The sequence below is a fragment of the Winogradskyella sp. ECml5-4 genome (genome assembly GCF_036903175.1).
Taxonomy (GTDB): Bacteria; Bacteroidota; Bacteroidia; order Flavobacteriales; family Flavobacteriaceae; genus Winogradskyella; species Winogradskyella damuponensis.
On record NZ_JAYJLF010000001.1, the window covers coordinates 230,686 to 346,028 of the forward strand.

General features: G+C 33.2%; 101 protein-coding genes (2 of these 101 only partly in view). 49 read left to right on the top strand and 52 right to left on the bottom strand.

Annotated elements, in window-relative coordinates; translation table 11 throughout:
• The 4 genes from VDP25_RS00965 to VDP25_RS00980 all read left to right on the top strand — a co-directional run.
• Positions 1-1,539, top strand: partial view of a hypothetical protein gene (locus VDP25_RS00965; protein ID WP_334465671.1) — the 3' portion only. 1,902 nt of this gene lie to the left of the window's left edge; the window shows 1,539 of its 3,441 coding nt (coding positions 1,903-3,441); its start codon lies off the left edge, out of view; its stop codon occupies positions 1,537-1,539.
• Positions 1,540-1,598: 59 nt separating this feature from the next.
• Positions 1,599-1,988: a hypothetical protein gene (locus VDP25_RS00970; RefSeq protein WP_334465673.1), complete on the top strand. Its 390-nt coding sequence runs from the start codon at positions 1,599-1,601 to the stop codon at positions 1,986-1,988.
• Between the two features lie 66 nt (positions 1,989-2,054).
• Positions 2,055-6,377, top strand: coding sequence for a CusA/CzcA family heavy metal efflux RND transporter (locus tag VDP25_RS00975; protein ID WP_334465675.1), 4,323 nt, complete (start codon positions 2,055-2,057; stop codon positions 6,375-6,377).
• Positions 6,378-6,379: 2 nt separating this feature from the next.
• Positions 6,380-7,525, top strand: a complete 1,146-nt coding sequence (locus VDP25_RS00980; protein WP_334465677.1) for an efflux RND transporter periplasmic adaptor subunit — start codon at positions 6,380-6,382, stop codon at positions 7,523-7,525.
• Between the two features lie 107 nt (positions 7,526-7,632).
• Here the strand turns inward: VDP25_RS00980 and VDP25_RS00985 are convergent, their stop codons facing one another.
• Both VDP25_RS00985 and VDP25_RS00990 read right to left on the bottom strand, forming a co-directional pair.
• The gene (locus VDP25_RS00985) at positions 7,633-9,171 is read right to left on the bottom strand and encodes a glycine--tRNA ligase (RefSeq protein WP_334465680.1); all 1,539 of its coding nucleotides are present in this window, start codon (positions 9,169-9,171) and stop codon (positions 7,633-7,635) included.
• 77 nt (positions 9,172-9,248) lie between these two features.
• The gene (locus VDP25_RS00990) at positions 9,249-10,154 is read right to left on the bottom strand and encodes a hypothetical protein (protein ID WP_334465683.1); all 906 of its coding nucleotides are present in this window, start codon (positions 10,152-10,154) and stop codon (positions 9,249-9,251) included.
• Between the two features lie 70 nt (positions 10,155-10,224).
• Here VDP25_RS00990 and VDP25_RS00995 point away from each other — a divergent pair, with 70 nt between their 5' ends.
• The gene (locus tag VDP25_RS00995; protein ID WP_252723667.1) at positions 10,225-10,902 is read left to right on the top strand and encodes a ComF family protein; all 678 of its coding nucleotides are present in this window, start codon (positions 10,225-10,227) and stop codon (positions 10,900-10,902) included.
• Between the two features lie 82 nt (positions 10,903-10,984).
• Positions 10,985-12,598, top strand: coding sequence for an Ig-like domain-containing protein (locus VDP25_RS01000; RefSeq protein WP_334465688.1), 1,614 nt, complete (start codon positions 10,985-10,987; stop codon positions 12,596-12,598).
• Here VDP25_RS01000 and VDP25_RS01005 read toward each other — a convergent pair.
• From VDP25_RS01005 to VDP25_RS01015, 3 genes are all read right to left on the bottom strand, one after another.
• Positions 12,582-13,364, bottom strand: a complete 783-nt coding sequence (locus VDP25_RS01005; RefSeq protein ID WP_334465691.1) for an amidohydrolase — start codon at positions 13,362-13,364, stop codon at positions 12,582-12,584. The genes VDP25_RS01000 and VDP25_RS01005 overlap by 17 nt on opposite strands.
• Before the next feature lie 104 nt (positions 13,365-13,468).
• Positions 13,469-14,080, bottom strand: coding sequence for a hypothetical protein (locus tag VDP25_RS01010; RefSeq protein WP_334465693.1), 612 nt, complete (start codon positions 14,078-14,080; stop codon positions 13,469-13,471).
• 52 nt (positions 14,081-14,132) lie between these two features.
• Positions 14,133-15,275, bottom strand: coding sequence for a methionine aminotransferase (locus VDP25_RS01015; RefSeq protein WP_334465696.1), 1,143 nt, complete (start codon positions 15,273-15,275; stop codon positions 14,133-14,135).
• 170 nt (positions 15,276-15,445) lie between these two features.
• On the opposite strand from VDP25_RS01015, the gene VDP25_RS01020 reads away from it, so the two are divergent.
• Positions 15,446-17,575 (top strand): S46 family peptidase, encoded by a 2,130-nt coding sequence (locus VDP25_RS01020; RefSeq protein WP_334465699.1) that lies wholly within the window; start codon positions 15,446-15,448, stop codon positions 17,573-17,575.
• A gap of 169 nt (positions 17,576-17,744) precedes the next feature.
• Here VDP25_RS01020 and VDP25_RS01025 read toward each other — a convergent pair whose 3' ends face one another.
• Positions 17,745-18,215 carry a DUF1569 domain-containing protein gene (locus VDP25_RS01025; RefSeq protein WP_334465702.1) on the bottom strand — a complete coding sequence of 157 codons (471 nt, stop codon included), beginning with the start codon at positions 18,213-18,215 and terminating at the stop codon, positions 17,745-17,747.
• 97 nt (positions 18,216-18,312) lie between these two features.
• Complete coding sequence (gene ahcY / locus VDP25_RS01030; protein ID WP_334465704.1) at positions 18,313-19,629, bottom strand: adenosylhomocysteinase; 1,317 nt, start codon at positions 19,627-19,629, stop codon at positions 18,313-18,315.
• Between the two features lie 131 nt (positions 19,630-19,760).
• Here ahcY and VDP25_RS01035 point away from each other — a divergent pair, with 131 nt between their 5' ends.
• From VDP25_RS01035 to VDP25_RS01070, 8 genes are all read left to right on the top strand, one after another.
• Positions 19,761-20,387 (top strand): 4'-phosphopantetheinyl transferase family protein, encoded by a 627-nt coding sequence (locus tag VDP25_RS01035; protein WP_334465705.1) that lies wholly within the window; start codon positions 19,761-19,763, stop codon positions 20,385-20,387.
• Entirely contained in the window at positions 20,387-21,127 is a 741-nt protein-coding gene (locus VDP25_RS01040; protein ID WP_334465708.1) for a geranylgeranylglyceryl/heptaprenylglyceryl phosphate synthase, read from the top strand. Before VDP25_RS01035 ends, VDP25_RS01040 begins: the two co-directional genes overlap by 1 nt.
• A 21-nt stretch (positions 21,128-21,148) precedes the next feature.
• A complete protein-coding gene (locus VDP25_RS01045) occupies positions 21,149-21,409 on the top strand; it encodes a hypothetical protein (RefSeq protein WP_020898157.1) in 261 nt (86 codons plus the stop codon).
• Complete coding sequence (gene pnuC / locus VDP25_RS01050; RefSeq protein ID WP_334465713.1) at positions 21,393-22,025, top strand: nicotinamide riboside transporter PnuC; 633 nt, start codon at positions 21,393-21,395, stop codon at positions 22,023-22,025. Before VDP25_RS01045 ends, pnuC begins: the two co-directional genes overlap by 17 nt.
• Positions 21,986-22,555 carry an AAA family ATPase gene (locus VDP25_RS01055; protein WP_215926863.1) on the top strand — a complete coding sequence of 190 codons (570 nt, stop codon included), beginning with the start codon at positions 21,986-21,988 and terminating at the stop codon, positions 22,553-22,555. The genes pnuC and VDP25_RS01055 overlap by 40 nt, the downstream gene beginning before the upstream one ends.
• A complete protein-coding gene (locus VDP25_RS01060; protein ID WP_215926862.1) occupies positions 22,552-24,111 on the top strand; it encodes a DUF4301 family protein in 1,560 nt (519 codons plus the stop codon). Before VDP25_RS01055 ends, VDP25_RS01060 begins: the two co-directional genes overlap by 4 nt.
• Positions 24,111-24,515, top strand: coding sequence for an alternative ribosome rescue aminoacyl-tRNA hydrolase ArfB (gene arfB, locus VDP25_RS01065; protein ID WP_334465721.1), 405 nt, complete (start codon positions 24,111-24,113; stop codon positions 24,513-24,515). The genes VDP25_RS01060 and arfB overlap by 1 nt, the downstream gene beginning before the upstream one ends.
• A 431-nt stretch (positions 24,516-24,946) precedes the next feature.
• Positions 24,947-27,163, top strand: a complete 2,217-nt coding sequence (locus tag VDP25_RS01070; RefSeq protein WP_334465724.1) for a TonB-dependent receptor — start codon at positions 24,947-24,949, stop codon at positions 27,161-27,163.
• On the opposite strand, the gene VDP25_RS01075 is transcribed toward VDP25_RS01070, so the two are convergent.
• Positions 27,160-27,591 (bottom strand): hypothetical protein, encoded by a 432-nt coding sequence (locus VDP25_RS01075; RefSeq protein WP_215926859.1) that lies wholly within the window; start codon positions 27,589-27,591, stop codon positions 27,160-27,162. The genes VDP25_RS01070 and VDP25_RS01075 overlap by 4 nt on opposite strands.
• Positions 27,592-27,955: 364 nt before the next feature.
• Between VDP25_RS01075 and greA the strand changes: the two genes are divergently transcribed.
• Positions 27,956-28,429: a transcription elongation factor GreA gene (gene greA / locus VDP25_RS01080; RefSeq protein WP_215926858.1), complete on the top strand. Its 474-nt coding sequence runs from the start codon at positions 27,956-27,958 to the stop codon at positions 28,427-28,429.
• A gap of 101 nt (positions 28,430-28,530) precedes the next feature.
• On the top strand, positions 28,531-28,920 hold the full coding sequence (locus VDP25_RS01085) for an HIT family protein (protein WP_215926856.1): 390 nt from the start codon (positions 28,531-28,533) through the stop codon (positions 28,918-28,920).
• 7 nt (positions 28,921-28,927) lie between these two features.
• Here the strand turns inward: VDP25_RS01085 and VDP25_RS01090 are convergent, their stop codons facing one another.
• Both VDP25_RS01090 and VDP25_RS01095 read right to left on the bottom strand, forming a co-directional pair.
• A complete protein-coding gene (locus tag VDP25_RS01090) occupies positions 28,928-29,281 on the bottom strand; it encodes a hypothetical protein (RefSeq protein WP_334465730.1) in 354 nt (117 codons plus the stop codon).
• 104 nt (positions 29,282-29,385) lie between these two features.
• Positions 29,386-30,537 carry a sensor histidine kinase gene (locus VDP25_RS01095; protein WP_334465732.1) on the bottom strand — a complete coding sequence of 384 codons (1,152 nt, stop codon included), beginning with the start codon at positions 30,535-30,537 and terminating at the stop codon, positions 29,386-29,388.
• A 123-nt stretch (positions 30,538-30,660) separates the two neighbouring features.
• Between VDP25_RS01095 and VDP25_RS01100 the strand changes: the two genes are divergently transcribed.
• The 3 genes from VDP25_RS01100 (at position 30,661) to aat (ending at position 32,716) form a co-directional block, all read left to right on the top strand.
• A complete protein-coding gene (locus tag VDP25_RS01100) occupies positions 30,661-31,530 on the top strand; it encodes a flavin reductase family protein (RefSeq protein WP_334465735.1) in 870 nt (289 codons plus the stop codon).
• Positions 31,531-31,573: 43 nt separating this feature from the next.
• Complete coding sequence (locus tag VDP25_RS01105; RefSeq protein WP_215926848.1) at positions 31,574-31,951, top strand: DUF3127 domain-containing protein; 378 nt, start codon at positions 31,574-31,576, stop codon at positions 31,949-31,951.
• A 126-nt stretch (positions 31,952-32,077) separates the two neighbouring features.
• Positions 32,078-32,716 carry a leucyl/phenylalanyl-tRNA--protein transferase gene (aat, locus tag VDP25_RS01110; RefSeq protein WP_334465740.1) on the top strand — a complete coding sequence of 213 codons (639 nt, stop codon included), beginning with the start codon at positions 32,078-32,080 and terminating at the stop codon, positions 32,714-32,716.
• Here aat and VDP25_RS01115 read toward each other — a convergent pair.
• Entirely contained in the window at positions 32,685-33,260 is a 576-nt protein-coding gene (locus VDP25_RS01115) for a DNA-3-methyladenine glycosylase I (RefSeq protein ID WP_334465743.1), read from the bottom strand. The genes aat and VDP25_RS01115 overlap by 32 nt on opposite strands.
• 77 nt (positions 33,261-33,337) lie before the next feature.
• Here VDP25_RS01115 and VDP25_RS01120 point away from each other — a divergent pair, with 77 nt between their 5' ends.
• Complete coding sequence (locus VDP25_RS01120; protein ID WP_215926842.1) at positions 33,338-33,952, top strand: thioredoxin family protein; 615 nt, start codon at positions 33,338-33,340, stop codon at positions 33,950-33,952.
• A gap of 12 nt (positions 33,953-33,964) precedes the next feature.
• Here the strand turns inward: VDP25_RS01120 and VDP25_RS01125 are convergent, their stop codons facing one another.
• From VDP25_RS01125 to VDP25_RS01145, 5 genes are all read right to left on the bottom strand, one after another.
• Positions 33,965-34,648 (bottom strand): hypothetical protein, encoded by a 684-nt coding sequence (locus VDP25_RS01125; protein WP_334465752.1) that lies wholly within the window; start codon positions 34,646-34,648, stop codon positions 33,965-33,967.
• Positions 34,649-34,790: 142 nt separating this feature from the next.
• Positions 34,791-35,486 carry a tRNA pseudouridine(55) synthase TruB gene (gene truB, locus VDP25_RS01130; protein ID WP_334465755.1) on the bottom strand — a complete coding sequence of 232 codons (696 nt, stop codon included), beginning with the start codon at positions 35,484-35,486 and terminating at the stop codon, positions 34,791-34,793.
• Complete coding sequence (locus tag VDP25_RS01135) at positions 35,486-36,289, bottom strand: undecaprenyl-diphosphate phosphatase (protein ID WP_215926836.1); 804 nt, start codon at positions 36,287-36,289, stop codon at positions 35,486-35,488. Before VDP25_RS01135 ends, truB begins: the two co-directional genes overlap by 1 nt.
• A 57-nt stretch (positions 36,290-36,346) precedes the next feature.
• On the bottom strand, positions 36,347-36,610 hold the full coding sequence (locus VDP25_RS01140) for a DUF3098 domain-containing protein (protein ID WP_334465759.1): 264 nt from the start codon (positions 36,608-36,610) through the stop codon (positions 36,347-36,349).
• An 83-nt stretch (positions 36,611-36,693) separates the two neighbouring features.
• Positions 36,694-37,572, bottom strand: a complete 879-nt coding sequence (locus tag VDP25_RS01145) for a cell division protein FtsX (RefSeq protein ID WP_334465762.1) — start codon at positions 37,570-37,572, stop codon at positions 36,694-36,696.
• A gap of 203 nt (positions 37,573-37,775) precedes the next feature.
• Between VDP25_RS01145 and VDP25_RS01150 the strand changes: the two genes are divergently transcribed.
• The 6 genes from VDP25_RS01150 to VDP25_RS01175 all read left to right on the top strand — a co-directional run bounded on the left by VDP25_RS01150 (position 37,776) and on the right by VDP25_RS01175 (position 45,115).
• Complete coding sequence (locus VDP25_RS01150) at positions 37,776-38,333, top strand: porin family protein (protein WP_334465765.1); 558 nt, start codon at positions 37,776-37,778, stop codon at positions 38,331-38,333.
• Between the two features lie 139 nt (positions 38,334-38,472).
• Positions 38,473-41,607, top strand: coding sequence for a leucine--tRNA ligase (locus VDP25_RS01155; protein WP_334465770.1), 3,135 nt, complete (start codon positions 38,473-38,475; stop codon positions 41,605-41,607).
• A 111-nt stretch (positions 41,608-41,718) separates the two neighbouring features.
• On the top strand, positions 41,719-42,132 hold the full coding sequence (locus tag VDP25_RS01160) for a hypothetical protein (RefSeq protein WP_334465773.1): 414 nt from the start codon (positions 41,719-41,721) through the stop codon (positions 42,130-42,132).
• A gap of 255 nt (positions 42,133-42,387) precedes the next feature.
• Positions 42,388-43,488, top strand: a complete 1,101-nt coding sequence (gene ald, locus VDP25_RS01165; protein ID WP_334465777.1) for an alanine dehydrogenase — start codon at positions 42,388-42,390, stop codon at positions 43,486-43,488.
• A 112-nt stretch (positions 43,489-43,600) separates the two neighbouring features.
• Entirely contained in the window at positions 43,601-44,296 is a 696-nt protein-coding gene (locus tag VDP25_RS01170) for a zinc metallopeptidase (protein WP_215927421.1), read from the top strand.
• A 111-nt stretch (positions 44,297-44,407) separates the two neighbouring features.
• Positions 44,408-45,115, top strand: coding sequence for a Bax inhibitor-1/YccA family protein (locus VDP25_RS01175; RefSeq protein ID WP_334465779.1), 708 nt, complete (start codon positions 44,408-44,410; stop codon positions 45,113-45,115).
• A gap of 382 nt (positions 45,116-45,497) precedes the next feature.
• Here VDP25_RS01175 and VDP25_RS01180 read toward each other — a convergent pair whose 3' ends face one another.
• Together VDP25_RS01180 and VDP25_RS01185 are read right to left on the bottom strand one after the other, a co-directional pair.
• The gene (locus tag VDP25_RS01180; RefSeq protein WP_215926819.1) at positions 45,498-47,042 is read right to left on the bottom strand and encodes an Rne/Rng family ribonuclease; all 1,545 of its coding nucleotides are present in this window, start codon (positions 47,040-47,042) and stop codon (positions 45,498-45,500) included.
• 306 nt (positions 47,043-47,348) lie between these two features.
• Entirely contained in the window at positions 47,349-47,639 is a 291-nt protein-coding gene (locus tag VDP25_RS01185; protein ID WP_008270198.1) for an HU family DNA-binding protein, read from the bottom strand.
• Between the two features lie 134 nt (positions 47,640-47,773).
• Here VDP25_RS01185 and mutY point away from each other — a divergent pair, with 134 nt between their 5' ends.
• From mutY to gldD, 4 genes are all read left to right on the top strand, one after another.
• Positions 47,774-48,814, top strand: a complete 1,041-nt coding sequence (gene mutY, locus VDP25_RS01190; protein WP_334465795.1) for an A/G-specific adenine glycosylase — start codon at positions 47,774-47,776, stop codon at positions 48,812-48,814.
• Positions 48,815-48,894: 80 nt separating this feature from the next.
• Complete coding sequence (locus VDP25_RS01195) at positions 48,895-49,341, top strand: single-stranded DNA-binding protein (protein ID WP_215926817.1); 447 nt, start codon at positions 48,895-48,897, stop codon at positions 49,339-49,341.
• A 23-nt stretch (positions 49,342-49,364) separates the two neighbouring features.
• On the top strand, positions 49,365-50,684 hold the full coding sequence (locus VDP25_RS01200; protein ID WP_334465800.1) for a gliding motility-associated protein GldE: 1,320 nt from the start codon (positions 49,365-49,367) through the stop codon (positions 50,682-50,684).
• An 81-nt stretch (positions 50,685-50,765) separates the two neighbouring features.
• Positions 50,766-51,338 carry a gliding motility lipoprotein GldD gene (gene gldD / locus VDP25_RS01205; protein WP_334465803.1) on the top strand — a complete coding sequence of 191 codons (573 nt, stop codon included), beginning with the start codon at positions 50,766-50,768 and terminating at the stop codon, positions 51,336-51,338.
• An 80-nt stretch (positions 51,339-51,418) separates the two neighbouring features.
• Here the strand turns inward: gldD and VDP25_RS01210 are convergent, their stop codons facing one another.
• From VDP25_RS01210 to uvrC, 11 genes are all read right to left on the bottom strand, one after another.
• Positions 51,419-53,053 carry a choice-of-anchor J domain-containing protein gene (locus VDP25_RS01210; RefSeq protein ID WP_334465806.1) on the bottom strand — a complete coding sequence of 545 codons (1,635 nt, stop codon included), beginning with the start codon at positions 53,051-53,053 and terminating at the stop codon, positions 51,419-51,421.
• An 11-nt stretch (positions 53,054-53,064) separates the two neighbouring features.
• Entirely contained in the window at positions 53,065-55,599 is a 2,535-nt protein-coding gene (locus tag VDP25_RS01215) for a TonB-dependent receptor (RefSeq protein WP_334465809.1), read from the bottom strand.
• A gap of 159 nt (positions 55,600-55,758) precedes the next feature.
• Positions 55,759-57,405 carry a glucose-6-phosphate isomerase gene (gene pgi, locus VDP25_RS01220; protein ID WP_334465812.1) on the bottom strand — a complete coding sequence of 549 codons (1,647 nt, stop codon included), beginning with the start codon at positions 57,403-57,405 and terminating at the stop codon, positions 55,759-55,761.
• 2 nt (positions 57,406-57,407) lie between these two features.
• Entirely contained in the window at positions 57,408-58,721 is a 1,314-nt protein-coding gene (locus VDP25_RS01225; protein ID WP_334465815.1) for a peptidoglycan DD-metalloendopeptidase family protein, read from the bottom strand.
• Positions 58,722-58,733: 12 nt separating this feature from the next.
• Positions 58,734-59,666, bottom strand: coding sequence for a tryptophan 2,3-dioxygenase family protein (locus VDP25_RS01230; RefSeq protein ID WP_334465818.1), 933 nt, complete (start codon positions 59,664-59,666; stop codon positions 58,734-58,736).
• A gap of 14 nt (positions 59,667-59,680) precedes the next feature.
• On the bottom strand, positions 59,681-60,469 hold the full coding sequence (locus tag VDP25_RS01235; RefSeq protein WP_334465821.1) for a DUF3108 domain-containing protein: 789 nt from the start codon (positions 60,467-60,469) through the stop codon (positions 59,681-59,683).
• A gap of 357 nt (positions 60,470-60,826) precedes the next feature.
• Complete coding sequence (hppD, locus tag VDP25_RS01240; RefSeq protein ID WP_334465824.1) at positions 60,827-61,987, bottom strand: 4-hydroxyphenylpyruvate dioxygenase; 1,161 nt, start codon at positions 61,985-61,987, stop codon at positions 60,827-60,829.
• A gap of 43 nt (positions 61,988-62,030) precedes the next feature.
• Entirely contained in the window at positions 62,031-62,510 is a 480-nt protein-coding gene (locus VDP25_RS01245; protein ID WP_334465827.1) for a CCC motif membrane protein, read from the bottom strand.
• 30 nt (positions 62,511-62,540) lie between these two features.
• A complete protein-coding gene (locus VDP25_RS01250) occupies positions 62,541-63,701 on the bottom strand; it encodes a homogentisate 1,2-dioxygenase (protein WP_334465830.1) in 1,161 nt (386 codons plus the stop codon).
• Between the two features lie 215 nt (positions 63,702-63,916).
• Positions 63,917-66,154: a patatin-like phospholipase family protein gene (locus VDP25_RS01255; RefSeq protein WP_334465833.1), complete on the bottom strand. Its 2,238-nt coding sequence runs from the start codon at positions 66,152-66,154 to the stop codon at positions 63,917-63,919.
• A gap of 35 nt (positions 66,155-66,189) precedes the next feature.
• Positions 66,190-67,983 (bottom strand): excinuclease ABC subunit UvrC, encoded by a 1,794-nt coding sequence (uvrC, locus tag VDP25_RS01260; RefSeq protein WP_334465837.1) that lies wholly within the window; start codon positions 67,981-67,983, stop codon positions 66,190-66,192.
• 88 nt (positions 67,984-68,071) lie between these two features.
• On the opposite strand from uvrC, the gene VDP25_RS01265 reads away from it, so the two are divergent.
• From VDP25_RS01265 to VDP25_RS01280, 4 genes are read left to right on the top strand one after another with little or no spacing between them, the layout of a single operon-like run.
• Positions 68,072-68,500, top strand: a complete 429-nt coding sequence (locus VDP25_RS01265; RefSeq protein WP_215926804.1) for an ATP-dependent zinc protease family protein — start codon at positions 68,072-68,074, stop codon at positions 68,498-68,500.
• The gene (rimK, locus tag VDP25_RS01270) at positions 68,497-69,372 is read left to right on the top strand and encodes a 30S ribosomal protein S6--L-glutamate ligase (RefSeq protein ID WP_334465844.1); all 876 of its coding nucleotides are present in this window, start codon (positions 68,497-68,499) and stop codon (positions 69,370-69,372) included. Before VDP25_RS01265 ends, rimK begins: the two co-directional genes overlap by 4 nt.
• 4 nt (positions 69,373-69,376) lie before the next feature.
• A complete protein-coding gene (locus tag VDP25_RS01275) occupies positions 69,377-70,342 on the top strand; it encodes a succinylglutamate desuccinylase/aspartoacylase family protein (RefSeq protein WP_215926802.1) in 966 nt (321 codons plus the stop codon).
• Complete coding sequence (locus VDP25_RS01280) at positions 70,342-70,908, top strand: 5-formyltetrahydrofolate cyclo-ligase (RefSeq protein ID WP_334465850.1); 567 nt, start codon at positions 70,342-70,344, stop codon at positions 70,906-70,908. The genes VDP25_RS01275 and VDP25_RS01280 overlap by 1 nt, the downstream gene beginning before the upstream one ends.
• Before the next feature lie 14 nt (positions 70,909-70,922).
• Here the strand turns inward: VDP25_RS01280 and VDP25_RS01285 are convergent, their stop codons facing one another.
• From VDP25_RS01285 to panC, 13 genes are all read right to left on the bottom strand, one after another.
• Positions 70,923-71,687, bottom strand: coding sequence for a hypothetical protein (locus VDP25_RS01285; RefSeq protein WP_334465852.1), 765 nt, complete (start codon positions 71,685-71,687; stop codon positions 70,923-70,925).
• Positions 71,688-71,748: 61 nt separating this feature from the next.
• Complete coding sequence (locus VDP25_RS01290; protein WP_334465854.1) at positions 71,749-72,366, bottom strand: lipoprotein signal peptidase; 618 nt, start codon at positions 72,364-72,366, stop codon at positions 71,749-71,751.
• A 66-nt stretch (positions 72,367-72,432) separates the two neighbouring features.
• Positions 72,433-73,053, bottom strand: coding sequence for a hypothetical protein (locus VDP25_RS01295; protein ID WP_334465855.1), 621 nt, complete (start codon positions 73,051-73,053; stop codon positions 72,433-72,435).
• A 106-nt stretch (positions 73,054-73,159) separates the two neighbouring features.
• Positions 73,160-73,540, bottom strand: coding sequence for a TraR/DksA family transcriptional regulator (locus tag VDP25_RS01300; RefSeq protein ID WP_334465857.1), 381 nt, complete (start codon positions 73,538-73,540; stop codon positions 73,160-73,162).
• Between the two features lie 6 nt (positions 73,541-73,546).
• Positions 73,547-76,951 (bottom strand): isoleucine--tRNA ligase, encoded by a 3,405-nt coding sequence (gene ileS / locus VDP25_RS01305; RefSeq protein WP_334465859.1) that lies wholly within the window; start codon positions 76,949-76,951, stop codon positions 73,547-73,549.
• Between the two features lie 183 nt (positions 76,952-77,134).
• On the bottom strand, positions 77,135-81,535 hold the full coding sequence (locus VDP25_RS01310) for a GEVED domain-containing protein (protein WP_334465862.1): 4,401 nt from the start codon (positions 81,533-81,535) through the stop codon (positions 77,135-77,137).
• Between the two features lie 399 nt (positions 81,536-81,934).
• Positions 81,935-83,293: a DNA repair protein RadA gene (gene radA / locus VDP25_RS01315; RefSeq protein ID WP_215926786.1), complete on the bottom strand. Its 1,359-nt coding sequence runs from the start codon at positions 83,291-83,293 to the stop codon at positions 81,935-81,937.
• 61 nt (positions 83,294-83,354) lie between these two features.
• Positions 83,355-83,504, bottom strand: coding sequence for a hypothetical protein (locus VDP25_RS01320; protein WP_334465866.1), 150 nt, complete (start codon positions 83,502-83,504; stop codon positions 83,355-83,357).
• On the bottom strand, positions 83,491-84,693 hold the full coding sequence (locus tag VDP25_RS01325; RefSeq protein ID WP_334465868.1) for an alpha/beta hydrolase: 1,203 nt from the start codon (positions 84,691-84,693) through the stop codon (positions 83,491-83,493). The genes VDP25_RS01320 and VDP25_RS01325 overlap by 14 nt, the downstream gene beginning before the upstream one ends.
• Positions 84,694-84,771: 78 nt before the next feature.
• The gene (locus VDP25_RS01330) at positions 84,772-85,920 is read right to left on the bottom strand and encodes an alpha/beta hydrolase (RefSeq protein WP_334465870.1); all 1,149 of its coding nucleotides are present in this window, start codon (positions 85,918-85,920) and stop codon (positions 84,772-84,774) included.
• Positions 85,921-85,962: 42 nt separating this feature from the next.
• Positions 85,963-86,922, bottom strand: coding sequence for a lysylphosphatidylglycerol synthase transmembrane domain-containing protein (locus VDP25_RS01335; protein ID WP_334465873.1), 960 nt, complete (start codon positions 86,920-86,922; stop codon positions 85,963-85,965).
• 4 nt (positions 86,923-86,926) lie between these two features.
• Entirely contained in the window at positions 86,927-87,277 is a 351-nt protein-coding gene (panD, locus tag VDP25_RS01340; RefSeq protein ID WP_215926776.1) for an aspartate 1-decarboxylase, read from the bottom strand.
• A 13-nt stretch (positions 87,278-87,290) separates the two neighbouring features.
• Complete coding sequence (gene panC / locus VDP25_RS01345) at positions 87,291-88,142, bottom strand: pantoate--beta-alanine ligase (protein ID WP_334465878.1); 852 nt, start codon at positions 88,140-88,142, stop codon at positions 87,291-87,293.
• Positions 88,143-88,251: 109 nt separating this feature from the next.
• Between panC and VDP25_RS01350 the strand changes: the two genes are divergently transcribed.
• The 7 genes from VDP25_RS01350 to VDP25_RS01380 all read left to right on the top strand — a co-directional run bounded on the left by VDP25_RS01350 (position 88,252) and on the right by VDP25_RS01380 (position 99,357).
• The gene (locus VDP25_RS01350) at positions 88,252-89,064 is read left to right on the top strand and encodes a glycogen/starch synthase (RefSeq protein WP_215926772.1); all 813 of its coding nucleotides are present in this window, start codon (positions 88,252-88,254) and stop codon (positions 89,062-89,064) included.
• Between the two features lie 9 nt (positions 89,065-89,073).
• On the top strand, positions 89,074-90,795 hold the full coding sequence (locus VDP25_RS01355) for a DUF4270 domain-containing protein (protein ID WP_334465884.1): 1,722 nt from the start codon (positions 89,074-89,076) through the stop codon (positions 90,793-90,795).
• Positions 90,796-90,804: 9 nt separating this feature from the next.
• Positions 90,805-92,652 carry a glutamine--fructose-6-phosphate transaminase (isomerizing) gene (gene glmS, locus VDP25_RS01360; protein ID WP_334465887.1) on the top strand — a complete coding sequence of 616 codons (1,848 nt, stop codon included), beginning with the start codon at positions 90,805-90,807 and terminating at the stop codon, positions 92,650-92,652.
• 173 nt (positions 92,653-92,825) lie between these two features.
• Complete coding sequence (locus VDP25_RS01365) at positions 92,826-95,651, top strand: TonB-dependent receptor domain-containing protein (RefSeq protein ID WP_334465889.1); 2,826 nt, start codon at positions 92,826-92,828, stop codon at positions 95,649-95,651.
• A gap of 21 nt (positions 95,652-95,672) precedes the next feature.
• On the top strand, positions 95,673-97,304 hold the full coding sequence (locus VDP25_RS01370; protein WP_334465892.1) for a G-D-S-L family lipolytic protein: 1,632 nt from the start codon (positions 95,673-95,675) through the stop codon (positions 97,302-97,304).
• 192 nt (positions 97,305-97,496) lie between these two features.
• Positions 97,497-99,005 carry a F0F1 ATP synthase subunit beta gene (gene atpD, locus VDP25_RS01375; RefSeq protein ID WP_334465894.1) on the top strand — a complete coding sequence of 503 codons (1,509 nt, stop codon included), beginning with the start codon at positions 97,497-97,499 and terminating at the stop codon, positions 99,003-99,005.
• Positions 99,006-99,081: 76 nt separating this feature from the next.
• Complete coding sequence (locus tag VDP25_RS01380) at positions 99,082-99,357, top strand: F0F1 ATP synthase subunit epsilon (RefSeq protein ID WP_115815700.1); 276 nt, start codon at positions 99,082-99,084, stop codon at positions 99,355-99,357.
• Between the two features lie 73 nt (positions 99,358-99,430).
• Here the strand turns inward: VDP25_RS01380 and VDP25_RS01385 are convergent, their stop codons facing one another.
• The 8 genes from VDP25_RS01385 to VDP25_RS01420 form a co-directional block, all read right to left on the bottom strand.
• The gene (locus tag VDP25_RS01385; protein WP_334465903.1) at positions 99,431-100,198 is read right to left on the bottom strand and encodes an XRE family transcriptional regulator; all 768 of its coding nucleotides are present in this window, start codon (positions 100,196-100,198) and stop codon (positions 99,431-99,433) included.
• A 151-nt stretch (positions 100,199-100,349) separates the two neighbouring features.
• Complete coding sequence (locus VDP25_RS01390; protein ID WP_115815696.1) at positions 100,350-100,793, bottom strand: LexA family protein; 444 nt, start codon at positions 100,791-100,793, stop codon at positions 100,350-100,352.
• Between the two features lie 281 nt (positions 100,794-101,074).
• Positions 101,075-102,331, bottom strand: a complete 1,257-nt coding sequence (locus VDP25_RS01395; protein ID WP_334466090.1) for a Y-family DNA polymerase — start codon at positions 102,329-102,331, stop codon at positions 101,075-101,077.
• 152 nt (positions 102,332-102,483) lie between these two features.
• Entirely contained in the window at positions 102,484-104,280 is a 1,797-nt protein-coding gene (locus VDP25_RS01400) for a M61 family metallopeptidase (RefSeq protein ID WP_334465907.1), read from the bottom strand.
• A gap of 45 nt (positions 104,281-104,325) precedes the next feature.
• Positions 104,326-104,532 carry a helix-turn-helix domain-containing protein gene (locus VDP25_RS01405; RefSeq protein WP_334465910.1) on the bottom strand — a complete coding sequence of 69 codons (207 nt, stop codon included), beginning with the start codon at positions 104,530-104,532 and terminating at the stop codon, positions 104,326-104,328.
• A 2-nt stretch (positions 104,533-104,534) separates the two neighbouring features.
• Positions 104,535-105,344 (bottom strand): DUF2975 domain-containing protein, encoded by an 810-nt coding sequence (locus VDP25_RS01410; protein ID WP_334465912.1) that lies wholly within the window; start codon positions 105,342-105,344, stop codon positions 104,535-104,537.
• A 2-nt stretch (positions 105,345-105,346) separates the two neighbouring features.
• Positions 105,347-105,847, bottom strand: coding sequence for a DUF2975 domain-containing protein (locus VDP25_RS01415; protein WP_334465915.1), 501 nt, complete (start codon positions 105,845-105,847; stop codon positions 105,347-105,349).
• 2 nt (positions 105,848-105,849) lie between these two features.
• Positions 105,850-106,359: a DUF2975 domain-containing protein gene (locus tag VDP25_RS01420; protein ID WP_334465918.1), complete on the bottom strand. Its 510-nt coding sequence runs from the start codon at positions 106,357-106,359 to the stop codon at positions 105,850-105,852.
• Positions 106,360-106,495: 136 nt separating this feature from the next.
• Between VDP25_RS01420 and VDP25_RS01425 the strand changes: the two genes are divergently transcribed.
• Together VDP25_RS01425 and VDP25_RS01430 are read left to right on the top strand one after the other, a co-directional pair.
• Positions 106,496-107,044 (top strand): hypothetical protein, encoded by a 549-nt coding sequence (locus VDP25_RS01425; RefSeq protein ID WP_334465921.1) that lies wholly within the window; start codon positions 106,496-106,498, stop codon positions 107,042-107,044.
• A 114-nt stretch (positions 107,045-107,158) separates the two neighbouring features.
• Complete coding sequence (locus VDP25_RS01430) at positions 107,159-107,575, top strand: putative signal transducing protein (RefSeq protein WP_334465924.1); 417 nt, start codon at positions 107,159-107,161, stop codon at positions 107,573-107,575.
• Here VDP25_RS01430 and VDP25_RS01435 read toward each other — a convergent pair.
• Entirely contained in the window at positions 107,565-109,061 is a 1,497-nt protein-coding gene (locus tag VDP25_RS01435) for an aminotransferase-like domain-containing protein (protein ID WP_334465926.1), read from the bottom strand. The genes VDP25_RS01430 and VDP25_RS01435 overlap by 11 nt on opposite strands.
• Before the next feature lie 70 nt (positions 109,062-109,131).
• On the opposite strand from VDP25_RS01435, the gene VDP25_RS01440 reads away from it, so the two are divergent.
• The 5 genes from VDP25_RS01440 (at position 109,132) to VDP25_RS01460 (ending at position 114,810) form a co-directional block, all read left to right on the top strand.
• On the top strand, positions 109,132-110,958 hold the full coding sequence (locus tag VDP25_RS01440) for a TonB-dependent receptor plug domain-containing protein (RefSeq protein WP_443089847.1): 1,827 nt from the start codon (positions 109,132-109,134) through the stop codon (positions 110,956-110,958).
• 646 nt (positions 110,959-111,604) lie between these two features.
• On the top strand, positions 111,605-112,246 hold the full coding sequence (locus VDP25_RS01445; protein WP_334465929.1) for a hypothetical protein: 642 nt from the start codon (positions 111,605-111,607) through the stop codon (positions 112,244-112,246).
• Positions 112,247-112,271: 25 nt separating this feature from the next.
• A complete protein-coding gene (locus VDP25_RS01450; RefSeq protein WP_334465932.1) occupies positions 112,272-113,705 on the top strand; it encodes a flotillin family protein in 1,434 nt (477 codons plus the stop codon).
• A 21-nt stretch (positions 113,706-113,726) separates the two neighbouring features.
• Entirely contained in the window at positions 113,727-114,194 is a 468-nt protein-coding gene (locus VDP25_RS01455; protein ID WP_334465935.1) for a hypothetical protein, read from the top strand.
• 124 nt (positions 114,195-114,318) lie between these two features.
• Entirely contained in the window at positions 114,319-114,810 is a 492-nt protein-coding gene (locus VDP25_RS01460; protein ID WP_334465938.1) for a DUF6646 family protein, read from the top strand.
• Between the two features lie 303 nt (positions 114,811-115,113).
• On the opposite strand, the gene VDP25_RS01465 is transcribed toward VDP25_RS01460, so the two are convergent.
• Positions 115,114-115,343 carry the 3' portion of a regulatory protein RecX gene (locus VDP25_RS01465; protein WP_334465940.1) on the bottom strand. Its footprint extends 247 nt past the window's final position, so 230 of the gene's 477 nt are visible here — the last part of the coding sequence; the start codon falls outside the window, past its right edge; its stop codon occupies positions 115,114-115,116.

The window sequence follows — 115,343 nt, forward strand, 5'->3', positions numbered from 1 at the left end:
TTAGGAGATTTTACTATTTTTTCAAACTCTAGTATTTTAAATAATGAAAGCACCATTAATCGCTCTACTTTTTTAAGATCTTTTAATCGTGTCGTGTACGGTAAAAACAACAAATGGACTGGTGTAAAATTTGCTACTGAAGACAATGAGCAACGTGTTATAGCAACCGATTCCTTAACACCTTTGAGTCAAAAATTTAAAGCTTACGAAGCTTTTGTTGGTATAGGAGACAGCACCAAGGTTTTTGCAGAAGTTGGATACATTAAACGATTTAATGATAGTTTAAGAACTAATAATTTAGAACGTGTAAACAGTTCTAACACCTATTATTTAAAATCGCGATTAATTCAGAACAAAAACACAACGCTTCAGTTGTTTGTCAATTATAGAGATTTAAAATCCGAAGATAGTAGTATAAAGGATGAGCAAAGTTTAAATAGTCGCTTAAATTATAATCAAAAATTATTCAACAACCTTCTGGTTTTAAATACCAGTTTTGAAACCAATTCAGGAACATCACCTCAACAAGATTTTACTTATGTTGAAGTAGAAGCAGGACAAGGAGCTTACACATGGATAGACTATAACGAAAATGGCATTCAAGAATTAAACGAATTTGAAATTGCGCAGTTTACAGACCAAGGCAGTTATATTAGAGTACTATTACCCAATCAGGTTTTTGTGCAAACACATCAAAATAGGTTTGGACAAACAATTACTATTAATCCGCAATCTTGGAATGTCTCAAAAAATAAATCGAAGCAATTTTGGTCTCATTTTTATGACCAAACATCCTTTATTGTAGATAGTAAAAAATTTAAAAATGGGAATTCATTTAATCTAAATCCTTTTGAAGCCTTAAAAGATGATTTAGATACTGAAGAATTTATATCCTTAAACTACAGTGTTAGAAATGTATTGTTTTTTAATAGAGGAAAACAACACTACACCACCTCATATACATTTTTAACTAATAAGAGTAGAAATTTACTTTCTACAGGTTTACAACAAAATAAAACGAACAGTCATCAGCTTAATTTTAACCATAAATTTAATGTGAATTGGCTCGTAAACACATTGGCTAGTTTAGGTAAAGACGACAGTAAAAGCCAGAATTTCACCAATAGAAATTACACCATTGAAGAATATCAATTAAAACCAAAATTGAGCTATTTATTTAGTGAGAATGCACAGTTTGATATATTTTACCAATACACCTCTAAAGAAAACACTATTGGAAGTTTAGAAAGTCTAGCACAGAATAATTACGGCTTATCTTTTACCTATAACAACGCACAGAAAATTGCTTTAACAGGTGAATTTAACTTCTTTCAAAATGAATTTGAAGGCAACTCTAATTCGCCTGTTGCATACCAAATACTCGAAGGTTTACAACCAGGAAAAAACTTTACATGGAGCTTATTAGCACAGAAAAAACTGACCAAATATTTAGATTTAAATTTGAATTACTTTGGACGTAAATCGGAAACTTCTAAAGTAATACATACCGGAACAATTCAGTTAAAGGCTTATTTTTAAGCGATATGTAACCATTATTACATAGTCTAAATACGAAAATTTGTATCTTCGTAATCGTTATGAACAAAATAGTAGCTTTTACATATTCAATTTTGATACTTTTTCAAAGTTTCAATATAGGCATAGAAGATCTTTCTAAGTTTAGAATATTATTGGAGCATGCTGAGTTTCATAAAGAAATGTACGGAGACACCTTTTATCAGTTTCTAGCAGAACATTATGGAGATGCCAAGGTTGATCACGATAATGAGCATGATGAACATCAGGATTTACCATTTAAAGATGCACATCAATTATGTTCTCACATGAGCATCCCTTTTATAAATCCTATAATTGCTTTTAATTTTACTCCTCAAAGTTTTATAAAAACTCCTTTCAACTTTTATTACACAGATTCTCATACTAATTTTGAGAAACTATCTGTTTTTCAACCACCCAAACACGCATAATTCATTTTTAGATTTTTAATCCTGTTTATTAAAACGGGCATTTATTAAATTTTATCTTTTTGAATTATGTTAGAACACATTATAAAGTTCAGCTTAAAAAACAAGCTGATTATTTTCCTGTTTACAGCATTTATTATTGGTTTTGGTATTTTATCCTTAACCCAAATTCCTATTGGAGCTGTTCCAGATATTACTAATAACCAAGTACAAGTTATTACCACATCGAGCAATTTATCGACGCAAGATGTTGAACAATTCATTACCTATCCTGTAGAATTGGAAATGGCAAATTTGCCAGGTGTAGAAGAAATCCGTTCCGTATCAAAATTTGGCCTTTCTGTAGTTACCATTGTTTTTGAAGATGATATGGGCACCTTTCTTCCTAGACAACTGATTGCCGAGAAAATAAAATCGGCAACAGAAAAAATCCCAGAAGGTTTTGGAAGTCCAGAAATGGGACCAATCACAACAGGTTTGGGTGAAATTTATCAATACATTTTAGATGTAAAACCGGGTTATGAAAACCAATATTCTGCAACCGATCTAAGAACCATCCAAGATTGGGTTGTAAAACGCCAACTTTCTGGAATTCCTGGGGTTGTTGAAGTTAATACTTGGGGCGGATTTTTAAAACAATACGAAGTTGCCATAAATCCGAAGCAATTACATGCTATGAACATTTCGATTTCTGAAATTTACAATGCATTAGAAAAAAATAACAGTGTTGCTGGTGGTGGTTATATTGAAAAAAATGATGAATCTTTTTTTATTCGCGGTGAAGGTTTAGTGAAAACCTTAGACGATATTGAAAATATTGTAGTTAAAAATGTAACGACACCAATATACATTAAAGATGTTGCCAAAGTTGGTTTTGGAAGCGCTACACGCTTTGGAGCTATAACTGGAAATGGTGAAGGCGAAAAAGTTTTAGGGCAAATAATGATGATTAAAGATGGAAATTCTAAAGCCATCATAGATGCCGTAAAAGAACGCGTAGCATCCATACAACATACCTTACCAGAAGGTGTGTTTATCAATGGTTTTTTAGAACGTAGCGAACTCATTAACAAAACGACTTTTACAGTTTCAGAAAACTTAATTCTGGGCTCACTCATTGTCATTTTTGTGGTGGTTTTGTTACTTGGAAATCTGCGTTCAGGCTTAGTAGTCGCTTCTGTAATTCCTTTAAGTTTATTGTTTGCCATTTCTATGATGAATGTGTTTGGCGTTGACGCCAACTTAATGAGTCTTGGTGCTATCGATTTTGGAATCATTATAGATGGCGCTGTTATTATCGTAGAGTTTATTGCTTTTCAAATTATTTCGCAAAGCGATAAATTAAAAGCACTCCATAAAGAAGCAAAACAGACAGAAATTGATGCTATTACACTAAAAAGCGCCTCTAAAATGATGAATTCTGCCATTTTTGGACAATTAATCATCTTAATTGTTTTCATTCCTATTTTAGCTTTAAGCGGTGTGGAGGGCAAAATGTTTAGACCAATGGCTTTGACCTTTAGTTTTGCTTTAATTGGTGCCATGTTGTTGTGTTTAACCTACGTTCCTGTGGTAGCTTCGTTATTTCTAAAACCTAATAAACAATCATCAAAAAACGTTTCGGTACGTTTAATGAATATTATTAATAAAGGGTATCAACCTATTATTAATTGGTCCTTAGCCCATAAAAAAGTGGTCATTATAGTATCGTCACTTTTATTAGCAATTAGTGTTTTAATATTCAGTAAAATGGGAGGTGAATTTGTACCGACTTTAGATGAAGGAGATTTTGTGATTCAACCCGTACTTAAAACGGGAACTTCATTAGGAAAAACCATAGAAATTACTACAAAAATAGAACAGATTCTACTTGACAATTTCCCCGAAGTAGATCAAGTGGTTACAAGAATTGGTGCGGCTGAAGTCCCAACAGACCCAATGTCTATGGAAGAAAGTGATGTTATTATAAAACTAAAACCTAAAACGGAATGGGTCTCTGCAGCGAGCAAAGATGAATTGGCAGATAAATTTAAAGAAGCACTCGCCATAATTCCTGGCATGGATGTCGAGTTTACCCAACCTATTGAAATGCGTTTTAACGAACTCATTACAGGAGTTAGAGCAGATGTGGCCATTAAAATTTTTGGTGATGATTTATCCGTTTTAGCAAAAAAAGCAGATGACGTTAAAGCCTTAATTGAACATGTTGAAGGAGCTTCCGATATTATAGTTGAAAAAGTTGAGGGCTTACCACAAATGAGTGTGATTTTCAATCGGCAAAAAATAGCACGTTATGGTCTTAATATTTCAGATATAAATCATTTGATTTCAATGGGATTTGCAGGAGGAACGGTTGGTAATGTGTTTGAAGGAGAAAAGCGGTTTGATTTAGTGATGCGTTTAGATGAACCTAGCAGAAAAAATTTGGCTAGCCTTCAAGACTTATATATTGATGTGCCTAACGGAAACAAAATTCCATTAAGCGAATTAGCAGATATAACATATACAGAAGGACCTGCTAAAATTTCTAGAGACGATACTAAACGTCGCATTGTTGTTGGTATTAATGTTAGAAATAGAGATTTAGAATCGGTAGTAGATGATGTCAGATCAATTCTCAACACCCAATTAAAACTTCCTGTTGGCTATACGATTACTTACGGAGGTCAATTCGAAAATTTACAAAGTGCTAAAGACAGATTATTAATTGTTGTTCCAATTGCCTTGGCTTTAATTTTTATACTCTTGTATTTTGCTTTTGATTCAGTAAAGGAAGCTTTAATTGTATATTCTGCCATTCCTCTCGCTGCAGTTGGTGGCATTTTATTATTATGGTTACGCGATTTACCATTTAGCATCTCGGCAGGAGTTGGGTTTATTGCACTCTTCGGAATTGCTGTCCTTAACGGCATTGTATTAATTGAACATTTTAAAGCCTTACAAGAAGAAAATGCGAATGAAACGATTGAATCCTTAGTAAAACGAGGAACTACTGAACGTCTAAGACCTGTATTATTAACTGCTTTGGCAGCCGCATTAGGATTTCTACCAATGGCCATTTCAACCAATGCTGGCGCAGAAGTGCAACGCCCTTTAGCTACTGTGGTAATTGGAGGCTTATTTACCGCAACCATCTTAACCTTAGTGGTTTTACCCGTTTTATACACATGGTTTAAACAAAAAACAGTTTTAAAAATGAATAAAACAACAGTTGTTACCATTATTGGTTTTCTATGCATGTGGAATGGCAATGCACAATCTAAACTTACCGTAACACAAACTTTAGATTTAGCAATAGAAAACAACGCTAGCTTAAAAGCGTCTAAATTACAAATTGAAAAAAGCGCTGCTTTTGTTGGAAGCGCCTTTAGTTTTGATAAAACAGAGCTCTATTATAATTATGACGAAAACAATATGGCTATAAATAATGAGCCCTTAAAAGTGTTTGGTATTGCTCAAAATTTCAAATTTCCAACGGTTTATTTTGCTGAAAAAAATGTAAATAAAGCCTTGGTTAATTTAGAAGAATCTAAACACAACATACAGTTTCAGCACATTAAAAAGCAAGTTTATTCGGCTTTTTATCAGTTGAGTTATATGAAGCAGAAGGCTGAAACCTATCGGTTTTTAGATAGTTTATATCAAGACTTTGCTAAAAAATCGGCACGCCGTTTTGAGCTCGGCGAAACCAATTACCTAGAAACGATTACTGCAGAGTCTAAACAGAAACAACTTGAAACCTTGTATAAACAGGCTTTGCAAGATGTAGCGTTTTCTAAAGAGCAATTAAAAGCCATTGTACAAGTAGACACTTTAGACATTGTAGACAAAGACTTAGTAAAGCTTAACTTACAAAGCCCTTCGCTTCAAGATAATTCTGGTTTATTGTATTTTGAAAATGCTAAAAAGTATCAAAATGCACGTTATAAAGCTGAAAAGCAAAACCTATTGCCAGACCTTAATTTTGAATATTTTCAAGGAACAAACGACCAATTGAACACCCATATAAAAGGCTATCAATTTGGCATAAAAATTCCGCTACTGTTCTTTGGAAATTCTTCAAAAATTAAAGCCTTAAAAATTGCTAAAGACATTATTACAGAACAAAAACAAGATTATGAAGTGCAATTAAATGCCGAATATAAATCACTTTTAACCACACTAAGCAAATACAACGCAGCTGTAAATTATTACGATACACAAGGAAAACGTTTAAAAGATGAAATTATAAAAACAGCCAACCGCACGTTTAAAGAAGGTGAAATTGACTTTTTTCAATACATCCAAAGTTTAGAAACAGCTAAAGATATTGAGCTGTCTTATCTAGATAATTTAAACGCTTACAACCAAACTGTCATCAACATTAATTACCTTATTTTAAAACTATTTTAAAAATGAAATATCTACATATTATAATATTCGCGCTGCTTATCACAGCTTGCGGAAAAGAAAAAAACAATGTATTGGAAGTTACACCAACTGAAGAGGTTCATGAGGATATAACCGTCACACAAGCACAATTTAAAAGTGAAAACATGGCTTTTGGAAGTATAGAGGAATTTGATTTTAACGAAGGCATAAAAGTCAACGGCATGATTGATGTGCCACCACAAAACAAATCGAGTATTTCAACTTTTATTGGTGGCTACGTTACTAAAACACCTTTATTAATTGGTAGCGAAGTAAAAAAAGGCCAACTTTTAGTTACGCTTGAAAATCCTGAATATGTCGAAATTCAGCAAAACTATCTAGAAGTCGCCGAGCAATTAAATTACTTAAAATCGGAATTTAACAGACAAAAAACCCTATTTGATGAACAAATTACGTCTGAAAAAAATTATTTAAAAGCAGAAAGCACCTATAAAAGCAACTTAGCACACTACAACGGCTTACGTAAAAAATTACAGATGATGCATATTAATCCACAACGTGTAGAACAAGGCACTATTTCGTCAAGCATTAATTTATATGCACCAATTGACGGATTTGTAACTAAAGTAAACGTGAGTAATGGCACCTATGTTTCTCCAAGTGATGTTATTTTAGAAATTGTGGACACACATCATGTTCATTTGGAATTATCGGTTTTTGAAAAGGATATAATGGCTATTAAAAAAGGACAAAAAATTAGATTTCAGATTCCTGAAGCTTCAGATAAAACCTTTAATGCAGACGTTCATTTAGTGGGCACCACAATTGACGGAGAGAGTAGACGAGTTCAAGTTCATGGTCATATAGATAACGACGAAGATCATTTTATTGTTGGCATGTTTGTAGATGCTGAAATTATTACTGATAGTACAAAACGCGTAGGTTTACCAAAAGAAGCGATAATTAGCTTAGAAGAGGCTAATTATGTTCTGGTTTTAAAAACGAAAAAAAACAATGAATTTCATCTCGAAAAAGTAAAAGTAACTATTGGAAAAGCAACAGAAGACGTTGTAGAAATTTTGAATTCGGAAGGTTTAAAAAACAAACAAATCTTAGTAAAAGGTATTGGCATGTTACTTAATGAAAGTGAAGGTGGACACAGCCATTAATTCTTTTCTATTATTAACATGGTCTTTTATAAAAAAACACCCAAACGTTATAGGTTTGGGTGTTTTTCGCTAAATATGAATATTTGTAATTCTTTTTTTAAAGCAATTTACATACGTTGAAGCCAATGTTTAACATCTACTTCAGCTTTTATAATAGCTTTTAAGTCTTCAATCTTAACACGTTTTTGTTCCATAGTATCTCTATGACGAATCGTAACAGATTGGTCTTCTAAAGTGTCATGATCTACCGTAATACAAAAAGGTGTTCCATTAGCATCTTGCCTTCTGTAACGTCTTCCAACGGCATCCTTTTCATCGTAAGTCACGTTAAAATCCCATTTTAAATCGTCTACAATCTGTTTTGCTACTTCTGGTAAGCCATCTTTTTTTACTAATGGTAAAATAGCGGCTTTGGTAGGTGCTAAAACTGCTGGTAATTTTAAAACGGTTCTCGTCGTATTATTATCTAATTCTTCTTCCACTAGAGCATTTGAAAACACTGCTAAAAACATACGATCTAAACCTATAGAAGTTTCTAAAACATATGGTGTATAGCTCGCATTATCTTCATGGTCAAAATATTGAAGCTTTTTACCAGAAAATTCTTCATGTTGCTTTAAATCGAAATCTGTACGCGAGTGGATGCCTTCTAATTCTTTAAATCCAAATGGGAATTTAAATTCTATATCAGTTGCAGCATCAGCGTAATGTGCTAATTTTTCGTGATCATGGAAACGGTAATTATCTTCACCTAAACCAAGAGACTTATGCCATTTTAAACGTGCATCTTTCCAATACTCAAACCATTCTTTTTGAGTCCCTGGTTTAATAAAAAACTGCATTTCCATTTGTTCAAACTCACGCATTCTAAAAATAAATTGTCTCGCCACAATCTCGTTTCTAAATGCCTTTCCGGTTTGTGCAATTCCAAAAGGAATCTTCATACGTCCCGTTTTCTGAACGTTTAAGAAATTTACAAAAATACCCTGTGCCGTTTCTGGTCTTAAATACAGATCCATTGCAGATTCTGCAGATGCGCCAAGTTTAGTTCCAAACATTAAGTTAAATTGCTTAACATCGGTCCAATTGCGACTTCCTGAAATAGGACAAGCAATTTCTAATTCTTCAATTAACGCTTTTACGTCTGCTAAGTCCTCTTTTTCTAAAGATTGCCCTAAACGTTTTAAAATAGTATCGATTTTTTCTTGGTAACCAACAACACGTCCGTTAGTAGAAACAAATTCTTCTTTATTAAAAGCTTCTCCAAAGCGTTTTTCTGCTTTTTTAACTTCTTTGTCGATTTTCGCTTCAATTTTAGCACAATAATCTTCTACTAAAACATCTGCTCTATACCGTTTTTTAGAGTCCTTATTATCTATTAAAGGATCACTAAATGCATCGACGTGGCCAGAAGCCCTCCATGTGGTTGGATGCATAAATATTGCAGCATCAATTCCTACAATATTATCATGCATTTGTACCATGGCTTTCCACCAATAGTCTCTAATATTTTTCTTTAATTCTACTCCATTTTGAGCATAATCATATACTGCGCTAAGTCCATCGTAGATTTCACTACTCTGAAACACGTAACCATACTCCTTTGCGTGAGAGATTACTTTTTTAAATTGATCTTCGTTTGCCATAATACTGCAAAAATAGAAAACCGCTCTGATTAACAGAACGGTTTTTCAAAAATTATATCGTTATTTATTTACTTCTATTATATTAGAATAATACTTGTACTCCCTAATTTTATATTTCTGTGAAAGATATTGATAAAATAATGTCCTTTTTGAAAAGGTTGCTCATCCTTATCTGCAATAATTGCAGTACAAATTTCTAGATTTTCGTTATCATAATTTACAATTTCTCTTTTACTGTAATTTAATGATGCATCACCAAAAACCACTTCTCCTTTATCAGAAATCACGTTTCCTTGTGGACTCACAATTTGAATATAAATATCTTTTTTTCCTTTTAATGCTAGTGGATTTTCATTCAACGTTACACACACATCAATGGCATTGGCACGTTTTGCTTTATCTGTAAAACGTTTTTTACCAGACTTTAATTTATAAGATGTTGCATTAACATTACTCGCTTTTAAAATCGCTGCATTATAAATAGATTTGTGTAATGAGTCATTGACTTCTTCCAAATCACTATTAACCACTACTAATTCATTAATAGTACTTTTATTTTTTTTAATAGTATTTAGAGCATAACGTTTTTCATTCTGCAATTTAATATTAGCAGAATTTAGCGAGTCAATGGTGCGAAGTAGCACTTTACTCTTAGATTTTAAAACTACAAGCTGCTCTTTAAACTTAGTGATAATGGATAAATCACTATTTAATAATCTTAAAGAATCTAAGGCAACCTTAGTCTCTAATTTTGCTTCTTGGAGCTGAGAAGCCATAAGATCATAGTCTTGGCTCAGTTCGTCATAACTTAATAACAAGTCTGATAGTTCGGTTTCTATCAAAACTTTTTCTTGTTTTAAGAATTCTTCATAGGATTCATTTGACTTATATTTATTAAAGCTATATATTCCTAAAACAGTTAAAACGACTAATAAAGAACCTATAATTAATCTATAGTTAAATAATTGAGGGTTAACTATCATTATTATTTTTCTTAATTTAATGCGAAATTAGAGTTAATTGTACAGCGATTTTATTTTATTCGATTAAGTGATGAAAAACTTGTTAAACTTGTTCTTTCCTAAGGTTTGCGAAGCCTGTAATTATGTTTTAAGCGATAATGAGATGGTTATTTGCACATCTTGCAGACACCATTTGCCTATTACCAACTTTCATTTTGATAATGCTGAAGACGTAAAAAAGGTTCTTTACGGCAGAGTAAAATTAGAAAATGCAACAGCATTACTACATTTTTCTAAAAAAGGAATTGTACAACAAATGCTTCATAATTTAAAGTACAAAGGCCATGAAGCTATTGGAGGTTTTTTTGGCAAATGGCTTGGCTCCGAATTAGCAACTGTTGAAGCTTACAAAACTATTGATGTTGTTGTGCCTGTACCATTGTATAAATCCAAATTGAGAAAACGCGGTTATAATCAAGTCGCTAAATTTGGTAAAGAAATAGCTAAAGCATTAAATATAGACTATAACGATAGGGTTTTAATAAAAACAAAAGCATCCAAAACACAAGTTTTTAAAGGCCGTATAAAACGTTGGAACGATGACGGAGCATTATTTGATATTTCTGAAAACAAATCTTTAACAAAAAAGCATATTTTATTGGTTGATGACATTATCACAACTGGCGCTACAATTGAAGCCTGTGCTTCTGTTTTGTTAAAAATTGATAAAATTAAGTTAAGTCTTGCTACAATGGCAATTGCCGATTGATTTTTTCGTTTTAACACTCAAAGCATATATGTTTTGAGTAAAGACATTTATATTGTTTCTTTGTGCTAAATTATTTTGATAGATGCGTTTACATTTAATGCGAATTTTAAGTCTGATTTTAATTGCAATAAGCATTATTAGCTGTGCCAATCGTGGTACACCAACAGGTGGTGAAAAAGATACAGAACCACCTGTAATAACGCAATCTAATCCAAAGAATTATTCTACAAACTTTAAAGGAAAAACGATTAAAATTCATTTTGACGAATACGTTAAAATTAAAGATCTTAGGAAACAACTTATTATTTCTCCTCCAATGGATTTAGATCCTATTGTAACACCTGCAAGCGGAGCAAGCAAATATATTTCTATCACCATTCAAGATACTTTACAAGACAATACGACTTATGCTTTTAATTTTGGTGAAAGTATTGTAGATAACAACGAAGAAAATCCATACCCTTATTACCGCTATGTATTTTCAACAGGAAACACCATAGATTCATTATCTGTAAAAGGACATATTGAAGATGCTTTACTTAAAGAACCAGACACATTTGTTTCTGTAATGCTTTACGAGGCAGATTCTACCTATACAGACTCTATAGTTTATAAGCAGAAACCAAGATATATCACAAATACACTCGATAGTGTCACGACCTTTAATATTGAAAATATTAAGGCAGGCACTTATAAATTGATTGCTTTAAAAGACCAAAATTCGAACTATAAGTTTGATCAAAAAAACGACAAAATAGGGTTTAAAGAAGGTTTTATAACAGTGCCAGCAGATTCCACTTCTCACAAACTAACATTGTTTAAGGAAAATGTAAACTTTAAAGCCTTAAAGCCAAAGCAAGATGGAGAAACTAGAATTATTTTTCCTTATGAAGGAGACTACGAAAACATGCGAATTGAAGTCTTAAGCGACAAACCCGAAGGCTATAAAACCCGAATCGTTAAAGATAAAAAAACAGATACCTTATATTATTGGTATAAACCAAAATTTGAAATAGACACCACATTTTTCGTTGTTACAAATGAAAAATATGTAGACACTTTTAAACATCGTTTTAGAACTATAAAGGCAGATTCTTTAAAAATAACAGCCTTAACTAAAGGAACTATAAATTATGACGATGATTTTGCTATTGAAGCAAACATTCCATTAACTCAAATTGATACCACAAAAATTAAATTAACAACTAACGATTCGCTTTCTGTACCTTATAAAGTGAAGTACGACTCCATTTTTAATACCTATTTATTTGCTATTAATAAACAAGAAGGACAAAAATACGACTTTACCATGTTGCCTGGTACTTTTACTGACTTTTACGATAACACGAATAAAGACACGCTAAATTATTCCGTAAAAACAAAGATGAAATCTGAATACGGAAACATAAGAGTGAACTTAAAAAATGCTGAATTCCCTTTAATTGTTCAATTGGTAGACAATAAAGGTGAAGTGATGTATGAACAATACACTACTGACGCTCCTGCTGTAGATTTCACAAATTTAGCACCAAACCAATATGCATTACGTATTGTTTTTGACACCAATGGCAATGGCAAATACGATACAGGAAACTTCTTATTAGGTATTCAACCAGAACGGGTTAGTTATTCAGAACCCATAGACCCTGTCCGTTCTAACTTTGATTTTGTTATTGATTTTAAATTTCAAGAGTAAAATTATCTCTATCGTTTAAGAAATTTAATTTTTCTCGGTATTTTTTAATAGCCGCTTTATCTAAAGAGACCATTTCAACAACATCTTGGTTTTCTAAAATAGTATCCAGCCTATTTCCTAAAACATCGTAAGCTGCAGAGTGTCCAGAATATTCAAAATTATTTCCGTCTAGTCCTACTCTATTCACTCCAATACAATAAGCCATGTTCTCGATTGCTCTTGCTTTTAACAAAGCATCCCATGCGCCTATTCTAATTTTTGGCCAATTGGCAACATAAATTATTAGATCGTAATCTTCAACATTTCTTGCCCAAACAGGAAATCGCAAATCATAACAAACTAGCGGACAAATTTTCCAACCTTTATAGCTAAAAGTTACCTTCTCTGTTCCTGCAGTATAAACCTTATGTTCTCCCGCTAAAGTAAAGGTGTGACGCTTGTTGTATGTGGTAATTGTGCCAGATGGCTCTACACAAACCATACGGTTATAAAACTTACCATTTTCAGAAATCACAAGACTTCCCATAATTACAGCTTGCTTTACCTTGGCTTGTTTTTTTAGCCAAACTATGGTGTTTCCTTCCATAGTCTCGGCAACCTCAGCAGGATTCATTGTAAAACCAGAGGTAAACATTTCTGGTAATACTACAAGATCAACGTCTGCTGAAATAGCAGCTATCTTATAACTTAGTAACCTCCTATTTTCCTCTGGATTTTCCCAAACTAATGCCGTTTGAACAATCGCAACTTTCAATTCTGAATTCATAGCTTAAAATTACAAATTTGAATTCAAAAAAAAGCAACCTAAAAAGTAGATACAATAATCTATCTACGTTTTAGATTGCTTTAATAAATTAATAAAGCTGACTTCTATAATTTACTTTTTGCCTTAGCTACTTTATTAGTTAGCTTATCCAATTTATCAAGCCACTTGATTTCGTCTTGAGGCGATAGCTTACCTTTTCTTTTTAGCTTTTCGTATTTCTTTTGCGATTTTTCAAGATTGCTTTCTGCTTTTTGAAAATTCTTTTGAAGCTTTTCTTTTTTCTTTATTTCCTTTTCAGCCTTTTTCTGTGCTTTTTCTGCTTTTTTTTGAGCTTTCTCTGCTTTTTTATTCTCTTTTTCTAATTTTTCGGCTACATCTTCTTTTTTCTTTAATGCCTTCTCTTCTTCTTTCTTAAGCTTTGCAGCTGCTTTTTCAGATTTCACGGCTTCGGCCTTTGCTGTTTCTGCCTCTAATTTTGCCTTTGCTTCAACCTCTTTAGCTTTTGCCGCGGCTTCTACTTTAAGTTTTTCTGTAATTACAGCCGCTTCTTTAAAAATCAATGTTTTTTCTTCTAAAGTTAAGCTTTCAGTAACATCTTGTCCTCCTAAATAGATTTTCTCATTTTTTACTTCATACGTTTTTCCATCTTTAATTACTTCTTGTGCAAAAGTAGAAAGCGATAAACCTAAGAATAATAAGATCATATAATATTTCATGATATAAATTTTATGTTCATAGTTTAAGACACAGAAATCTATAAAAAGTAACTTAAATTTTACATAAAATTTCAGAAGCCCTGATTAAAGTATCATCTGTTTTGGCAAAACAAAATCGCAATACCTTATCATCCTTACCATTATCATTAAAAACGGATAATGGAATGGCTGCAATCTTAAAGTCTCTAGTTAAGCGTTTTGCAAAATCTACATCATAATCATCTGTAATTTTAGAATAATCTAATACCTGAAAATAAGTCCCTTGTGATGGTTGAAACTTAAATCTAGATTCTGAAATTAAATTCAAAAACAAATCACGCTTCTGCTGAAAAAAAGCATTTAACCCAAGGTATGTTTTGGAGTCTTGCATATAATCTGAAATCCCTTTTTGAGATGGATGATGTACAGAAAACACATTAAACTGATGGACTTTTCTAAACTCAGACATTAATATTTCTGGCGCACAACAATAGCCAATTTTCCATCCTGTGTTATGAAATGTCTTTCCAAAAGAAGCCGTTATAAAACTGCGTTGCTTTAAATCTTCAAACAGACAAGCACTTTGATGTTGTGCATCATCAAAAACAATATGTTCGTAAACTTCATCACTTAATACAATAATATTAGTGTTATTAGTTAATTTTTGAAGTTGCAGCATATCCTCTTTAGACCATATCGTTCCACTTGGATTGTGTGGCGAATTAATAATAATCATTTTTGTCTGAGACGAAATTTTTGAAGCCACCTCTTCCCAATTCACCTTATAATTAGGTGCAGATAATTGAATCGGAATCGTTTGTCCACCATTAATTTCAACAGCAGGCTCATAGCAATCGTAGGCGGGCTTAAATATAATTACCTCATCATTTGGCCTCACAAAAGCAGAAATGATTGTATAAATGGCTTGGGTTGCTCCGGCTGTAACTGTAATTTCTTTTTCAGGATGGTAAGAGCTGTTATACAATAATTCATATTTATGAGCAATAGCCATACGCAACTCTAAATTGCCTGCCATTGGTGCATATTGGTTATAACCATTATTCATCGCATTGGTAACAAAATCATTTAATTTTTGAGAACTTGGATAATTAGGAAACCCTTGTGATAAGTTTAGGGCATGATGTTCTTTTGCCAAAGCACTCATTACAGTAAAAATGGTTGTACCAACATTGGGTAATTTTGAATTGAAATTCATGTGTTTATATGTATTATCTTTTAAGAGTCACATGCTGGTAGTTAAAATCATTTGCTAGGATATTGAAACTTTTCACATGTTGTTTCATAAAAAGTAGTCTTTATATACAAAAACATTAAAGATATAAAACAAGCTTTTCTATCTTTACAAAAACTAATAAAATATTAATCATGCGCTTATTAAAAATTCTTTTTCTTTTCGTTGTTTTTCAAGCTTCTGCTCAACAAGGCGGTATGTGGATTCCTTCACTTTTAGAAGGTATGAATGAAGACGAAATGCAAAATTTGGGCAGTAAATTAACCGCTCAAGATATTTACGATGTTAACAATTCTAGCTTAAAAGATGCCATTGGTCATTTTAATGGTGGTTGTACTAGTGAAGTGATTTCTGACCAAGGTTTAGTACTTACCAATCACCATTGTGGTTATGGTCAAATTCAATCCCATTCATCATTAGAAAACGATTATTTAAAAGATGGATTTTGGGCCATGAATTTGGAAGAAGAATTACCAAATAATGGTTTATTTATTGAATTTATTGTGAGTATACACGATGTTTCAGAAGTGGTTTTAAAAGGTATTACCGATACCATGACTGAAACAGAAAAGCAATCTCTAATTTCTAAAAACAGTAATGCAGCCATGAAAACATGGCCAAGAGAATCGTGGCAAGATGTAAAAACAAAAGCCTTTTACGAAGGAAATCAATATTTCCTTTTTGTTACAGAACGTTTTGATGATATTCGTTTGGTTGGTGCTCCGCCAAGTAGTATTGGTAAGTTTGGAAGTGACACCGACAACTGGGTATTCCCAAGACATACTGGCGATTTTTCTTTGTTCAGAATTTACGCCGATGCTAATAATCGTCCGGCAAAATACAGCAAAGACAACAAACCATACAAGCCAAAACATTTTCTTCCTATCTCTTTAGATGGTGTTGAAGAAGGCGATTTTACTATGGTGTTTGGTTTCCCTGGAACCACAAGTGAGTATTTACCAGCTGTTGCCATAGAACATATCACAAAAGATTACAACCCTACGAACATTGCAATTCGTGAAGCAGCTTTAAAAGTCATTGATCAAAAAATGAAAGAAAGCGATGCCGTTAGAATTAAATATGCCTCTAAACAAGCGAGAATTGCTAACGCATGGAAAAAATGGATTGGAGAAAACTTAGGTATTAAAAGAAGTAATGCTGTTGAAAAACGTCGCGAATTTGAAGCAACATTCACTAAAGCTTTAAAAGAAAAAGGACTTGAAGACAAATACGGAAATATTCTTCCTGAATTTGATAAACTTTATAAAGATTTTGCCCCAATTAATATTAAACGCAGAAACTTTATTGAAGTCTTTTTAGTAACTAATGAGCTTATGCAAATGACCTTTAGAGCTTACCAGGTTGAGCAAGCCTTAATTGCCAATCCTGAAAATCTTGAAAGAGGAAAAACCGTTTTAACAGGTCAGTTAGAAAGCATTCATAAGAATTACGATGTTAATTTAGACAAAGGTGTGTATCAAAATGTAATGCCTTTATACGGAAAATCTGTAGATGCCTCAATTTACGATAAAACAGCATTTACCAACTTAGAATCGGCTTTACAATTACTTGAAGGTGATACAGAGACTGTAATTAAAAATCTAAATAACGATGCTGCTTATGCGTATGCAAAACCAATAATCGAAGAATTTTTCAATACTATTGATGCTGAATACCAACAAAAAAATGCTCCTATAACAGCATTGCAAACACAATATATGACAGCACTTATGGAAGCGTTACCTAACGAGCGTTATTTTCCAGATGCAAATAGTACACTTCGTGTCACTTACGGCCAAGTAAGAGGCTATTCACCAAGAGATGCTGTGTATTACAATCCTGTAAGCTATTTAGATGGTGTCATTGAAAAATACATTCCAGATGATTACGAATTTGATGTACCTCAAAAATTAATTGAACTATACGAAGCCAAAGATTACGGACAGTATGCAGACAGCAACGGAAAAGTACCTGTTTGCTTTTTAGGAACGAATCACACAACTGGTGGAAACTCAGGAAGTCCTGCGATAGATGCTCATGGGAATTTAGTAGGCTTAAACTTCGACAGAGTTTGGGAAGGGACCATGAGTGACATGAATTACGATCCGGAAATTTGCCGAAACATTATGGTAGATTTACGTTATGTACTTTTTATTGTTGATAAATATGCTGGAGCAAAACATCTGATTGATGAGATGAAATTGGTTCACCCTAAAACCGATAACTCTAAGAAAAAGAAGAAAAGAAAGAAGAAGAAAAAGTAATCAGTTCTTTAGTCTTCTGTAGGTCTTTAACGACTTATATAATTAAAAAGCCCTCACAGGTTTAAACTTGTGAGGACTTTTTATAGCTTGATATAAGCTTCTCTATACCGTTCTAACACATTTGATTTGTCTTTACACTGCATCGAAAATCTATAAGCCTTAAAACTATTTACTTCAATATCTGCTTTATAATTTTTAAATGATGATTGGTGTGCGCATCTAAGAATTGTACAACTCTTGATTTATTTACATTGCCAAACAAAGGGTGTTTAAAATAAGCATTGTTGTCTAAACTTGATATTGTTTTTATCTGCGCTCTCGCTTCTGCTAATTGTAATATAATATCAGCTTCTAAAATGACTTCAGGCGGTGTCACATATTTTGGAGCTTTTGCTTTTCCTCTTGGAAAGAATCTAAATTTCAATAACAACTTACCTACCAAACTAAAATTATCCTTATACAAGGCTGGATCTGAATCCTGCATATTTTTCACAACAGTATTAATCACTTTTAAACTATGATCTATATGCCATGCCACATTCGCTTTTGAAACACTTGTGTTTATAGCTTTACTTTTAGGAATTAAACCTTCTAAAACATCTAATTTCTTTTGCAAAACGGTACTGTTAACTGCACTCATTTTAATTTTTTATTGAAAGGTAACTATAATAAAAAAATCCCAAACACTAATGCTTGGGATTTTTCAATTATAAGATTTCTGCTTGCGCAGGAATTTATTAGTATCTGTAATGCTCAGGCTTATAAGGACCTTCAACTGTTACACCAATGTATTCTGCTTGGTAGTCTTTTAACTCCGTTAACTCAACACCTATTTTTTCTAAATGTAATTTAGCCACTTTTTCATCTAAATGCTTTGGTAACATGTATACGTCATTGTCGTACTTATCACTGTTTTTCCAAAGTTCAATTTGCGCTAAAGTTTGGTTTGTAAAGGAATTACTCATTACAAAACTTGGGTGACCAGTTGCACAACCTAAGTTTACTAAACGACCTTCTGCAAGAATGATAATGTCTTTCCCATTAATGTTATACTTATCTACTTGTGGCTTAATCGTATCTTTAGTGTTACCATGGTTTTTATTTAACCAATCCATTTGAATTTCGTTATCAAAATGACCAATGTTACAAACAATAGTTTTGTCTTTCATGGCTTCAAAATGCTCTGCACGTACAATATCTTTATTTCCAGTAGTTGTAATAATGATATCTGAATTAGCAACAACAGTTTCTAATTTCTTTACTTCAAAACCATCCATAGCAGCTTGTAAAGCACAAATAGGATCAATTTCAGTAACAGTTACAATAGAACCAGCACCTTTAAAAGAAGCCGCTGTACCTTTACCAACATCACCATAACCACAAACAGTAACACGTTTACCAGCTAACATAATATCTGTTGCACGACGAATAGCATCTACTGCAGATTCCTTACAACCATATTTATTATCAAACTTAGATTTTGTTACAGAATCGTTTACGTTAATTGCTGGCATTGTTAATGTACCATTTTTAACACGCTCGTAAAGTCTGTGAACTCCCGTTGTCGTTTCTTCAGATAAACCTTTAATTCCAGCAGATAACTCTGGGTATTTATCTAAAACCATATTGGTTAAATCACCTCCATCATCTAAAATCATGTTTAATGGTTTACGATCTTCACCAAAGAATAATGTTTGCTCAATACACCAATCAAATTCTTCTTCTGTTAATCCTTTCCATGCATAAACCGCAGTTCCTGCAGCAGCAATTGCAGCAGCAGCTTGATCTTGCGTAGAGAAAATATTACAAGAACTCCAAGTTACTTCAGCACCAAGAGCTTGTAACGTTTCTATTAAAACTGCCGTTTGAATTGTCATATGTAGACAACCAGCAATTCGTGCTCCTTTTAAAGGTTGCTCATTTTTATATTCTTCACGTAAACTCATTAAGCCTGGCATTTCTGCTTCAGCCAATTCAATTTCTTTTCTTCCCCAAGCCGCAAGCGACATATCCTTTACCTTATTAGGTACGTAAGCAACTGTTTTTGTACTCATATTATTTTCTTTGTTTATATATTTTGAAACACCTTTGGGGTTAACACTTAAATAGTTAAATTCGCTTATCTAAAAAACGCTTAATCCGCCTTAGGCGATGCAAAGATAATCAATAACATTCATAATTCTAAATGCCACTATACAAATCCATTAGTGTAAATTCACAAACTACTGTTAAAATCTGGAAGATTGAAGAATCTTACGACGCATTATTTCAACCCTTAGATTTAAAACCACAAAGTTTACAACGTGTGTTAAGCATGAAAAGTGAGTTACATCAACGTGGTTTTTTAAGTGTTAGACATTTATTGCACGAGTTTGGATACACAGATCAGGATTTATATTATGACGAAAACGGAAAACCGCATCTTAACGATGGTAAACACATTTCTATAACACATTCATTTACATTTTCTGGAGTCATTATAAGTGATGCTGAGGTTGGTATTGATATTGAAAAACAGCGTGAAAAGATAGGAATTATTGCACATAAGTTTGTCGATTACGAATCTAATTATGTAAAACCTACGGACGAAGATTATATTAATAGACTTACCGTCATTTGGGGAATAAAAGAATCCCTTTACAAACTTTTTGCTACTCCTGGCATGTTATTTAAAGAACATTTTTTAGTCATCCCGTTTATGCTAGAAGATGGTTGTACAGTAGCGTGGATAGATTATAAAAACAAAAAATATAGATACCATACAGCGTTTTTAGAATTTGAAGGTTTTACTTGTGCTTATGTCATTCCTTAATGAATAGTATTTATAAAAATATAACCGCTTCAAAAGCTAAAGATGAAAAATTGTTAGCCGTTTTGATTGATCCTGATAAGATGAATCTTAATGATGCTTCTCGTTTTATCTCTAAAGTAAACCAATCGATAGCAACTCATATTTTTGTTGGAGGAAGTGAAGTTGATGAAGGCTTAACAGACTCCTTAGTTATTGAGGTAAAAAAATACACCAATCTACCAGTAGTTTTATTTCCCGGTGACGTCATTCAAATAACAGACAAAGCCGATGGAATCTTATTTTTATCCTTAATTTCTGGTCGAAATCCTGATTATTTAATAGGAAAACAAGTAGAAGCTGTTTCAAAACTGGCCAAGACCAATCTTGAAATTATTCCAACAGGTTATTTGCTTATTGAAAATGGAAAAGAAACGGCTGTACAACGTGTAAGTGAAACAAAACCCATACAACGAAAAGACCTTCAAACCATAAAAGATACCGCAAAAGCAGGAGAATTATTAGGCCTGAAACTTATCTATCTCGAAGCTGGTAGTGGAGCAACACATGCTATTGAGCCTCATATTATTTCCGAAGTTAAACAACAATTAAACATTCCTCTAATCGTTGGTGGAGGTATAAGAACCAAAACAGAAATAGAAGCTGCCTACAAATCTGGAGCAGATATCGTCGTAATTGGAACTGCTTTTGAAGATAACGAAGCCTTTTTTGATAAATTGAAAAAACAGCAAATACACAACTAATAAATAGTTAAGACAAGGACAATGAAGATATCCATCGAATTACAATTATCACCATTAAAAGACGATTACGAACCTCATATTATTGATTTTATAAAACACTTACGAGCTTCAGAATTCACGGTTTTAGAAAACCCTTTGAGTACTCAAATTTATGGCGATTACGATACATTAATGCCGTTTTTAACTCAAGAAATAAAACGTTCATTTTCAGAAATTGATATTGCCGTATTACAAATGAAAATTGTAAAAACAGACCGAAGCGACTATGAACCACATTTTTGATTTTCTTTTTTCGCAATATTCTGATTACGAAACCACTGATATTGTTTTAGAAATTGTAGCCGTTATTTTTGGTTTTTTATCGGTTTGGTATTCCAAACAGAATAAACTTCTTGTTTTCCCAACAGGAATGATAAGCACGCTGATTTTTGTTTACCTACTACTAAAATGGGAACTCCTTGGAGATATGATGATCAACGCTTACTACTTCTGTATGAGTGTTTATGGTTGGTATATATGGACACGTAAAGTAGATGCCACACACGTTACTCAAATATCAAAAACCACTAATAAAGAAAAAATACTAAGCCTTGCCATATTCATAGCAACCTTAGTGTTTGTATTCATTGTATATAAAAGCTTTAACAAATGGAATGGCTGGGTAGCTTATGTAGATACCATAACAACAGCTATATTTTTTGTAGGCATGTGGTTAATGGCAAGGAAAAAAATAGAAAATTGGATCTTCTGGATTATTGGCGATGTGATTTCTGTACCTTTATATTTGTATAAAGGATTCACATTCACAAGTTTTCAATATTTAGGATTTACAGTTATAGCAATATTTGGTTATTTAGCATGGAAAAAAAGCTTAAACAACAAGCTAGCAACTGCATAAAAGTAGTATTATTTGGCCCAGAGTCTACAGGTAAAACAACATTATCTCAACAACTCGCCAGACACTATAACTCCGTTTGGGTGCCAGAATATGCTCGTGAATATTTACAAGATAAATGGAATAACGAACGCAAAACATGCGAACCTAAAGATTTATTGCCCATTGCAATTGGCCAGATGAATCTCGAAAACAAATTAGCTAAAAAAACAGATTCTGTTTTAATTTGCGACACCGATTTACTTGAAACTAAAGTTTATAGCGAAGTTTATTACTCAGGAACATGTGACCCGATTTTAGAAGCACATGCTCTAAAAAACTCTTACGATATTTACTTTTTAACCTATATTGACACCCCGTGGGAAGCTGATGACCTAAGAGACAAACCCAATGAACGCGAACGTATGTTTAATGCTTTTGAAACAACTCTAAAAACGCATAATAAACCTTATATTTTATTAAAAGGAAGTAAAGAGAAACGTCTTAAAATTGCAATACAACATATTGACAACCTACTATTGAACAAATTATGAAGTTTACCAAAAAAGACATAAAACAAATTGAATCTAAAGATTTAAACTTAGATGTTGTAAAAAAACAGATTCAAATTTTCGAAACTGGAATTCCGTATACAAACATTTCAAAGGCCGCGACTATTAACAATGGCATTACGGTATTAAACGATACTTTAATTGAAGAATATATTTCCTTATTTGAAAAAGAAAAAGACAACAAATCGTTATTAAAATTTGTTCCAGCATCTGGAGCAGCAACTAGAATGTTTAAATTTCTATTTCAATTTGTTAATCAATATAATTCCAATGAGCAATCGCTCAATTCTTACATCAATAGAAATAACCTTAGAGAATTATCTCTTTTTATGGTTGGAATGGAAAAATTTCCGTTTTACAATCAAGTTTTAAAACTGTTGAAATCTAAAAACATAGATTTTAAAACCTTGCCTAATACAGAAAAAGTATGGCAATTTGCAAAGGCCATGTTGGATCAAGATCAATTAAATTTTGGAAATCAACCTAAAGGCTTATTACCTTTTCATCAGTATAAAAAAAATCATATATCTACAGCTTTTGAAGAACATTTATACGAAGCTGCTTTGTATGCATCAAGTAACGGCTTAGCTAAGTTGCATTTTACCATTTCAGAAGATCATCAAAACAAATTCAAAAAAGAATTTAAAAAAATCCAACAAGATATTGAACAAAACACAGGAGTTAAATTCGATATTTCTTTTTCATATCAACAAAAATCAACAGATACAATTGCTGTAACTTTAAACAATAAACCCTTTCGGGACAAAGATGGCTCAATATTATTTAGACCCTCTGGACATGGAGCCTTATTAAAAAATCTAAATGCACTCGATGCTGATATTATTTTTGTTAAAAACATAGATAATGTTGTTGTTTATAAATATAAAGAAGAGGTTGCTACCTATAAAAAAATACTCGCGGGAATTCTTTTAAAATTGCAATCTAAAGCATTTGAATATTTACACGATTTAGATTCTGAAAACATTACGGAAGATAATTTAGCTGCTATTGAACATTTTATAACGGAAGAATTAAGTATTAAAATATCTGATGAGTATAAAAAATATACTGATTATTATAAAATTGAATACTTACATGAAAAACTAAACCGTCCGATCCGAATTTGTGGTATGGTAAAAAATGAAGGAGAGCCTGGAGGTGGTCCTTTCTGGGTAAAAGATCATAAATCTAACCAATCACTTCAAATAGTAGAGTCGGCGCAAATCAATTTAAAAGATCCAAAACAAGAAGAAATTCTTAAAAACGCTACGCATTTTAATCCTGTAGATTTAGTCTGTGGCGTAAAAAACTACAAAGGTGAAAAGTTTAATTTAGAAAATTATGTCGATCACAATGCCGCTTTTATAACTCAAAAAACTAAAAATGGTAAGGACTTAAAAGCCTTAGAATTACCTGGACTTTGGAATGGAAGTATGGCACATTGGAATACTATTTTTGTTGAAGTTCCCATTATTACTTTTAACCCAGTAAAAACAGTAAACGATTTATTAAAATCACCACATCAAATTAAAGAATAGTGGATGTAACCTTACTTAAATCTGAATTAACCTATAAATACGTTCGAAGCTCGGGAAGCGGAGGACAACATATAAATAAGGTATCTTCAAAAGCTGAATTATACTTTGATCTTGAAAACTCATCCGTTTTTAATGACGAAGAAAAACAAAAGCTTTTCGAATTTTTCAATAATCGCTTAACCAAAGATGGTGTTTTAATTCTAGCCTGTGACGAAAGTCGAAGTCAATTTAGAAACAAAGCTTTAGTCACACAACGCTTTATAGAATTGATTGAAGAAGGTTTAAAAGAAGAGAAAATACGTATTCCAACAAGAATTCCTAGAGGAGTTAAAAAGAAACGCTTAAAAAATAAGCGTATCCATGCTGATAAAAAAGCAAATCGGAAGCCTCCAACACTTGAGTAAACGCTCAATTCTTTTCACTAAAATATTAGAGTTTCAAAGCTTTACGTTTGCACTATCTTACCCGACGTTTTTGTGTCAAAAAAAAAATCAAATTTCCTCATTCGTAATTCTAAAATCCGTTATATCTTTGCCGCGTTCTCAATAAAGGGGTGCCAATAAGTGGCTGAGATCATACCCATTGAACCTAGAACAGGTAATGCTGTTTAGGAAACGAGCGCAAAGAAAATGTCCTTTTTGGATGTTTTTGGCAGGTGCTATAAGGTTTTCAATGTTTATTTTTTACTTCTGAATTTAATATCGCCTAATGCTGCGCAAAAAAAATTCAAAATAAGAAATAACAAGGCCAAATAACAGCTGTTATAAGCTCACAATAATTAATTATTAACCAAGAATAATGACCTCTTTTTATTCGATTATAATACTATAGTCGTATGAAAATTTTATTCAACAATCTCTCAAAAAAAAGTAGGCAGAGATTAACACTTTCAATTGCATTTTTAGGTATTTGTTCAGTTTATGGACAAGAAAAACAACAAGACTCTACTAAAGTTGAAAAACTAGACGAAGTTCTGGTAAGAGCTGTCAGGGTTGATGCTAAATCGCCAATTACGCATTCTAATGTGACCAAAGAAGCTTTAGCTAAACGTAATTTAGGACAAGACATTCCAATGTTATTGAACTTCTTACCTTCGGTAGTAACGACTACAGATGCGGGTGCAGGAATTGGTTACACTGGTATTAGAGTTCGTGGTGTAAGCTCACAATCTACCAATATTACTATCAACGGTATTCCGTATAATGATGCGGAATCATTAGGAACGTTTTGGGTTAATTTAGGAGATTTTGCGTCTTCTACAGAAAGTCTACAATTACAACGTGGTGTAGGGACCTCTACCAATGGTTCTGGTGCTTTTGGAGCTAGTATTAATGTGTTAACCGATGCCGTTTCAAAAGAAGCTTCAGGGGAAATTGCAAATTCTTTTGGAAGTTATAACACAAGAAAGCATACTGTAAAATTCAGCACAGGTTTAATCAATGACCACATTGAAATTGCTGGTCGTCTGTCTAATATTGCCTCAGACGGTTATATTGATCGTGCTTCGGCAGATTTAAAATCCTATTTTTTACAAGGGTCTTATGTAGATGACAACACCTTAATTAAAGCCATCACTTTTGGTGGTAAGGAAGTCACGTATCAGTCTTGGAATGGCTTAGAAGATTTAGAAAAACTAAAAGACGACCGTACGTATAATACGGCAGGTGAATACACCGATGACAATGGTGTTATACAATTTTACGATAATGAAGTCGATAATTATAGCCAAGATCATTACCAGTTACATTGGAACCAGCGCTACAACAACCAATGGTCAACCACATTAGGCTTAAACTACACCAAAGGTCAAGGGTATTTTGAACAATACAAAGAAGACGAAAGCTTTGACGATTATGGTTTTGAACCTATAGATTTCAATGGAGAAATCATTGATGAAACCGATTTAATTAGAAGACGTTGGTTAGATAATGATTTTTATGTTATCAATGCTAACGCTAGCTATAAAGACGACAATCTTAATTTAATTTTTGGTGGTTCTTATAGTCATTACGATGGTGACCATTTTGGTGAAGTGATTTGGGCAGAATACGCCAGTCAAACTGAAATTAGAGATCGTTATTATGATGGAAATAGTATAAAAAACGATTTATCTATGTTTACTAAAGCCAATTACAGACTCAACGAAAAAATAAGTTTATACGGAGATTTACAAGTTAGAAATGTTACTTACAAAACAACGGGTACAACGTCTGATCTTGTAGAGTTTGCTGTAGATAAAGATTTTACATTTTTTAATCCAAAAGCTGGAATCACCTACTCTTTAAATACGAACAATGACCTCTACTTCTCTTATGCTAGAGCCAACAGAGAACCAAACCGAACCGATTTTGAAGTTGATCAAAGTATAAAACCAGAACAGCTTAATGATTTTGAATTAGGCTGGAGACATAAAAAGAACAATTTTAATTTTAGTGCAAACACTTACTTTATGTTTTACAAAAATCAGTTAGTACTCACCGGAGAATCTGACGATGTAGGAAATCCTATAAGACAAAATGTAGATAAGAGTTACCGTATAGGTTTGGAACTAGAAGCTATTGTTCCTATAACGTCTAAATTAACGTTACAACCAAATATGACAATCAGCGCTAATAAAGTAGATGAGTTAAGCTTCTCTTTTGATGGAGAATCACAAAATTTAAACAATACAGACATTTCATTTTCACCAAGTTTTGTTGCGGCTAATGCCATCGTTTTTCAACCTATTGAGAATCTACAAATGTCTTTATTAAGTAAATATGTTGGCGAACAATTTATGAGTAATACTGAAGCAGACTTATCAAAGCTAGACAGTTTCTTTATTAACGATTTCAACATTAATTATACTTTAAAAACAGCATCTGTTTTTGATGCTATTGTATTTTCAGGTTTAGTCAATAATATTTTCAATGTAAAATATGTGTCTAATGGCTATTATTACACGTATGATGACAGCTGGTCTAACCCAGGAAGTATTACTACTATTGAAGGAGCTGGTTTTTACCCGCAAGCAACCACTAACTTTTTAGTGGGAGTAACCTTAAAGTTTTAGTTACTAACTAAATATGTATTATTACCGATAGGCTCAACTCTGTATGGCTTTAACGTACAGGGTTGAGGATTATCGCCTATTGCTGTCCCAGTAACTAAGCTATACTCGTTACCGTCATCACAACCACAAACGGCATTTAAACCTACAATTGTTAGTTTAGAACAAGACGAAGCTGTATGGTTAGGATCAGAACCGTCCCAAGCTAAAATTGAATTCGCATTAGTTCTCACCAAAATAATTCCGTTATTCCCATAACCATCAACTCTAATAGCATTTACAGGAAACAAAAGCTGATTAAATTGAGGAAGGTTAAGGTTTACTGTTAGATTCACTCCAACATCAAGCAAATAGTTACAATTATATATTGGATCTTTCTCTCTACAACCTAAAATAACAATACAACTTAGGATTAAAAATAATTTCTTCACAGTTTTAATTCTTTTTTTAAAAGTTTGAAATTTAGTGAATTGAAAAACAAAATCGTCTAAAGCCACGAGAACACTCGTTTTCTTATTCAGCTTTTAAATTATTAACATTTTTCATGAATTCTAACTTCAATTTTTGATTCGCAATTTACTATTAATTCAACAATACAGTAAATATTTTATATATTTGCATAGTAATCTCGTCAGCGCGAGGTTTTTTTTATGCTAACATTATAATTATAGAATAACGAGCTTCTAAGAAGTATATTATCTACAGTCATTTTTGAGCCTGTCTGATTTTCAGACAGGCTCAAAAATGATAAGGAATCTGCTAATTAGAATTCGTTATATTTAAAACGATTAAATTATGAGTAAAGTATCTTATTACACAGCTGAAGGTTTAAAAAAATTAAGAGAAGAGTTAAACCATCTTAAAGATGTGGAACGTCCTAAGGCATCACAAGCAATTGCAGAAGCTAGAGACAAAGGCGATTTAAGTGAAAACGCAGAGTATGATGCTGCGAAAGAAGCGCAAGGTATGCTAGAGATGAAAATTTCTAAAATGGAAGAAACTTTGTCTGGTGCAAGAGTTATTGATGAGTCGCAATTAGATTTAACTAAAGTTTTAGCCCTATCAAAAGTTAAAATTAAAAACCAAATCAATGGCATGGAAATGACTTATACTTTGGTCGCCGAAAGTGAAGCCGATTTAGCTAGTGGTAAAATCTCAGTAAATTCGCCTATTGGAAAAGGTTTATTAGGTAAATCTGTAGGAGATACTGCCGAAATACAAGTGCCAAGTGGTATAATGAAATTTGATATTCTAGAAATTTCTAGGTAACAATAATCATGTTTTAATTAAAATACCAAACTAATACTATAAAAAAGATTCCTCATTACAGGAATCTTTTTATATTTATAGAAGACAATAATTACTAGATTATGGCCACTATTTTTACAAAAATAATTTCAGGTGAAATACCATCGTATAAAGTCGCCGAAACTGAAGATTTCTTTGCGTTTTTAGACATTAATCCAAATTCTAAAGGACATACCTTATGTATTCCTAAAAAAGAAGTCAATAAAATTTTTGATTTAGACGAAGCAACTTACCTAGGCTTAATGAAATTTTCACGTCGTGTTGCAATTGCCCTAGAACAAGCCATCCCTTGTGAGCGTGTGGGTATGTCTGTAATTGGCTTAGAAGTACCGCATGTACATGTGCATTTAATTCCGTTGCATACTATGGACGATGCACGTTTTACAAACAAACAAAAAGTAACACCTGAAGAATTTAAGGCTATTGCCGAAAAAATTGGATCTTATTTGTAATACTTAGTTATGAAAATACTCCTGTTGCAAATAAAATAATTGCAACTAATACAATAATTCCAAAAGCCATTAAACCCCAAGCAATGGGTTTTAGTTTAGTAGACTTAGATTTTGTTTTAAGTGCTCTTTTATGGTAATTTACAACTTGCTCTATTTCATCTGTCCATCGAATTGGAAAAATTTGCACATCACAATTAAGACAACGAATTTCACTTATTGTCTCATCTGTAATCGCTTTATAGAACCTTGTTTCTGTTAATTTTTGCTTAAACGTAAGTTCTAAACTATCATTAGAATAACATTCTGGACAGTTATTACCTATTCTAGCTTCTTTTAAAGTGAAAAATCGTGACGAATTCATGCCCAAATTTAAACTAAAATTTTGATATTTTTAATTTAAAATAAAAATGCTAACTTATTGTTTACTAGAAACTACACTCCTCTTTTTTACCAATAAATTATAATCTAAACTTGTTTTAATATAATTTGTATCGTTGTTCCTTTTCCTAATTCTGAAGTCAACACTTTTATTTTTCCATTGTGGTAGTCTTCAACAATACGTTTGGCTAAAGAGAGTCCAAGTCCCCAACCACGTTTTTTTGTAGTATAGCCTGGTTCAAAAATTTTAGTAAATGACGCTTTTGGGATGCCTTTTCCTGTGTCAGAAATATTAATAAATACTTGGTTTTCTAATTGTGTTAACTCAAGTTTTAAATCCCCTTTACCTTTCATGGCATCAATGGCATTTTTCACTAAATTCTCAATCGTCCAACTAAAAAGCTGCTCATTTAAGTTAACTTGTATTTCTCTATCTGGAATTATAATTTCAAAATTAATAAGTTTAGAAGATCGTAATTTAAGATACTCATAAGATGATTTAGTCACCTCTACAATATCCATTGTTTTAAGAGTTGGAGCAGAACCAATTTTACTAAAACGTTCGGTTATAGTTTGAAGTCTGTCAATATCTTTCTCTATTTCAACAATATATTCTGGATTTACATTTTCAGTCTTCAAAATTTCTGTCCAACCCACTAATGAAGACAAAGGAGTACCTATTTGATGTGCCGTTTCCTTTGCCATACCTGTCCAGAGTTTATTTTGCTCTGCAATTTTTGAGCTACGATAAAAGAAATAGACAACAGCTGCAAAGAGCAAAATAATGAGTAGTAAAGCTAATGGATAGTATTTTAATTTATTCAACAAAGGTGAGTTGCCGTAATATACCGTAGAAAAAATTTCATCCTTGTATCTTATTTGAATTGGTTCATTTTCACTTTTAAATTTTTCAATTAATTTAATAAGGTAAAGTGAATCTTGCGCTTTTTCTTCATCAATATTATTATATCCCAAACTCCCATCATTTGAAACATTAATCATTGGTGTTGTTGAATTGCTTGATAAAATAGATAATGGCAATTCTCCAATATCTGTATTTAAATCTAACGTTTTACTCAACTCTTTTTGAGCTAAAGACCATGTTTTCATTTTAGAACGCTCTTCAGCTTTAAAATTTTGAAAAAACGTATAAGTATTCCATAAAATGAGAGATATAATAATAAAGGAAGACGCAATTATAATCCAACGGATTACATTTCGGTTTAAGCTGAATGTCATTAGTTTATTTATTTCAATTTTAAATATAATGTAAATATGTTGATATTATTGCGCTTTAATATGTAGAAAATACTTTCGTTAGCAAATCAATATAATTATATTTGTTGAAAATCAGTCTAATACATGGTATCATTCAATCCACAGGATCTTACAACAGGCATTTTACACGGTTATTTATTAAGCGCCGTTGCTCCAAGGCCCATCGCCTTTGCGAGTACAATAGACGCAAAAGGCAATCCAAATTTATCGCCTTTTAGTTTTTTTAATGTCTTTAGTGCTAATCCTCCTATACTTATTTTTTCACCAGCAAGGCGCGTTAGAGACAATACCACTAAACACACATTAGAAAATGTTGAAATTACCAAAGAAGTGGTTATAAATGTGGTAAATTACGATATGGTACATCAAGCGTCTTTATCGAGCACAGAGTATCCTGAAGGAGTTAACGAGTTTGAAAAAGCAGGATTAACAATGTTACCTTCGGATAAAGTAAAACCGTTTAGAGTAGCAGAATCACCTATACAACTAGAATGTAAAGTCAATGATATTGTACATTTAGGTACTGAGGGAGGAGCTGGAAATTTAGTGATTTGCGAAGTGGTAAAACTTCATATTTCAGAAGAGGTTTTAAATGATGACAAAACGATAAACCAAGAAGCTTTAGATTTAGTTGCTAGAGCAGGCGGAAGCTATTATAGCAGAGCTAAAAAAGGTTTTTTTGAAATCCCTAAACCATTAGCAACAAAAGGAATTGGTGTAGATAATATGCCAGAACATGTTAGAAACAGTATGATTTTAACAGGAAATAACCTTGGAATGTTAGGCAACGTTGATGCCCTACCTACTAAAGATGAAGTTAATCAATTTGTTGAAAATATTAGTGAACGTTATCCAGACATTAAAACCGCATCACATAGAGAAAAACATAAATTAGCTCGAAATTATTTGAGCTATGGAGACGTAAAAAGTGCTTGGAAGTTATTACTTTCGTAGCCTGAAAAAAATAAGTATAAAATAAATTATAGATTAAGCGAAAATGGAAGTACAAGGACGTATTAAAATGGTAGGAGAGACTCAAACTTTTGGTAGTAATGGGTTTAGAAAAAGAGAGATTGTAGTGACTACAGAGGAGCAATACCCACAACATATTATGGTAGAGTTTGTTCAAGACAAAACAGATTTATTAAACAGCTACCAAGTTGGTCAGCAGGTTAAAATAAATATTAACCTAAGAGGAAGAGAATGGGTAAACCCACAAGGTGAAACTAAATACTTTAACTCTATTCAAGGTTGGAGAATTGAAGCTGTACAAGCACAAGCTGCAAGCGGAGATATGCCACCTGTACCACCAACTGAAGCTTTTGAGCCAGTTAATAACTTAAACGAAGGTGATAACGACGATTTACCTTTCTAAAAAGGAAACTGTAAACTGATATAAAAGACTTGTTTTAATTTTAAAACAGGTCTTTTTCTATTTAATACGTAAATTAAAAACTCCTAGTTATCATTCAACATTAACACCTTTTAATAGCAAAATGCTATGCACTTTCTAACTAATAAAATAGAATTCCCAAATGTAACTGAAGCTTCTGCCGATGGTCTTTTAGCCATTGGAGGCGACTTGTCTACAGCACGTTTGTTACAGGCCTACAACAATGGCATCTTTCCGTGGTTTGACACTGCAGAACCAATTCTTTGGTGGTCACCAGATCCTCGCTTTGTTTTGTTTCCTGAAGATTTAAAAGTTTCTAAAAGCATGAAACAAATTTTAAAAAAGGATCTATTTAAAGTCACAACAAACCAAGCATTTAAAGCTGTTATAGAAAATTGTGCTCAAGCCAAACGTCCAGAGCAACATGGTACATGGATTACGGACGAAATGATAGAAGCCTATTTCAAATTGCACCAACTTGGTTATGCTAAATCTATTGAAGTTTGGCAAAACGACGAACTTGTTGGCGGCTTATATGGTATTGCAATTAATGATGATGTTTTTTGCGGTGAAAGTATGTTTGCCAAAGTAAGTAATGCGAGTAAGGTTGGTTTTATCACATTTATAAAAAACAGCAATTATAAACTAATAGATTGCCAACTACATACCAAACATTTGGAAAGTTTGGGTGCTATAAACATATCTAGAGCAGATTTTATAAGCTACCTTCAACCTCGTGGTATCTAAAACAAGAGACTTCATGATCGTTCACCATTCCAGTAGCTTGCATGTGTGCATAAATAACGGTTGAACCTACAAATTTAAAACCACGCCTTTTTAGATCTTTGCTTATAGCATCACTCAATGGAGTATTTGCTGGAGCGTTTTTATAATTTTCAAGCCTGTTTTTTATAGGTTTACCATCAACAAAATTCCATATATATTGAGAAAACGATCCAAACTCCTCTTGGACTTTTATAAAGGCCTGCGCATTAGTTATCGTAGCATTTACTTTTAATTTATTTCTAACAATACCAGCATCTTGTAACAAATCTTCAATTTTTGAAGGTTTGTATGCGGCGATTTTTTTATAGTCAAAATTATCAAACGCCTTTCTAAAATTGTCTCGCTTTTTTAAAATAGTAATCCAACTTAAACCCGCCTGAAAAGTTTCTAATATTAAAAATTCAAATAAAGTAGCATCATCATAAACAGGAACTCCCCATTCTTCATCATGATACGCTTCATACAAATCACTACCAACACACCAACCACATCTATTTTTACTCATTTGTAAGGAATTATTTTTAACACCACTAATGTAACAACAGTTGCATAAAAAATGTAATAGAATCTTATTTTTGTTCTATGGAAACAGACACACTTACAATAAATAGTATCATTTCAGAAAGTCTAAAAAACAGTATGACTTATGCTGAATATAGAAATTTAGTTATAAAATTAGTTGAAGAAAAATCAACCACAGGAGTCGATAAATCTGAAAATTTAGTAGAATATACTCAGCTTAACGATAGACGAATGAGACGTTGGGATAAAACAGCTAAAGTTTCTGAAGATATCAAATCTAAGCTTAAAAACTTTGACAAAAAAGTAACCTGGTTGGTTATTTCAGAGAGTTGGTGTGGTGATGCCGCTCACATTATGCCAATTATTAATAAGGTCGCTGAATTGAGTGAAAATATTGAATATAAAGTGGTGCTTAGAGACGAAAACGAGGCATTAATGAATCAGTTTTTAACCAATGGCGGAAAAGCCATCCCAAAGTTAATTATGCTAGATTCTGAAACAAATACTGTTTTAAACACGTTTGGTCCACGACCAACTGTAGCTACAAATTTAGTACAGGCCTATAAAGCTGAACATGGTATGTTAACGCCTGAATTTAAAGAAGATTTACAACGTTGGTACAATAAAGACAAAGGACAGTCTACAATTGAAGATTTAATACATCTGTTAGGATAAACAATCTTTAATTTAAAAGGAGGTTTTTCCTTTAAACAAAAATGTAATTGTACCTATTTGGTCTGTTCGGTTTGAGCTATCAAATTGTACAGATTCTGCATATGCAATAGCATGATCAATTAAGCATTTATTATTAGAGTTTGACGATCCATTAACATAGGCTTCAATTACATCTCCAGTTTTGTTTACTGTAATATTTACGATGATTTTTCCGCCAATTTCACATAGATATCGTGGTATTTCGTAATTCACTAAAGTTCTACCTTTTAAAGAATATGTAAGTGTCCCTTTATTTTTGGCATGTTCGTCTGCTAGCTTTTTATTTTTTAGTCGCTGACTTAATTCCTCTTGAAGTCTTTTATAAGACTCTGTTTCATTTGAATTTAAAGCATAGGCATTACTATTAGTGTAAGAAGAATTGAGATTCGTTTCTTCTTGTTCTTCTAGTTGTGACTCACTTGTTTTAGCCGCTTCTATCGCTTTCGTCGTACGTTCAAAATCATTTGCGTCAACGGTTCTAAAATTACGCATCATCTCTTTGTACTCTTGGTCTTCGTTAAATGCTTTATTGGTAGACTCTGCATTTAAATCTTCTAATTTTTGAAGTTCTTCTTCAGGTTTTTCAGGTTCTGGCTCAAGCAGGTAATAGCTTTCGGTAATTAAATCTTTGTGTTGTCTTATTTGAATACTAAACAAGCCAAAGACTATTATTCCTGCGATAAGAACAGTAATGATTAATGCTTTATGTTGTTCAATTAATTTCAGAAAAAAAGATTTTTAGGTGTATAACTATATACGAATATAACGTAGAAATAGTTTAAAAACCGATGTAAAATTCTTATTTCGAAGGTAAATTAGCTATAAATGCTTCGGGAGTTAAGGCATCATCAACTTTAAAATCGCCAATTCTAGTACGACGCAAAGACGACAAATGAGCTCCTGATTTTAAGGCTTTTCCAAAGTCGTGCGCCAAAGACCTAATGTAAGTTCCTTTACTACAAACGACTCTAAATTGTAATTCTAGTTGATTAATTTTAGTGATTTCGAATTCAGTAATTTCTACTTGTCTCGATTTTATTTCAACTTCCTCGCCTGCTCTAGCAAATTCATACAAACGTTTACCATCTTTTTTAATAGCTGAAAACACTGGTGGAAATTGATTTATCTGTCCTATAAATTGTTGCGTAGTGCTATGAATTAATTCATCTGTGATATGTTCGGTAGGAAAAGATTTATCAACTTCTGTTTCTAAATCAAAAGAAGGGGTTGTACTTCCTAAAATAAAAGTCCCCGTATATTCCTTTTCCTGGCCTTGAAAAACATTAATTTGCTTAGTCATTTTTCCGGTACAAATCACTAACAAACCGGTTGCTAATGGATCTAATGTACCTGCATGACCAACTTTAATTTTCTTTATATCAAAGGCGTGACGAATCTCCCAACGCAATTTATTTACGGCTTGAAAAGAGGTCCACGTTAACGGTTTGTCTATTAATAAAACTTGTCCGCTTAAAAAATCGTCTTTAGTGTGCATTAAATTTGAGTCCAGATTATTGCCGTAATTCCAACAACAACGCAATAAATAGCAAAATAGGTTAATTTACTTTTCTTTACCAAGGCAATCATCCAAGTACATGCAAATAAACCAGAAATAAAAGCAGCTATAAAACCAACACTTAAATATCCAAAGCTTGTACTATTATAAGTTAATTCGCCAGATAAAACGTCTTTTGCTATTTTACCAAATATAAGAGGAACAACCATTAAAAATGAAAATCGTGCCGCTTTAGTTTTATCTATTCCCAAAAGTACAGATGTTGATATTGTTGCGCCTGATCTAGAAATACCAGGTAACATAGCAATACCTTGAGCAACACCAATTATAAGACCATCTAATAAAGATACTTTTTTATGTGTTTTCTTAGCTCTATCAGCCAAAAACAGCAATAGTGCAGTAACAATAAGCATAGATCCAACTAGCAATATATTATTACCAAAAAGTTGTTCGAATTCACGTTCATATTTATAACCAATAATAACGGCTGGTATCATTGATATGATAATTTTTACAGAAAACTTAGACTCTTCATTCCACTCTAAATTTTTAATACTATTAAATATGCCTTGAAATATTTCAATAATATCTTTTCTAAAAATAACCATAGTACTTAATGCCGTTGCAAAATGAAGAACTACGGTAAACATTAAGCTTTCTTGTGGAATAGCTTCACTACCTAGAAGCGCTTCGCCAAGCTCTAAATGACCACTAGAAGATACAGGTAAGAATTCTGTAAGCCCTTGGATAATTCCTAAAATAATAGCATCAATAATTTCCATGGGACAAAAGTATCATTTTAGAATAATGAAACGATACAAAATTAAGTAAAATGAGTGTTATTTTTTGGAACCTTTATTTGGGTTTAGTAAAATGGCATAAACTTGAATACCAAATCCAATTAATACTAAAGTTGGTGCTAATCTAATACGTCTCCAGTTATAAATAGACTCGTCAAAAACATTAGGATCATCGCTTCCGCCACCAGACATCAGAATAAAACCTACAACAATAAAGGCTAAACCTATAAATAAGAATTTATAATTTTTCTTTCCAAAAATGAACTCAGACTTCGATTCTTCTTTACGTTTTTGTTCTCCCATGGTCTTTTCAGCTATTAATTAGTTCTTTGCAAAGTAACAGTTTTATTTATAATTGGAACGTTAAGAGATTGTGAATTTAAAATCTAGTAGTATAACTGATCTGTCTTTAAATTCAAGAAACGTTGCGTAGCTATAAACGTACTAATCCAAGTAATTAAAATACCTAATAGAAAAATTCCAACAAAAAGTGCTCCTATTAATACAGTATTTCTCAATAATTCTAATTCTGGAAATGTAAGATCTAAATAATACAATACAACAGCCATTCCTGCTAAAGCAACTAACGCGCCAATAATACCAAGCTGTACACTTTTCCATACAAATGGTCTGCGAATAAAACGTTTTGTAGCCCCAACCATTTGCATCGTTTTAATAATAAAACGTTTAGAATACACTGCTAAACGAATAGAACTATTAATTAATAAAACAGCTATTAATGTAAATAATGCACTAATAATTAACACCCAAAATGTAATTTTCTTAACGTTATCATTCATTAACTCTACCAAATCATTATCGTATCTGATCTCTTCAATAAAAGCTTTATTAGATAAGCCTTCGGAAATTTCGGCAAGCTGTTCTGTGGTAACAAAATCGGCTTTTAAATGCACATCTATTGAATTTTTAAGAGGATTATAACCCACAAAATCCATAAAGTCTTCACCGGTTTCGGCTTTCATAAATTCAGCAGCTTCTTCCTTAGAGACGTAAACCGCATCTTTAGTATAATCTGCCATCGCTAAACTCTTTTTTAGCTGATTCACTTCAACATATTTTGCCGTGTCGTTTAAATAAATAGTCATAACCACTTGCTCTTTAAAGTGATCGGCAACTTTTTTAGAGTTAATCACTAAAAGCCCTAAACAGCCTAAAAGAAACAATACCAAAGCGATACTTATCACTACAGAGACGTAAGATGAAATGAGTTTACGTTTTTGATATTTGTCAAAAGATGATGCCATGAATAAATGCGAATTTAAGTTGTAAAAATAATAAAGAATTTGCTTATGATAACTATTACAACGGCTAACTTTTTATAGTGTTGTAAACGATGTAAAAAAGATGTCAAACAATAAGCATTTACAATCTAAGTCATTTCTATTTTATGTTGGCACAATAATTGTCTAGTTCTAGGCTAATCAATTTATCTTTAAAATCAATTATTATGAAAAAAATTTACATCATTGTAGTACTTGCAACTTTAGGGTTAATGCAAAAAACAAATGCTCAAGACATCCAATTTGGTGCCAAAGCAGGACTTAACATCTCTAATTTTACAGGAGGAGATGCAGATAGAAATAGCCTCTTCGGATTTCATGTTGGCCTTATTTCTGAAATCCCATTGAGTGAAAAATTTTCGCTTCAACCCGAACTTTTATACTCAAGACAAGGATCAGAAGTACAAGATGTCATTAAAGTAAAAGTCGATTATTTAGCCATTCCAATTATGGCAAAATATTATTTAGCAAAAGATTTTAGCTTAGAAGTTGGTCCACAATTTTCGTTTCTAGTAAACGATAAAGGCGAATATATTGATAGCGACCTTCCTGATGAAGATACAGATGCTTCTAGTATTGATGTTGGAGCTAATGTAGGCTTGGGATATAACCTTAACTCTAATATGTTTGTCCAAGCGCGTTATAATTTTGGTATTTCAACGGTTGCCGAAAATCCAGATATTAAGAATAGTGTCTTTCAAGTCTCTTTAGGCTATAAATTCTAAGCTATTAAGCCTTAATTTTTAAAACGCATCTTACACTTTAGTAAGGTGCGTTTTCTTTTCTAATACCTATTGATTTTAAAATAGGCAGTTTAGATGGTTATTATTAAATTTGCGCCATTATTACAAGGAAAACAAGACAATGACATACAATTTCAACGACATAGAGAAAAAGTGGCAAGACTACTGGGCAAAAAACGAAACTTTTAAAGCCTCAAACAGCAGTGATAAACCAAAATACTACGTTTTGGATATGTTTCCTTATCCCTCTGGAGCAGGTTTACACGTTGGTCACCCCTTAGGTTATATTGCTAGTGATATCTATGCGCGTTACAAACGTCATAAAGGATTTAATGTTTTACATCCGCAAGGCTATGATTCTTTTGGATTACCTGCAGAACAGTATGCCATTCAAACTGGTCAGCATCCCGCAGTAACTACAGAAGCGAATATAAAAACGTATCGTCGTCAGTTAGACCAAATTGGGTTTTCTTTCGATTGGAGTCGTGAAGTACGTACCTCTAATCCGGAATATTACAAATGGACCCAGTGGATTTTTATTCAATTATTTGAGTCTTGGTATAATAACGATTCCAATAAAGCCGAGCATATTGATACTTTAGTTGAAAAATTTGCTGCAGAGGGAAATGCAACGGTAAATGCCGCTTGTGATGATGATATTGCTACTTTCACTGCGGAAGACTGGAATAATTATTCCTCAGAGCAACAGCAAGACATCCTTTTAAAATACAGATTAACCTATTTAGCAGAAACCGAAGTGAACTGGTGTCCAGAACTAGGAACCGTTTTAGCTAACGACGAAATCGTTAATGGCGTTTCAGAACGTGGTGGTCATGCTGTGGTCAGAAAAAAAATGACCCAATGGAGCATGCGTATTTCAGCTTATGCAGAACGTTTACTTCAAGGACTAGATACGGTTGATTGGACCGATGCATTAAAAGACATTCAAAAAAACTGGATTGGAAAATCGGTTGGAGCTTCTGTAACATTCAATGTCATTCCTGCTGTCTCGTCGAGCGCAGTCGAGACGTCTCACAAAATAGACGTCTTCACCACAAGACCAGATACTATTTTTGGTGTGTCTTTTATGACCTTAGCGCCAGAACACGAATTAGTGACTAAAATTACAACCGAAGCACAAAAAGAAGCCGTTGAAGCCTATATAGAAAAAACAGCAAAACGTAGCGAACGCGATCGTATGGCCGATGTAAAAACCATTTCTGGAGTCTTTACTGGGGCTTATGCTGAACACCCGTTTTCTAAAGCACCTATTCCAATTTGGATTGGAGATTACGTACTAGCAAGCTACGGAACAGGTGCTGTAATGGCGGTGCCTTGTGGTGATCAACGCGATTACGATTTTGCAAAGCATTTTGATATTCCTATTCCAAATATCTTTGAAGGTGCCGATATTTCTGAAGAAGCTTACGCCTCTAAAGACCATGTGAAAATTGCCAATAGCGATTTCCTAAATGGCATGAACTATAAAAAAGCCTCTAAACGCGTTATTTTTGAGTTAGAAAAATTAGGCCAAGGCGAAGGTAAAACCAATTACCGTTTGCGTGATGCGGTTTTTTCTCGTCAGCGTTATTGGGGAGAACCATTCCCTGTCTATTATGTTAACGGGATGCCTCAAATGATAGACAAAGCACATTTACCTATTGTACTGCCTGAAGTTGAAAAATACTTACCAACCGAAGAAGGCGAACCACCTTTAGGACGTGCAGACGTTTGGGCTTGGGATACCGAAAGTAATACTGTAGTTTCTAATGATAAAATTAACAATACAACCATTCATCCTCTAGAATTGAATACCATGCCAGGTTGGGCAGGGAGTTCTTGGTATTTCTTCCGTTATATGGAAGAGGCTGCCAATAGAGATGGTGTATTTGCCAGTGAAGACGCGCTTAAGTATTGGGAAAATGTAGATTTATATATTGGTGGTAGCGAACATGCTACAGGTCACCTACTCTACTCGCGTTTCTGGGTAAAATTATTAAAAGATCGCGGTTTTGTGAATGTGGAAGAGCCTTTTAAAAAGCTGATTAACCAAGGAATGATATTGGGGACTAGTGCTTTTATTTATAGAGTTGATCTTTTATCTCATTCATCTACAACATCAAAAGATTTTAAAGACCCTAGTTTAAGTAAAGCTATTTACGTTTCTTATGACAGCTACAAGAAGTATGAAGACTTATATAAATTTATACTAAATTCTAAAATTTCTGCAGAGGATAAGAACACATTTGCCAATGGTAATGGTTTAACCAAAGGTTTAGCTAGTATTATTGAAGATACTGTGTTTTTTGATTTATTAAATGAAGAGCAAAAAGAAACCGTAAATGCTTTTCAAGAATTGTTTGAAACAGTTCAAAAAGATATATATAGTCAGAATACAGGAGCTATTATTGAAGGACTTAAATTTTCACCTATTCACGTAAAAGTACAATATGTAAATGCTTCCGATGAATTAGATATTGAAGGTTTAAAAACGGATGGTGAATTTGGTGAAGATTTTAAAGATGCTGAATTCATTCTTGAAGACGGTGTATATAAAGTTGGTAGAGATGTTGAAAAAATGTCTAAATCAAAATACAACGTTGTTAATCCTGATAGTATTTGTGCCGACTACGGAGCAGACAGCCTAAGATTGTACGAAATGTTCTTAGGACCATTAGAACAATACAAACCTTGGAATACCGCTGGTATTACAGGAGTACATAATTTCCTTAAAAAACTATGGAAATTATATGTAGATGATAATGGCTTAAAAGTCAATGACGCAGAACCAACAAAAGACAACTTAAAAACATTACATAAAACCATAAAGAAAGTACAAGAAGATATTGAAAATTTCTCTTTCAATACGTCGGTATCTACCTTTATGATTGCCGTTAATGAGTTAACACAACAAAAATGTACAAGCAAAGCTATTTTAGAACCATTATTGGTTTTAATTTCGCCTTATGCGCCACATATTGCTGAAGAACTATGGAGTCAATTAGGAAACAGCACATCTATTTCTACTGCAGCATTCCCAGAATTTGAGGCGAGTCACCTAGTAGAAAGTAGCAAAAAATACCCAATATCGTTTAATGGTAAAATGCGTTTTACGTTAGAACTACCAATGGATATGAACAAAGATGATATTGAAAAAACCGTTATGGCTCACGAAAAAACCATAGCACAATTAGATGGCAGAACACCTAAAAAAGTGATTGTGGTGCCAGGTAAAATTGTAAATATTGTTGGCTAAACTTCTAAAACATATCATCATAACTTTGTTGCCAATTCTAGGTTGGTCGCAAAGTTATGTTGGTACTGTTACCAACTATTTACATAGGGAATTTAAATAAATTCTAATACTATGTTTTTAGACCAACCTACAACTAAAAAGAAGCACAAATCGCTCAAAGATTATTTTGATTTTCGTAATAATCAGGTCAATCAAATTGGTTTAATACTCTTTTCCGCATTTATAATTAGCACCTCTTTACATTTCTTTTTTGAAGAACGCTTTACAGAAGAGCAATGGAAGACAAGACCTATGACTCGCCATAAAATTGTAGATGATCTTATTGACTCTCACGTTTTATTAAACAAATCGAAACCTGATGTTATAAAATACTTAGGCCAACCAAGTTTCACTATTACAAAAGACATCATGTTATATGAGCTTGGCTTAGCGCCACAATTTAACAGCGACCAAGTAGAACATCTATATATTGAGTTTAGTGATGAGACCGTTTCTAAAGTGTCTTTAACACTGTACGACTACTAATGCGTCAGCTTAAACCTCATTGTTTGTAATTTTATCTCTAGTATCACTAATCATAACTGCACTTCATCAAAAGTTTCTTGCATTATCTCAATATCATATTACCCTCAAAATCAACCCTATTTTTAGAAATTTATAAATTAAAAGCTTCAAAATAGTAAATCCGTAAAAGTGATTTCAAATTGACATTCAGATTTGGAACATCAGATTTATTAATAGTAATTTTCAAAAGCTATTAATCTTATAAATCATTAAAAAATGAAAATCGGAGTCCCAAAAGAAATCAAAAACAATGAAAATAGAGTTGGAATGACACCAGCTGGTGTTTTTGAATTAACAAAAAACAAACACGTTGTTTACGTACAAAAATCGGCCGGATTGGGTAGTGGTTTTTCAGACTTAGACTATATTGACGCTGGTGCCATTGTTTTGGATACTATTGAAGACGTGTACACTTCTAGTGACATGATTGTAAAAGTAAAAGAACCTATTGCTGAAGAGTACCCTCTAATACAATCGCATCATGTGGTATTTACTTATTTTCATTTTGCCTCTAGCGAACCACTAACAAAAGCCATGTTAAAAAGTAAAGCTGTTTGTATTGCTTACGAAACTGTTGAAGACAAAGATGGTTCTCTGCCATTATTAACACCAATGTCTGAAGTTGCTGGAAGAATGGCAATACAACAAGGTGCAAAATATTTAGAAAAACCTATTAAAGGACGTGGTGTTTTATTAGGAGGAGTTCCAGGTGTACCACCAGGACGTGTCTTAGTTTTAGGGGCTGGCATCGTTGGTATTCAAGCAGCAAAAATGGCTGCTGGCTTAGGTGCTCATGTCACTATTATGGATATTAACATGAAACAGTTGCGCTATGTGAATGATGTAATGCCTAGTCATGTAGTGACAGAATTCTCGAGCGAATACAATATTAGAAAGCGTATAAAAGATCACGATTTAATTATTGGCGGTGTATTAGTTAAGGGCGCAAAAGCCCCCAAATTAATTACTAGAGATATGCTTAAATATATGCGACCAGGAACAGTTTTGGTAGATGTTGCCGTTGATCAAGGCGGTTGTATAGAAACAACTAAAGCAACAACACACGAAGACCCAACTTATATTATTGATGATGTGGTGCATTATTGTGTCGCTAATATGCCTGGTGCTGTACCATACACATCAACTTTAGCATTAACGAATGTAACCTTACCTTATGTGTTGCGTCTAGCAAACCAAGGATGGGAAAAAGCTTGTGAAAAGGATCCTATGCTAGCTAAAGGTCTAAATATTGTAAATGGTAGAATTGTATACGAAGAAATAGCCGAAGCTTTCAATTGGTCTGTTGATGCCGTATAAACTAATACTGTCATAAATAATCCTGACAAAATTTCTTAACTCAAATTTGGCTTACTATTTGCTATTCATTTAGTAAATTTACATGAATTAAAAATTTCAAATTATGAGTGGAATGCTAGGATATTACATATTAATTGGTGCTATTGCTTTAGTGAGCTGGTTAGTAAGTAGCCAACTTAAACGTAAATTCGCTAAGTACTCTAAAGTACAACTAAGAAATGGCTTATCTGGAAGAGAGATTGCAGAAAAAATGTTGGCTGACAATGGAATTTATGATGTTGAAGTAATTTCTACACCAGGACAATTAACCGATCATTACAATCCAAAAAATAAAACTGTAAACCTAAGTGAGTCTGTTTACAACCAAAGAAATGCGGCTTCTGCTGCTGTTGCTGCCCACGAATGTGGACACGCCGTACAACATGCACAAGCTTATAGCGCTTTAGGTATGCGTTCTGCATTAGTACCAATTGTAAGCGTTACGTCTGGAATGTCGCAATGGTTAGTTATTGGTGGTTTAGTTTTAGGAGCTGCAGCAGGAGTTGGTTTAGGTTATTGGGTAGCCGTTGCTGGATTAGTCTTTATGGGCTTTGCAACGCTATTTAGCTTTATCACTTTACCTGTAGAGTATGATGCAAGTAATAGAGCTTTAGCATGGTTAAAAAATAAAAACATGGTAACACCAGAAGAATATAAAGGTTCTGAAGACGCACTTAAATGGGCTGCAAGAACATATTTGGTGGCTGCTATTGGAGCATTGGCCTCTTTATTATATTGGGCACTTCAGGTGTTTGGAGGTAGAGACTAACAGCTTAAAACATATAAACACAATTAAAGCTCTGATTACTCAGAGCTTTTTTATTTGAATTACAACTGAAATTACATACATTAGTTAAACTAATCAATTTTTAAATTTAAAATGGAAAATCAATTCCCCGAAAAAATAATGGTCAATAGCCTTTCAGAAGTTGATCGTGTTGCTTTTTACAAAAAAACATATTCACATGTTGCCGCAGGTGTACTTGTCTTTGTGTTATTTGAGTATTTACTCTTACAAAGTGAAACTGTAGTTGAGTTTATGTTATCTATGACACAAGGCTATAAATGGCTATTAATGTTAGGTGGTTTTATGCTAGCAACCAATTATGCCGAAGGTATGGCAATGCGTACAACAGATAGAAACAAACAATATTTAGCTTACGGAATTTATATCTTTTTTGAAGCTTTAATTTTTGTACCTATGCTATATATTGTTACAGAATTAATGGGACCTGAGGGCTCAGATCTTCTTTACCAAGCCTCTATAGTAACCTTAGCCCTATTTACAGGATTATCTGCAACCGTACTAATGACAAAAACTGATTTTTCATTTCTAAAAACAGGATTAACCATTGGTTTCTTTATTGCTATTGGATTAATAATTGCAGGTTCCTTATTTGGTTTTGACTTAGGCTTATGGTTTTCTGTAGGTATGTGTTTATTAGCCGGAGGATCTATCTTATACCAAACATCTAATTTAGTAAAAACTTATGGTGTTGAAGATTACATTCCTGCAGCCTTAGGCTTATTTGCGTCTTTAATGTTATTATTTTGGTATATCCTTAGAATTTTTATGTCTAGAGATTAATTTAAAATGGTCTCTAACAATAAAGCCTAACTAAAAATTTTAGTTAGGCTTTATTGTTACATATTTTATTTTATCCTGTTTTTTATTAAAAAAGCGAAACAAATGGTAATATACCATACAATGTTATTAAACCTGTTGTTTTCTATACTCTATAAGTGCCGTAAATTTGCACCCGCTTTAAAAAGCCCAAGATAGATAAATATAAAGATTATGAAAACAAGTAACAGAACAGTAGCAGAAAGTAAAGTAGGAACAAAAACTTTAAAATTTAGTAATTCAAGTGCCATTGTTTGGAATACGAAAAGACGTTACAAATAAATACAAACTCATATTAAAACAAAAAGCCCAACTAAAAATTTTAGTTGGGCTTTTCTAATAGATATTATTTGATTTTGTTACCATTTTTATCAAAAAAATGATATTCAAGATAAGTGTAAGCATCTCTAGGTAAAACTTTTACCCATTTTTTATGTTCAAAAAACCACTTTGAACGCACTGATGGAAACCCTTTGGTTAAAAAGGCTGCTATAAAAGGGTGTGTATTAAGTGTTACCTTTTTATAGTCTTTTTTGAAAATACGTTGTAAATCTTGATTAATACGTTCTACCACTTTAATTGGTGCTTCGATTTCATCTCCTCCTACTAAATTCGGATTTTCTTCTTTCGTTTTAATATTGCGTTCTGGCCTAACGCGTTGTCTGGTGATTTGCACTAATCCAAACTTACTCGGCGGCAATATTTTGTGCTTTGCTTTATCATCTTTCATCTCATCTCTAAGATAATTATAAAGCTTTTTTCTATTTTCTGCTTTGCCCATATCTATAAAATCGACAACGATAATGCCTCCCATATCACGTAATCGTAATTGGCGAGCAATTTCTTGGGCTGAAATCATGTTGACTTCTAAAGCAGTGTCTTCTTGGTTTTTCTCTTTATTAGAGCGATTACCACTGTTTACATCTACAACATGAAGGGCTTCGGTATGTTCTATTACCAAGTAAGCGCCTTTTGCCATAGAGACAGTTCTACCAAATGATGTTTTAATCTGACGTTCTATGCCATATTTTTCAAAAATTGGAACACCATTTTTATAGTACTTCACTATAGATTCTTTTTTTGGTGCAATTTGCTGCACATAATCTTTTACTTGTACATACATTTCTTCATCATCTACAACAATACCAGAGAATGAATCGTTAAAAATATCTCTCAAAATTGAGGATGCTTTATTCATTTCTCCCAATACTTTTGTTGGGTGATGTGCTTTGTACAGTTTTTTACACATTGCTGTCCATCGATCCAGCAAATTTTGTAAATCAGTATCGAGCTCGGCAACTTTTTTGCCTTCTGCTACGGTACGAATAATAACTCCAAACCCTTTAGGTGTAATACTTTTTACGAGTCTTTTTAAGCGGTCTTTTTCTTCTTGCGATTCAATTTTTTGTGAAATTGAAATACGATTAGAAAATGGTACCAAGACAATGTATCTTCCTGCAATAGACAATTCTGAGCTAATGCGTGGTCCCTTTGTAGAGATTGGTTCTTTTACTACTTGTACTAATATGGATTGATTCGATTTTATGGCATTCGCAATGCTGCCATTTTTATCTAAATCCTTTTCCATAGGAAAGTCTTTAAGGGTGTAATCCCTTAATTTCCCTGTGCTTACACGCTTAATGAATTTTAAAAGCGAAGGCAATTGCGGTCCTAGATCATGATAGTGTAAAAAACCATCTTTCTCATACCCTACGTTTACAAACGCAGCGTTTAGACCAGGCATAACTTTACGGATTTTGGCAATAAAAATATCGCCTACCGCAAAGTCATTGTCCTCTTCGTCTTTGTGTAATTCAATAAGTTTTCCATCTTTTAATAAGGCAAAATCAACAATATCTGAACTCGATCTTACGATTAATTCTTTGTTCATAATGTTAATTTATATCTAGCTCTTCATTGAGTTAGATGGAGTTTACTAAATTATTTGACACAGGATGTAATATCCAACAAACCATGGCATACTCTATTAAATACACCAGATTCTATATCAAAGAACGTTTCTTTAAAACTGAAAAAAGTAGTTATAAAACTACTTTTAACAATTTATTTCTTTTTATGACGATTAGCGCGTCTACGTTTTTTACGCTTGTGCGTCGCTACCTTGTGTCTTTTTCTTTTTTTACCACTTGGCATAATAAATAATTCTTTTTAATTAATATTTTGTTTAAATGCTTTCTTAGTTAACCTCAACATTAGATTTAACACCTTCTAAAAATACTTTAGCTGGCTTAAATGCAGGAATGTTATGAGCAGGAATTTTTATTGTAGTATTCTTTGAAATATTACGACCTGTTTTTTCAGCTCTTGTTTTAATAATGAAACTTCCGAAACCTCTTAAGTATACGTTATCTCCGCTTTCTAAAGATGTTTTTACTTCTTCCATAAAGGTTTCAACAGTTGCTTGTACGTCACCTTTTTCAATACCTAACTTGTCAGATATTTTTGCTACCAAATCGGCTTTTGTCATTGTTATTAGTTTTAGGGTTACTTTAAATTCTAAGGGATTGCAAATATAGGTAATTTAATTTCAATAGTTCAAACGTAATTAATTAAAATTTAACACAATAAACATTTAATTTTGTTTTTCATTAAAAACACTAAATGGATTTCAACCTCAAACTAATTAACTGGTACTCAGTCAAAAAAAGAGAATTACCTTGGCGAAAAACTAGTAATCCGTATTACATTTGGCTATCAGAAATAATTTTACAACAAACACAAGTTAAGCAAGGATTACCTTATTATGACGCATTTGTTACCAAATATCCTACAATTTTTGACCTTGCTGAAGCTTCTGAAACATCCGTTTTAAAATTATGGCAAGGATTAGGATATTATTCTAGAGCTAGAAATCTTCATACAGCAGCAAAATATATTGTTAATGAATTAGAGGGTCAATTTCCAAACACTTATAAAGACTTACTTAAGTTAAAAGGGGTTGGAGATTATACAGCAAGTGCTATTGCATCTATTGCATTTGGTGAAGTTGCTGCTGTAGTAGATGGTAATGTATATCGTGTACTCTCTCGTTATTTTGGAATTGATACTGCTATAAATTCAACTTTAGGTATTAAAGAATTTAAGTCTTTAGCAGCTTCTCTAATAAGCAAAGATCAACCTGCCACATACAACCAAGCTATCATGGAGTTTGGCGCGCTGCAATGCAAACCTAAAAATCCCGATTGTACAACGTGCCCACTTGCATCGGGTTGTGTAGCACTTCAGAAAAAACTAGTCGATACGCTTCCTGTAAAATTGAAAAAAACTAAAGTTACCACTAAATATTTCAACTTTTTAGTCTGTATAGACCCTAATAAAAAGGTTCTTTTTGAAAAACGTACTAAAAAAGGAATTTGGCAAAACCTCTATCAGTTTCCTTTAATTGAATCAGAAAAAAGTCTAAGTATTAATGAATTTGATTTACTAGATATTGAAAACACATTTTTAAAAACAACCCCCTTCGATTACTCTTTATATAATGAAACAGATATTGTTCACAAATTATCTCACCAACATCTGTATACTAAATTCTGGATTATTGAAACAGAACACTTACCAAAAGAAGCAATTTCTATTGAATCACTAACAAAATATCCTGCTCCAGTGCTTATTAGCAACTTTTTACATAAGTTCACATTTTAGAATCTTAAAGAAATCACATTTTTTTATTACTTTTAATGGAGTACTTTCAAAAAGACTAACTTTACAAAAAATAAATAATTATGGCTGGAACATTAAATAAAGTGATGCTCATCGGAAACTTAGGTGACGAAGTAAAAATGCATTATTTTGATGATAAAAATTGTGTTGGTCGTTTTCCTATTGCCACTAGCGAATCTTACGTAAATAAGCAAACAAACGAACGCATAACCAATACAGAATGGCACAATATTGTGGTTAGAAATAAAGCGGCTGAAATTTGTGAAAAATACCTTACTAAAGGTGATAAAGTTTATATTGAAGGTAGAATAAAAACTAGAAAATGGACAGATGATAAAGGTATGGATCGTTATTCTACAGAAATTCAATGTGATGAATTTACATTCTTAACACCTAAGAATGACCAACAACAATCCAATAAACCTAACACGCAAAATACCAATCCTCAACCACAACAACCTGCACCAACAAATGCAGAACCAGAGGGAGATGATGATTTACCATTCTAACCAACTTTTAAACTAACCTTATCTTGGACCCAGAACCCACGGTTTTAATTTCACATTTAGTAGTTATCAATAGCTCGTTTATAACAAGTATTATCATTCTTATTATTTTATTAATGTGTTCTGCTTTAATTTCTGGAGCTGAAGTTGCTTTATTTTCACTTACCAAATCTAATATAGATGAAGGTATAGAAAAAAAATCTCCTGCAATGTTAATTATTGCAACACTTTTAGAACGCCCAAAAAAATTATTAGCCACCATATTAGTTGCTAATAATTTTATAAATATTGCTATTGTTCTATTGTTTGCATATATAGGAGAAACGCTTTTTAGCAGTATTACAAGTACCTTGTTTAGGTTTTTAGTTGAAGTTGTTTCGGCAACATTCTTAATATTATTATTTGGAGAAATTATTCCTAAAATTTACGCAAGTAGAAATAGTGTAAAATTTTCTTCTTTTATGGCAAGACCATTACGCTTTTTAGATGTGGTTTTTTCTCCTTTAAGTTTACCAATGCGCTTTGTAACCATTCAAATTCAGAATAAATTTGGGAAACAACGCTCTAATCTTAGTGTAGACCAGTTGTCTCAAGCCCTAGAATTGACCAACGACGAAGACACCACAAAGGAAGAACAAAAACTATTACAAGGTATTGTATCGTTTGGAAACACAGATACCAAACAGGTAATGCGACCTCGAATGGATTTGTTTGCTCTAAATATAAACACGCCTTATGAAACCATTATAAAAGAAATTATTGACAATGGTTACTCTCGTATTCCGGTATATGAAGAAAACATCGATACGATTAAAGGTGTGCTTTACGTTAAGGATTTATTACCACATTTAAATAAGAAAACATTTGATTGGACCACCATTTTACGAGAACCTTTCTTTGTACCAGAAAACAAGAAATTAGATGATTTAATGGTAGAATTTCAAACCAAAAAAGTACATCTTGCTGTGGTTGTTGATGAATACGGAGGTACCTCTGGATTGGTGTCTCTTGAAGATATTATTGAAGAAATTGTTGGAGATATTAGTGACGAATATGATGATGACGATTTAATCTATACCAAATTAAACAATAACAATTATAGCTTTGAAGGCAAGACTCCTCTTAAAGATGTATATAAAATAGTTGGTATTGAAGATGATATTGAACTTTTTGAAGCTCGGAAAGGAGAAGCAGAAACACTTGCAGGTTTTGTTTTAGAAATTTCAGGTGGCTTCCCAAGAATAGGAAGTAAAATAAATTTTGAAAATTACGTTTTTACAGTAGAAGCTTTAGAACGTAAGCGTATTAAACAAATAAAACTTACGTTATTAGGGACACACGTTTAAAACGAGCACATTACACATTATCCAATAAGGTGATAATAACTAAAATAATACGTGTCCTACAAAAACAATAAATACAAACACATGAAACGCATAGTTCTTCCCATTTTAAGTTTATTAATGTTAAGCTGTGGAGATGATCCATTACCAAAACCAAAAGGCTATTTAAGACTCGAATATCCAAAAGCCGTCTATAAAAAAGCTACAGTTCCATTACCGTTTTCTTTTGAAAAAAATGAACTTTCGGATCCTATAAAGTTTGTAAAATCTACGGCAGACATTAAAGGCATTGATGTTAATTATCCTTCTTTAAAGGCTACAATTTATCTCACCTATAAAGAAGTAAAAGATGGAAACTTAGAGAAGTTGTTACGAGATGCTCAAAACCTTACTCAAAAACACACCATGAAAGCAGATGAGATTGCACAAGGTGAATTTGTAAATGCTGAAAAGCAGGTTTATGGAATGTTTTATGAAATTGGAGGCGATGCTGCATCACAATCTCAATTTTATGTTACAGATAGCACCAATCATTTTTTAAGTGGTTCGCTTTATTTCTATGCTAAACCAAATTACGATTCTATTTATCCAGCTTCAGAGTATCTAAAAAAAGATATTAAGCGTATTATGGAATCCGTTCAGTGGAAAAACGAATAACCTTAATAAAATACTTTATAAAAAAATGCCTATCGAAAACTCGATAAGCATTTTTTATCCTTAGAAAATATAATTTACCCTTAACTTTGGTAAACCCATTCTCCTCCTGTTTTTATAACAGCAAAATCTTCTGTTGTATTACTACCGTTATAAACTTCAATAGTAATAACATACTTTTGCTCTTCTTCAGCAGAAGGATCTATGTCATTTAAAACTACTCTAATAGCATCTAATACCATATCATTAGTCCATTCAGCGGCATTACCAGATCTTCTATCCATGTTACCATAGTTTTCCATACTATCAGTAGCTGTAGGATATTCTGCGCCAAGTTCAGATATTATTAATGTATAATCGTCACTAGTTAAGGTGTATTTAATTGTGTTATCTGGCAACCATGCTCCATCCTCGTAACCAAACTGTAACATTGTAGTAATAGTTGACTCAAAGCCTGACCATTGACCATTAGTGTAAGTATAAAGATTACCTCTTAATTGAGCTCCACTTGAACTAGATACATACTTATAGATAATTAAAATTTCATCTTCCTCTTGTGCATATGGATATTTAATATCTAAGAATGTAGGCAAATAATTATCCGCAGGTATAGAGCTACCAAAGTTGCTTAAGCCCATAGACTCAAAATCTTCTTCACTTAAGATATAAACACCTTCAGCTAATTCCCATTCACCATCAATATATGTATAATACACTTCTTTATTTACTGTAGCACCTTCTACACCAGCAACTTTAATTTTAGCTACTTCGATCTCCCAAGTTGCACCAACATCTAAATCAGACTCATATTTAAAAGCAATATGAATGGTTTCTCCTTCGTAAGCAGATAATAAATAATCATCAGATTCTACAGCCGTCCAACTATCTCCTGCTGGTACCGGACTCACCTCTATAGTATCCCAATTAGCTGCAACTATATCACCATCATAATCTGTAGAGATTAAGATATTGTAATAATCAGACTCATTAGCGTAATTTAAGATCTGAGTAACTTGAAACAAAGGATTTACTTGATTCGTTAAATCAATTTCTGAAGATATCAACCAATCTTCGTTTACGTTATTTTCTGAATCTGCATAACCTGACATTTTAGATCCATAACTAGTTCCTTCCCAAACTTGATCTCCAGTTACGCTAACAGCAGTATAATCTAAAAGTGTACCAGCCGATGCAAAATCAGCTTCATAAATAGTAGCAATACCTTCTACTGGCTCCTCCGTATATTGCTTGTAAGATGCTAATACAACCTGTCCTTCTTCGGGAGTAGGGTATTGATCTTCAAGAAGGCCTGGAATAAAGTCTTCTGGGTTTTCATTAGGGTAAAATGCGATAGCATTTAAAGCTCCTTGAGGGTAATCTAAAATTTCTAATTCATATGTGTCTGCAGATGTGTAATCACTAAGTCCTTCTGCATTTCCTACGTATAAATCGTAAGTCACGAATACGGTTGAACCTTCACCCCAAAAAGGATAGTTGCTTTCTAATAATTGAGGAATTGAATCCTTAGCTTGCTGCTCTGAATTAAAGTTTCCGTAAGTTAAATTTAAATCGTCGTAATCGTCACTAGTTACTGTATAATAGTCAGTTCCTACGATAGGATCTGCTGACGTATCTAGATCTTCGTAAATGTCTTCCATTGGGTTACAACCTACAAAGGTTATACCCAAAATTGCTAAACAATAAAATATTCTTTTCATATTAAATTTTTTTAAAAATTAACTTGTAATCCTACACTATACGTTCTACCAGGACCAAAATAAACTTGAGCACCTGAAGCAGTACCACCTACATCATTAGCATCTGAAACATACTCAGTATTAAATACGTTATTTACTTTACCTATTAATACGGCATCAAAATCTCCCATTTCAAAAGTATGTCTTAAACCAACATCGAATAAACCGAAATCAGGAATCTTCCATACATCTGGTAAATTTTCTGTACCTCTATTTGTAACATCATAAGATGCATAATTGTCACCAGCAAAATGATAATCTACATAAACATTAGATTTATTTGCTAATTTATAATTCGCACCTAAAGCAAATGTCGTTTGCGCTGCGTCACCAACTTTTAATCCGTCAGCAAAAACATCAACGATACTTAAAACATCTCCTGATTGATTTCTTATAGGACCCGAAGTATCACTAGTCCATTTCCAATCACCTAAAGATGCCATACCTGTTACTGTTAAATGATCAGTAGCTTTATACCTAAGGTCAATTTCAATACCTTGGTGTAAAGCATCAATACCTTTTAAGTTATAAAAATAAACATCATCGTTAGTAGAAACTCTACCTGCATTAGCTTTATCTAACCATTGTGTATAGTACACATTAACATTAGCACTTAACTTTTCACCACGAAAACCGTATCCTACCTCAGCACTAAAAACTTTTTCATTAACAGCATCTGGGTTAGCATCAATACCATCTTCATTTATAAATACCGCATCTAAGAATGGTGCTTTAGAGAAGTAACCTACATTAACAAAAACATTATTACTCATATCTAGGTTATAGTTACCACCACCTTTAACACCGTAACCTACAAAGTTTTTAGCATCAGATGTTCTATCTCCTGTAATTGTTCTGTTCATATATTCTTTCTGCTTATAGTTGCTATTAGAAACATCTGCAGCCACAAAGAAATTTAACTTATCATTATATTGGTATTCAGCTTGACCAAAAAGCCCATATCTTATAACAATACCATCGTAGTCTTTATTATAACGATCACCAACTTTTAATGGCTTACCATAAGCAAAAGTATTCACTTCATTATCTAAGTAAAATTGACCACCTAATAAGTCATCTACTTGGTACCAGTGAGACCCGATATAATAACGACCATCAAAACCACCAGAAACTGTTAACCTATCATTTACTCTATTTTTATAACTAGATAATATCCCGTACCATTCATGAGAGTTTCTAGAAGACGAAATAATATCAGAAGAACCATTTACTCCATTAGCTCTATTTTCTGCAACGATTCTATCAAAATCAATAGGAGTTAATCCTGAAGATCCAATTCTATAATCATCAGATCCAATTTTAGAACCTTCATCTCTGCGTCCTCCTCCAGAACCAAATGATGCATATAACGCTGTTGATAATACTGATTCATCATTAATATTCCATAAATGATTTACAGACATTTGTGGTTTATGGTAAAAGTTATAAGATTGGTGATAAACTTCACCATCTTTATAACCCCAATCTTTATTTGCTTTTCTTGGTCCTGAATCTGTATCCTTTAATTCATCAATTGTAGAACGATTGTAACGTTGTCCATGTTCTTGTTGAGAACCAAAAGCAGTAAATGATATTCTATGTGCATCATTTATTTGTTGAGATAAACTTAAGAAATAATTGTATCCAGAAAATTCAGTTCCATCTACATAACCATTACCAGAAATTTTTGCAGCACTAACAGTAGCAGCAAAACCTTTATCACTTAAACCCGTTGAATACGTCATTCCGTATTTTAAATAACCATCATTAGCAACACTAGACTTAACATTACCGCCTTGTTCTGCGTCTGTTGTTTTTGTAATAATGTTAATTGTACCACCTACAGAAGCCACAGCTACTTTAGAAGCACCTAATCCTCTTTGAACTTGCATAGTCGATGTTACATCTCCTAAACCAGCCCAGTTACTCCAATACACAGCTCCGTTTTCCATGTCATTTACTGGAACACCGTTAATCATTACTGCGACATTTTCAGAATTAAACCCTCTTAGATTTATTTTACTGTCACCGTAACCACCACCTTGTCTTGTTACATAGACACCTGGAGTTGCTTTTAAAATTTCAGGAAACTCTTGAGTTCCTAATTTTATAGCAATTTCTTCGGCTTTAATTGTTGACACAGCAACCGGTGTTTTTCTGTCTACAGCAACAGAAGCAACAATCATAATTTCGTCTAAACCTACATTACTAGACATCAGTGTAATAGTACCTAAATCGGTATCTCCACTAAACGCTATCGTTTGAGTTACATAACCTACATAAGAAATAACTACTTCACCTGAATTTAAATCAGTATTTAAAGCAAAGCTGCCTTCAAAATCTGTAGTTGTTCCATTTGTTGTTCCCTTAACAATAATGTTAGCACCAGGAAGTGGTGAGTTCATGTCACTATCAATAATAATACCCTTGATAGAGCTTTGGGCATATGCAAACGTTGTTAAACTGGTTAAAACAACAATACATAAAAAAAGACTAAATTTTTTCATATAAAATTTCAGTTAATTGGTTTTTATCAGCGCAAAATTACGCATTACAATAGCTAAAACATTAACTCAATGTTAACAATTAAGCCTTACGAAGATAAATATAGAATCAACAACTTTAGCGCATTAACAGTTAAAATTACTAAAACTTTTTAACAATTTTTAACAATTTTTCTTATAAAAAGCCAATAAATTTTGCGTAGAAGCATCATGATTAGCGTCTGTACTAACATCAGTTAGCTCATTTAGTATAGATTTAGCGAGTTGTTTACCTAATTCTACACCAAATTGATCATAACTATAAATGTTCCAAACAATACCTTGTACAAAAATTTTGTGCTCGTACATAGCTATGAGTTTCCCTAAACTCTTTGGTGTTAACTTTTGAATTAACAATGACGTTGTTGGTTTATTACCTTCAAACACTTTAAAAGGCAGCAATTTAGACATCTCTTCTTGCGACAATGATTGCCCTTTTAATTCCGACAAGACCTCCTCTTCAGTCTTACCATTCATTAAGGCTTCGGTTTGCGCAAAGTAATTAGACATTAATTTATTATGATGATCTTTATTACCATGTAACGACTCAACATAACCAATAAAATCTGTTGGAATTAACTTTGTACCTTGATGTATTAACTGAAAAAACGCATGTTGCGAATTTGTACCTGGCTCTCCCCAAATTATGGTTCCTGTCTGGTAGTTTACCTTATTCCCATTTCTATCTACACTTTTTCCATTGCTCTCCATAATACCTTGTTGAAGGTAAGTCGCAAATTGATTTAAGTATTGTGTGTATGGAATTATAGCTTCACTTTCGGCATTAAAAAAATTATTATACCAAACCGTCAATAATGCTGAAATAACAGGTATGTTTTGGTTAAAATCTGTCGTTTTAAAATGCTCATCCATTTGATGTGCTCCCTCTAAAAGGCTTTCAAAATGCTTGTAGCCTAAAGCTAAACTTATGGAAAGACCAACAGCACTCCACAATGAAAAACGACCACCAACCCAATCTTTCATAGGAAAAATATTAGCTTCGTCTATTCCAAATGCTTTTACACTTTTAATATTTGTAGAAACCGCTACAAAATGTTTAGACACTGCTTCTTGTGGTAACGACTTTAAAAACCAAGCTCTAATTGAATTGGCATTAGATAAGGTTTCTTGTGTTGTAAATGTTTTTGAAACTATTACAAATAATGTTGTTTCGGGATTTAACGTTTTAATAACCTCTTGATAGTGGTCTCCATCTACATTACTTACAAAGTGTGTATTTAGATGATTTTTATAATATTGAAGCGAATCTACAACCATTGCTGGCCCAAGGTCTGAACCACCAATCCCAATGTTTACAACATCTGTAATAGCTTTACCTGTAAAGCCCTTGTGCTTACCACTTACAACTGAATTGGTAAACGCTTCTATTTTTTGTTTTACTTCATAAATTTCAGGAATCACATTTTCACCATCTACAAAAACCGCTGCATCTTTAGGTGCTCTTAACGCTGTATGTAAAACAGCTCTTCCTTCTGTAGCATTGATGACGTCTCCTTCAAAATATTTTGAAATTGCACCTTTTAAATCCAACTCGTTTGCTAACGCAACCAATAAATCAATTGTTTCTGTAGTGATTCTATTTTTAGAAAAATCAACATAAAAATCTTCCCATTGTACAGTTAGTTTATTTGCTCTTTCAGCATCAGAGTTAAATACATCTTTTAAATGCTGAGACGCAATAGATTCAAAATGCGCTTGTAATTGTTTCCACGCTTTTGTAGTGGTTGGGTTGGTTGCTTTTAATGCCATTATTATATATCTACGTTAGTATCTTCAGTGATTGTGTTTTCTGGTTGAATTGGATCTGCTTCCAAGAAAAAGATATTGTCTAATCTTTGTTTTATAGGCTTAATATGCTCTAAGAATTTAACTTTTAAACTGTCTGAAATTGGTTTAGCTTCTGGCAGTTTTTGTTTAAATGGATCTACTTGTTGTCCGTTTTTCCAGAAGCGGTAACACACATGAGGACCACCTGTATTTCCTGTCATTCCAACCTTACCAATAATATCTCCTTGTTTTACAAATTGCCCTTTTTCAACTAAGCGTTTACTCATGTGAAGGTATTGTGTAGAATAGGTATCGTTATGTCTTATTTTAACATATTTACCATTCCCTCCTCGTCTTGTAGACTCTACAACTGTTCCATTTGCTGTTGCCATAATTGGTGTCCCTATTGGTGCTGCAAAATCGGTTCCTTTGTGAGGGCGCACTTTATAACCATAAACCGCAATACGGCGTTTTAAATTATAGCGCGATGATATTCTACTAAATTGAACAGGAGCTTTTAAAAATGCACGTCTTAGGTTTTTTGCATCTTCATTGAAGTAATCTACAATCCCTTTTACAGAATCTGTTTGAAACCGAAAAGCATACAAAGAATCTCCATTATGTTCAAAATACGCCGCTTTTACATCATGTACTCCTGCGTATATGCTATCATCAATATATTTATCTGTATAAATAACCTTAAAGCGATCTCCTTTTTGAAGTCTTCTAAAGTCTATAGTCCATGCATATATATCATCAGCCATTTTATAAGCTAATCGCTGACTCAGTCCTTTATCTTCTAATGTTTTAGAAATACTACTCTCTATAACACCAGTCGCTATTTTTTCAATATACGTTACTGGTTTTTTACTTGTATAGGCGTGAATAGAATCTTTTAAATTTACCACAACATACTCTACTTGATCTGTTTGATAAATAAACGTTTCTGGACTTGGCAGGCTATCTTTTTCTGATTCCTTTGAAAATAATAATGTATAAGGTTTACCTGGATGAAGTTTTCTGATATCAAAAGTATCTTTTGTTTTTTCGGCAATTTGAAAAATATCTGGATATCCTATATTGTTTCGTTGCAAAATTTCGCCAAAACTATCTCCTTTTTGAATGGTATCTCGTTTTACAATATAGTTATTGATATCAAAACCAAACTCTAGAATTTTTTCTTCTTCAACTATTTCTGCTAATTCTTTTTCGTATGCTACTTCTGCTGAGTTATCTTCTTTACAAGCATATACACTTACTGCAATTACAGCAATTGTTATTAATCGTTTTAACTGCATTAATTAAGCTAATTATAAATTATTTCCCCAATTTTCTAATTCTTCTGCACTCCATAATTCTGGAAAGAAAATACGTCTTTGATATTTTGGATGCATGTATTTTTTCCAATCACTTCCGCCAGTTGCTTCTCCATCACCAATACCACTATCTATATAATGTTTGGCGGCATTATAATGTGCCATTACCCAAGAGACATTCACAGTATAATCGTAATGACGCATAGCTTTAATAAGCTCTTCGTTTTCCTGATCTTCTTTTGGTAATTCTTTAAAACGTGTCCAAAGATTTTTAGTATTATAGGTTTTCATAAACCTTAAAAACTCATCCTTGTATCGTTTTTCAAAATTAACTAAAAGTGTGGATTTTTTTCCTGTTTTATAGTCTTTTCCTGCAGCTTGCCAATATAAATGTTCAAACGCATGTGTATAAGGAGTATCTCTATCAATATTTTTTCGGAACCTATAATCAATAAGATTAATCAATTCTGTAGATGCAAATTCTATAAATCTATATTGTGCACTTTGAAAACCGCTCGCAGGAGTTAAGGTATATCTAAATTTCATATACTGTTCAACATCCATACCCTCTCTCATAATATTAAATGAGGTTGATAACATATCGAAATAGCGGCTAATTCTCATGAGTTTACTTTCAAAAAAAGTAACATCCATATTTTCTTTTTCTGCTACTTGAGAAATTTCCCAAAGTATCATTTTAAAAATCAACTCATTAATTTGATGATAAGCGATAAACACCATTTCATCAGGAAGTGTTGTACGCTGAATTTGTAAGTTCAACAAAGCATCTGTCTGAATATAATCCCAATACGTTATTGGTTTGCTATACAATAAACCGTATAAATGGTCGTCTGTATCTTGGTCTATTTTTTCGTACTTCTCTTGAAGTGCTTTTATAATTTCGTCGTAATTTGGTTGATCTGACATATATTTGGTTAATCTTAAAATTCTATTTGAAAGGAGTGTTTTAATCCTTTAAACTCCACAAGATCTGCACGTAGAGAACCTACAGCTAAATCTGCTTTAATTCTTAAAGGGATTTTATTTTTATCGGCACTGACCCACAGTGTTAAACTTTCTTCTTCTTTAAAAACACGACCAGCCATAACATAAGGTCTAAATTTTAAAGTTTTTACTTTTACATCAGAATCATTAACATCTACTTTAATAGTTTCTTCGCCTAAGTATTTGAGTTTAAATCCGTAATTTTCTGCATCAAAGAACATGTTGGTTTTTATTTCGTCACCAACTTTTAAAGCAGCTACATCTATGTTGTTTCTTAGATAATAGTACATTGAAACCATATCTTGTACATCCTTTTCTGTAGCTACGGTCTTAATTTCATTTTTCTTTTTATTATTGACTTCTGCTATTCGTTTAGCATGATCAAATTTAATTTCAATATTTTTTGTGTGACCACCTTCATCAATTTTTCTTATAAATTTATAAGGTGCTCCTGTTTCTTTATCAAAATAGCTTTCATAACGGTCTTTAACTTTAAAAAACCATTTTATGGCTCCAGTAGTCCACCCTTTACCTACAACGTGAAAAACAGGTTTTCCGTCTAAATTAGTATCTTTTACAGATAGTGTTGCGTTACCTGCTTTAAGAAAACCACTATAGCTCATTTTGAATTTAAACCACTCTCCATCTTGAAATGCGGATTCCTTTTCAATATTTGATGTTTGAAATCCGACTAAGAATAATATGATTGTAAAAAAATATTTCATGTGTTTATATTTTTGTTTTAAGTCACATGTAGTCCACTATTAGTTTTCTGTTTGGCAATATATTTTTTTAAATGCTCGCCTTATAACCTTTAGCTTGTAAATGTAATTAATGTAACGGATTTTTTCTGTTACAATTATCTTAAATACAATTACTATTCCAAATGTAATAAATCATTAAAACACAACGCAAAAACCTTAGTTAATTTAAAACTATTTTTAGATTAATGCTTACCTTCTTAAATTCAATTAACCTTAGTATAGAGCTATCCATTTCTCCTCATTTGAGTTAAGATTATATGAAATGGAAATTAAAATTTTAAGCGCGTTTACTTGTAAGAAGTTAAACGCGCTTTTTTTTTACAATGTCCCTCTTTTGGCTTGCTCTCTCTCAATAGATTCAAACAAGGCTTTAAAGTTACCTGCACCAAAACCTTGAGCTCCCATGCGCTGAATAATCTCAAAGAATAATGTTGGTCTATCTTCTACAGGTTTTGTAAAAATCTGTAATAAATAGCCTTCTTCATCAGCATCTATCATTATAGATAACTTTTGAAGCTCACTAATATCTTCTTTCATCATGTCCATATGCTCACCTAATCGTTTAGGAATATCATCATAATAGGCTTGTGGTGGAGGTGGTAAAAACTCAACACCTCTTGCTTTTAATTGTGAAACGGTTTTAATAATATCGTCTGTAGCAACTGCAATATGTTGTACTCCTGAATCTTCGTAAAAATCTAAGTATTCTTCAATTTGAGACTTTTTAGCTGCTTTTGCTGGTTCGTTAATTGGGAATTTAATTCGGCCATTTCCATTACTCATTACCTTACTCATTAAAGCAGAGTATTCTGTGTGGATTTGTTTATCATCAAAAGATAAAAAGTTTACAAATCCCATTACGTCTTCATACCATTTTACCCATTTATTCATTTGTCCCCAACCTACATTACCAACCATGTGGTCAATGTATTTTAAACCTACAGGTTCTGGATTGTAGTCAGTCTTCCACTCTACAAAACCTGGCATAAATGTTCCTGTATAGTTTTTACGTTCTACAAACATGTGCACTGTTTCTCCGTAGGTATAAATTCCTGCTCTTACAACTTCTCCAAACTCATCTTTTTCTACCGTTGGTTCCATGTAAGATTTTGCGCCTCGTTTTGTTGTTTCTTCGTAAGATTTACGTGCATCCTCTACCCAAAGTGCAACAACTTTAACACCATCTCCATGCTTAACAATATGTTTGTTTATTTCAGAACTACTATTTAACGGAGTTGTAAGTACAATACGAATTTTATCTTGTTTTAGCACATAACTTACAGAGTCTTTAGAACCTGTTTCTAATCCTTTATATGCATACGACTGAAAACCAAATGCTGTTTTATAAAAATGAGCTGATTGCTTTGCATTACCAACATAAAACTCGACGTAATCTGTTCCTAAAAGCGGCAAAAAATCTTGCGCTCCTTCAAATATTTTTTCTAAACCGTAGTTTACACTTTTAACTTCTTTTGCCATACTATTTTATTTAATGTTTTAAAATCAAAACTTTTATTGCTTATTAAAAAAACTCTTTTTCGCTTGTATCTACCTCTGTAGAATCCTCCTCAATGATATAAGTATCATCTTCATAAGTATCATCTTCCCATGTATTTAATGAGTCTGACTCCATTTCCGAATCATAGTAATAATCATCATTTTCAAAATCATTAAAACCATCTAACATTCCCGAAGACAACATCGTTCCGTAAAAAATTAAAACGGCTGCGGCCATAAGCACTATTAATCCATTAATTACAATAGCGATAATATTTATAATCTTAGCCGTATTAACGTTACTTCTAGACTGTGGTGAAAAAGCTTCGGGATTTTCTCCAAACTCTTTTAAGCTTTTATTTGCTACAACAAGACCTATTATGGCCATAATTAATGGTACAATTGCTGTTATTCCGTAACAGCAACAACTTGCAATACCAATAACTAGAGCTAGCACACCTAAAATAAGTGCTAATGGGTCTGCTGATAATTTGTTTTGATTCATTTATTTTAAGTGATTTTTTTAATGTAATAATTAGTGTTCTAACCAAGATTTAAAATAATCTTCGTCAGCTATTTTTAAAGCCTCTTCCGTTACTTTTAAGGGCTTAAATGTATCTACCATTACAGCTAGCTCGTCTGTTTTTACCTTACCTATACTGCGCTCCATAGCTCCTGGATGCGGACCATGCGGAATTCCTGCAGGATGTAAAGAAATATGACCTGCATCAATATCATTTCTACTCATAAAATCACCATCTACATAATACAACACCTCATCACTGTCTATATTACTATGGTTATATGGAGCAGGAACTGCAAGCGGATGATAATCGTATAGTCTTGGCACAAAACTACAAACCACAAAAGCATCAGTTTCAAATGTTTGATGTACTGGTGGTGGTTGGTGTACACGCCCCGTTATAGGTTCAAAATCGTGAATTGAAAATGCATATGGGTAATTGTAACCATCGTAACCTACAACATCAAAGGGATGTGAGGCATAGACCATTTCTATAATTTCATCTTGTTTTTTGACCTTAATCAAGAAATCACCGGACTCATTATAGGTTTCTAACTCTTGAGGTTGGCGTAAATCGCGTTCGCAAAAAGGTGAATGCTCTAACAATTGCCCAAAATAATTACGGTAACGTTTAGGTGTATAAATTGGCCTGTACGATTCTACAATAAATAAGCGGTTATCTTCTGTATCAAAATCTAGTTGGTAGATAATTCCTCTTGGCACTAAAAGATAATCTCCGTATTTGAAATCGAGATTACCTAACATGGTTCTTAATTTCCCTGTGCCTTTATGGATAAAAATTAACTCGTCTGCATCCGTATTTTTATAAAAATAATCTCTTGTAGATTCTTTTGGTGCAGCTAAAATGATATTACAATCAGTATTGGTTAATACAATTTTACGACTGTCTAAATAATCGTTTTCTGGTTTTACTTGAAATCCTCTAAAACGATACGATTGTATATTGTTAGCTTTCGCAATTTTGGGCGCTACGCTATATTGCTTTTTAATTTCTTTTACCTGAGTTGGTCGTTGCTCATGGTAACTGTTGGTAGACATACCGTCAAAACCAATAGTTCCGAACAATTGTTCGTAATAAAAATCGCCGTTTGGTTTTTTAAACTGTGTGTGGCGCTTTGGTGGAATTTTCCCTAATTTATGATAAAATGGCATTTTTTGAATGGTTTAAAAAGTTGAATTGATTATCCGTTTATTTGGTATATATCAAACTATGCTTAAAGGTACAAAAAATGTGTATTTATTCTGGATTCCTTTTCATAAGGAAGTGAAGATGTAATTTTATGTTTTGCCAGAAGGGTTTCATAATACACAAATATCGAAAATTTATGTGAGATGCTGAAATAAATTCAACACTAGAAAATAAGTTTTTAAAACCAAAACCCAAGATTAAAAAGCCAATAGCTTTTACCTGTATCTGGCGAATGCGTAAATTTACCTTCCAAAGGCCCTAAAAACGTTTCTAAAGAATATCCAACAGCATAACCACTATAGCTTGGCGATAAGAAAAAATCACCCGACTCAAAAAGGCCATCATCTATATTAGCAAAGTTACCAGCCAAAAGAATATGATGATTTTTAAAAATCTCATAATCTAAAGTTAGTGTTCCTTTTACAAAACTATCTCCAGTTAGGGTTAAATAATCGTAACCGTAAAAAGAATAAAAACTATTTATAAGGTTTTCGCCATAACCACCTAAAGCAAAACTTAATGCTTTTGTAGATTTATCTCCTATTTTAAAACCACCACTTGCTTCCGTTTTTAATGCTAATTTATCATTAAAACTAAAGGCATAACCAAAATCTGCTTTAGCTATTGAAAACTTGTCAAAACTCTTGTTTAATCCTGATGCTTTTAAATACAAATGAAAGTTTCCATCAAAGTAAAATCCTCTTTTTGGTAAAAGTGCATTATCGTAATCATCGAACTTTAAATTTCCAAACACACTAAAGTAATCTGTGTTTTCAAAAGTTATTTTATCTTCTCGTACGTTATCAATAATAGTTTCCGAAGTTATTTTTAGATGCTTATGCTCTGCACCTATCTTTAATGCAAAATCCTTTCTAAAAATAGTTTGTAAATACAACTGATTTGTAAAATCTGAAATTTTTGCATCAATTTTATTTAAACCTACTAAAAAAGGTGAATCTGCGTCTAAGGCCAATAAAGGATTAACATTTTTATTAAACTGATTGAAACGCGATTTTACTCCAATACTAATATAAAACCCTTTATCTATAAAATAGTCAAAATTATACCTACTGTTATCTCCCAACACCAAATCTAATGAAGCTATATCATTACTAAACAATAACTTTTTTTGCGTAATATTTGCAAGTATGGCACTTTTGTATAATTCATCATAATGCAAACCTAATCTTAAGAATGTACTAGTTCCGGACTCTTTTACACTACCTACTAAACTATATTCAGATTCATTTTCTGTAGCTTCTAATTGGTATCTAAACGTATCAAAATTATTAGTGGCAATAAGGTTGTTTATTCCTTGTTTAAAATCTGCGTAACTTATTTTTACTTTTTCTTTTAACTTTAATTTTCCAAGAAGATATGCTCTGGTATAACGTTCATTACCATCAATATTCACATTTCTAATTTTAAGACTATCTAAAACCTTAACTTCTTTTGGCTTTTTATAAGTTGATTGCTGCTGTTTTACACCTTGTAATTTAGTCAGTTGAGTTCTGGCTGCGGCTTCACCATTAGCGATAATATTCTCGCCTTCATCAAAAGAGATTACAGAAAAATTACTAATATCAGGTTTAATATAAATATCGGTTAATTCCGACTTATTTCTCATTGCATTTATAGTCCTAAAATTATTGATTTGCATTAGAATATCTGGCGCCGAATTTAAAGATTCTCTATCTTTTAAACCGTCCTGAACATCAACTCCAATTATAATATCCATGCCTTTGGCTCGTAATTCTTCGACCGGAAAATTATTAGTAACTCCGCCGTCAATTAAAATTCTCTCACCAATTACTACAGGCTGAAATAAAGAAGGCAAAGCGCCACTTGCTGTAACAGCTTCTGCCAATTTACCTTTATCCATAATTAAAGATTCTCCTGTTTCAATATCAGTGGCAATGCAAAAAAAAGGAATAGGCAATTGATCAAAATCTGAAATAGAATTAACCGGAAGCATGAGCTGAAATAGTAAATTATAGACATTTTGTCCACGAGATAAGGCTGACGGCAAACTGATTTTAAAATTATCAAAAGGTAAGGTTACAGCATATCGTTCTGAATTTTCGCGTTCGTAAAATGATTTTGAACTTCTTGGAAATGCATCATTTATTAATTCATCAAAATCTTGAGCTTCAAACATTTTTTCGAGTTGCTTACCAGAGTATCCAGACGCATACAACGATCCTATAATTGCCCCCATACTTGTACCAGCAATATAATCTACTTTTATTTCTAGACTATCTATTACTTTTAAGACTCCAATATGAGCAAACCCTTTAGCACCACCACCACTTAATACTAGACCTACTTTTGGTTCAGAATTAGCAGTGCTATTTTGTGCTTTTGCAGAAAAAAGCACAATTAGAAATAGTAATACTATTAGATGTTTATTTTTCATTATGCTGAACCTCTCAAGATATTTGTTTCTTTAATTTATTCTTTATGATAATAGTTATACACTTTATTTGCTCGCGATACTCCAACAACAGCTTCCAATTCATCTAATTTAGCATTCGCAATTCGTTTTACCGTTTTAAATTGCTTCATTAAATCTATAATAGTTTGCTCTCCTACTCCCGGAATGTTTTCTAGCTCTGTTGTCAATGCTCCTTTACTCCTTCTATTCCTATGGTGTTCTATACCAAAACGATGCGCTTCGTTTCTTAACTGTTGTATGATTTTTAAAGTTTCACTTTTCTTATCTAAATACAGCGGAATAGGATCATCTGGATAAAATAATTCTTCTAATCGTTTAGCAATACCAATGATAGCAATTTTTCCTCGTAATCCTAACACATCTAAGCTTTTTAACGAAGAGGACAACTGTCCTTTTCCTCCATCTATAATTATAAGCTGTGGCAAAGGCTCATCTTCATCTAACAAACGTTTATAACGCCTATATACAACTTCTTCCATAGATGCAAAATCATCGGGACCTTCAACTGTCTTTATATTAAAATGACGGTAATCCTTTTTACTCGGTTTTCCGTTTTTAAAAACCACACATGCTGCTACTGGATTTGTGCCTTGAATATTAGAATTATCAAAACACTCAATATGTCTTGGTTCTTCAGACAATCGTAAATCGGCTTTCATTTGCGCCATTATTCTATTAGCATGCCTATCTGGATCTACAATTTTTACTTGTTTGAGTTTATCCATTCGGAAATACTTTGCATTTCGAATAGACAAATCTAAAATACTTTTTTTGTCTCCAAGTTTCGGAACTGTTATCTTTAATTCCGTTCCTAAATTTACTTTAAAAGGTACATAAATCTCTTTAGAATTAGAATTAAAACGCTGTCTTATTTCTGTAATTGCTAATTCTAACAAATCAACATCTGACTCTTGCAGTTTCTTTTTTAATTCTAAGGTATGTGACCTAATTATTGAGCCATAACTCAATTGCAAAAAGTTAACATAAGCGTAAGTTTCATCACTTACAATAGAAAACACATCTACATTGCTAATCTTAGGGTTTACAATAGTAGATTTGGCTTGGTAATTTTCTAAAACCTCTAGCTTTTCTTTTATTTTCTGGGCATCTTCAAATTGCATAGCTTCTGCATACTGCCGCATTTGTATTCTAAATTGCTGTAAGGAATCTTTAAAATTTCCTTTTAGAATCTCTCTAATTGCCGTAATATTAGCAGCATATGCTTCTTCGCTTTCATAACCTTCGCAAGCTCCTTTACAGTTTCCTAAATGGTATTCTAAACATACCTTGTATTTCCCTGCCTCGATTTTAGCTTCAGACAAATCATAATTACAAGTTCGCAATTGATACAAGCCTTTTATTAAACCTAAAAGAGTCTTCACCGTTTTCATACTTGTGTATGGTCCAAAGTATTCTGAACCATCTTTAATAACACGCCTGGTAGAAAACACTCTTGGAAATCGTTCCTTTTTAATACAAATCCACGGATAAGATTTATCATCCTTGAGTAAAACATTATACTTTGGCTTGTATTTTTTTATGAGGTTATTTTCAAGTAGTAAAGCATCATTTTCTGTTTCTACAACAATGTGTTTTATTGACGCAATATTTTTCACCAAAACACGTGTTTTACCATAGTCGTGATGCTTATTAAAATAACTGCTTACACGCTTTTTTATATCTTTAGCCTTTCCAACGTATATTAAACGTTCGTCTATATCAAAATATTGATATACACCTGGTTGGTGAGGAAGCGTTTTTATCTGAATTTGTAAGGTCGATTCTGGCATTTAACCAAAGGTAATAATTCGTAAAAATATTCGTGTATAATTAATGCACTTTATCATTACCTTGTGCCTCTTTTTATATTTTTAATTTATGACAAAAAAGATTTTGGGACGTGTTGATAAAGTTGACTTTCCCGAACTAAAACTTAAGGCTATTGATGTTAAAATAGATACTGGAGCTTATACTTCTGCTATTCATTGCTCTAAAATCAGAGAAGTAGACAATAAACTCTATTGTATTTTTGAAAGTAAAGGACATCCAAATTTTAAAAGTGATGAAGTTATTTTTGACACTTACACTTACACAGACGTAAAAAGTAGTAATGGACATAAAGAAAATCGCTACAAAATAAAAACAACAGTTGTGTTTTTTGGTAAAAGCTATAAGATTAACTTAACTTTAAGCACCAGAGAAGACATGAAATTCCCTGTATTAATAGGTCGCCAGTTTTTAAAACACAAATTTTTAGTCGATGTCGATATCGAAAATCAATCCTATAAACAAACCATAACTAAATGAACATAGTAATTCTTTCGCGCAACGCCGAACTCTACTCTACACAACGCCTTGTTGAAGAGGGCGAAAAGAGAGGTCATAAAATTGAAATTATTGACCCCTTAAAATGCGATATTATTATAGAAAAGGAAAAACCAACCATCTATTATAAGGATCGTTACTTAGATTATGTTGGTGCGATTATTCCTAGAATTGGAGCCTCTATTACCTTTTATGGTTGTGCTGTTGTAAGACAGTTTGAAGAAATGGGCGTTTTTACCATTGCTCCTTCTGATGCTATTACACGTTCTCGAGATAAACTAAGAAGCTTACAACGCTTAAGTAAAGCTGGAATTGGCATGCCTAAAACGGTATTTACCAATTATTCTAGAGATGTAGAGGAAGTTATTAATTATGTAGGAGGTACACCTGTAATTATAAAATTACTTGAAGGCACCCAAGGTCTTGGTGTGGTTTTAGCCGAAACAAAAAATGCAGCAGAATCTGTTTTAGAAGCCTTTAATGGCTTACAAGCGAGGGTTATTGTTCAAGAGTTTATAAAAGAAGCCAAAGGTGCAGATTTAAGAGCATTAGTTGTAGATGGCCAAGTAGTTGGCGCCATGAAACGCCAAGGTAAAGAAGGAGAGTTTAGATCTAATTTACATCGCGGTGGCTCTGCTAATATTATAAAATTAGATGATGATGAACTAAAATTAGCAATGAAAGCTGCTAAGGTTCTAAAACTACCTGTTTGTGGTGTAGACATGCTACAATCTTCGCGTGGCCCATTATTATTAGAGGTAAATTCAACACCTGGATTAGAAGGTATTGAAGCAGCAACACAAAGAAATATAGCAAAAGCCATTATTACTTTTATAGAACGAAACAGAAGATAAACAGATGCCAAAAGATATTTTAAATATTTTAGGAGTTGAAGTCGCTCCTGGTAAAAGTACTACTGTAACTTTTGAAGTTGCAAAATTACACACCAGAAATACTTTGGCTGTTCCTATTATAATTGAACGCTCCAAGCAGCCTGGCCCAACCGTATTAATGACTGCTGGTATTCATGGAGATGAAGTCAATGGTGTAGAAATTGTAAGACAAATTATAGCAAAAGGCATAAACAAACCCAAAATTGGTACAACAATCTGCGTGCCTGTAATAAATGTATTTGGCTTTTTAAATATGGACCGCCTTTTTCCTGATGGTCGTGATTTAAATCGTGTTTTCCCCGGAAATCCTAAAGGTTCTTTAGCAAGTAGAGTGGCTAATTTTGTAATGACAGAATTGGTACCACATGTTGATTTTGCTATGGATTTTCACACTGGAGGATCAGACCGATTTAATGCGGCTCAAATTAGAATAGTAAAAGACAATCCAAAACTTACAGAACTTGCACATGTTTTTGGTGCTCCTTTTATTTATTATTCGCAAAATCTAAATAAATCCTTTAGAAATGCTTGCGATAAAGCAGGCATACCTATGCTACTGTTTGAAGGAGGAAAATCTTTCAATATCCATAATACTATTACCAACACAGGTGTTAATGGAGCCAAACGCGTATTACATCACTTAGGAATGCTAAGAAGTAAATATAAAGTATCACAACCTAAGGTAGACGCTGTCGTAATTAAAGATAGCAAATGGCTAAGAGCTAAATACTCTGGAATGTTTAAAGCCACAGTAAACATAAATGCCTTTGTAAACAAAGGGCAGGTTTTAGGTAATATTACAGATCCTTATGGCAGTTTTAATTACTTTGTAAAATCACCAAATGCAGGTTATATTTTTAATGTAAATGAATCTCCTATTATATATCAAGGTGATGCTATTTTCCATATTTCTACCGAAATTGAAGACTAATGAAAAAGCCTTTATTAAGAAAAAAATATAAAGAGTTACGCCAACAGCTATCTAACACTGAAATTGACAATTTTAGCTTGGCCATTGCTAATCAATTATTAACACTAGATATTTGGAATAAATCCTTTTATCATATTTTCCTAACTATTGCAGAACAAAAAGAAATTGATACCGATTTTATCCTAAATATTTTAGCAGGAAAAGACAAACACATTGTGATTTCTAAAAGTAACTTTGAAGATTACAGCATGTCACATGTTCTGCTAACGGATAGTACAACCATTAAAAAAAACAGTTATAACATTCCTGAACCTGTAGATGGTATTGAAATTCAATCTTCACAATTAGAAGTGGTATTTATTCCGCTTTTAGCTTTTGATAAATTAGGTCACAGAATTGGCTACGGAAAAGGATTTTACGATCGCTTTTTAGCAGATTGTAAGCCTGATACTTTAAAAATAGGACTGTCTTTTTTTGAAGCCGAAGTTGAAACCATTGAAGCTTCCGAAGATGATATTAAGTTAGATTATTGTGTGACGCCTGAGCAAGTAATACAATTTATATAGCCTTCATTAGGCTTTTAATCTGGCCATTCAACTGTAATTATAAATTCTAGGTCTATATCCGGAAAATTAAATGTAAATGTTTCTGGTTGTACACCGTCTAATTCGTTAAAACCAAAATAATTATAATCTTTTCCTAACATCAAATCACCTACCAGACCTTCTTCATCCATATCAGCAGCTAGAAAATTTAATGGAAACCCAGAACCTACATACAGCTCTTCTTCAGATAAATCCCAAGTTAAATCACCTTGGTTTTCTAGAACTTCCGATCTAAACCAATCCCTATTAAAATTGTACGCTCCATCGCTAAAAAAAGCCCTAGACTTTCGAATTATAAAGAAAACATCAGCTAAACGATTAATATCTGTTTCCGCAAACTCCTCATCCCAAGTATTATCAATGTTAGAGAAAGAAACAATCTCCACAGCATTTATTTTCAACGAATTACCTCTAACAACATTAACATTAAGCTCTTTAACAGATGCTATTCCTCCTTCATTGTATGCTTTAATATACAGGGTATTTATTCCAAGTTTATCAAAAGTAAAATAACGAACATGTGTTGTCTCTGGCTCAAAAAATAGTGTTCCAGAACTGTTGTCAAAACTATCATCAAGCGAAGCTTTTACCTCTGTAAAACCCTCACTACCAACTATTGTTAACTCAAACAATTCATCAATAGAAACCGTTTCAGTATAAAACAATTCTATCTCAAAGTTTGATTCTACGGAATCATCATTACTATCGCTAGAACCACAATTAGTAATCAAATAAAACATGAAGCAAAGAAAGGTTATTTTGTATTTCATAATTCTCATATAAGGTAACTAAAATAGTATATTAATTTTCAAAAGCCTTCTTATTAAACACAATTAAAATGCCAATTCCTGTACTAATTGCCATATCAGCCACATTAAAAACAGGATCAAAAAACGAAAAGTATTTTCCACCTATTAACGGCAAATTATCTGGCAGTACACCGCTCCAAATTGGAAAATGAAGCATATCTACAACATTTCCATGAAACACCTTAGCGTACCCGCCTTCTTCTGGCAAAAATGAAGCCACTTGCATTACACTATCATTAAACAAAACACCATAGAATACTGAATCTATAATATTACCTAAAGCACCTGCAAATATTATAGAAATCGCAAATATCAAAGTTTTAGATCTCTTCTTTTTCGTTACATCTATAAGCCAAAATGCAATACCAGTTACGGCAACAATTCTAAATAAGGTTAAAACTAATTTTGCAGTTTCATCTGAAATAAAACTCACAAAATCGCTCAATTTTGTACCCCAAGCCATGCCGTCATTTTCTATAAAAGCAATTTTAAACCATGAAAACACAGTAATATCTTCTCCCAATTGGAAATGTGTTTTTATATACACTTTACTAATTTGGTCAATCAGCAGAATTACAACAATAACAAATGTGGCTTTCTTTAAAGACATAATTTTTCCCACAAAAGCGAGAATCTATTTTAAGTTAAATAATAGTATTAAAACAAAAATAACCGATTATTCCTGTTTGGCAACCTTAATATTGCCATTTATAGACGTCAATTTCCAATATGTCCTTACACTTTTAAATTGATCTAAAACAACGCTTCCATGATTAGAACTGGCCTCAATTTTTGCGTGTTTCGTCTCAACATTAATATCTCCATCTAAAGTGTTTATAGTTGCTGTTTCTGCTTCACCAACAACATGGCATTGCCCTTGTAACAATTCAACATATAATGATTTAAAATCACCTTTTAAATCTACCGAGCCAATATCACTAAGGATTGTTAATATAAGCTGCTCTGGAATTTCTAGACGTAACGTTGCCGCTATAACCTTGTGCGCATTTCGCTTATCATCTGGAATTTCAAATAACGACAAATGTTCTAAACCTAAATTAAGCACATGATTTTCTTCCTCAATAACAACTTGAAAATCATTCTGATACTCACCATCTAATATAGATGTTACTGTTATTTTATCGGTTTTTGAAGTGGAAACAGAAATATTAAAAATTTGATTTCCATTAATAGCTATCGTTTTAATAGACGTTGCCGACAACTGTTTTTGTAATGTATTCTGAGACCGAATGCTTAAAAAGCTAAACAGAAAAACAATACAGATTATATACCTCAAAGACTTTAAAAGAAAAAGCCTCGTAATACAATTACAAGGCTTTATGATTTTGTTTTTATTCAAAATAGAATCTCAATATAATGAGATTCCTGCTGTCGCAGGAATGTTACTGCATATTCTTTGCTTCAATACTCAACGTTGCATGAGGTACTAATTTTAAACGCTCTTTGTTTATTAGTTTTCCTGTTACACGACAGACACCATAGGTTTTGTTTTCAATACGAATTAACGCATTTTTCAAATCTCTGATAAACTTTTCTTGACGAATAGCTAAGGCAGAGTTCGCTTCTTTACTCATCGTTGCACTACCTTCTTCAAATGCTTTAAAAGTAGGAGACGTATCATCTGTACCATTGTCATGGTCATTCATATACGCACTTTTTATCAACTCTAAATCGTGCTCTGCTTTTTTAATTTTATCTTGAACTATTGCTCTAAATTCTTCTAAATCTTTATCCGAATATCTGTTTTTGGTTTCTGTTGACATATTTTTTTAATGTTTTTTAATAAACAATCTGGTATTTACTTCATCAAAAGCAATTTCTATACCATTGTCTACTTGGTCTATAATTTTTAAATCTTCAGTCAATGTTTCTGATTTAATGTACGCTTCATTTGAAGAAACTGCTTCTACGACATGTGCGTCGCTTTGAAGTTGTACATCAATTCTGTCTGTAACCTCAAATCCTGAATCTTTTCGTAAATTTTGAATACGATTTACAAGCTCTCTTGCAATACCTTCTTTACGTAAATCTTCACTAATAGTAACATCTAAAGCCACTGTTAAAGCACCTTCATTAGCGACTAACCATCCTTCAATATCTTGCGAGGTAATTTCTACATCTTCTAGCCCTAAATTAATCATTTTTCCGTTAATTTCAACATCAAAATTACCATTTTGCTCGATTTTTTTAATATCATCCGAACTAAATGCATTTACGGCACCTGCAATCAACTTCATGTCCTTACCAAACTTAGGTCCTAAGGCCTTAAAATTTGGTTTAATCTGTTTTACTAATATATCTGAAGCATCTTCTAATAGTTCAACTTCTTTAATATTTACCTCATGTTTTATTAAGTCGGCTACAGCTTCAATTTCTTCCTTCTGTTCTTTATTGTCAATAGGAATCATAATTTTTTGAAGTGGTTGACGTACCTTAATTTTCTCTTTAGCTCGTAACGACAAGACTAATGAACAGATCGTTTGAGCGCTCTCCATTTTTCGCTCTAAAACGTTATCTATTACACTTTCATTTACCTTTGGAAAATCTGCTAAATGCACACTTTCAAAAGCTTCTTTTTTAGTCACAGCATTCAAGTCTAAATACAAACGGTCCATAAAGAAAGGTGCAATTGGTGCGCCTAACTTTGCAATGGTTTCCATACACGTGTATAATGTTTGATATGCCGAAATTTTATCGGTTTGGTAATCGCCTTTCCAGAAACGTCTTCTACTTAAACGCACATACCAGTTACTTAAATAATCTTGTGTAAAGTCTGAAATTGCTCGCGCAGCCTTTGTTGGTTCGTATGCCGCGTAATAGGCATCTACTTTCTGAATTAATGAATTTAATTCAGAAAGAATCCAACGGTCAATTTCTGGACGTTCTTCTAAAGGAATATCCGCTTCACTATAACTAAACCCATCAATATTGGTATAAAGGGTGAAGAATGAATATGTATTATAAAGTGTTCCGAAGAATTTTCGACTCACCTCAGCAATACCTTCGCTATCAAATTTTAAGTTATCCCAAGGATTAGCGTTGCTTATCATATACCAACGTGTGGCATCTGCACCATATTTAGATAAGGTTTCAAAAGGATCTACGGCGTTACCTAAACGCTTAGACATTTTTTGACCGTTTTTATCTAAAACCAAGCCATTAGACACAACATTTTTGTAAGCCACAGAATCAAAAACCATAGTTCCAATAGCATGTAAGGTATAAAACCATCCACGTGTTTGGTCTACTCCTTCAGCAATAAAATCTGCAGGAAAGGCTTCGTTATTATCAATTAAGTTTTTGTTTTCAAAAGGATAATGCCATTGTGCATAAGGCATAGAACCAGAATCGAACCACACATCTATTAAATCGCTTTCACGTTTCATGGGTTGACCAGATGCCGATACTAAAACGATTTTATCTACTACATTTTTGTGTAAATCAATCGTTTCGTAGTTGGCTTCAGACATGTTACCTACTTCAAATTCTGAAAAAATATCTTCAGACATCACGCCTGCTTCAACAGCTTTTGCCATCTCCGCTTTTAATTCAGCAACAGAACCAATACAAATTTGTTCTTTTCCATCCTCTGTTCTCCAGATTGGTAATGGAATACCCCAAAAACGAGATCTAGATAAATTCCAGTCGTTTGCATTAGCTAACCAATTTCCAAAACGTCCTTCGCCAGTTGATTTTGGTTTCCAGTTAATTGAAGTGTTTAACTCGTGCATTCTCCCTTTAACATCAGTGATTTTAATAAACCAAGAATCTAATGGATAGTATAAAATTGGTTTATCCGTTCTCCAACAATTTGGGTAACTGTGCTTATATTTTTCAACCTTAAAGGCCTTATTTTCTGTTTTTAATTTAATGGCAAGCTCAACATCTATAGAACGTTCTGGCGCTTCACCATCCTCATAATATTCGTTCTTCACATATTTACCTGCAAATTCGCCCATTTCTGGTCTAAACTTACCTTGTAAATCTACCAATGGCACTAAATTACCATTCTCGTCTTTTACTAAAAGTGGCGGTACTTCTGGCGTGGCTTGTTTTGCCACCATTGCATCATCTGCTCCAAAGGTTGGTGCCGTGTGTACAATTCCTGTTCCATCTTCAATGGTTACAAAATCTCCAGAAATGACTCTGAAAGCATTTTCAGGATTATCGTTTGGTAAAGCGTATGGTAATAACTGTTCGTAAGTTATACCTACTAAATCTTTTCCAACGAATTCTTTAACGACGTAATAAGGGATTTTTTTATCGCCTTCTTTGTATTCAATTAATTCTGGTTTGGTTTCAACACGTTTAAATTTACCATCAAATTGCTTGTTGACTAAATTCTTAGCCAATACCACATTCATAGGTTTAAAGGTGTATTGATTATAGGTTTCTACTAAAACATAATCAATCTTTGGCCCAACCGTTAGTGCGGTATTACTCGGTAATGTCCAAGGCGTTGTAGTCCAAGCTAAGAAGAAAATATCTCCTTCATCTTGAAGAAAATCTGGCAATGAATCTGCGTTAGCTTTAAACTGAGCTACAACTGTTGTATCTGTAACATCTTGATACGTTCCTGGTTGGTTAAGCTCATGCGAACTTAAACCAGTTCCTGCCTTAGGCGAATACGGTTGAATAGTATAGCCTTTATATATTAAGTCTTTTTCGTAAATCTGTTTTAACAACCACCATACACTCTCCATGTATTTAGACTTGTAAGTAATATAGGGATCGTCCATATCTACCCAATAGCCCATTTTTTGCGTAAGATCATTCCAGATATCTGTATAACGCATGACTGCTTTTTTACAAGCTTCGTTATATTCTTCTACGGTAATTTTTTTACCAATATCTTCTTTGGTAATACCCAATTCCTTTTCCACACCAAGTTCTACAGGTAAACCGTGCGTATCCCAACCTGCTTTACGTTTTACTTGAAAACCTTTCATGGTTTTGTAGCGTGGAAAAATATCTTTAATCGCACGTGCTAAAACATGGTGTACACCAGGTAAACCGTTTGCCGAAGGTGGCCCTTCAAAAAACACAAAAGGAGGTTTTCCTTCTCTTGTAGTTACACTTTTATCGAAGATATTATTAGCTTCCCAATAGTTACCGATTTCATCTGCAACGTTTGGCAAGTTAAGTCCTTTGTATTCAGGGAACTTTGTGCTCATTATTCTGTTTTCTTATAAGTCTGCGAAATTACAGAATTTTGAGGGAAAAATTAAAAGTTTTATAAGCTATGTCCCTAAAGCTTATTTTTCACTTTTATAACTTAAATTTTTACTAAATGGCAACAGGCTTTATACTCCTTAAAAAAAATAGGTCTTGCTAAATATTAACAAGACCTATTCAATTTAGTTGACTAGAATTTTCTTTGTTAAAATTCCGTCTTTCGTAGTTATTTTAATAACATAACTCCCAGTACTAACTCCGGTTAATTGATACTCATTATATGAGCCATCAAAATAGTTCTCTATACTGTAAACCGATTGTCCTAACATATTATAAACCTCTAAGGTTTTTATTTCAACATGAGTAGGATTTAAGACTACTATTTTATTTCTACTTGAAGTGTAGTAAAATTTGAGTGATGAAATGGTATTATCTACCTGAGAAAGTGTTTGAGAGCTATCTCTAAAAACAATTTCTAATCTATTGTCGTATTTACCAGCTTCTGAAGAAAATTCAAAAGGCAATTCATTTCTCAAATTAAAATAGTCTCCAGTAAGATTATCTTTTACGTAAATGTCTTGGTCTTCAGGAATATTTTCTGTTTCTGTAACCTTTAAAGTATAATTAAAATTTCCTGAAGCTTTTAAACTTAACGGAATTGTTTTATCATCAGTTATGGGAGCATAAGCCTGAATAGTCATGAGATCGTCATTTAAAATTAAATTTAAATCGTCATTATTTTCATCAACGTTTACGGCTTCATAACCATAATCGTAGTCATCTGATGTATTTTCGCTAAATCCTAAAAGTAGCTCTCTTTTGGTTAAAGGACCATCAACAGAATTAAATTCTAAACGAATTTTTTGCATTAAACTTTCTTCTGTATCTGTATCGTCTTCAATAGTATCATTGACTGAGTTAGCGCTTCTAAAAAACACACTTCCATTATTATACGAGCCGTTAGCATCATCTTCCTTAACAAACACTCTTTGGCTGTTTTGAAAAATCACATTACCATCACCAACAATCTCTACCATAAAACCTTGTCCAACGGGCAAGTATCTTGTCTGCATCTTAGTCCCTAATTGCTCTCCATTTGTTTCTCCATAAATATCAACAAACTGGTAAGCTCTTGTAGATCCTGTTTTAGTGACTTGTGCATAGCCTCCATTATATTCATTTAAATAATGTGAAGAACCACTCCATTGTTGCCAAAGAAATAATGATCCACTAATTATCCCTTGATTGTCATCAATAAATTTATGTATATCTATAGCAGATGGGTACGGATTTCCTAGTAAGTAATCGGTTTTTGAAGTCGCAGGAACAGAACCATTACCACCTTTATCTAATACATCTATAAGAATAGTACCGTTATTAGGTTTACCTTCAAACAGGTATTGTTGTTCTGCTTCTGAAATACCTGTTCCTTTCTGCGTATAACCAACTCCTGGACTTAGACTAGAATTTTCATCTAAGGATTCATAGTCATAGTATGTGACTCCATTTTTGTATGTATAGAGCCAAGATCTGCTTATTTTGCCTGTTTCATCATATTGATTTGTAAATGCAAAATTATTACCATCCTGATCTTTGAGCAGCCCTAAATTATACGTTGAATTATTAACATTGTTAGCGCTACTATTATTATCTATAAAAGGGGTATTTTTAGGAACTCCTACAGGTGAAGACCAATAGTTATACCAATATTTATTTGACGTTCCTTCTTGACGTCTTAAAATTTTACCACTTACAGACGTCACTAAATCACTATACTCGTTTTGAATAAGTTGAGAATCTTCTTTTAAATCTAATGTTCCCTTGAGTTCTAGATACCAATTATTAAAAATCGCATTATCATTTTTAACTGTAAGCGTTCTATGGGTATCTATAAAAAGACCTAAACTTTTATGGGAATTTGTTGTAGTTATATTATGTTTTATTTTAACAATAGACCAATCTCTGGCGCCTAAATCTGCTGTAATATCCCATACATTACCATATAACCACGAATTAGAATGAGACCAATCTCCATCTGCACCAGTAATGTAAGGCATTGGTGCTGTTTGTTCTTTAACAGAAGTTATATTATGTATTTTTAAGGTATGTCCATAATTTGATTCATCAGCTATTTCTGATTTTAAAATATTAGACATAGGATAATATGCTTGTAGCTTATCCCAAGATACTTGTTGTGAAGATTTTAGATCTTCAATGTTTTTAGGTATAATTTTCCCTCTAACAGCACCTCCATTATCTTCAATTTCTTGATATACCATTTGCTGTATTTGCTGAGTAGTCAAAGCATCTTGAAAAATTCTAACCTCATCGATACTCCCCTTAAAATGAGCAGAACCAGAAACACTTGTGTTAGTTGGATAACGTCCTATTGTAAATGGTCTTGTAGCATATACGTGAGAACTACCGTTATAATTTTTGGTAAGTAATTCTGAATTTAGATCAGGGTCTATAACCGTATTTAATAATTCTCCGTTAAGATAAACTTTTAATGAGTTTGTTACGGAGTCAAAAACACCAGCAACATGATACCATACACCATTCTCTATTTGCCTATTGTCTGAAGGTAGTGGTTGTACACTAATATTACTGCTAGGATAATTACTTGAAGCTGTGACTTGGTCTTGAGTAATAACAACAAAAGATGGTTTTCTTCCTTTGGTTATGTATAGCCTCATATTTTCCTGACCTGCAATACTATAATTGGTATTTAGATTTCCGGCAGAGTTAGCTTCAATTTTCACCCAAGCCATTACAGTTCCTTCTGTCCAATCTGTTATAAAAGGATTGGTGTCTAAATAATCGTCTACACCATCAAAATTAAGAGTTCCTGAAGAAAAATAAATATCAATATGATCTCTATAATCTAAGTCGCCACCTAAAGCCAAATCATTATCTGTATCGGGTAAAATTGATGTAGCAGGATTGTTAATTTCATCATTAACATCTAGTGAATCAGCTGTAACACTACCTTCAAAATTATCATCTAATCCATCTAAATCTGCATCACTACCAGAGACCACATTTAGCATTCCGTTTTCTTCAATATCTAATTTGCCATCATTATCACTATCTAAATCAAGAAAATCATATATACCATCACCATCTGTATCTACAGGAACAAGACCTGTATTATAAACATCATCAATACCATCTCCGTTAGTATCTAAAATAGCATTAGCCATACCACTAGGTTCAATATATCCAAATGTTGACTGTGCCTCAATATTATCAGGAATACCATCGTTATCTGAATCAATATCTAGATGATTTGGAATACCGTCTCCATCGGCATCTAAATTGGCACAAACTCCATGTGCATTTAAGGTACAAAAATCCGAATCTTTATAATTAGGAATACCATCACCATCAGCATCCAATGATGGGTTTATGTTATTACTTTCTACTAAATCACTGATACCATCGTTATCATCATCAAGATCTACCGTATCAATTATACCATCATTATCCGAATCGGGAGCTGGCGGTGTAAACGCTCCACCAATATTAATGACATAATCTTCTACTTCTCCGTTAGAATAATTATAATTACAAGCCGTAAAGTTTGTTCCGCTACCACCTCTAACACCAATACGTACTTTAGAAAGTGCTTCATCCGCATTGCTTGGCAAGGTTAAACTAATAGGAACCTCAACAACTTTAATTCCGCCTACGTTATTAGTATCTTGAAACGGAAATAAAAATCGTTCTCCAGAATCGTCAAAATCATCATCTAAACTCTCATTGAGATTAATCCATATAGCAATGGTATTTTTAGACGTGTTCCAACCGTTTAGAGTTACGCTAATGGTTCCTGTAAGCGGCTGACCAATTGGGATGTTTTCTGATGAAAAATCAGAATAATTAGTAAAATCTCCTGTTGCGCCTGTACTACTATTATTAATCCCAGCAAAAGAAACGTTAGAAATAAAAAGTGTACTGTACGATTGAACATTTATGGTTTCACAGAAGTTAGGTTCTACATCTCCAGGGACATTGTCTGATATGATATTAACCATATAATCCTCAACTTCGCCTGTTTTATAATTATATTCACACGCCGTAAAATTGGCGTTACTTACGTTGATTAGACCAACGCGCATTCTTGCAAGACCCGCTTGAGCTGTTGAAGGGATAGGAATGCTTATAGGAACTTGGACCTCTTTTTCTCCATTAACATTGCTGGTATCTTTAAATGTAAATAAAAATTGCTCACCAGGATCGTCAAAATCATCATCTATTTCATTGAAATTGAACCATACTGCAATAGTGTGCTTTTGCGTATTCCACCCATCCATAGTAACGGTAATGTTACCATTTATAGTTTCGCCAGCAATAACATCTGTTGGTGAAACATCTGAATAAAAAGTATACGCACCTATAGCTCCATTACTTTCATTTTGAATATCTCCTAATTCTACTTTAGAGATATGAAACGTCCAATTGTACCCTCCATTAATATGGGCAGGCTCACAATATTGAGCATTTAATTTTGTTAGAAAAAAGAGCACAAAAAAAGGCAATACTAATACACCACGAGAAGGGGTAATGCTATTTGTTTTCATAAGTAGGTTAAAAAATGTATTATATTTTACTATAAGATTTGAGGGAGATAATCTTATTTATGTACAAAGGTTAAAATTACATTTGTTTGGATTAAAAAATCAGATGATGTGTTAATAAAATCCGATGAAAAGCAATATTACGTACTATATTTTATTTCCGCAAGTAAAAAGTTTAAAACATTCAAATTAAACATGATTATACAAAATGAATTAAACAACATTATAGGATAGATAATTTACCTTGATCCATTTTTGGGTTAAATTCATGATTATGGTATTCTATATATCTAAAAATGAACGCATAGCTTTTCAACTTCCAATACTAGAAGAATTAAAGATCTCTTTTTATCATTATTTATTTTAAGCTATTATTAAGACTTCATTTTTCAAAGGGTTTAGTTATACCAAAAAGCCAACTAAATCTTCTATCTTAGAAATCAATTGAATTTTAATTACCGTATTTTTTAAAGCTATTTTATTGTATTTAGACACAAAAATTGTTGAAAAGCCTAATTTTTCTGCTTCAAGAATACGTTGTTCTACACGTTGCACAGGTCTAATTTCACCAGACAAACCAACTTCTGCTGCAAAGCAAAAATCACTTTCTAAAGCAACATCTTCATTTGAAGATAATATGGCTGCAACAACGGCCAAATCTATAGCAGGATCATCAACAGTAATACCACCTGTAATATTTAAAAACACATCTTTTGCTCCTAACCGGAAACCGGCTCGTTTTTCTAAAACAGCCAATAACATGTTTAATCGTTTTGCATTAAAACCTGTAGCTGAACGCTGTGGTGTTCCGTAAACAGCAGTACTAACCAAAGCTTGCACTTCTATCATTAATGGTCTTAACCCTTCAAGAGTTGCAGCAACAGCATTTCCAGACAATTCACCATCCTTCTCAGAAATAAGTATTTCTGATGGATTAGATACTTCTCGCAATCCTGAGCCTTGCATTTCATATATTCCCAATTCGTTGGTTGAACCAAATCGGTTTTTATTTGCTCTAAGAATTCTAAATACGTGATTTCGGTCGCCTTCAAATTGTAAAACGGTATCAACCATATGCTCTAAAATTTTTGGCCCTGCAATATGTCCATCTTTAGTGATATGTCCAATTAGCAAAACAGGTGTTGCTGTTTCCTTAGCAAACTTTATCAATTCGGTTGTGCATTCCTTTATTTGAGAAATACTCCCAGCCGAAGATTCTATATAATCACTATGTAAGGTTTGAATGGAATCGATAACCACAATATCCGGCTCTAATGCTTCAATTTGTTTAAAGATATTTTGGGTTTTCGTTTCAGTAAGAATATAGCAGTTATTGCTATTAGGATTAATACGTTCTGCACGCATTTTTATTTGTTTTTGGCTTTCTTCACCAGAAACATATAAAGTTTTGTAGTGTAGTTTTAAGGCTATTTGTAGTAAAAGTGTACTTTTTCCTATTCCTGGTTCTCCTCCTAAAAGTGTTAACGACCCATTAACCATTCCTCCGCCAAGTACACGATTAAATTCTGCATCTTGCATGTCTAAACGCGCTTCCTGAGAAGTATCAATTTCATTGATTAACAATGGTTTTGAGGCTCGTTTTGACGTTGCACTTGGGGTTTTCCAATCGCTTTTTTCTGGTTTCTGAATGACTTCTTCTGCAATGGTATTCCACTCCTTACAAGACGTACATTGACCTTGCCATTTAGCGTATTGACTACCACAATTCTGACAAAAAAAAGTTGTTTTTACTTTAGCCATATTAATGCTCCGTGAAATCGAAAATTTCTTTAGTTATAAACATGACAAAATTAAGACAATTTTAGTTGATGTCTTTAAACCAACTCATAATCGCTAAAACCTTTAATGCCACTAATTTTGAAGACAAATCTGAAAATAAAAATGCCTTTGCTTTTATATATAATGCTTCAAAAAAATAGTCGGTAGATATGTATTTTTTATTTCTCTTCATTATCATCCTCTACTTTTAATTCTTCTAACTCTTCATCTTCAACATCTACTAAGGCAACAGTAAGTTCCTCAATTTTTAAGGCGATATAATCTTTGTTAATATTGGTGGCATCATCTAGTATTAATGCCGATTCGTAGAGTTTCTTTGCTTTCTTTATTTTTCCAAGCATTTCTGTAGAATGAGCAATATAATAAGTACCTAATAGTGTCTCAGGAAATAGCTTATTGGCCAGTTTTCCTAATTTACCTAACGATTTATAGTCTTCGCGTTGTTCTGCTACTTTTGCTACTTTCTCTAATTCTGCTTCACTTATCTCTTTTTCAATACCAAATAAACGGTCTATCCTATTATACCGATCTATTAAATATTGATCTAAAGTACCTTCGTATGGCAATACTTTTTCTTCAAGTTCTTTTTCTCGTAATGGATTATAGATATCAAAAATTTTATCAAATGACCTAGAAATGGCACCTGTAACTAAAGTGTAATGGGTATCACTTTCAAAATCATCAAAATAATAAGTTAAGTGCTTGTTTGATACTTCTTTTATTTTTGAATCTGTAAATAGGATACTCTCACGAATTTCTGGAATATCTTTTTCTGACGTTGCTAAATAATAAAAGATATCGTCTTTAAAAAGTTCTAAGCGTTTTGAAATAAAATTATTTAATGAGCCAACAAAATCTGGACTAATACAAACATAGGCCTGAAATGCTAGTTCTTCTTTAAAGATATAGGAATTAATAAAATTCCCCATACGATCATGGCCAACAGCTACTCTAAACTTACTTGTATTGTATTGCTTATCTATGTAGGGCAATAGTTCCTCTGAGACAAATTCATGGAATCTAAGACCCGATTCTGTTGGTAAACCTGTTAACGGATCGTAATAGGCATCGTAAAAACGATCTTCACCTTGCATAATACCAACAACTATTGAACTTGGCATATCATCAAAGTAAGTTTGAAAATCAACTTGACCTGCAACAGGTTCAAACAGATAATCTCCATCAAAAACAATAATCACAGGATATTTTACATCTGCTTTAGGATCGTAATCTTTTGGTAATTTAATTTTTAACTTACGCTCAGAATTTAGGCGCGATGAGGATATCTCTTTATAAGATACTTGCGCAAATGAAAACGCGTAGATTAGACAAGTAAGAACAACTAAGGTAGTTTTTCTCATAATAAAGTAGGTTTAGATTTGGGATTCCAAACATACTAAATTATCGTTAAGTTGTCAATTTTTTTCGATGAAATACACCTAATCGTTTAATGCTTCTTCTGCATCATACATTTTTTCGAGTATAATTTCTTTGTCTATAAACTGTGAAGGCTGTAAAAGCAAGCCCGATTTATATTGCAACAAAGCTTTTTTAAAGTTGCCTTCTTTTTCATAATACATACCCAAATAATAGGCACCTAACATAGAATCCGGGAATTTTTTCTTAACCAATTTGGCTAATTTTTCTAAAGAATCGATATCATCTTTTTTGTTACTAGCAGCTGCGATTGCTCTGATATCGTTTTCAATTAATTCTTTTTCAAATCCATAGAAATGCTCAATATCTTCGTATTTTTTAATCAAATAATCGTAAGGTGAGCCTTCAAAAGGGATTAGCTTTTCTTTATATTCCTTAGCATTAATAGGTTTAAAAAGTCCAAAAATCTCATTCAATGCTTTAGGAATTCCTCTCCCTACTAATGCATAATGGTTGGCATCTTTAAAATCATCAAATTTATAAAGTAGCTTTTCATTTTGTATTGCAGAAATAAGAGAATCTGCCTTTAATGTTGAGGCTCTTAATGCTTTTATATCAGCATCTGCAGTTGCCATATAATAAAACGTTTGCTCTGTTAATATAGATAAGCGCTGTTGCAATCTGCTAATCATTTCTGGAGCAAACTCTGGACTAAATGCAATATAAGCTCTAAAAATAGGTTCATCCTTAAAGAGGTAATAATTGATAAAATTAGCACTTAGATCGTGCCCAAAAATGATTCTAAAATTTGATGCCTTATAATTTTTTTCTATATAAGGTAATAATTCGGCCACTATAAATTCATAAAACTGTGCTCCAGAATCTTTTGGAAAATAATTCTCATCATCATAGAATAAATCTTCTGGTCTAGTATCTGCTTGATTAATACCAACAACTATACAATCTGGAATATCCTCCCAATAGGACTGATAATCGATATTCCCAGCAACGGGTTCAAATAAATAATCACCATCTAAAACTACAATTAAAGGGTAAGTTCGTTTTTCATCTGGATTATAATTTCTTGGTAATTGAATTTTTAATTCACGCGTTGCACCAAGTCTTTCTGAATCTATTGTTTTATAAATCGCTTGAGATTGAAGATTACATACGATAAAAAAAGTGAGGACAAGTGTGTAAAAATTCTTCATAATTATAAGGACTAAAAATTTAAAGCAAGGTAAAAAATATTTCTATACTGTTGTTTTCTTTCTATTGAAAATAGGCAAGTATAATAATGACAAACCTCCTAAAACAACAATAACTAATGTTTGGGTAGACCACATTATCCAGCCAAAAGCTCTACTTGGATCATCTGCCATACCAAATAACGAAAAGGCAATAACTACAGCTTCTGGAAACGAACCAATGCCTCCATTTGTGGCTGCAATACTAAAACTAGCGAGTATAAATCCAATAAGAATAGCTACAATTGGTATGTTTTGCAACTCTGGTAATGCAAATGTGGTAACGTAAAACATAAGCACATACATTAGCCAAATAAAAAACGTATGACCTATAAAAGCCCATTTCTTTTTCATTTTAAAAATACTAAAAGCACCTTCTATAAGACCTGAAACAAATCCCTTTACTTTTAAAGCAAATTTAGACCTACTCTTCTTTACAAATAGCAATACTAACAGTACTCCTAGTAGCAATACAGCAATACCTAGTAATAATGAGGAAGGATTAAATTTTTGGGCAAAAAAATCATAAATAAATTCAAACTCTAAAAAAAAAGCGATGGCAACTATTGAAAGTAACATGATAGTATCAGCCACACGCTCCGCAACAATTGTCCCAAATCCTTTATCAAAAGGAATCCCTTCATAATTGGTTAAAATTGAAGCTCTAGCTATTTCTCCGGCTCTTGGAATGGTAAAATTTATAAGATACGCAGAATAAACTGCCATAATGCTATTGCCAAAATTAGGTTTAAACCCCAAAGGCTCTACCATATAAATCCAACGATAAGCTCTAGACACATGGCTAAGAATTCCCATAACAACACCAAGAATAATCCAACTATAATTAGCGTCCTTGAAATACTGTATTAAAATAGGAATCGAAATTTTAGATAAAGAATACCACACTAAACCCACTCCTAAGAGTAAGGGTAATACAACTTTTAGGATAGATTTTGGCTTACTCACCTACTTATTTTAGAAGATTTGTAGCTTCATCTGGGAAGACCAAACAAGGCTTAAATACTTTAGCGTCTTCAATATCCATAAACGCATATGTAATAAGAATTAAGGTGTCGCCAACAGCAACTTTACGTGCTGCAGCACCGTTTAGAGTAATTTCTCCACTTTTTCTAGGACCAGGAATACAATAGGTTTCTAAGCGCTCACCATTGTCATTATTAACAATCTGAACTTTTTCTCCTTGTATAATATTTGCCGCATCCATTAAATCTTCATCAATAGTAATACTACCAATATAATTTAGTGCCGCTCCCGTAACCTTTACACGGTGAATTTTTGATTTTACAACTTGTATTTGCATATTACAAAGATAATTAATTTAATGCGATATTATCTATAAGTCTGATATCACCTGCATATACTGCTATAAACGCCCTATATGACTTTTTTGTTGACTTTCTTTTTACTGGTTTTAAGGTTGTTATATCTGCAATAATAAAATACTCTAATTCTAAAAGCGATTGTTTTTCAAATTGCATATAAACCCATTCCGTTACTTCTTTAGCACTTTTTGTGCCAAACTTTGCTTTGGCAGCTTCTAATGTTTTATATATAAAAGGAGCAATTTCTCTATGTTCTGGTGTTAGTCTCGCATTTCTAGAACTCATTGCCAAACCGTCTTTTGCCCTATGAATTGGACAACCAACGATAGTTACAGGTATGTGGTGTAACTCAACTAATTTTCTAATAATTTGTAATTGCTGAAAATCTTTCTCACCAAAATAAGCAAAATCCGGTTTTACAATCTCAAATAAACGCTTAACAATAGTACCAACACCATCAAAATGACCTTGCCTAAAAGCACCTTCCATTTTATGTTCTAACCCATCATAAAAAAAAGATTCCGATGCTATATTATCATCATATATATCTTCAACACTTGGTGCATAAGTAATGATTTTATGATCACTAACGGTTTTCAACAACGCAATATCTGCGTCTAAGGTTCTTGGGTATTTAACCAAGTCATCCTTATTATCAAACTGAGTAGGGTTTACAAAGATACTAACAACAACGAGGTCGTTTTCACTCAATCCTTTATTTACCAATGACAAATGCCCTTTATGCAAAGCTCCCATTGTTGGCACAAACCCAATTGAGCTTCCTTTTGCTTTTAAAGCACTTATGTAATTTGATAATTCGGTTTTATTCTGAAAGTTTTTCAATGTCGTAACAAAAATTTAACGCATGCAAACATAATATAATACTAGCAATCTGCACAAATTTTTGTAATTTTGCATGTTTTTTACTATTAATTTCAAAAGCAGCAGATTTATGAAAGATAAACGAATATTGTATGTGTCCTCGGAAGTTGTTCCATATTTACCAGAAACTGAAATCTCTTCAATGTCATTTGAAGCACCACGAATGGTAAACAAACAAGGAGGTCAAATACGAATATTTATGCCTCGCTTCGGAAATATTAATGAAAGGAGACACCAATTACATGAGGTTATCAGACTCTCTGGTATCAACCTAGTAATTAATGATTTAGACATGCCTTTAATTATAAAAGTAGCATCAATACCTAAAGAACGTATTCAGGTCTACTTTATAGATAATGAAGACTACTTTAAAAGAAAAGCCACTTTGACAGATGAAAACGGAAAACTATTTTCCGATAATGACGAACGTGCTATTTTCTTTGCTAAAGGTGTTATCGAAACAGTTAAAAAACTAAACTGGGCTCCTGATATTATTCACGTTAATGGTTGGTTGGCCTCACTACTACCCTTATACTTAAAAGAGTTTTATAAAACAGAACCTTTATTTACTGAAAGTAAAATTGTAACCTCTGTATACAATCAAAGCTTTGAAGGTACGTTAGATAAAAGCATGCTCTCTAAAGTGAATTTTGATAGTTTAGATGCGGAAGCAACAAAACTATTAGAACAACCTAATTATATAAATTTAATGAAAGTTGCAATTGATAATTCTGATGCTATCATTAGAGGCTCTGAAGAATTACCTGAAGAATTAGACACTTATATTAATGATTTAACAAAACCTGTTTTAGACTATTATTCTATTGAAGAATTTGCAGACCCTTATACAGAGTTTTACAATAACACTGTCTTAAACAGTTAATTTCCACCTATGAAAAAAAATAGAATTGCCCTACAGATCATAGCATTTACTTTAATAGTCATAACTTTTATTGCTTGCGATAAAGACTATGCCAATCTAGAATCTGATGTTATAAACAACGATGTTGCTACAAATTTTGATATTCTTTCTAAACAATACGATGTTATTACTAAAACTAAAGCTTTTGATCCTATACTAAACCCTGTCCAAACAAATAATCTTGGTCTTAGTACTTTAGGTGTTTATGATGATATCTATGGCAGAACCACATCCAGTTTTGTAACACAACTTACAACTAGCACTTATGATCCAAATTTTGGTGATGATGTGCAAATAGATTCTGTAGTCGTAACCATCCCTTATTACAGTACAGTTACTGGTGTTGATGATGATGGCAATACAACTTACGAGATAGATTCTGTAATCTCTAAAGGAGATAGTTATAAGAGCATTGTACTAAGAATCTTTGAAAACAACTATTTTATTAGAGATTTTGATCCTAATGCTGGCTTTAATGAAAATCAAGCTTATTTTTCTAATAAATCAGCTTCTGCTTCAGAAATGATAACAAATTTAGAAGGAGAAGAACTCACTTTTGTTGATTACGATGATGCAACAGGAACTGATATGACTGTTGTTAGTAATGTTATAGATATAAATAACAATGGGCATGTGTTAAAAGACGTCAACAATTTAGATGACAATGGAAACAAACCTATACTATTTAGTCAAGCTCCAGCTATAAGAGTAATGTTAGAACCTACATTTTGGCAAAACAAAATCATAGACAAAGAAGGAGATATTGACCTAAGTAATCAAAACAATTTCCTAGAATATTTTAGAGGACTTTATTTTAAAGCAGAAGCTTACAATGATGATGGTAGCTTCCTCATTCTAGACACAAATAATGACAGTGCAAATGTCACAATATATTATAACCGACTGACACCATCTACTTCAGATGATGCTGACGAGAGAGACACAGCTGCATTTGTCCTCAATTTTGGTCCAAATAAAATTAATTTCTTAGAAACCGATTTCACTGTTAATGAAGAAGAATCTGATACAGGAGATAGTAAACTATATTTAAAAGGCGGACAAGGCTCTGTTGCCAAAATAAAACTTTTTGATGGTTTTTACGATGAAGAGGCTGGCATTACTAATTTTGAAAAATTTAGAGATGAGTTTGTTAATTTAGAAGATGGTGAGTTTGAGAGTTCTAAACGTTTGGTTAACGAGGCTAATCTTGTTTTCTATGTAGATAGAGACCTATTAGATTCTGCAAATGAAGACCCAAACAACGAACCTAATCGCCTATATTTGTATGACATAGATAATAAAACACCTTTAGTCGATTATTATTTAGATGCTACCAATACTAACTTACCTTCGTTTTCGAAATATAATCACCTTGGTGCTTTAGAACGTGTAGATGAAGATGACCCAAGTAGTAAAGGTGTTAAATACAAATTAAAAATCACAGAGCATATCAATAATTTATTACTACGAGACTCTACCAATGTTGAACTTGGCTTAGCCGTTTCTCTAAATATTAATTTAGAAGATCCTAGCTTAGGTTTCACACAAAGTAAAGTACAAGGTTCTGATGAATTAGCTGTTCCTGTAAGTTCTGTATTAACACCAAGAGGTACCATATTACATGGTAACAACAGTGAAAATGAAGATAAAAAAGTGTATTTAGAAATCTATTACACAGAACCAAATAACTAAAAATAACCTATGTGCGGAATTGTTGGATACATTGGCCATCGAGAGGCTTATCCTATTGTAATTAAAGGACTTCAAAGATTAGAATATCGTGGCTACGATAGTGCTGGTATTGCATTATACGACGGCAATGCTATTAAGCTTTCTAAAACCAAAGGAAAAGTTTCTGACCTTAAAAATAAAATGGAAAGTGAAATTTCTACTGATGGAACTTTAGGTATTGGTCATACACGTTGGGCAACACATGGTGTGCCAAATGATGTAAATTCTCATCCACATTACTCTAATTCTGGAAATTTAGTTATAATCCATAACGGAATTATTGAAAATTACGATTCATTAAAAAAAGAATTAATAAAACGTGGTTATACGTTTCAATCAGATACAGATACAGAAGTATTAGTTAATCTTATTGAAGATGTACAAAAAAGCGAAAATCTTAAACTTGGTAAAGCGGTTCAAATAGCCTTAAACCAAGCCGTAGGAGCATATGCTATTGCTGTTTTTGACAAAAACAAGCCTAATGAAATTGTTGTAGCCAAACTTGGTAGCCCATTGGCTATAGGTATTGGTGATGATGAGTTTTTCATAGCAAGTGACGCCTCTCCATTTATAGAATATACCAAAAATGCTATTTATCTTGAAGATGAAGAAATGGCAATTATCAGAAGAGGTAAAAATATAAAAGTTAGAAAAATTAAAAATGATGCTCTCGTAGACCCTTACATACAAGAACTTCAGCTTAATCTAGAGCAAATAGAAAAAGGTGGTTATGACCACTTTATGCTTAAGGAAATTTATGAGCAACCAAGCGCTATTTTAGACACCTTTAGAGGTCGCCTATTAAGCAACGAGGCTATTATTAAAATGGCAGGTGTAGAAGATAATATGAAAAAGTTCTTAGCAGCTGACCGTATTATAATTGTTGCCTGTGGTACATCTTGGCACGCTGGTTTAGTTGCAGAATATATTTTTGAAGATTTAGCCAGAATACCTGTAGAAGTAGAATACGCTTCGGAGTTCAGATACAGAAACCCTGTAATAACTGAAAAAGATATTGTTATTGCTATTTCTCAATCTGGTGAAACAGCAGATACGCTAGCAGCCATAAAATTAGCAAAATCTAAAGGTGCATTTGTTTTTGGTGTTTGTAATGTTGTAGGCTCTACAATCGCAAGAGAAACAGACGCAGGAGCATATACACATGCTGGCCCAGAAATTGGAGTGGCATCTACAAAAGCATTTACAACTCAAATTACAGTATTAACTTTAATAGCATTGCGTTTAGCAAGAGCCAAAGGGACAATGTCTAGTTCAGAATTTAGACAACACCTTATTGAGCTAGAAACTATTCCAAGCAAAGTTGAAGAAGCTTTAAAATCTGACGCTTATGTAAAAACTGTAGCTGAAATTTATAAAGACTCTAAAAACTGTTTGTATTTAGGTCGTGGATATAATTTCCCAGTGGCTTTAGAAGGCGCTTTAAAATTAAAAGAAATTTCCTATATACACGCAGAAGGCTATCCTGCGGCAGAAATGAAACATGGACCAATTGCTTTAATAGATGAACAAATGCCTGTATTTGTTATTGCAACCAAAATGGGACATTATGAAAAGGTAGTTAGCAACATCCAAGAAATTAAATCTAGAAAAGGTAAAATTATTGGTATCGTTACAAAGGGAGATAAAAGTGTCAAGGAATTAGCAGATCACGTTATCGAAGTTCCAGAAACATTAGAGTGTCTTACACCTTTATTAACAACCATACCATTACAGTTATTATCTTATCATATTGCTGTAATGTTAGACAAAAACGTCGATCAGCCTAGAAACTTAGCGAAATCCGTTACTGTAGAGTAACCAAATCGATTATTAATATATAATTTATAAAGCCTAAAATTGAGAATTTTTCAATTTTTAGGCTTTATTTTTTTCAAAATATGCTATGCGCGCATAATTTTATGAGAATTTCTTATTGAATTTTCATATATTTAGTTAAATTGCTCATCTAACAAATTAACTAATTCTCTAAAATGAAGACAATCTTAAAGCTTTTCACGATGCTTTTTTGCGTAGTATCCTTTGCACAAACCACAGTTAAAGGTAAAATTATTGACAATACAGGACTTCCCTTACCTGGCGCAAATATTGTTATAGTAGGTACTAGTTCTGGTACAGTTTCCGATTTTGACGGTAACTATACTTTATCTGTAGATCAAGAACCTCCGTTTTCAATCCGTATAAGTTATACTGGCTTTGAAACAAAAACTATTGAAGTAACAACAAAAAACCAAACCGTAGATGTTACATTAAATGAAGGTAACTCACTTGATGAAGTAGTTATCTCTGCATCTCGTACTCCGGAAAGAATTTTTGAATCTCCTGTTACTGTAGAACGTTTTGGATTAAAAGAAATTAAAAACACGGCTTCTGCTGATTTTTATGGTGGTTTAGAAAACCTTAAAGGTGTAGACGTTAATACAAATAGTTTAACCTTTAAATCTGTTAACACCAGAGGTTTTGCAACATTTGCAAATACGAGATTTGTACAACTTGTTGATGGTATGGATAACTCTGCACCTGCTCTAAACTTTCCATTAGGAAACTTGTTAGGTATGACCGAAACAGATGTTTTAAGTGTGGAGCTTTTACCTGGTGCATCTTCTGCACTATATGGTGCCAATGCTTTTAACGGTATCTTATTTATGAGAAGTAAAAGTCCTTTTGATCACCAAGGAATTAGTGGCTATATAAAAAGAGGTATCACCTCTCAAGAAGCTGCTGGCGATAATGAATACACTGATTTAGGTATTAGAATGGCATACAAGTTTAGCGATAAATTTGCTGCTAAAGTAAACTTTGGGTATTTAAAAGGTACCGATTGGTATGCTACTAATTACGACGACAAAAACATGAATGGCGGAACACGAGAATCTAACGTAAATTATGATGGAGTTAATGTATATGGAGACAACGTAACAATTAACATAAAAGATGCAGCACCTGCAAGTATTCAAGGAATTATACCAGATGTTAATGTAAGTAGAACAGGATATAAAGAAGTCGATTTAACCGATTATAATGCAGAAAGCATAAAAGCAGATTGGGGATTATACTTCCGTCCGTGGGAAAATGATTTTGAAATTCAGTATGTAGGTAAAATAGGATCAGGATCTACAATCTACCAAGGTGCACAACGCTACAGAATAGACAACTTCTTTTTACAACAACACAAATTAGAAATTAAAAATGATGATTTCTTTGTAAGAGGTTATATAACGGCAGATAAAGCAGGTGACACTTATGTTATGGATGTTGCTGGTCCAAATTTATTACAAGCTTGGAAATCTCATCAAGATTGGTTTGGACAATATATTCAAACGTTTGCAGGCGCTACTCTTGGAGGTGCTACCGAAGCAGAAGCTCACGCTGCAGCAAGACAAGTGGCAGAAACAGGTCGATTAGTTCCTGGTACTCCAGAATTCCAAAACGCTTTTGATCAAGTAACAAGTGAAACCAATTTTTTAACTGGATCTGCATTTAAAGATGAATCTAAAATTTATCATGCTGATGCAAATTATAACTTCGGAGAAAAAATAAAGTTTGCTGAGATACAAATTGGTGGTTCGCATAGAACCTACCGTTTAAATTCTTTTGGAACCATTTATGCAGATGCTAATGATCCTATTACATATTCTGAATTAGGTATTTATACACAATTACAAAAATCTGTAGCATTAAATGAAGATTTAGAATTAAAACTAACAGGTTCTGTTCGTTACGATAAATCTGAATTATTTGATGGGTTTTTATCACCAAGAATCTCTGCTGGTTTAACTGTTAACGAAAACCACAACTTTAGAGCTTCTTTTCAATCTGGATTTAGAAACCCAGACACACAATCATTATACATTGGTTTACAAACCGGATTAGGAACACTTGTTGGTGGTGCATCTGATATTGGAGATCGCTACCAAAGAGATCATGCTGTAAGTTCTTTTGCACAAAACAACTTAGGGCAACCTTCAACAATAACTCAAACTGCCGATGCTGCATATAGCAATTCTTTATTTGCTTCTATTGCTGGAGATTTATCTAATCACGATTCAAGTTCTAATGGAAGTAACTATGTCGCTAATTCTAATTATGTAAAACCAGAACAAGTAAGCTCATTTGAAGTAGGCTATAGAGGTAAGTTTAATCATTTTATTATTGATGCTTCAGCTTACTACAGTTCTTATAAAGATTTCTTAGCAAATGAAAACGTGGCAGCACCTCTATACGGAGATATATCAAACTTTGATTTAACAGGTTATGACCCAAGCAACCCAGCATCTGTTGCTGGATTAAATTCAGATACACAGCAAATTCTTGCCGCTTTAAACAATGGTGATTATGTTGGATACCAGACATACACCAACTCAGAAGAAAAAGTAAACTCTTATGGTGCAGCTGTTCAAGTTTCAACCAAAGTGTTTAACGGTTTTGATCTAAGCGCAAATTACACCTATGCTAAAATGGATTTTGATGTTAAAGGAAACCCTGATTTCAGAACTAACTTTAATACACCTGAACACAAGGTAAAAGCAACTTTTGGTAAAACAGAATTGTTTAAAAACTTTGGCTTTAACGTTTCTTGGAGATGGAGCGACAACTATTTCTGGGAAGCCTCTTTTGGAGATGGAGAAGTACCTGCATTTCATGTACTTGATGCACAAATTAATTATAGAGTTACAAGCTTAAAATCTACGTTTAAATTAGGTGCTACTAACCTATTACAAGACGAGTACTTCACAGCATTTGGTACTGGATTTATAGGATCTCAGTATTATGTGTCTTGGACCATTAACAATTTATAATAACGGAAAAAGAAAATAAAAATGAGAAAAATTAAATATATAGCGCTTTCATTACTAACATTAGGTATGCTAGCCTGCGAGAATGATCTCGTTCAAGACTTAAGAGATACAAAAAACAACAATGAAGAACCATTACCTGAATTAGTAGCAGGCACTGCAGACTTTTCAAAATATGTAGCTGTTGGCGCATCGTTTACTGCTGGATTTTCAGATAATGCTTTATTTATAGCAACACAAGAAAATTCCTTTCCTAACCTATTATCAATGAAATTTGCAATGTTAGGAGGCGGAAACTTTACACAACCTTTAATGGAAGATAATATAGGTGGCCTTCTGTTTAACGGTGCCCCAGATCCTTCTGGAGCATTTGGACCAAGATTGTTTTTTGATGGTTCAGGACCTGCAGGTTTACCAGCAACACAAACAACTGAAGCGACAACAGTTTTAAGTGGTCCTTTTAATAATATAGGTGTTCCTGGCGCAAAAAGCATACATTTAGGTGTTAATGGTTACGGATTCGGAAATCCTTATTTTGGAAGGATGGCTTCTAATCCAATGGCTTCTATGCTAGAAGATGCTGTTGCACAAAACCCAACGTTTTTTACGCTTTCAGAAATAGGAGGAAATGATGTATTATCTTATGCAACTTCAGGAGGAAGTGGTGTAGATCAAACTGGAAACTATGATCCTACAACTTATGGGAATAATGATATTACTGACCCAGTAGTGTTTGCTAGTGCTTTTGGCGCCTCTGTTGATGCCTTGGTCGCAAATGGTGCAAAAGGTGTGGTAACTAACGTACCATATATTACAAGTTTAGCACACTTTACGACAGTGCCTCATAACCCACTAGATCCAACTAATCCCGATTTTGGACCTCAAATTCCTTTATTAAATTCAATTTTTGGAGCCTTAAACCCAATTTTTGAAGCTGTAGATCCTAATAGAACTATTGTTTTTTCTGAAACTGAAGCTAGTGCTGTTGTTATAAGAGATGAAACTTTAGCAGATATTTCAACAACAATTATAGGCGCTTTAAATGCTAGCCCTACATTCCCTGCTTTTATTGCTCAATTTGGATTACCTGAAACAGCAGCGCCTTTAGTCGCTAATTTATTAGGAAATACTTATGGACAAACAAGACAAGCAAACGCGAACGATTTATTTGTATTACCTAGTAGCTCAATTATTGGAACTGTAAATGAAGCTTATGCTAACGCTTTAGAAGCACAACAATTACCTGCTGCACTTGCTGCTCAATTTGCAACAGAAGGTATTACACTACCATTAGAAGACAAATGGGTATTACTTCCTAGCGAACAAACGGCAATAAGAAATGCTACAGACGCATACAACCTTACAATAGAATCTATTGCTACTGAAAATGGTTTAGCATTGGTTAATTTTAAAGATATTCTTATAGAAGCAGCTACAACTGGACTTACTTCAGGAAACTTTACTCTAAATACAAATTTAGTAACAGGAGGATTAATAAGCTTGGATGGAGTACATCTTACCTCTAGAGGATATGCAGTTATGGCTAACGAAATGATGAGAGCTATAGATGAAACCTACGGTTCAAACTTTGAAGCTTCAGGTAATTTTTACGATTGTGGAAACTATCCAACAAATTATCCTGTTACACTTCAATAAAATAGATTAAAACACACTTAAAAAACACCTTCATAATGAAGGTGTTTTTTTATGCTCAAAAACCTTAAAAAATAGATTCCGTATTTAAAATAAAACTATATCTTTGCAGCGCGAAAAACGCAGGTACTCAACTTGTTTGAAAAAACTGTTTTTTTTAGATTTAAATTATTGCAAAACAAAAATATATAAGTAATGTCAAAAGTTACAGGTAAAGTTGCACAGATTGTAGGCCCAGTTATCGATGTTGAATTCGCTGCTGGTTCAGAGCTTCCAAAGATTTATGATTCATTAGAAATCAACAAAAAAGATGGTTCAAAATTAGTATTAGAGGTACAATCTCACATTGGTGAAGATACCGTACGTACTATTGCTATGGACTCATCAGATGGTTTAAGTAGAGGAACAGAAGTTCACGCAACTGGTGCTCCAATCCAAATGCCAATAGGCGAAGATGTTTACGGACGTCTTTTTAACGTTATTGGTGATGCTATTGATGGATTAGGAAATTTACCTAAAGCTGGTGATGCTGGTTTACCTATTCACAGACAAGCTCCAAAATTCGAAGATTTATCAACATCTACGGAAGTTTTATTTACTGGTATTAAAGTAATCGATTTAATTGAGCCTTACGCAAAGGGTGGTAAAATTGGTTTATTTGGTGGTGCTGGTGTTGGTAAAACAGTATTAATCCAAGAGTTGATTAACAATATTGCAAAAGGTCACGGTGGACTTTCTGTATTCGCAGGTGTTGGTGAAAGAACACGTGAAGGAAACGATTTACTTCGTGAGATGTTAGAGTCAGGTATTATCAAATATGGTGATGACTTTATGCATTCTATGGAAGAAGGAGGATGGGATTTATCTAAAGTTGATAAATCTGGAATGAAAGAATCTAAAGCGACTTTCGTATTCGGACAAATGAATGAGCCTCCTGGAGCTCGTGCTCGTGTAGCACTTTCAGGATTAACTATAGCAGAATATTTCCGTGATGGTGCTGGTGAAGGACAAGGAAAAGATGTATTATTTTTCGTAGATAACATCTTCCGTTTTACACAAGCGGGTTCTGAGGTATCTGCATTATTAGGTCGTATGCCTTCTGCGGTAGGTTACCAACCAACATTAGCAACCGAAATGGGTGCGATGCAAGAACGTATTACATCAACAAAAAGAGGTTCTATTACATCTGTACAAGCGGTTTACGTACCTGCAGATGATTTAACGGATCCAGCTCCAGCAACAACCTTTGCACACTTAGATGCAACAACAGTATTATCTCGTAAAATTGCAGAGTTAGGTATTTATCCTGCGGTAGATCCATTAGATTCTACGTCAAGAATTTTAACGGCTGATATTTTAGGTGATGAACACTATGCTTGTGCTCAACGTGTAAAAGAGTTATTACAACGTTATAAAGAATTACAAGATATTATTGCCATCTTAGGTATGGAAGAATTATCTGAAGAAGATAAAATGGCTGTAGGTAGAGCTAGACGTGTACAACGTTTCTTATCACAACCGTTCCACGTAGCTGAGCAATTTACAGGTATTCCTGGTGTATTAGTAGACATTAAAGAAACTATTAAAGGGTTTAACCTAATTATGGATGGTGAATTAGATCACTTACCTGAAGCGGCATTTAACCTTAAAGGTTCTATTGAAGAAGCTATTGAAGCAGGAGAGAAAATGTTAGCTGAAGCATAAATCAGTAAGCAGTACTCAGTGCGCAGTCCTAAATATGACTGCAAACTGCCAACTGCCTATTGCAAACTAAAAGAATATGTACTTAGAAATTGTATCACCAGAAGCCACATTATTTAGCGGAGAAGTTACTTCAGTAACAGTTCCCGGAGTAAATGGTGAGTTTGAAATGTTAACCAATCACGCACCTATTGTTTCTATTCTTAAAGAAGGACATGTAAAAGTTGCTGGTAACGTTCAATTAGAAGAAGAAGTTGAAGCAAAATTCACTAAATCTGATAAAGGCGTTTGGTTAGCAATCAATTCTGGAACACTTGAAATGAAAGATAATAAGCTAATTATTTTAGCAGATTAATCCAATCATTATATAAATAAAAAGCGCGAAATGTTTCATTTCGCGCTTTTTTTTATGTCTAATCCGTAAAATATCACATACGTTTTACAGCTTCCAACTCTACTTTCAATTCTTGAAAGAGCATCATAATACTGCTTAATTTCAATTCTTTTTCATCGTATTCTTGAGTATTAATGCAACAGGTAAATTCCCAAATCTCTAAAATATTTTCACGTGCAATCAAATAAGGTTGATACGTTTTATTATCTGAGCTTAATAATAAATTTGAAGCATCACCTTCTGGAATATAAACCCGCTTATACACCAAACCATCATCCTTAGTTAATATAATATACGTGCGTCCGCTTTTAACATCCATAATATCGTCCACAAACTTTGCCACTATAAACGCACCATCTTTTACAGGTAACATAGAATCTCCTTTAATAGGAAATGCACGATGTGTCCCTGTTGGCAAAAATGGTAACTTAATTTTTTGAAGCTGCTCTATATATTCTGGATCATCATAACCAGACAAATAACCTGCAGATGCTTTTGCTGGTATAATCTCAATTAAATCCTCATTATCTTCGTTTACAGTTACAGGAAATAATACACGCTTGTTCCCAACTTCAATAAACGATGTGTCTTTTGCTTTACGCAAATCGTTTTTAACCAAAATATCAATAGGAATATCAAAGAAGTTAGACAGGTCTATTAAACGGTCTATTGGCGGCTCAGAGCGCCCTTCTTCATAAGACCCCACAACAGAGCGTGTCCAGTTAAGTTCGTCCGCAAAACGTTCCTGAGACAGCTTCTTTAGCGTGCGCAAATGTTTTATATTGGCCTGAATGGGCTTCATTAATTTTTAGTTTTAATATTAATTACTACAAAAATAAGCAATAAAAACTACATATAATAGCCAATTTTAAAAACCAATACAACATCTTAGCAATACAGTTAAAACCGCAATGCTTTACATATAAAACTAAAGTTAAAGGATTGAGGGATTATTAATAAACCTTTTTTATTACGTTGGTTACTATTCCCCAAATCACAAAATTATTATCTTCTGTGATTTTTATAATAGGATAGTTTGGATTTTCGGGCTGCAACCACACCTCTCCGTTAGAAACTCTAAGGCGTTTTACAGTAAATTCACCATCTAGAAAACATACTGCTATTTTATTATTTGCAGGTTCTAGACTTCTATCTATAACTAACAAATCATTATCATCTAAACCTGCACCAATCATAGATTGTCCACTTACTTTAGCGTAAAATGTAGCTTCCTTATTTTTAACTAACTCATCATCTAAAGACAAACGTTGCTCTTTAAAATCTTCTGCTGGAGATGGAAAACCTGCTGAAATTCCTGTATCAAAAAAATTGGTACCAGCTCCTTCAATGGCTTCTGGTAAAAAAAATATTAAGCTATTAGACTTATGTGCTATCATTTTATTTATATTATCAATCTTATTTTAATAACCTTATTGAAAAAAAAATTTAATACGTTTACTTGCATATCCATTTTGTATTCTCATTTTTTATTTGAGTTACCAAATGGTTTTTGTCACCACAAATTATCCTAACCCTATTTACATAGGTAAAGCGCATTTTTATGGTGCTCTAGGTCTATTGTTTTCACTAATATACCCTATTTCAGATATTGCAATTACTATTAAAGAGTACATTAACAATCATAAATCTAAATAAAGCTACCTTTAATTAAGGAAAATTACTTAACTACAATAATATCATTAATGTTGGTTGTATATCTTGGAGACAAACGTTCTTGACGCATTTTCCAAGTACGTTCTAAATCTTGATTTCCTAATTTTATTTTATTCCCTTTGTACTTCTTATTTATAACATCTATTGCAGACATCAAAGGTTTATGCTTTGGATCTTCTTTATGAAACAAATCTAACTGAAAATTATCTGTAGGCACCAAACCGGTAACAATAACTCCTGCTCTTTTGTATTTTATCCCTTTTTTATAAATCGATTTTACTGCATTTACAGCCTGTGTGCTAATTAACAAGGAAGAATCTGTAGGAAACGGAAAACTAACCATTGTACTAACCTTATGCTGTTCTAAATCTTTTTTATGCCTATCACTACTTAGCATAACAATAATCATGTGGCAACTAGAGTTTTGCTTGCGTAATTTCTCTGCGCAACTTGTTGCAAAGGTAGAGATTCGTTCTTTTATATTATCGATATCAGAATAGGTATATTCAAAACTTCGTGTGGTAGCAATAGCGCGTTTTGTGGTTGGCTCATCTAAAGTAATTTTAGAAACCCCTTCTAAGTCCTTTTTAAGTTTCCACTCGGTAATAGAAAATGTTTGTCGGACCCAATCATCAGATAACTGTGTAAAATCATAAGCTGTATGGCATCCTTTTGCTTTTAAGCGTTTTTGCAAACCACGACCTATTCCCCAAACGTCTTCAATCTTAATCCATTTTAAGGCTTTAATTCGAGATGCTTCGGAAGCTATAACATAAACGCCTTTAGTTTCTTTAGGAAACTTACGCGCAATTTTATTGGCAACTTTACTTAATGCTTTTGTAGGAGCAACACCTACACAAGTAGGAATACCGGTCCACTTTAAAATCCGTGTTCTTATTTGACCGCCGTAAGCTTCTAAATTATAATTTTCAAAACCTTTAAACTGAAGAAAAGCCTCGTCTATACTATAGATTTCAACATCTGGAGTAAACTGCTCTAGTATGCGCATTACACGACTACTCATATCTCCATATAACGGATAATTAGATGAAAACACTTTAATATTATGAGCTTTACAAAAGCTTTCCCATTTAAAAATTGGAGCTCCCATAGGCAAACCAACAGCCTTAGCTTCATCACTGCGCGCAATAACACAACCATCATTATTACTTAAAATAGCAATAGGTTGATGACGCAAATTAGGGTTAAAAACCCGCTCACAAGAGGCATAAAAATTATTACAATCTACTAAGGCATACATAATGTAAAAATACAAAAAGACCTTACAGGTTTTTAAAATCTGTAAGGTCTAGTTTAAAATTTATTATAAAATATTATTTAAACGCCTTTAAATACTTGTAATTTCCTTTTGATCTTCTTTCTTCTGCTTAACCAAATAAGACGTCGCTAATTCTACTTGGCGCCCAACCAAGCGTCTCGATTTGCTTTAGCCGCTTCAGATAAATCATCTAAACTTGAAATAGTATAAGACGTATCGGCATCTAAAGTTAGTTTTACAGTGCGTTGTTTTCCGAAACGCTCATAAACCACATCAACAGTTTGATTCGGTTTTACTGTACCTAAAATTTTATTTAAGTCTGATGTTTCATTGATATCAACACCATCAATTTTAAGTAACTTATCTCCTTTTTCAAGTCCTGCGGTATAAGCTCCAGAACCGACCATTGTATTACTTGTAATGACTTGATTGTTTAAATGCAATCCAAAAGCAGGCTGCTCCGTGTTTTGTTGTAATTGCACACCAACCGTTTTAAACAAGCTTTCAAAATCGGGCATGTCGCTTTTGTAGATATAATTGTTGAAAAAAGCATCACCAAAGTCAGCACCTGCATAAGCCTTTAACGTTTGCTGTAAATCAGCAATGGTATAATAAGTTTCCGTTTTTCCGTAGGTGTTCCAAACCAATGCCATATAATCGTCTAGATTCAGGTTTTCGGCTCTAAGCGATAAATCTAAAGCCAAACCTAGCATACTGCCATACGAATAATAGGAAATAAAAGTATTGCCACGATTGATATCATCTACAGAACGTGCGGCATCTACAAATGGAGCTTGATAGCTCATCTCAATAGGATTAAAAAACTGTCGTCCTGGTGAATTCCAAACGTAGTTAAACGTTCCTGTCAGCCCTTTTATATAATCTTCCTGTGTGATAAGTCCGGCTCTGGTTAAGGTTAAATCGTCATAATAACTGGTAAACCCTTCAGCAAACCAAAGCTCGCCACTCATGTTAGCTGCTTCAAAATTAAAAGGCTCTAAACTTTGTGGTCGTATACGTTCTACATTCCAGCAATGAAAAAATTCATGACTAACAGTACCAATATTACGATCGGCTCCATCGGCTAGACTTCGTGTGCTGGTGACAATGGTAGAGTTTCGATGTTCCATACCATCACCTGTGGCATTAGGAATATAACAGCCTAAAAACGTATATTCTCCGTAATCGAAAGTTGGTAATTCACCAAAAACAGCTTTTTGTTGTAAGATTGTTTTTTTAACCTTTTCAAAATAATCATCAAACTCTGCTGCGGTTCCATTATGGTGCAATGCAAAATTGATCTTTTGACCATCCACCTCAAACGAACGTACCATATGGTCACTAATTTCCGTTGGACTATCCATAAAATACTGTAAGTTGTCAGCGGAATAAGTGCTGCCTTCTACGAGCTTTAATTGCGTAGCAATTTTCCAGTTTAAGTCTTTGCGAGGTTTAAATTCAATGTTGAAGGTGTCGTTTTCCAAGCTCGGAGCATACATAAACGTCGCTGGCATATTAAGATGGGCATGCGTTTCATCAACTTGTGCGTAGGTGCCATCTCCATGATTGGCATATAAGGTGTAATTGACTATGATAGTGCCATCGTGATCGTTCACAGTCCAAGAATACGGATCGGGACGTGTCGTTTCTAAAACATTACCCTTCCCATCTGTAACCTTTACGTTATAAACATTCTTAGCAAATTCGTGAATAGCATAACGTCCTGGTGAGCTTCTAGACATTCTAAATGCGGCTTCACCTGATTTTAAACCTTTAAAAGTAGCCGTGATTTCAGCTTCATGATGTGCTGCATTTTCAAACGAAATGGTATAGCTTGAACTTCCTGTAGTTGTTAATTCTGTTACCAGATTTTTGTCTTCCTTGCAATTCACTAAACATAAAAAAGACAGTAATAAAATTAGGCTTCGCATCTATTCAATTTTTTAGACACCCAAGATACTAATTTTTAAAACCTTTTAATCTTCTACGTATTCTAATATATCACTAGGCTGACAGTCCAAAGCTTTACAAATGGCTTCCAAAGTTGAAAATCGAATGGCCTTTGCTTTTCCTGTTTTTAAAATGGACAGGTTCGCGGTTGTAATCCCAACAATTTCAGCAAGTTCGTTGCTCTTCATGCCACGTTTGGCTAATATGATGTCTAAGTTGACTATTATAGGCATGATTATATGGTTAGATCGTTTTCGTGTTGAATTTGGTTTCCTTTATTAAGAAGTGTACTTAAAACAAGCAACATAAATCCTATTAAAAATAGTACAAAATCAAAATCTAAACGTGGATTCATAGAAATAGTAACATACTTTAAATTGTAATCTAAAGGACTAATACTAACATAAGGCAAATCAATACCTAAGATAAAATTAATTATAGAATTTAATAATACATAGCATATTAACAATATACCTATCAAGTTAATACTCTTATATAATTTTTGAGAAAATAAAAAATTCGTTTTTAAAGCTTTAAATATTCTTTTAAGGAAAAGGAACACAAGTAATAGTATCAATAAACCTAAATATGATCTAACAATTATAAGAAATTTATTAACCATCGTTTTCGGATTAACCGTTATGAATCCATTGCTTACGAGTTGTGTTGAAGTAAATTCATAATGATCCACCATATCCTTATTATGAATACTTACTATCGATTTAAAATCTAAAGAATCTTCAGAAGTTATTGGTTTAACATAAGTACCTGTTCCACTAGAATAACTTTGCCCCAAAGTATTAATACCTTCTTTTTCTAATTTAAAAAGCTCATTATTATACATTGGTTTTTTAGGGCTAATACTAAACTTCACTGGCATCTGATAACCAATAGAATGGTGACTTCCTGATGAAAAATCCCCAACCTTACCATCTTGTGTAAAAACTTCAAAACTAATTGCAACTACAATCCATATAATTAAAAAGTAAAATGAAATACTACAAAACCAATATAATACCCCAACAAGTGTATTTTCCTTTTTCATAATCAAACCGTTAAATCGTTTTCTTGTTGAATTTGGTTTCCTTTCTTAAGAACAGCAGAAAAAAGTCTAAAGAATAATCCTAAAATCATAAGCAGAATATACAAGCCTTTTGAGTCTATATTAAGATAAATCTGATTATGAATATCACCATAGTTCATCATAAAAAATATGGAAATAAGCGAAATCACAATGCCAATTATTCCGGAGAATAAAAATAGAGATCCTGCTTTATGATAAGTAGTTACTAATTTCGAATTAAAAAAATCACCTGTTGCAAATATTTTTAAGTTTGAAATTAGCGTGAATACACCATACACAAAAATTAGCAAAGCCAAGGCTTTAGCTACAAATACACCTTGTGTTGCTAGAGAAGGTTTACCTTGTTGCAAATGCAAAATATAAGTATCAAAAAATAATGCCAATGTTGAAATCGTCAAATTACCAACAATTGAAACAACAAGCGCTAAAAACAATAATATTATAGAGTACCTTATTTTTTTCATAATCAAACCGTTAAATCGTTTTCTTCCTTAGCCTTTTTCGCCACCTTAAATACCTCGCTTAATACCATAAAAAACAGCCCTAAACAAATGAGCATGATATAAGGACTTAAACCTAAATTAATTTTAAATACTCCTTTAAAAACCAATTGACCTATAAAAATTAATACTGAAGCAATAATACCAACACCAGTAAGCAAATAACCAATCTTATAAAAATGGGCTATAACATCAGCATGAAAAGGTTTAACCTTCTGAAAATAACGCAAAGTTTTTCTAAACAAGTACACACAATAGATTGTTACTAGAGCTAAAGCAATAAATACCAAACCAAACAGTTGAACAGATAATACTGAAGTTTCAATGATAGAATCGTCTGCATCAAGAAACAGGTTTAGAGACTCAGGCGCTACAAACATATAAACCGCTAAAAATAAGCATATCAAAATTCCGGGAATACAAGTCAGTATCCACACAAAATCGATTAAACTTTTTAAGATGATTAATTTTCGCATTTTAAATAATTATCGTTTTACAATAACAAATATATAAAAATTATTGATAAACGATAATTATTTATTAAAAATGATAATTTTCCCAAGACCTAGCAGGTTTTAAAAACCTAGCAGGTCTTTTTCCTATATTTGAAACATGATATCCAACACCATCATTTCAGAAAGCCCTAGACCTATTTGGCAAATTCCCATTGCTGCGTTATTTTTCACATTGGCTTTCGGGATTATGGGTTATAAAGTTTTTCTATGGGCAACAACCAACCAACCGCTAGGCATACGGTTATTAGATTTTGAAGGTGTTATTTATTTCACGGGTATTGGCGCCAGTTTTTGTTCTAGAAAACGAATTCATATCGATATTTCAAATTCTAGATTTAGACCAACCATAGAGGTTGGACCTTTAAAAATAGGATCATGGCAAACCATTAAAAACTACCAATATGTTTCTGTATTTCATCAACCCACAGTAGATGGTGATTATATATTTGAAGTAAATCTATGGTACGACAATAACAAACATTTTGAGCTGTACGAAGAAGATAATTACAAAGAAGCCTTTCTCATCGGTTTTGAACTTTCGGAACAATTAAATATCGATTTATTAGACGCCACAGAACCTAACGACTTTAAATGGATTGATAAAGACGAATGGAAAGCCAAAATAGCATCTGGAACCATTGATTAATACTTTTACAGACTCGTCAGATTGGTTACTGAGCGTTGGTCACTGAGCGAAGTCGAAGTGAATCGAAGTGAGTCGAAGTGAAAAACCTATCTAGTCTTTTCTTACCTTTACCACATGCAAGACACCTTCGTTACCATAGCCCGATTCCCCTATTCTACAGAAGCACAAATAGCCAAAGGACGATTAGAAGCCGATGGTATCGAAGTCTTTTTAAGAGATAATCTTACCATAGACACAGATCCTTTAGTGAGCCAAGCCATTGGAGGTGTAAAATTAAAGGTACTTGCCAAGGACGAAGAACGAGCTCGAGAAATTTTAAAATCAATTAAAGCCTATTCTGTAGACAACGAAGGGCATCCTATTGTTTGTCCCAATTGTAAAGGTGAACATATTGAAATGTACACCACCATTAATAATTTTAAATCCTTGATGTCTTTTCTAATTGGCCTCCTGTTCTTTACACTACCTTTTAGTGCACGTTACCAATACAAATGTGAAGATTGCAAAACTGAATTTCCCATTAAAAATTAAGCACCTTATCATAAGCACGTTTCAGCTTTTTAATCACAATTTCGAGTTCGTCTTCATTTAAATGTCCAAATCCAAAACGAATTGCACAAGTCGTTTTATCTTGATATAAAATCGTTTTTGGAAGAAACAAATCTATACGCGCTGCTTCTTCGGCAAGTTTCACTAACGACAAAGGATGCTTAAATTGTAACCAAATAGCCAAACCTCCAGAGGGTTGTTCATAGCTTATAATGCCATTAAAGTATTGCTGCAAGTATTTACACAAGCAATCACGGCGTTGTTTATAGGTCACAATATTCTTTTTCACTAGCCTATAAATTTCACCTTCAGATATAAGCTCAGACAACATTTGCTCTTGTATTAAATCACCTTGCTCATCAAGTAAACTTAAATAGTTGTGAGCTTCGGCAATTAAATTATCTGGAGCTACCACAAAACCCGTTTGAAAACTAGGAAACAATGATTGGCCCATTTTACCCAAATAAATTACCATACCGTTGGCATCTGCGCTTGCCATAGGTAACATAGCAGATCCTTCAAACTGAAAATCGTAATCATAATCATCCTCAATAATAGCAAATCCATAAGTTTTTGCTAATTGCAAAAGTTGTAATCGCCTTTGAGCACTTAATGTTTTGGTCGTTGGATACTGTCTATGTGCACAGACATAAACACACCTAATGCTGTGTTTTATAAAATGCTTTTTTATATAATCTACATCTAAGCCTTCGTCATCTACAGGAATAGCTTTTAACGCTGCTCCAGCTTCTTGAAAAATTGTATTTGAGGCATAATGGCTTAATTGCCCAACCAACACCACATCATCTTTCTTAATTAATAGTTGCGATACAATGTACAAACTCATCTCTGTGCTACGCGTGCTTATGACATTGTTCGGATTAATACGAAAGCCACGTGTCGCATTTAAATAATTACACAATTGTGTTTTAAACACCGAAGGCGTTGCTACCGATGCTCTATTCCATTTATTAATTAAGGGTTTGCGTTTCATAGCAGCACTATACCATCTCGAAAACTGATGTACTGGATGCAAACGTAAATCGGGCTGACCATCATTAATTATATATTTAGCCGACGTTTCTTGAAGTGTAGATGCCAAATGAAACGATTTTTGAAATGGAAAACCAGCGACTTTAGGATAATTATAAGCACGATCTATACGCTCTGCTGTAGCTTTTATTTTTGCAGTAGCCTGCTCTGGCACCAAAACAAAAGTCCCTCTATTTGGTATAATATCTACCCAACCTTGAGAGGCTAATTCTTCATAAATAGCCACAGCAGTATTACGATGTATATTTAACAACTCACTAAAGACACGAGTACCTGGCAATTTGCTCCCTTTAGATAAATAACCACGTTGTATACCATTAATTATTTGCTGTGCTACTTGTATATATATAGGTTGCACCGAAGCTTTGTCAAAACTAACAAGCTGTTTTATAAGATCACTAACCGGACTATTCATTGTTTTAAAACTGGACTATCTTAATCGTCCGGAAAGTTACGACTTTTGCCTCGTTAAAACTTAGAACACAATGACAAATAAATATATACACCTTGCTTTTATAATGCTTTTCATATCTCAAATAAACGCACAAGAGCAAACCATAAAAACCGATTCTTTAAACGAAGTAATCATCACTTCAACACGTATTGATTTACCCTTCAAGGACAATTCCAGAACCATAAATATTATGACCTCAGCAGATATTAAAAGTAGTGCTGCTCTAACCATTTCAGATGTATTACAGCAAATCGCAGGTGTCGATATTAGACGTCGTGGCACCGGAGGAAGTCAGGCCGATTTATTTATTAGAGGTGGTGGTTTCGATCAAACATTGTTATTAATAGATGGCATTAAAATGGACGATGCACAAACAGGACATCACACCTTAAATGCGGCGCTTCCGCTTGAAGTCATTGAACGTATAGAAGTCATAAAAGGACCTGCGGCACGTGTTTTTGGACAAAATGCCTTTACAGGAGCTATTAATATTGTCACAAAATCGAGTTTAGATAATACCGTGTCTGCAAATCTTGAAACCGGTTCCTTTGGTCAACTTAATGGTTCAGTAACTGTTGGAAGTGAATTAGAAAACTCAACACACATACTTCATGTGGGAAAAATGACCTCTGAAGGCTACCGAAACAATTCAGATTACGACAATTCTAACTATGTCTTAAAAAGTGTCTTCAACAAAAAAGATCAAGCTATTGAAATGATTGCCACATTTTCCGAACGTAAGTTTGGTGCCGAAAATTTTTACACCACCAATCCTGCTTATAATGAATATGAAGAAACACAAAACAGCTTAATCGCCTTCACCACAAAATTTCAATCTGAAAAACTAAAAATTCAACCGCGTATCTATTGGAAACGCAACCAAGATATGTTCCTTCTAAAACGTTTTGAACCTGCATTCTTCAGAAATTTCCACCTGTCTAACAAAATTGGTACCGAAGCCAATGCGGCATACACCTCTAAATTAGGGGTTACAGGCTTTGGGATAGACCTCTCTAAAACCTATTTACGTAGTAATAACTTAGGTAATCGCAACCGTTTTATGGCAACGGCTTTTTTAGAACACCGTTTTCAATTTATCAATAACCGTTTAGATATTACACCTGGTGTTGCTGTAACCTATTTTTCAGATTTTAAATTTAACGGATTCCCTGGATTAGATATCGGATTTGATATCACCAACAACCTTAAAGCCTACGGAAACATTGGATTTACCTATAGAATCCCTACCTACACCGACTTGTATTACACGGATCCAAGAACCAACGGCAACGAAAATTTAGAACCCGAAGAAGCCTTTGCGCAAGAAATTGGTATTAAATACAATTCCCAAAGGATTAGAGCGAGTCTATCCGTTTTTAATCGCGATGCCAAAAACTTGATCGATTTTATAAGACCAAACACCATTGAAGAAATTTTTACTGCAACCAACATTGCAGAAGTCAATACCAAAGGGCTCGAAATTGATGTGGCTTATAATTTTGAAATAAATAGCTTCAACCAAACCTTAGCTTTTGGCTATGCCTATTTAGAAGATGATATTTTAGAGCAAAACGAAGAACTATCGCGTTATGCCTTAAACACCTTAAAACACCATTACACCACTAGACTAAGCACGCAATTGTTTAAAAACATTAGTCAAAGTATCGTTTACAAATATGCCGAACGCACCACAGGACAAACCTATAATGTTTGGGACGCTTCAATAATTATGAAATTGAACCAGATGGAATTATCCGTAACAGCAAGCAACATTTTTGATGCCGATTATATTGAATCTGGCTTTACACCAATGCCACCAAGTAATGTCTTATTTGGTCTGCGTTATACGTTTAAATAATAAAAAAGATTTTTTTTGAATATAAAAAACACCCCTAAAGTCCCCTCAAGGGGACAGTCTCACTGTTGCGAATAAAAAAATCTAAAAGATTTATTAATTTTCTCCTTAAGGATTATTGAAATAAAAGTGGACTTTCATTGAAAATACCCTACATAGCTCATTTAAAGTCTGTCCAAAAACCTACCAACAAAAACAGCTTTTCTATTCCAAAATGTTTTATCTGTAGATTGTCCCCTTGAGGGGACTTTAGGGGTGTAAATAAGCTATAAAATATAGAATACCTACAAAGGTTTTGAAACCTTGCAGGATGCAAATCAATTATAGACTCCTACTTCCAAAGAAAATATTTCTCAAAATTTCTGTAACAAAATTCCTTCATCTGCTACCTATATACTGAAAGTGGTCTAAATCTCAAAACTATATTGAGACCCCAAAGTATAAAAACGACCGTACTTGCAATAACCATCAAAATTACAATTGACATTCCAAATTTGAATCCATTAGTATTCAAACTAAATTTCATTAAGAACTAAAAGATTTCAAAATCTTTAATGGTGGTTATAGTGAGACCGATTTACTTTCAAAATAAGATTGTATAATCTCACAATGGTCGTATATTTATTAACTCATTTCTAAACTAAATCTTATGGCTGAATGGTTTTCAAACTTAGAATTTCTATCCAAAATGTATTGGTTAGTGGCTATAATTGGCTCACTCATTTTCTCTATAGTTATGATTATGGCTTTTACAGGAGGAGATGCCGATGATATTGGCGACCTAGACTCCGATATTGATGCTGATGGAGCTGGTTTTCAATTTATATCTTTTAAAAACCTTGTGGGCTTTTTTACCATATTTGGCTGGAGTGGCATTGCATGTATAGATGCCGGACTTTCTACACCACTAACTATAATTGTTTCGGTGATTTGCGGACTGTTAATGATGGTAATTATGGCTTCACTATTTTATTTTATTAGCAAACTTTCAGATAGTGGCACTTTAAATTATAAAAATGCGCTCGATGCCGTTGGAGAAGTCTATCTAACTATTGGAGCAGAGCGCTCTAAAATGGGAAAAGTAACCGTAAGTGTACAAGGCACCATGCGCGAATTAGATGCGCTTACCGATGCATTAACCGAACTAAAATCTGGGACTATCATAAAGGTGGTCGATGTTACTTCTAACGGAATTCTCATTGTCGACCAAACACGGAAACCTATTGAACCCTCAAAACACATAAAAGACCCCTTATTGAGTAATGCTACTCAAAAGAAAATTTCAAAATAAAACTAATTCTTCAAATTTATAAACTATGTATTTACTAACCATTCAAGAAAATTTTAACCCCGAAAGTCTTGGCGGACCAATGCTTCTCATTTTTGTAGCACTATTTATAGTGGTAACCTTAATTATTTTAATAAAACGCTACAAACGCTGTCCTTCAGATAGAATTTTAGTGGTTTACGGAAAAGTTGGAGGTGGCCAATCGGCAAAATGTATTCATGGTGGAGCGGCTTTTATCATTCCTGTCATTCAAGATTATGAATTTTTAGAATTAACACCAATTTCTATCGAAGTAAATTTAGTAAACGCCTTATCTAAACAAAACATTAGAGTTAATGTACCATCACGTTTTACTATTGGTGTATCTACCGAACCAGGTATTATGCAAAACGCAGCAGAGCGTTTATTAGGCTTAGGACAAAATGAAATTCAAGAATTGGCTCAAGAGATTATTTTTGGCCAGTTACGTTTAGTGGTTGCTTCAATGGATATTGAGGAAATTAATAATGACAGAGACAAATTCTTAACTAACATTTCTCAGTCAGTAGAATCAGAATTAAAGAAGGTTGGTTTAAAACTCATCAACGTAAACATAACAGATATCGTTGACGAATCGGGTTATATTGAAGCCCTTGGTAAAGAAGCTGCTGCTCACGCTATTAACGCTGCACGTAAATCGGTTGCAGAGAAAACCAGAGATGGATCTATTGGTGAAGCTAATGCAGTACAAGACGAAAGAACTCAAGTTGCTGCGGCTAACGCACAAGCCGTAGAAGGTGAAAACACCGCAAAAATTGCCGTTGCTAATTCAGATTCGTTACGTCGTCAACGTGAAGCAGAAGCAGAACGTGTAGCAATCGCCTCAGAAAAAGTACAAAGTGCAAAGGCCTTACAAGAGTCTTATGCCGCTGAGCAAGAAGCAGAAACAGCGAGAGCAGAGCGTGAGCGTTCTTCTCAAATGGCAGATGTTATTGTACCTGCTGAAATTGATAAACGCAAAGTTGAAATTGATGCTGAAGCCGAAGCAGAACGCATTAGAAGACGCGCAAAAGGTGAAGCCGATGCTATACTCTTTAAAGCACAAGCCGAAGCACAAGGTCAGTTTGAAATCTTAACTAAACAAGCTGCTGGTATGGAGCAAATTGTAAAAGCTGCTGGCAATAATAGTAGAGATGCTGTATTATTATTAATTGCAGATAAATTGCCAGAACTTGTAAAAACACAAGCCGATGCGATCAAAAATATTAAAATAGACAAAGTAACTGTTTGGGACAATGGCAGCAGTGGTGAAGACGGAAAATCATCAACCGCAAACTTCCTGTCTGGCATGTACAAATCAGTACCGCCATTACAAGAAATGTTTAATATGGCTGGTATGGATTTACCTGAATATCTAAAAGGAAAAGACAAAAAAGAGATTGAAGCAGATGATGCTAAAATTGAACCTTCTAGCAAAAAATAAACACTCATTATTTTGAATAATATGGTTCATAAAAGACCAGTACCTACGGCAAAGTTAATTTATGGTACTGGTCTTATTTTAATTGGAGGCTTTACTGCTATAACCGGAAATATTATAGGTATTATAGGCATTGCATTAGGGATCTACTTCCTTAAATCTGATGGTATCGAAATTGATTTACAAAATAAGAAATACCGTAACATAATCAGTCTCTTTGGTGTATCATACGGACAATGGAAAGCATTCCCTGAAATAGAATATGTGTCGGTTTTTAAAACAACTCAAACCACAAGAGTTTGGGTGTCTACCGCAAGTACAAATGTTACAAATACTGTTGTAAAAGTCAATTTGTTTTACAATACCAACAAGAAGATCGAAGTGTATGTTTGCGATAATACAGATGACGCGTTTAAAATTGCTAAACAAATGGCAAATGCCTTAAATATTGATGTTTTAGACGCCACCTCACGCGAAACAAAATGGTTGTAAATTACATTGTTAAAGATTCACTTGCACTCTAAAAAACCATTAAAAACACCAATCGTTTCATATAATTTTCTGACATAAATAGAATTCTATTTGTATCTTTGCCCAGATTTTTAAAATTTATAAAATGAAAAATATTTTATTAGTAGTCGCTTTATTAGCTATAAGCTTTAGTAATGCTCAAGCTTTTGAAGGTAAAGGAGATACTAAATTTCAAGTTGGTGCTAACTTTCAAGAATATGCTACAGGCATTAATGTAAGTTACGATTATGGTTTAGGTGAAAATATGTCTGTTGGACTTTCCTCTACTTATACCTTAGGAATATCTGATGGTTTAGATGCCGATTTTGGAGATCGCTTTGATTTAAAAGCAAGATTTAATGCTAACTTAGGTAATGTAATTAATATAGATGAAAATTTTGATTTTTACCCTGGATTAAGCTTAAGCCTTAAAAACTTTGGTGGTCATGTTGGAGCACGTTATTTCTTTTCTCAAGGTTTTGGAGTCTATTCAGAAGCTTCATTTCCTTTAGCAAAATACAGCAACGATAAATCTAAAGTTGGCTACTACATTCACAACCAATTTGCTTTTAATATTGGAGCTGTTTTTAACCTGTAGGTAAAACAAAACATAAACCACGGCGCAGTTAGCCCTAAGCACATCGCTTAAATTTTAACCACGCTACATAAAATACAAGGCCTTTTCACTCGATACCCATTCGGATGTAAAGGCTTTTTTTTATGACACTAAATGATATGGGCTGTCGGCAAAAACCTAATACCACACACCTAATCCCTAATCCCTAAAACCTAATACCTAACACCTAATCCCTAAAACCTAATAACACCTAACACCTAATCCCTAACACCTAATCCCTAATACCTAATACCTAATCCCTCAAACCTAATCCCTAACATTCCATCACCCATTCAAAGCCTCATTCAAGCGTTCATAAATCAAATGCGATTCCCAACCACGATACAATAAATAATCTGCCACTTTTTTCTTCTTTTTATAGTCATTAGGTGCCTTAACCTGTGCGATACGTTTTTGCACCAATGCATCTAATGTTGCATAATAATCCTCTAAATCAATCTCATTTAAAGCAGCATCAATAGTGTATTTAGAAATTTCCCTAAATTTTAATTCCC

Excerpts from the sequence above, each read along its gene's own strand:
- VDP25_RS00970 (WP_334465673.1), top strand. The coding sequence starts at position 1,599 with ATGAACAAAATAGTAGCTTTTACATATTCAATTTTGATACTTTTTCAA.
- VDP25_RS00975 (WP_334465675.1), top strand. The coding sequence starts at position 2,055 with ATGTTAGAACACATTATAAAGTTCAGCTTAAAAAACAAGCTGATTATT.
- VDP25_RS00980 (WP_334465677.1), top strand. The coding sequence starts at position 6,380 with ATGAAATATCTACATATTATAATATTCGCGCTGCTTATCACAGCTTGC.
- VDP25_RS00985 (WP_334465680.1), bottom strand. The coding sequence starts at position 9,171 with ATGGCAAACGAAGATCAATTTAAAAAAGTAATCTCTCACGCAAAGGAG.
- VDP25_RS00990 (WP_334465683.1), bottom strand. The coding sequence starts at position 10,154 with ATGATAGTTAACCCTCAATTATTTAACTATAGATTAATTATAGGTTCT.
- VDP25_RS00995 (WP_252723667.1), top strand. The coding sequence starts at position 10,225 with ATGAAAAACTTGTTAAACTTGTTCTTTCCTAAGGTTTGCGAAGCCTGT.
- VDP25_RS01000 (WP_334465688.1), top strand. The coding sequence starts at position 10,985 with ATGCGTTTACATTTAATGCGAATTTTAAGTCTGATTTTAATTGCAATA.
- VDP25_RS01005 (WP_334465691.1), bottom strand. The coding sequence starts at position 13,364 with ATGAATTCAGAATTGAAAGTTGCGATTGTTCAAACGGCATTAGTTTGG.
- VDP25_RS01010 (WP_334465693.1), bottom strand. The coding sequence starts at position 14,080 with ATGAAATATTATATGATCTTATTATTCTTAGGTTTATCGCTTTCTACT.
- VDP25_RS01015 (WP_334465696.1), bottom strand. The coding sequence starts at position 15,275 with ATGAATTTCAATTCAAAATTACCCAATGTTGGTACAACCATTTTTACT.
- VDP25_RS01020 (WP_334465699.1), top strand. The coding sequence starts at position 15,446 with ATGCGCTTATTAAAAATTCTTTTTCTTTTCGTTGTTTTTCAAGCTTCT.
- VDP25_RS01025 (WP_334465702.1), bottom strand. The coding sequence starts at position 18,215 with ATGAGTGCAGTTAACAGTACCGTTTTGCAAAAGAAATTAGATGTTTTA.
- ahcY (WP_334465704.1), bottom strand. The coding sequence starts at position 19,629 with ATGAGTACAAAAACAGTTGCTTACGTACCTAATAAGGTAAAGGATATG.
- VDP25_RS01035 (WP_334465705.1), top strand. The coding sequence starts at position 19,761 with ATGCCACTATACAAATCCATTAGTGTAAATTCACAAACTACTGTTAAA.
- VDP25_RS01040 (WP_334465708.1), top strand. The coding sequence starts at position 20,387 with ATGAATAGTATTTATAAAAATATAACCGCTTCAAAAGCTAAAGATGAA.
- VDP25_RS01045 (WP_020898157.1), top strand. The coding sequence starts at position 21,149 with ATGAAGATATCCATCGAATTACAATTATCACCATTAAAAGACGATTAC.
- pnuC (WP_334465713.1), top strand. The coding sequence starts at position 21,393 with ATGAACCACATTTTTGATTTTCTTTTTTCGCAATATTCTGATTACGAA.
- VDP25_RS01055 (WP_215926863.1), top strand. The coding sequence starts at position 21,986 with ATGGAAAAAAAGCTTAAACAACAAGCTAGCAACTGCATAAAAGTAGTA.
- VDP25_RS01060 (WP_215926862.1), top strand. The coding sequence starts at position 22,552 with ATGAAGTTTACCAAAAAAGACATAAAACAAATTGAATCTAAAGATTTA.
- VDP25_RS01070 (WP_334465724.1), top strand. The coding sequence starts at position 24,947 with ATGAAAATTTTATTCAACAATCTCTCAAAAAAAAGTAGGCAGAGATTA.
- greA (WP_215926858.1), top strand. The coding sequence starts at position 27,956 with ATGAGTAAAGTATCTTATTACACAGCTGAAGGTTTAAAAAAATTAAGA.
- VDP25_RS01085 (WP_215926856.1), top strand. The coding sequence starts at position 28,531 with ATGGCCACTATTTTTACAAAAATAATTTCAGGTGAAATACCATCGTAT.
- VDP25_RS01090 (WP_334465730.1), bottom strand. The coding sequence starts at position 29,281 with ATGAATTCGTCACGATTTTTCACTTTAAAAGAAGCTAGAATAGGTAAT.
- VDP25_RS01095 (WP_334465732.1), bottom strand. The coding sequence starts at position 30,537 with ATGACATTCAGCTTAAACCGAAATGTAATCCGTTGGATTATAATTGCG.
- VDP25_RS01100 (WP_334465735.1), top strand. The coding sequence starts at position 30,661 with ATGGTATCATTCAATCCACAGGATCTTACAACAGGCATTTTACACGGT.
- VDP25_RS01105 (WP_215926848.1), top strand. The coding sequence starts at position 31,574 with ATGGAAGTACAAGGACGTATTAAAATGGTAGGAGAGACTCAAACTTTT.
- aat (WP_334465740.1), top strand. The coding sequence starts at position 32,078 with ATGCACTTTCTAACTAATAAAATAGAATTCCCAAATGTAACTGAAGCT.
- VDP25_RS01115 (WP_334465743.1), bottom strand. The coding sequence starts at position 33,260 with ATGAGTAAAAATAGATGTGGTTGGTGTGTTGGTAGTGATTTGTATGAA.
- VDP25_RS01120 (WP_215926842.1), top strand. The coding sequence starts at position 33,338 with ATGGAAACAGACACACTTACAATAAATAGTATCATTTCAGAAAGTCTA.
- truB (WP_334465755.1), bottom strand. The coding sequence starts at position 35,486 with ATGCACACTAAAGACGATTTTTTAAGCGGACAAGTTTTATTAATAGAC.
- VDP25_RS01135 (WP_215926836.1), bottom strand. The coding sequence starts at position 36,289 with ATGGAAATTATTGATGCTATTATTTTAGGAATTATCCAAGGGCTTACA.
- VDP25_RS01140 (WP_334465759.1), bottom strand. The coding sequence starts at position 36,610 with ATGGGAGAACAAAAACGTAAAGAAGAATCGAAGTCTGAGTTCATTTTT.
- VDP25_RS01145 (WP_334465762.1), bottom strand. The coding sequence starts at position 37,572 with ATGGCATCATCTTTTGACAAATATCAAAAACGTAAACTCATTTCATCT.
- VDP25_RS01150 (WP_334465765.1), top strand. The coding sequence starts at position 37,776 with ATGAAAAAAATTTACATCATTGTAGTACTTGCAACTTTAGGGTTAATG.
- VDP25_RS01155 (WP_334465770.1), top strand. The coding sequence starts at position 38,473 with ATGACATACAATTTCAACGACATAGAGAAAAAGTGGCAAGACTACTGG.
- VDP25_RS01160 (WP_334465773.1), top strand. The coding sequence starts at position 41,719 with ATGTTTTTAGACCAACCTACAACTAAAAAGAAGCACAAATCGCTCAAA.
- ald (WP_334465777.1), top strand. The coding sequence starts at position 42,388 with ATGAAAATCGGAGTCCCAAAAGAAATCAAAAACAATGAAAATAGAGTT.
- VDP25_RS01170 (WP_215927421.1), top strand. The coding sequence starts at position 43,601 with ATGCTAGGATATTACATATTAATTGGTGCTATTGCTTTAGTGAGCTGG.
- VDP25_RS01175 (WP_334465779.1), top strand. The coding sequence starts at position 44,408 with ATGGAAAATCAATTCCCCGAAAAAATAATGGTCAATAGCCTTTCAGAA.
- VDP25_RS01180 (WP_215926819.1), bottom strand. The coding sequence starts at position 47,042 with ATGAACAAAGAATTAATCGTAAGATCGAGTTCAGATATTGTTGATTTT.
- VDP25_RS01185 (WP_008270198.1), bottom strand. The coding sequence starts at position 47,639 with ATGACAAAAGCCGATTTGGTAGCAAAAATATCTGACAAGTTAGGTATT.
- mutY (WP_334465795.1), top strand. The coding sequence starts at position 47,774 with ATGGATTTCAACCTCAAACTAATTAACTGGTACTCAGTCAAAAAAAGA.
- VDP25_RS01195 (WP_215926817.1), top strand. The coding sequence starts at position 48,895 with ATGGCTGGAACATTAAATAAAGTGATGCTCATCGGAAACTTAGGTGAC.
- gldD (WP_334465803.1), top strand. The coding sequence starts at position 50,766 with ATGAAACGCATAGTTCTTCCCATTTTAAGTTTATTAATGTTAAGCTGT.
- VDP25_RS01210 (WP_334465806.1), bottom strand. The coding sequence starts at position 53,053 with ATGAAAAGAATATTTTATTGTTTAGCAATTTTGGGTATAACCTTTGTA.
- VDP25_RS01215 (WP_334465809.1), bottom strand. The coding sequence starts at position 55,599 with ATGAAAAAATTTAGTCTTTTTTTATGTATTGTTGTTTTAACCAGTTTA.
- pgi (WP_334465812.1), bottom strand. The coding sequence starts at position 57,405 with ATGGCATTAAAAGCAACCAACCCAACCACTACAAAAGCGTGGAAACAA.
- VDP25_RS01225 (WP_334465815.1), bottom strand. The coding sequence starts at position 58,721 with ATGCAGTTAAAACGATTAATAACAATTGCTGTAATTGCAGTAAGTGTA.
- VDP25_RS01230 (WP_334465818.1), bottom strand. The coding sequence starts at position 59,666 with ATGTCAGATCAACCAAATTACGACGAAATTATAAAAGCACTTCAAGAG.
- VDP25_RS01235 (WP_334465821.1), bottom strand. The coding sequence starts at position 60,469 with ATGAAATATTTTTTTACAATCATATTATTCTTAGTCGGATTTCAAACA.
- hppD (WP_334465824.1), bottom strand. The coding sequence starts at position 61,987 with ATGGCAAAAGAAGTTAAAAGTGTAAACTACGGTTTAGAAAAAATATTT.
- VDP25_RS01245 (WP_334465827.1), bottom strand. The coding sequence starts at position 62,510 with ATGAATCAAAACAAATTATCAGCAGACCCATTAGCACTTATTTTAGGT.
- VDP25_RS01250 (WP_334465830.1), bottom strand. The coding sequence starts at position 63,701 with ATGCCATTTTATCATAAATTAGGGAAAATTCCACCAAAGCGCCACACA.
- VDP25_RS01255 (WP_334465833.1), bottom strand. The coding sequence starts at position 66,154 with ATGAAAAATAAACATCTAATAGTATTACTATTTCTAATTGTGCTTTTT.
- uvrC (WP_334465837.1), bottom strand. The coding sequence starts at position 67,983 with ATGCCAGAATCGACCTTACAAATTCAGATAAAAACGCTTCCTCACCAA.
- VDP25_RS01265 (WP_215926804.1), top strand. The coding sequence starts at position 68,072 with ATGACAAAAAAGATTTTGGGACGTGTTGATAAAGTTGACTTTCCCGAA.
- rimK (WP_334465844.1), top strand. The coding sequence starts at position 68,497 with ATGAACATAGTAATTCTTTCGCGCAACGCCGAACTCTACTCTACACAA.
- VDP25_RS01275 (WP_215926802.1), top strand. The coding sequence starts at position 69,377 with ATGCCAAAAGATATTTTAAATATTTTAGGAGTTGAAGTCGCTCCTGGT.
- VDP25_RS01280 (WP_334465850.1), top strand. The coding sequence starts at position 70,342 with ATGAAAAAGCCTTTATTAAGAAAAAAATATAAAGAGTTACGCCAACAG.
- VDP25_RS01285 (WP_334465852.1), bottom strand. The coding sequence starts at position 71,687 with ATGTTTTATTTGATTACTAATTGTGGTTCTAGCGATAGTAATGATGAT.
- VDP25_RS01290 (WP_334465854.1), bottom strand. The coding sequence starts at position 72,366 with ATGTCTTTAAAGAAAGCCACATTTGTTATTGTTGTAATTCTGCTGATT.
- VDP25_RS01300 (WP_334465857.1), bottom strand. The coding sequence starts at position 73,540 with ATGTCAACAGAAACCAAAAACAGATATTCGGATAAAGATTTAGAAGAA.
- ileS (WP_334465859.1), bottom strand. The coding sequence starts at position 76,951 with ATGAGCACAAAGTTCCCTGAATACAAAGGACTTAACTTGCCAAACGTT.
- VDP25_RS01310 (WP_334465862.1), bottom strand. The coding sequence starts at position 81,535 with ATGAAAACAAATAGCATTACCCCTTCTCGTGGTGTATTAGTATTGCCT.
- radA (WP_215926786.1), bottom strand. The coding sequence starts at position 83,293 with ATGGCTAAAGTAAAAACAACTTTTTTTTGTCAGAATTGTGGTAGTCAA.
- VDP25_RS01320 (WP_334465866.1), bottom strand. The coding sequence starts at position 83,504 with ATGAAGAGAAATAAAAAATACATATCTACCGACTATTTTTTTGAAGCA.
- VDP25_RS01325 (WP_334465868.1), bottom strand. The coding sequence starts at position 84,693 with ATGAGAAAAACTACCTTAGTTGTTCTTACTTGTCTAATCTACGCGTTT.
- VDP25_RS01330 (WP_334465870.1), bottom strand. The coding sequence starts at position 85,920 with ATGAAGAATTTTTACACACTTGTCCTCACTTTTTTTATCGTATGTAAT.
- panD (WP_215926776.1), bottom strand. The coding sequence starts at position 87,277 with ATGCAAATACAAGTTGTAAAATCAAAAATTCACCGTGTAAAGGTTACG.
- VDP25_RS01350 (WP_215926772.1), top strand. The coding sequence starts at position 88,252 with ATGAAAGATAAACGAATATTGTATGTGTCCTCGGAAGTTGTTCCATAT.
- VDP25_RS01355 (WP_334465884.1), top strand. The coding sequence starts at position 89,074 with ATGAAAAAAAATAGAATTGCCCTACAGATCATAGCATTTACTTTAATA.
- glmS (WP_334465887.1), top strand. The coding sequence starts at position 90,805 with ATGTGCGGAATTGTTGGATACATTGGCCATCGAGAGGCTTATCCTATT.
- VDP25_RS01365 (WP_334465889.1), top strand. The coding sequence starts at position 92,826 with ATGAAGACAATCTTAAAGCTTTTCACGATGCTTTTTTGCGTAGTATCC.
- VDP25_RS01370 (WP_334465892.1), top strand. The coding sequence starts at position 95,673 with ATGAGAAAAATTAAATATATAGCGCTTTCATTACTAACATTAGGTATG.
- atpD (WP_334465894.1), top strand. The coding sequence starts at position 97,497 with ATGTCAAAAGTTACAGGTAAAGTTGCACAGATTGTAGGCCCAGTTATC.
- VDP25_RS01380 (WP_115815700.1), top strand. The coding sequence starts at position 99,082 with ATGTACTTAGAAATTGTATCACCAGAAGCCACATTATTTAGCGGAGAA.
- VDP25_RS01385 (WP_334465903.1), bottom strand. The coding sequence starts at position 100,198 with ATGAAGCCCATTCAGGCCAATATAAAACATTTGCGCACGCTAAAGAAG.
- VDP25_RS01390 (WP_115815696.1), bottom strand. The coding sequence starts at position 100,793 with ATGATAGCACATAAGTCTAATAGCTTAATATTTTTTTTACCAGAAGCC.
- VDP25_RS01395 (WP_334466090.1), bottom strand. The coding sequence starts at position 102,331 with ATGTATGCCTTAGTAGATTGTAATAATTTTTATGCCTCTTGTGAGCGG.
- VDP25_RS01400 (WP_334465907.1), bottom strand. The coding sequence starts at position 104,280 with ATGCGAAGCCTAATTTTATTACTGTCTTTTTTATGTTTAGTGAATTGC.
- VDP25_RS01405 (WP_334465910.1), bottom strand. The coding sequence starts at position 104,532 with ATGCCTATAATAGTCAACTTAGACATCATATTAGCCAAACGTGGCATG.
- VDP25_RS01410 (WP_334465912.1), bottom strand. The coding sequence starts at position 105,344 with ATGAAAAAGGAAAATACACTTGTTGGGGTATTATATTGGTTTTGTAGT.
- VDP25_RS01415 (WP_334465915.1), bottom strand. The coding sequence starts at position 105,847 with ATGAAAAAAATAAGGTACTCTATAATATTATTGTTTTTAGCGCTTGTT.
- VDP25_RS01420 (WP_334465918.1), bottom strand. The coding sequence starts at position 106,359 with ATGCGAAAATTAATCATCTTAAAAAGTTTAATCGATTTTGTGTGGATA.
- VDP25_RS01425 (WP_334465921.1), top strand. The coding sequence starts at position 106,496 with ATGATATCCAACACCATCATTTCAGAAAGCCCTAGACCTATTTGGCAA.
- VDP25_RS01430 (WP_334465924.1), top strand. The coding sequence starts at position 107,159 with ATGCAAGACACCTTCGTTACCATAGCCCGATTCCCCTATTCTACAGAA.
- VDP25_RS01435 (WP_334465926.1), bottom strand. The coding sequence starts at position 109,061 with ATGAATAGTCCGGTTAGTGATCTTATAAAACAGCTTGTTAGTTTTGAC.
- VDP25_RS01440 (WP_443089847.1), top strand. The coding sequence starts at position 109,132 with ATGACAAATAAATATATACACCTTGCTTTTATAATGCTTTTCATATCT.
- VDP25_RS01445 (WP_334465929.1), top strand. The coding sequence starts at position 111,605 with ATGGCTGAATGGTTTTCAAACTTAGAATTTCTATCCAAAATGTATTGG.
- VDP25_RS01450 (WP_334465932.1), top strand. The coding sequence starts at position 112,272 with ATGTATTTACTAACCATTCAAGAAAATTTTAACCCCGAAAGTCTTGGC.
- VDP25_RS01455 (WP_334465935.1), top strand. The coding sequence starts at position 113,727 with ATGGTTCATAAAAGACCAGTACCTACGGCAAAGTTAATTTATGGTACT.
- VDP25_RS01460 (WP_334465938.1), top strand. The coding sequence starts at position 114,319 with ATGAAAAATATTTTATTAGTAGTCGCTTTATTAGCTATAAGCTTTAGT.